Raw genomic sequence first — 111831 nt, forward strand, 5'->3', positions numbered from 1 at the left:
CCTTCACGCCACGCCGGGCCAGGAACTCGGCCACGGTCGGCCCCTGGTGCTGGCCGTTCTCGTCGTAGACCAGCACCCCGCCCGAAAGGCTCACCTGGCCCGAGAGCACGTCCCAGGCGCTGGTGACCAGATCCGCGCCCGGCCCGAAGAAGCCCAGGTTGGGCGTCCCGCCCGTGGCGACGACCACGATGTCGGGCTCGAGGGCGAGGACGTCGCCCGCCTCGGCATAGCTGTTCAGCCGCACCGCGACGCCGGCCAGCTCCACCTCGCGGATCAGCCAGTCGGCGATGCCGATGATCTCGCGCCGGCGCTCCAGCCGGGCGGCGAGGTTGATCTGCCCGCCCAGCCGGTCGGTGGCCTCGAGCAGCGTGACCGCGTGCCCACGCGCCGCCGAGACCCGCGCCGCCTCCAGCCCCGCCGGGCCGCCGCCCACCACGACCACCCGTTTCTTCGGCCCCTCGCTCGGCCGGATCACGTGCGGCATGGTCCGCTCGCGGCCGGTGGCGGGGTTGTGGATGCAGAGCGCGTCGCCGCCGACATAGATGCGGTCGATGCAGTAGCCGGCACCCACACAAGGACGAATGCGGTCCTCCTCGCCGCGGGTCATCTTGGCGACGATGTGCGGGTCGGCGATGTGCGCCCGGGTCATGCCGACCATGTCGGTATAGCCCTCGGCCACGGCATGGCGCGCCGTGCTGAGGTCGGTGATCCGGGTGGCATGGAACACCGGGAGCTTCACCGCTGCGCGGATCGCGCGCGCGTGGTCGAGATAGGGGGCGGTGCGCTGCCCCATGGTCGGGATCAGCTTCGAGATGCCGAGATCGGTGGTGGCGTCGGCGCCGACGACGTTGAGATAGTCGATCAGGCCCGATTCGGCGTGGCGCACGGCGATCTCGAGGCTCTCCTCCGGGCTCATCCCGCCTTCGAGCATCTCGTGCGCCGACATGCGGATGCCGAGGATGTAGTCCGGACCGACCCGGCGGCGGATCTCCTCGAGCATCTCGAGGCTGAAGCGGATGCGGTTCTGGAGGCTGCCGCCGTAGCCGTCGGTACGCTTGTTCATGGCGGGCGACCAGAACTGGTCCGGAAGATGCGAGGAGCAGATCACCTCGACCCCATCCAGCCCGCCCTCCTTGGCGCGCAGCGCCGCCGCACCGTAGGCCTTCTGGATGCGCCTGATGTCCTCGATCTCCATCTCCTTGGGAAAGGAGCGGTGCTGGTACTCGCGCAAGGGCGAGGCCGAGACCGGCGGCAGCCAGTCGCCGGTATCCCAGCGCGTGCGCCGCCCGGCATGGGTGATCTGGATCATCAAGGCACAGTCGTGGCGGTGGATGCGCTCGGCGAACTGCTGGAAGACCGGGATGATCCGGTCGTGGCTGATGTCGATCTGGCCGAACGAGGACGGGCTGTCCGGGGCGATGCTGGAGGAGCCGCCGAACATGGTGAGCGCCAGCCCGCCCTTCGCCTTCTCCTCGTGGTAGAGCTGGTAGCGCAGCTTCGGCAGGCCGTCCTCGACGTAGGCCGGGGCGTGGGCGGTGCTCATCACCCGGTTCTTGAGGGTGAGATGCTTGAGCCGCAAAGGCTGCAGCAGCGGGTCCCTGCTCTCGATCATCACATGCCTCTCCATTAGACCTGCAGCGCGGCGGCGAGGGTAACGGCGGTCATGACCGCCGAAGCCGCCAAGGTGTTGACCAATTCCGACACGCTCTTGTCGGGATCCGGGGTGATGAGCACGTCAGGCCACCAGGACGGCGACGAGCTCGCCGAGGAGGGCTTTGCCGCGACAGCGAGCGTCGTGCACGAACCGGAAGAAGGCGAGGTAGAGCGGCAGCTTCTCCGGCGAGAGACCGCGATGCGGCCGCAGCCCACGAGCGCAGCAGCGACCAGGCCCCTTCCATGGTGTTGACGTGAACCTCCGAGCTGCATGGTCTTCTTCCCTGGTTGATCGTGTCCTGGAGGTGGCGGCAGAGGTTTCGTGGATCGTTCAGGCAGCCAACCTGGTCAGGATCCGCTGCTCGATCCGCGTGACGGCGCGGGTCAGCGGGAAGGCGATCACGAAGTAGATCAGCGCCACCACCGTCAGCACCTCGACCGGGCGGGCCGTGTTGTTCGAGATGTTCTGGCCGACGAACATCAGATCCGCCATGCCGACGGCCGAGACGAGGGCACTTTCCTTGAACAGGCTGACGCAGTTCGATAGCAGCGTCGGGACGGCGCGGAGCACGGCCTGGGGCAGGATGACGCTGGTGATCTGCACCCGGCGGGGCAGGCCCAGCGCCACGCAGGCGCTGAGCTGATCCTTGCTCACGCTCTTGAGCGAGGCGCGGAAGGTCTCGCTGGTGATCGCCCCCATGTAGAGTGTCAGCGCGATCACGGCCGAGGCCAGGTTCGAGAGCTCGAACCCGAGGATGAGCGGCAGGCAGAAGAAGATCCAGAACAGCTGGACGAGAACCGGCGTGCCGCGGAAGAACTCGACGTAAAGGCTCGAGGCCGACCGGATGAACCGATTGCTCGCGCTGCGGGCGAGGCCGATCAGGAAGCCCAGCGTGGTGCCCAGCACGACACAGATCAGCGTCAGCTCGAGCGTCGTCAGCAGCCCGAAGAGCAGAGCATGCCAGAACTTGAGCACGATGGAGAAATCGAAGGTCATCATGTCACGGTGCCCCCTCAGCTCGCCGCGGCTTCGCGACGGCGCTCGAAATATCCGACGATCTGCGAGATCGGGAACGAGATGGCGAAGTAGATGAACGCCACCACCGTGAAGGTCTCGATCGGCCGATAGGTCTCGGTGGCCAGGGATTTGCCGGCGTACATCAGATCCGGCACCGCGACGAGGGCGACGAGGGCACTTTGCTGGAAGATGCCGATGCCGTTGGTCATCAAGACGGGGACCGAGTTGCGCAAGGCGGTCGGCAGGACGATGTAGAGCACGCGTTGCAGGGGGTTCAGCCCGAGGGCGATGCCGGCATCCATCTGCTCACGCGGGACCGCCTGGATCGCCGCGCGGTAGGCCTCGGCGTTGAAGGCGGTCAGGTTGAGCCCGAGCGCCAGCACCGCCATGGTGATGGAACCGAGAAACACGTTGAACAGGATCGGCACGCAGTAGAAGAACCAGATGATCTGGACGACTGCCGGCGTGCAGCGGAAGAACTCGACGAAGAGCATCGCTGGCACGCGGAAAACCGCTAGGCGGCTCATGCTCAGGAGCGCGACGACGAAACCGAGCGTCAGGCCGATCGCGTTCGCAACCAGCGTGAGCTCGAGCGTGACGATGAGGCCCTCGAGCAGCGGACGCAGGTTCTGCGTGACCGAATAGAAGTCGAAGGTGTAGCTCATCGCGCCCTCGTCACGGCTGGATGTGGAAGACGCGGTTGATGAACTCCCGTGTCCGCTCCTCCCTGGGCGAGCCCAGGACCTGCTCGGGCGGCCCGTCCTCGACGACGACGCCGCCGGCGCAGAACACGACGCGCGAGGCGATGTTCTTGGCGAACCACATGTCGTGCGTGACGATCATCATGGGCATGCCCTGGTTGGCGATCTGCAGGATGACCTGCTCCACCTCCGCCACGAGCTCGGGGTCCAGCGCCGAGGTCACCTCGTCGAACAGCAGGAGCTTCGGGTCGAGCATGAGCGCACGGGCGATCGCGACGCGCTGCTTCTGGCCGCCGGAGAGCTGGGCCGGATAGGCCTTGGCCTTCGCCTCGAGCCCGAACCGGGCCAGGAGCGCCATGGCGCGCGCGGACGCGGCGGATTTCGCCTCGCCGCGCACCTTGCAGGGGGCGAGGATCAGGTTCTGGAGGACGTTGAGATGGGGGAACAGCGTGTAGTGCTGGAAGACCATGCCGATCTCGCGGCGGATCTTGACGTCGATGAAGGTCCTGCCCGGCTGCTCCGCCGCGATGTACCGCTTGCCACCGAAGGTGATGATACCCCCGTCGATCTGCTCGAGGCCCATCACCACGCGCAGAAGGGTGCTCTTGCCACCGCCGCTGGGGCCGATCACGACCAGGCGCTCGCCCGGCTTCATGTCGATGTCGAGGCCCTTGAGGATCCTGATGTCCGGGCCATAGCCCTTGTGGAGATTGGCAATGCTCAAGAGCGGTGGGGAAGCCGGGTCGACGCCCGACAGCGGAGAGGAAGTCGGATGTGTGCTCAAGAGCGGAAAAGAAGTGGGATCTGTCATCATGAAACCCTTAGTGCAGGCGAGAGCCATCTTGAGCGAGCAGGGCCGCGCCAAGGGTGTCATGAACCACGTCGCCCTGATCGACTTCGATGTGCGATATGCTGATTGCTCGGTATCTTGCCAGCGACTTGGCGACACTCGTGAGCCGGCCATGAGAACGAGCTACGCGGGTCGCACCATCGCAACGCAGGTCCCGTCCAAGCTGCACATCGAGCCGGGTCGTTGCTGACGGCCTGTCGGAAGTCACGGCCACCATGCCGGTCCATCAACACCCTCGATGAGCGCGGCCCGTAGCGGGCTCGCTACTGCTGGCCGGCACCGAGGACCTGATCGACGGCTTTGCGGATCAGGGCGTCGACCTCGCCGGTCGCGACCTTCTCCTCGAGGAAGATGTTGACGACCTCGACATCGGCATAGGAGAGCTGCTGTGGCAGGCCGAACGCCACGCCCTGCCGCGCGAGAGCCGGTGTCGGCGTGAACGCGACGGCCCAGTCGGGATGGGATCGGGTGAAGAGAAGATTGGTGTCGGAGGCATCGACGAGAACGTCGGCGCGCCTGGAGATGATGGCAAGCCTGGTCTCGTCATTGCTCGGCAGTCGAAGGATTTTGGCCTGCTTGACGGCGCCGGAGATGGCCTTGTCCTGGGCGGTACCGGACATGACGGCCAGCGTTATCTCGGGGCGGTCGATATCGGCGACGCTCTTCGGGCTGCCCTGGATCTTCGGGTTCGCCTTGTTGTAGGCGAGCGAGATCTCGTACTGCATCGCTGGAATGGAAAAGTTGACCGCCATGGCGCGGGTCGGCGTGCGGTTCAGCGCAAGAGACATGTCCCACTTGCCCGCCTGCAGGCCGGCGACGATGTTGTCCCAGGTGGTGTCGACGAATTTTGGCTCCACGCCGAGAACCTTGGCAAATTCTCGGCAAAGGTCCGCAAAGAAGCCTGAATACTCGCCGGTGCCGGGGTCGCGCATCACATAGGGCGCTGCGACAGCAGCACCGCAGCGCAGGGCACCGGATTTCTGCACACCCTGCCAGAAGCTGCCGCCCGGCTGCGCTTGGGTCGTGCTCGCCGATAGGCCGACGATCACAGCAACCGCGGGTAGCGTCCGCTTCACGGACGCGAGCCATTTCGGGGACATGACGCCATCCTCTCCTGTTCCCGGTTGGGCCTCGATGGGCCTTCGAGCAGCGGCCTTGAGCGGCCGTCTTCTGTCGTCTTTTTGTCGACACGGTGCGTTATGACGTCAATGTGTCGACATAGTCAAGACGAAAAATCACATGTCGACAAAAATGCCGGCGGGGTATATCGTTCACCGGTTGCACAAGCTGCAAACCCACTGGGGAAGAATCGCGCATGAGTTCTGAGATCGAGGGCAAGCGCCCCAAAGGCTCCCGGTGGAAGAACGTCTACGAGACGCTGCGGACCGAGATCCTGTCCTTGGCGCTTCCGCCGGGGCAGCTTCTCGACGAGACGACTCTTGCGGAACGCTTCGACCTGTCGCGCCAGCCGGTGCGCGAGGCCCTGATCCGTCTCGCGGGCGAGGAGCTCGTCGTCACGCTGCCCAACCGGAGCACGATCGTCGCCCCGATCGACATCGCCACCTTTCCCAAATATGTCGAGGCGCTGGACGTTGCCCAGCGGATCAACACCCGCTTGGCCGCGGAGCTGAGGTCAGAAGCCGATCTCAAGATCATAGCACGACGCCAGCGCGAGTTCGTGGCGGCGGTCAAGTCGGGCGATCATCTTGCCATGTCGGAGGCCAACAAGCGGTTCCACATGGCCGTCGCCTCTGCCGGCCGGAATCCCTATCTGGCCAGCTTCTACGAGCGCCTCCTCGACCAGGGGCGACGCATGCTGCACATGCATTTCGAATTTCTGAAGCGCACGCAGAATGGCTATCTACTGACCGACGAGCACGATCAAATGCTCGCTGCCATCAAAGCGAAGGACGTCGAGCAGGCCGACGCCCTGGCTCATGCTCATACACGGCAGTTTCGCGACAATTTCATCGACTTCATGAAGGAGAACTACACCTCTGATGTGGCGCTGAACCAGATACGGGCCGCGGAATAGACGGGATGCCCAGCGAGATATCGATGGCCGGTCCCTGGTGGACCGGCCGAGACGGCTGGTTTCCCTCGGTCGGCGGCGGCACCATATCGGCAGGATGCGCGCAGGGATCACCATCGAGGTCCCGGCTGTCGACCGTGTCCGCCTGGAGGCGGTCGTCGCCGACCGCAACGGCTTGCGGAAGCAGGTCGGGCGGGCCAGCATCACCTGGCCACCGCCGAGGGCCCGGGCACCGACGCGATCGTGCGCGCACCGGCAAGAGCAAGCCGTGCGTCTGGCGCTGGCAGGCGCGGTTCGCGGCCGAGGGCGTGGCCGGGCTCCTGCGCGACCAGACCCGCCCACCCGGCATGCCGCCGTCGTGGCCGGCATCGGCTCGGAACAGTGGCCGGCTCGAGATCGGAACCCCTGGCCGGTGTAGGCGCGACCCGAATACTCGCCGGAAGAGCTACTCGCATTTTCCCCAGGTGGCCGGCAAGGCGTGAACGCCCAGCCTGCGCCGCGGAGGGGCGGGCGGCACTCCCGATCGCCGATGGTCCCTCCTCCAGCCGGAGGACACGGGACGGTGATCAAGCCTGGGGAAGCCATCATGATCCTGGAGCTGCATCGGCAGGCCCGTCCGTCTCCATCATCGCCCGCCGGCACGACGCAACCGCCGCGCTCGGGCTCGAGGAGAGGCGCAAGCTGCCGGGCGAGGTGCTTGCGCGCCATATCGCCATGAGCTCGTTGAGCCCGGACGGGACCAGAGGATCGGCGCGGTGCCAGACCGAGGCGTCGTCGGTGCGCTGGCGACGGAGGAGCAGCCGCCGCGCGATCGGGCGGTCGATCGCCGCCTTGATTTCGGCCGCGCGGTCGCGACCTCGACATGGAGTGCCCACCACGTCGCCGCGTGCTGGAGATAAGGGGCGTGCTTCAGGACGAGTCTGCCCAGGCCCGTAAGCTCGGCGGCTGCGCAGCCGGGCCGGCGGGCGGCAAGGCCCGTCACCTGCAGCTGATGCCGATCGCCTTCGCCATGTTCTGGCCGACACCCAAGGCGTCGGCGGTCTTCAGCGCCTCGAACGAGGTCTCGGACTCCTCGACGACGAGCCTTAGGCCCTTCGTGAGCCGGCCCGGCCGGACGAAGGTCTCGTGGCCGCCGACCCGCGCCATGATGCTCCTCGGCACGGGGGAGGCCAGCGACGCCTGGCCGGCGATATCAGGGAAGCGTGGGTTGCTGGTGTTGCCGGCACGCCCGGCAGGAGCACCGTTGACGATGACGTCCGGCACCGCGGCACGGACGGCGGTCTCGAACGCGTCGCGCAGACCCATGCGTCGCGGCCTTTCATATCGGTGTCGAGGGTCATCCGAGCCCGTTTCGTCGTGGCGAGGCTGCCACGATCGTCGGATCCGTCGGGCTCGAACGGAATACTCCAGCGTCATCCCTGCAGCCACTTCTCGAGCGCATCCTCCTTCGGCAGACCGCCCGTATGGACGAGCTTGCCCTCGATCGAAATGCCCGGTGTGGACATCACGCCCGCCATGGCGATGGATTTCGGGTCGGTGACCTTCTCGACCTCGACATCGATCCCGAGCTTCGCCGCAGCTTCCTTGATCATGGCCTCGGCCGTTTCGCAGCGCTTGCAACCGGGACCATAGACCTTGACACTCTTCATCGTTTTTTCCGTTTCAGAACATCAGGTTGAAGAGGAAGCCCACGGCCAGGATACCGCTTCCCACCACGCCGACGAAGACGGCGATGAGGCGCAGCGTCAGAACCTGGCGCAGGATGATCATTTCAGGCAGCGAGAGCGCGATCACGCTCATCATGAAGGCGAGCACCGTGCCGACCGCTGCCCCCTTGCCCAGAAGCGCTTCGACGATGGGAATCACGCCGGCCGCATTGGTGTACATCGGAATGCCGATGAGCACCGCCGCCGGCACCGACCACCACGCATCGGCTCCCATGATGCGGGTCATCAGCGCCTCCGGAAAATAGCCGTGGATCACCGCGCCGATACCGATCCCGATGACGATCCAGATCCAGACCTTGCCGAAGATCTCGCGCACCGCCTCGATGCCGAACTTGAGCCGATCGACATGGTCAAGTCGGTCGACCGCCACTGCGGCCTGCACGGCTGCGCCGCGGTGAATGTCGCGCACCCAGTCCTGCAGCCAGTTCTCGAGCTGGAAGCGCCCGATCACCCACCCGGCGACGATCGCGATACCCAGGCCGAACGTCAGGTAGGTCAGCGCGACTTGCCAGCCGACCAAGCCGAAGAGCAGCACGAGCGCCACTTCGTTGACCATCGGCGCCGCGATCAGAAAGGAGAAGGTGACGCCGAGCGGAACGCCTGCCGAGACGAAGCCGATGAAAAGCGGAACTGCCGAGCAGGAACAGAAAGGTGTCAGTATTCCAAGGCTTGCGGACATGACATTGCCGACCCCTTCGCGTTTGCCCGACAGGATCGCGCGGGTCTTTTCCGGGCTGAACCAGCTGCGGATCACGCCCATCACGAAAACGATCAGCGCAAGAAGCATCATGACCTTGGGCACGTCATAAAAGAAGAAGGCGATGGCCTCCCCGGTATGGCCGTCACGCGCGACCGGCAACAGCGACGTCACATATTCCGAAAAGGGAACGAGTTGGCTGTAGGCGATTCCCCACGCGACGAGCGCCAAGACAAGGCCCGTCCACCATTTCAGGAGGCGGTTGAGGTTTTGCCGGCCGTGCTCGACCGCCATCGTTTCGGAGGTCATGCGGCCACCCTTTTGTTTGCTCCTGTCGCGACCATGACGGCATCGACGATGCGCTCAACGCTGCGCGGCAAATCAGGATTGCGCCGATAGCGCACCCACTGGGCATCGCGCCGGTCAAGCACCAGACCGGCGTCGCGAAGCACTTTCATGTGCCGCGACATTCGCGACTGGCTCGTGTTCAGGCGGTCCATCAGCTCGCAGACACAATGCTCGCCGCCATCCCATATGGCCTGCAACGCCCCCAGCCGGGTGGGTTCCGCCATGGCCGCCAGAATCCTTGGGATGTCCATCAACGCATCCTCGCTCTTTTGCGCATATGCGCATATTAGCATTTTCTTAATATATCCTCACGCCGCTGTCAATCCGATTGTCGCCGCTGGCTTGCGATGGGGGATGCAGCTGAGGGAGTGCGACCTTCTTCATGGACCCGACGACAGGGGATTCAGCCATGACAGACAGGTCAGGAATATTCCCGGGCCGTCTCCGCTCCCGATGTGAGAAACATCGCGAACGCCCGCGTCCGTTGCCGGCGCATCCTCGCGAATCTGGAAGAATCAGAGCAAACTTCTTCGAATTGGCGGAGGGAGCGGGATTCGAACCCGCGAGGGGCTCATCACCCCTACACACTTTCCAGGCGTGCGCCTTCGACCGCTCGGCCATCCCTCCGGAAGCGGGCGGAACATAGCCGCAGGCTCGGCGGGCTGCAACAGCCGGTTGCAGGGGGCGATCCTGCAGCAGGATCAGGTGGCATCGCGGCGCGGGGTGAGCGCCGCGAGGCGGAACGGCCTGACCTCGATCCGCTGCCACACGCCCTGCACGACATAGGGATCCCGTGCCAGCCAGGCGTCGAGGGCGGCGCGGTCGGGAAAGTCGACGATGACGGCCGAGCCCGTCATCACCCCCGCCTCGTCGAGAATGGCACCGCCCGCGACGATCTCGCCCCGCTCCACCATCGGCCGGATGAAGGCGAGATGGGCCGGGCGGGCGGCCTGACGGCGGGCGGGCGCTTCGGGGTCGGTGCCGTCGTGGGCGATGACGAGGAACTGGGGCATTCTGGCACCTTCGTGCTCGGATCGGTGCGCTCAGTCTAGCACGGATGGCGGCCGCTGCCCTCCCATCGGGCCGAGTCGGCGCAGGCGACGGAACGCATGCCAGCCGATGAGCACCAAGGTCGCGAGCGCCAGCAGGACGAACAGAAGGAGCATCGCCGCCGCGCCCAGAATGCCCTGGAGCGTGTCCCAGAAACCGAACTGGGCGACGAGGATGGCGAGCAGCAAGAAGATGATCACCGGCATGGAGTCGCGTACCTCGCATGTCTTCCGGCCGAACGGCCGCGCGCAGGATCAGCGGCCGAGCCCGCGGGCAGGTTCCATGCCGCTCGCGATCGCCGTTGCAGGCACCGGCCGATCCGCCCTAAACCGCTGCCAGGCAGACAGGATCCTCACCCTTGCACCTATCCGATCTCGACCGCTCGTTCCTCGCCGGCGAGGCTGGCCCCGCCGCCCGGTTCGCGATGGAGCTCCTCGTCCGCTTCGCGGCAGCCGTGGGCGCTCCGGCACTCCTCGACATCACGCGCGCCCACGTCGACGGCTGCCTCCACCACGGCGCCGTCAGCCTCGATTTCGTCGAGCATCTCGTCGCCGGACGCGGCCGGGTGCGGGTGCCGACCACGCTGAATGTCGGCTCGATGGACCTGATCCACCCGGAGCTCGTGCGGATGGAGGAGCCCGCGCGCTCGGCCGGCCGGCGGCTGATGGAAGCGCACCTCGCCCTCGGATGCGAGCCCAGCTTCACCTGCGCTCCCTACCAGACCCGCTTTCGCCCCCGCTTCGGCGAGCAGATCGCCTGGGGCGAATCGAACGCGATCGTGTTCGCGAACGCGGTCATCGGCGCGCGCACCAACCGCTACGGCGACTTCATCGATCTCTGCTGCGCGCTCACCGGCCGAGCCCCTGCGTTCGGCCTCCATCTCGATGCGAACCGGCGCGGCGAGGTGCTCTTCCGGCTCGAAGGCTTCCCCGCCTCGCTCGCGGCGACCGACTCGCTCTTCGTTGCCGTCGGCCACATCGTCGGCACGCGCGCCGGCGGCCGCGTGCCGGTGATCGAGGGCCTGCCGCCGCCACACGGCGAGGACCAGCTCAAGGCCTTGGGCGCCGTCGCCGCCTCCGTGGGCGCGGTCGCCCTGTTCCACGCCGTCGGCATCACGCCCGAAGCGCCGACCCTCGCCGACGCGCTCGGCCATCGTCGGCCCGCCGCCACGATCGCGATCGGGCCGGCCGAGCTGCGGCAGGCGCTGGCGGCGCTCTCGACCGTGCCGGCGGGCACGCCGATCACCGCCGTGAGCCTCGGCACGCCGCACTTCTCGCTGGCCGAGTTCCATCGCCTGATCCCTCTCCTCGCAGGGTTCAGGCCCGCTCCCGGCGTGGAGCTCTACGTCAGCACCGGCCGCGAGACGCTCGTGGCCCTCGCGGCGGCAGGGCTCGACCGCGCGCTCGAGCGGGCCGGCGTCACCCTGGTCGCCGACACCTGCACCTACGTCACCGCGGTGCTGCGGCGGCTCGACGGGGTCGTGATGACCAACTCCGGCAAATGGGCGCACTACGCGCCGGGCAATCTGGGCCTCGCCGGCGTGGCGTTCGGCGAGCTCGAGGACTGCATCGCCTCGGCTGCGGCGGGCAGGGTCGTGCGGAGCAGCCCGTGGTGAGCCTCGCCGCCCGCACGCTCGCCGAGGGCGAGGCGCAAGGCCGGCTTCTCGTGCTGGACACGCCGCTCAGCTTCTGGGGCGGGCTCGATCCCACCACGGGCCGGGTGATCGACCGCTCGCATCCGGCCTGCGGGCGCTCGCTCGCGGGCCGGATCCTCGTCATGGCTTCCGGGCGCGGCTCGAGCTCGTCGAGCTCGGTGCTGGCCGAGGCGATCCGGCGCGGCACGGCACCGGCCGGAATCGTCCTCGCCGAGCCGGACCCGATCGTCGCGGTAGGAGCGCTGGTGGCGCACCGTCTCTACCGCCTCGCCTGCCCGGTCGTGGTCGTTGCCGATCTCGCGCCGCTGCGGGAAGGGGGCACGGCGCGCATCACGGCACCGGCCGGAGCACCCGCGCGGATCGAGCTCACGGGCAGCACGGACGAGCCCGAACGTAGCAGCCCGGCCGTATCGTGACGGCGCAGCCGGGCCTGCGCCCGACTCGTGCCCTTCTGCCGGCCGGCACTCATTCCAGCCGGTCGAGCACCCCGATCAGGCGACCCAGCGCCTCGTCGAGCCGCTCGGTCGAGATGGCGAAGCACAAGCGCACGTGGCTCTCGTTGCCGTCGCCGAAGGTGTAGCCGGCGGCGATGCCGACCTTGGCCTCGGCGAGCACGCGCCGCGCGAGGGCGAGGCTGTCCGTCACCCCTTCGATGCGCGGGAAGGCGTAGAAGGCGCCCTCGGGCCGCAAGAGCCGCACACGCGGATGCCGCCCCAGCCGCTCCATGACGAGATCGGCGTTGCGGCGGCAGCGGGCGGTGAACTCGGCGACGAAGCCCTCGCCTTCCTCCAGGGCCGCGATGCCGCCGTACTGCGCGAAGATGGCGGCACCGGTGTTGTTGCACTCGGCCAGCACCGCCATAGAGGTCACGAGACTCTTCGGGTGCACCATCCAGCCCAGCCGCCAGCCGGTCATCGCCCAGGCCTTGGAGAAACCGTTGAGCACGAACACGGGCTCGTCCTCGCCCGCGAGCTCGAGGAAGGAGGGCGCCGGATCGGGTCCGGTCAGGACGTTGCGGTGATAGACCTCGTCGGCGATGAGCCCGAGCCCGTGCTCGCGGCACAGCTCGAGGAGAGCGAGCTGCTCCGCTCCCGACATCACCCAGCCCGTCGGGTTCGAGGGGCTGTTGACGTAGATCGCCTTGGTGCGCGGCGTGATCGCGGCCCTGACGGCGTCGAGGTCGAGATGCCAGCGCTGGGGACCCTCGAGCAGCCTGACGTCCACGTGAACGGCACCCTGCACGATGCAGGCCTGGCGCACGTTCGGCCAGTAGGGACCGATCAGGATCACCTCGTCGCCGCGGGATGCCAGGCACTGAAGGGCGATCACCACGGAGAGCATGGTCGAGCCCGGCACGGTGATCCGGTCGGGATGGAGCTCGAGGCCGTAGAGCCGCTGGTGGTAGCGCGAGAGCGCCTCGCGCAAGGGCAGAACGCCGCGCGGGTAGTTGTAGAAGGTGCGCCCCTCGTCGAGCGCTCGCTGCGCAGCCGTACGGATGAAGGACGGGGTGACGATGTCGCTCTCGCCGAACCAGAGCGGGATGACCTCCGGGTCGCCTAGAGCACCCGCCGCGACCCGCGTGATGCCGCTCAGCTCGAGCGCCGCGATTTCTGCCCGAATCGGTCCCATCGTCGTCCTCGTCCGACCTGACGGGAGAGCGTTAGCCGAGCCGTGAAGGCTCGGCAACCGCCGGCTCCGGGCCGAAGGCTAATCCGGGATTTCGGCGCCGCGGCCGACGCGTCGGAGCTCCTCCACGAAGTCCGGTCGCACCTTCGCCTGCAGGCGGTAGTGATCCTGGAGCGCTGCGACGAGGCGGCCTTCGCGGCCCAGGATCTCGTCCGCGAAGCCCACCATGCGCGAATTCGGCCAAGCCTGCGGCCGGATACGGCGCAGGCGGGCGAAGATCGCGGGCTCCTCGCCCACGGGCGTGTGGCGGGCGAGCAGCGTGGCGAGCGCCGCCGTCGAGCGCGACACGCCGGCATGGCAATGGACGAGGAGATGACGCAGCGCCTCCCCCGCACGGTCGAGCTCCTCCCCGAACGCGACGAGGGCCTCGACGTCCTCTCGCTCCGGCGCCACCCAACCGGGCCAGGGTCCGATGATGTCGTGGAAGCGCAAGGTGAGCCGGTGGTGCGGGTCGAAGCGCTCGAAGGCGGCAGGTTCCGGATGGTCGGGGTCGAGGATGGAGAGCACGTGCGTGACGCCGCTCGTGGCGTGACCGAGCAGCTCGTCGATGCCGCAGACCGTGAGGCGGAGATCGGGGGCGAGAATGGTGGTGCGCATGACGGCGATCCGATGGCGGTTCGGCTGGCGAGGGTCTGGTCGTCCGTGCGACGGCCGGGCCACGGACAGCTAGCACGGATCACCGGTGGGAAGTGCAGACACGAACGGGGGGCCGGCTTGCAGCGGTGCCGGCCGCCCTGATCGTGCGCAACGAGTACCGGGTGCAGAAGGAGAAGGCCGAGATCACGACGTCCGCCCTGGCGCGGGCTTTCGAGGAAAGCGTGCTGCGCTTCATGAAGGATCTCGACCGGCTGGCGCAGGACGCGAGCCGCCTCTACCTGCAGCACGCGCCCGAGGAGCTGCCGGCCCTGTTCAGGGAGCGGGCCTCGCTCGAGGAGGCGGTCCTGCAGGTGTCCGTGATCGGGCCCGACGGGCGGCTGGTCACGACCAGCCTCGGCATGGAGCATGCCGGGATGGACCTCTCCGACCGGGAACATTTCCGCTACCATGCCCGAGGCGGCGGCGAGCCCGTCTTCATCAGCGATCCTCTGATCGGCCGGGCGAGCAAGCGCTGGTCGGTGCAGTTCACCCGCCGGATCGGCGATGCCGCCGGCCGGTTCGCGGGCGTGCTCGTGATCTCGGTCGACATCGACTACTTCAACGGCTTCTATCACTCGATCCACCTCGGCCCCGACGGTGCGATCACCATCATCAAGACGAACGGCATCGTGCTCGGCCGCTCGGTGGAGCAGGACCGGTTCGTCGGCCAGCGCGTCTCGCCAGCCGTAGTGCCGGGCATGCTCGAGCGCGGCGACGCGGGCAGGACGGTCCATCGCAGCCGGTTCGACCGGGTCGAGCGCATCACCGCCTGGCGCAAGATCCCAGGCTACCCGGTGCTCGTCACCTTGGGCGAATCGACCGCGAGCGCGCTCGCGAGCGCCGGCGCGCTGGCATGGCGCCTGGGGCTGGCAGCGCCCTCGGCCATCGCGGTGCTTCTGGTCGTGGGCTCGCTGTCGCGTCGGATGCTGATCACCCGTGCTCTGGCACGGCGGGCCAAAGCAGCGCTCCAGACCGGGCAGCGCGAGCGCGCCTTCCTCGATTCCGTGCTCGACACCACGGCAGCGCTGGTGGCGGTGTTCGACCGCGAAGGGCGGCTCACCCTCGCGAACAAGTGCTTTCGCGCCTTCGCCGGCGAGAAGGGAACGAGCGAGGGCATCTCGCTCCTCGCCCGGCTGTTCGCCGTCGAGCCCGAGGCGATCGATCTCGACGCCCTGCCCAATAGCTGCGACGCCTCGCTGCCGGACGAGGCCGGGCTGCGGCGCCACATCTCCTGGGCGATCACCACGATCCGCGACGAGCACGGGGATCCGCGACGAGCACGGGTGCTTGAGCCAGATCGTACTCTTCGGGTTCGACGACACCGAGCGCCGCGAGGCGGAGTTCGCGCTCTACCAGGCGAGCCGGCTCCTGACCCTGGGCGAGCTCGCTACTGGTCTCGCACACGAGCTCAACCAGCCTTTGATGATCATGCGCCTCGCCACGGAGAGCCTCGTGGCGGCACTCGCCGAGCCGGAGCTCGACCGTGCCTACGTCGAGGGCAAGGCCGAGCGGATCATGCGCCACGTCGCGCGCGCCGCGGCGATCGTCGACAACATGCGGATCTTCAGCCCGCGCAAGGAGCGGCGGTTCGAGCCGATCGACCTCGCGAGCGCCGTCGAGGGCGTGCTCGGCATGATCCAAGCCCGTGGGCCAAGGAACCGGGCTGGGTCTCGCCTTGAGCTACGGCCTCGTGCGCGACATGGGTGGAAAGATCGTGGCCGCCAACGGCCGGCACGGTGCCGTGTTCTCCGTGTATCTGCCCTTGGTCGAGGCGAAGAGCGTTCCGATGGCGCCGCTCTCGGCGGCGGCGCCGGCCTGAGCCCGAGGGCTCAACCGGCGAGCCAGCGCGAGAGCGGCAGCCGCTCCGGATCGCAGACCTCGCGCAGCGCATCGGCGAGGAGTCTGCGCAGACTGTCGAGACCCACGGTGAAGCGGCGGCCGTCGAGCCGGACCTCGAGCTCCCGCCCGTTCAGGAGAGCCTGGACCAGAGCATCGTAGTTGCAGGTCGCGAGCGTCGTGAGCGTCGTGCCACTGGCCTTGCGCCACTCGCTCGTGGCGAGCCCGAAGCGGACCGTCCGGCCGTCGATCACGATCTGACCCAAGCGCGGATCCTGCTCGCCGTCCCCGATCGGGCGAATCTCGACGATCTGAAGGCGAAGCGTGAACCGGTCGCCCTTGGCGGCGACCGTGATCGACAGGAAGCCGCCCTCGCCGCCCTCGAAGCAGATCGCCAGCCGGCCGATACGACCGCCCTGGCCGAGGGTCCTGGTCGGCAACCGCGCCCAAAGCTGCCCGCTCACACGGTCGGGCAGGGACGAGAGGGAACCGTGAACGACGTTCATGGCCTCCACCATCTCCAGACTGAACCTTCGTCGCTGCCGGCTTGGACAGCTTATGCCGGACCCGGCCATCGCCGCTCCGAAACGGAGGATACATGCTTCATTTCGGATGGAAAGGCAGTAAATGAACGAATGGCAATTTTTCGGTAATGGTGAGTAGGGGGAGGCGCCTCCGCCGCAGACCGGGGCGACGTCGGAGCGTCCGGCGCAACCGGACCGCCCCGACGGCTCGCACGAAGAGCATCGCCGGGCCGCGACGATCACGCGGCCCTGGTCGCATGAGGGTCAGCCGCCTCTGGACCAGAGCTCGCGGTAGCGGGCCGCGGCGCGCGGGTTCCTGCCGCTCGGGAAGATCTTGTATGCACCCCGATACGCCTGACTGTCGCCGTTGAAGTAGGATTCGTAGGCCATCACCGCGGCGTTGGCGCGGAAGAAGCGGTACATCTTCTCGATGAAGAACGGGTTGTCGAACCCGTTGTCCGGGCAGTGCAGCGAGGGATGATGATTCGACACCCCCCATTCGGGCACCGAGAACCGCTTGCCCTTGGCCTTGGCCCAGGCGAGCCAGGCGCCGAGCCCGACCGGATTGCCGTTGCCCTGGCGGACGTCGTAGAGCGCGTTCCAGTCGGCGTCGCTGCGGACCGCGGGGCAGCGGTCGTAGCGCTGCGTGCCGATCACGTCCACGTACTCGGCACCAGGATAGATATTGTCCTGGCTGTAGGGCAGGTTGCCGCGCGCCCCCATGTTGAAGTCGAAGACGAAGCTCTGGCCGGGCACGCTGCGCAGGACCTGGACCCAGCGGCGGAAGCAGTTCTTGTAGCTGCTGCCGTCGCCGAGCACGCCCCAGGGGAAGTCGCCCATCCGGTTCGCCTCCCAGCCCAGCCGCAGGATCGCATCGTCGGCGCCGGCGCTCACGAGGCCCTGGCCGACCCTGCGGATGTAGGTATCGAAGGCGCCGTTGGCGCAGGCGCCGAGCTGGCCGCGGGCCCTCTCCGGCACGAGCCCGACGCCGAGCACCGCCCGAGCACCCGAGCGAGTGAGCCCCCGGACGAACCCTACCTGGGTGAACTCCGCCCAGCCGTGGCGGATGGCGAGGAATCCGGTCTTGACGTCGAGCCTGCGGCCGCGCCAGGCCTCGAACGCGGAATCGACGCTGGAAGCGCCCGAGGCCCAGGGCAGGCCCGAGCGCCTGCCGCCCCAACCTCCGCCGCCGCCTCTCCTCCTGTACCTTGCTCTCTCCGCTTCGGCCGTATCCACGGCGGCCACATTCGTGACCTTCTCGACCGTACCGGGCAGGGCGGGATCCATGCAGTTCGCCACGGCATCGAGCTCGGCGCAGGACGATACCGGCTCGAGGACGGCGCTTCGATCCGTGCCGGGCAGATCGGGCGTGAGAAGAGCCGCTGGCGCCGGCTCGTTCGTGCCGAGCCCGGGGAGCGGGTCGGATCCGGGTGCTGCCGCCGATGCGGCGCCCGCGAGCCCGAGCGCGGCGATCAGGACGGACGCGCGCAGGGTACCGACCGGGAGGCAGGAGGCTCTTCCAAGGAAGGACTTCGGCATGATTTCTTCCCCTCGTGTCCGCATGAGGCGTCTTCGCCCAGCCGTTGTCGTTTTTGGTGATCCGGGGCGGTCTTTTACGGAACAACGGCAGAGAATGGCAGTTCAGAAATTAGCTCTTCCGTGCGTTAAGTTGGCCACAGCCATGTGCTTTGCCCGCAACGATATTCGCTCAAGCGGCCAAATCCATCCTGGAAGCGGGGATCATCAAGGCGGGGGATACGCCGGAAGGGAATTGGCACATTAACTCGCTGATAATACTCGCATTTGTATCACATGACTTTACCGAGACAGATACCATCTGCGAATTGATTGGCACTCGCCTGCATCCAACTCTCGATGAAAGCGTCAGTTCGTGATCTCCGCTCCACGAACGCTCTTTCCCCTTTCACGTGCCGAGGCGAGCATGACCCCCGAACCCGCACCGACGCTCCACCCTGCTGTCGACCGGCTCCGCACGAGCTGTTGCTGCGGCGTGTCGCCGCTGTGGCGAGTGTGCATCATCCTGATGGTCGCGGCTTGTCTGTTACTGCCACCCGGCATGGCCGTCGCTCAGACACTCCCGGCGCCGGCAGCCGCCGACCGGCAGGCGGACCTTCAAGCGCTCGACCGTGTCCTCGGCCTTCTCGGCGACGACGCGCGCCGCTCGGCCCTGATCGCCGAGCTGAAGCAGCTCCGCGCGAGCCTGGCCACCTCCGACGATCAGCACAAGGCAGGGGGCACAGCGAACGAGGAAGGTCTGATCGGCGCCCTCGCGACCGGGATCGCCGGCATGGGGCGGGATCTGCCGGCGACGGGCCTCGGGACGGCGCTCGACCGGCAGGTAGGCGACGCGCTGGATCAGCTAGGCGACCGGCTGGCAGCCGGCCTGCGGGATCACCGGATCGAAAGCTTCCTTCTGCAGGCCGTGCCGGGCTGGATGGCGGCCATCGTTCTCGCCTGGGCCATGAAGGCTTCGCCTCTGGTGCGGCGTGGCCGGATCGTGCGCATCGACGCCTGCCGCGCGCGGGCGCGCGGGCGCCGACTCTTACGCATGACCGCCACGAGCAGCCTGCGCGAGCTTCTCCCGCTCGCCTGTGGCGCGATCGTGCTGGGCGCATGGCCGGCCACCGGCCTGCTCGCTCCGGATCGAGGTCCGCTCTTTCTGACCCTGGCCATGCCGGTGCTGACAGCCGTCTTCGTGAAGCAGATCGGTCTGCACGGCCTGATGCTGCTGGCACCGCTGCGCACCTGGCGGGTCGTCGGCTACGCGCAGCAACGGGTGGTGCCCTGGCTCGCCCTGCTCGCGGCGGCGGCCGCCTGCGGCGGCATCCTGCGCAGCCCGCCGCTGCACGAGGTCCTCGGCCTCCGTGCCGCCGGACTCCTGGCGCTCGTTGCCGACATCCTGGTCGCCGGCCTCGCTGCCGCGTTCATTCTCCGGCATCGGCGGGTGGTCCGCTACCTGCTTATGGGCCGCAGGCTGAAGCCACAGGAGGAAAAGGCGCTGAACCCGCTCCGGCGCGTGCTGCGCCGGATGGCCCGGCGCTGGCACGTGCTGGCCCTCCTGCTCGTGGCGACGAACCTCGCGGCACGGCTGCTCGGGCTCGGTGACGGCCATTTCTTCCGCAACGCGATGCTGGCCGTCCTCGTCATCGCCCTGGGGCTCGTGGCGGTGCCGGCGCTCGACGGCGCCATCGATCGCTCCGCCCGGCATCTCCGGCGCGGGCGCTCGGGCACGGTGCGCCGGATCATCGTGCGTCTGCTCGAGCTGCTCCGCCTCGCCGGGCACGTCGCAATCTCGGCGGTTCTTCTGATCGTGGTTCTGGAGATCTGGGGGTTCGCCGTCTGGGACTGGCTGCAGAGCGACGTCGGCGCCGCCATCGTGCGATCGCTCCTGTCGATCCTGACCGTCGCCGCGCTCGCCTGGACGTCCTGGATCGCGATCGACAGCGTCATCGCCGAAGCGCTCGCTCCTTCCGACATCGAAGGCCAGCTCAGGCCGAGCAGCAGCCGCGCCAAGACCCTCCTGCCGTTCCTGCGCAACCTCGCCTTCGTCACCATCTGCCTGCTCGCCGGCATCACGATCCTGGACGATCTCGGCGTGAACGTGGCCCCGCTCCTCGCCGGCGCCGGTATCGTCGGCCTCGCCATCGGCTTCGGCTCGCAGCAGCTCGTGCAAGACCTGATCACCGGCCTCTTCATCCTGTTCGAGGACACGATCGCCGTGGGCGACGTGATCGACACCGGAGACCGCGCCGGCGTGGTCGAGGCGCTGACGATCCGGACGGTGCGGCTGCGCGATGGCGACGGAGCGCTGCATGCGATTCCGTTCAGCCAGATCAAGGCCTTGAAGAACCGCTCGCGCGACTATGGCGTCTACACCGTCAAGGTCACGGTGGGCTACGACGCCGACCTCGTGCAGGTGATGGACGTCATGCGCGAGATCGGCGCCGGGCTGCAGAACGACCCGCGCTTCTCCTGGAGCATCCTCGCCCCGCTCGAGGTCTGGGGTGCCGACGAGTTCACCGTGCAAGGAGTCGTGGTGACGGGAGGAATCCGCACCCGGCCGCTCCAGCAATGGACCGTCGGGCGCGAGTTCAACCTGCGCCTCAAGCAGCGCTTCGACGAGCTCGGCATCCTGATCGCGATCCCCCGGATGTCGCTCGTCCCCCCTCACGCGCGCGTGGATGCCGACGGCGACCGGCCAGCGACAGCACCGGCCGCGGCCGGTGCCTGAGCCGCTTCAGCGCCCGGCGGACCAGAGCTGCTGGTAGCGCGCCGCAGCGCGCGGGTTGTTGTAAGCCGGGAAGATCTTGTAGACCCCGTCCGGGAACGCCCGGCCACCACCGTTGAAGTAGGATTCGTAGGCCATCACCGCGGCATTGGCGCGGAAGAACTCGAACATCTTCTGGATGAAGAACGGGTTGTCGAACCCGTTGTCCGGGCAGTGCAGCGAGGGATGGTGGTCGGAGACACCCCACTCGGGCACCGAGAACCGCTTGCCCTTGGCCTTGGCCCAGGCGAGCCAGGCACCCAGCCCGACCGGATTGCCGGTCTCCTGGCGGACGTCGTAGGCGGCCTGCCAGTCGGCGTCGCTGCGGATCGCGGGGCAGCGGTCGTAGCGCTGCGTGCCGATCACGTCCACGTACTCGGCACCAGGATAGATGTTGTCCTGGCTGTAGGGCAGGTTGCCGCGCGCCCCCATGTTGAAGTCGAAGGTGAAGGCCTGTCCGGTCACGCTGCGCAGGACCTGGACCCAGCGGCGGAAGCAGTTCTTGTAGCCACTGCCGTCGCCGAGCACGCCCCAGGGGAAGTCGCCCATCCGGTTCGCCTCCCACCCCAGCCGCAAGATCGCATTGCCGGCACCCATCGCGACCAGGCTCCGGCCGATCTTGCGGATGTGATCGTCGAAGGCGCCATTGGCGCAGGCGACGAATTGACCACGGGCGCTCTCGGGCAGCATGCCGGCTGCGATCACCGGCGTGTAGCCGGCGCGGACGATCGGCCTGATGAAGCTGGTCTGGGTGAGCTCCGCCCAGCCGTAGCGGATGGCGAGGAAGGCGGTCTTGACGTCGAGCCTGCGGCCGCGCCAGGCCTCGAAGTCGGCGCCGGCGCTGGAAGCGCCCGACATCCAGGGCAGACCCGAGCGCCTGCCGCCCCAGGTCACCTTCTCGGCGGCCGGCGCTGCAGCCGCCGGCGAGGGCGTCTCGCCCGCCGAGGCGAGCCGCTCGGCACCTCCGCCGGGCAGCGCCACGTCCAGACAGACCGCCCCGCCCTCGAATTCGGTGCAGGAGGCGACCGGCTCGAGCGAAGCGCTGTCCTCGGATCCTCCCGACATGCCCGCCTTCGCGGCCAGGATCGCGATCCCGACGGTGCCGGGCTCCATCACCATCGCAGACGACCTCGCATGAGCCGCTGCCACGCCGCCGGCGAGCATCAGAGCCGGGACGACAGCGGAGGCGCGGCGCAGCAGAGCGCGCAGTCGTGGGCTTTCGTTCATGAAGGCAGCCGACATCGGTCGTTCCCCGTGACGTGATCTTCGTTGGTGGCCTGCTCGGCCTGCCCCGCAAGCACAAAGCGGCTGCGATCTTCTTATTTAAGCTTCAAGGTAGAATCAGGGCGCAAATGATCCCTGCAGCGGATGGCTGCCCTTACGACGTGTGGCTCGGCTGCTACAGCTCTCGTGATGAAAGCGATGAAACCGCGGAAACGCGGAGGCCATCAGGATGCAGGAACGCCACAATCCTGCCCGGCAAGGCCACCCGCGGCCTGGAGCCGCAGGCGACGGCCAAGACGGCTGCGCGGCTCCTCGCCTACTCGCCCCGGTCGATCGGCGCAGCGGCATAGCGCCGGCCCCGCGTCTCCTCGCTGCCGAGCAGATCGGCGCCGGAACTCGCCGTGCCCGTGCCGGCCACCATGCCCGTGGCACCGCTGCCCGAGGTCGTCGAAGCATCGCTTCCGGCACCCGTCGGTAACGTCCTGCCATGGCCCATGGTCGTGAACGGCGAGTTGGTATGGCCGGCATCCGGCCGCCCGAGAACGCGCACCCGCAGATTGTTCTGCACGTAGTGGACCCCGCGCGTGTCCTCGGCCAGATCCTCCGCCTTGCGGCGGGCGAGGCGGGAATTGACCATGCCTTGCAGCGTCACCTCGCCGTCCTTCACCAGCACCTCGATGTCGGTGGCGTCGATGTCGGGGTCGTCGGTCAGCCGGTCGTTGATGTCCTCGGCGACCCGCTGATCGGAGCGGCGATAGCCCTTGGGCCCGCGCCCGCGGTGATCCTGATCGATCCGCTCGATGATGGCGTCCTCGTCGAACGGGGCAGCGACCTCCTCGACCGAGCGCTCGGGCATCCCGCGCTGGCCGGTCATGGTATTAGCACCGCGCTCGCCCGGATCGTAGGCGCGGCGCCCCTCCAGGCTGGGCCGCTGATAGCCGCCGCCCGGCATCACGGCGCGGATGCCGCGGTCCCAGTCGTGGTAGGCGTCGCGGCGGACGGACGTGCCGCGCTCGGCGGTGCGGGCATAGCGGTACTCGGCCCAGCGGCCCCGGTCGGCATCGTTCTCGGGCCAGAAGTTCCGTGGCGGCATGATGGCTCGCTCCCGCTGCTGTCTGCACTGGAAGGAGAAACGCCCCGACAGCCGGGGCGTTTCGTGCGGGATCCGGCCTCTTCGGCCGCTCAGCCGAGATGCCCTTCCTCCTGGCTCGAACCGGGCCCGGTGCCGGCGTTGCGGTTCGTGCCGGTGGCGGTGGAGTAGCCGATGCCGGTGGTGCTGGTGACGCCGGGAGCGGCACCGCTGCGCCCGCCGGTGGTGCCCATCGCAGGCGAGCCCGCGGCACTGCCCGAGAGCGCGCTGACCCCGGCACTGCCCATGCCGGCGTCGAGCCCGCCCAGAGCGCTGCTCGAGGTAGCACCCTCGTAGATCGGCGGCCGGCCACGATCCTGCCGCTGCCGCACGCGCAGATTGTTCTGGACGTAGCTGACGCCCGAGACGCTCTCGGCGATATCCTCGGCCCGGCGCCGCGCCCGGCGGCTGTTCACCGTACCGTCGAGCGTCACCTCGCCGTTCTCGACCCTGACCTCGATGTCGCTGGCATCGATCCAGGCATCGTCGGTGAGCCAGTCGCTCACGTCCTCGCGAATGCGCTCGTCGGAGCGGCGATAGCCCTTGGGCCCGCGCCCGCGCTGGCCGCGTGCTCGGACATGGTGCTCGGGATGGATCTGGCCGCCGGGCTCGCCGCCGTCATAATCGGTGACGGCGTCGGCCGCGGCACGGGAGACACCACGGCCGGCATAGTCGCCGAGCCCGAAGCCGTAGCGGCTGTAGAACGCCCGCCGATAGGTCTCGCCCGGTGGCGGCTCGGGCTGCCAGTCCCGGTAGCGTCGTTCACGACCGGGATCATCGTAGCCGTAGAAACGGTGATCGGGCTGGTGGCGATAGGGATCGGCGCTGCTGCCCCCCTCTTCGGGACGCCCGTGGGATGCCCGCTCGGCCATCGCTGCTCTCCCCTGAGGATGGTGGTCACTCCAGGGTCGAGGAACCCGTGGCCAGGGGCCGGGTTCCGGCCGGCGCTAGGCCGCTCCTTCGGCCGTGACGGCCGCCGCGAGGGCCGGTGCCAGATCGCCTGCGGGCTCGACCGTGACGGAGCCGAGGCCGAGCCAGGCGCTCATGTGCGCGAGCTCGGCCGCGAGCGCCTCGGCCACCTCTCTCGCGTCGATGCCGGGCTCGCCGTGGGCGCTGCGGACGAGGAGACGGCCCCTGGCGCGATCGGCTTTGAGGTCGACGCGGGCGACGAGCCGATCGCCTTGCAGGAACGGCAGAACGTAGTAGCCGTAGCGGCGGCGCTCGGCCGGCGTGTAGATCTCGATCCGGTATCGGAAGCCGAACAGGCGCTCGGTACGCGCCCGCTCCCAGATCAGAGGATCGAACGGGGCGAGGAGTGCCGTCGTTTGCGCTCGGCGCGGGATCGTGATGTCGGCGGCACGATAGGCCGGCTGGCGCCAGCCTTCGACCTGGACGGGCACGAGCTCCCCGGCCTCGACCAGCTCCTGGAGCCGCGCCCTCGCATCCGCCACGGGCAGCCGGAAATAGTCGCGCAGATCGGCTTCGGTGGCGATGCCGAGCGCTGCCGCCGAGCAGCGCAGGAGCTCGCGCTGGGCATCGGCCGGATCGGGCGTGGGTGCCGAAAGGATCGCCTCGGGCAGGACTCGCTCGGGCAGGTCGTAGAGGCGCTCGAAGCCGTTGCGGCGGCCGGCGGCAGTGATCCGGCCGGTCCAGAACAGCCATTCCAGCGCCGTCTTGCCGTGGTTCCAGCCCCACCAGCCGCCGCGGCGGCTGCCGGGATCGGGCAGGTCCGAGACCCCGAGCGGTCCGCGGGCGCGGACCTCGTCCAGCACCCGGCGAACCAGCTCCGGCTGCTCGCGGCCGAGCGCCGCGATGCCGGACCACACCCCTTCCCCCGCCTCGGCGCGCGCCATGCGCCAGCGAAGGAGCGGCTGCAGCTCGACCGGGAGGAGCGAGGCTTCGTGCGCCCAGTATTCGAACAGCGTGCGGCGGCTGCGCCGGGCCGGAGCGCCGTCGTGGCAGGCCAGCCGGTCCAGAAGTGCCCGATCGTAAGCGCCCTGCCGCGCGAACAGCGGCAGATAATGGGCGCGGGCGAGCACGTTGACCGAATCGAGCTGCAGGAGAGCGAGCCGCCGGATGGCGCGGCGCAGCCCCGCCGCATCGGGCGGGTGCCGTGGCCGAGGACGGGCGAGCCCTTGCGCCGCCAGCGCCAGACGACGCGCCTCTCCAAGAGAGAGCGCATCGCTGCGCTTGGGTGGCGGTACGAGCCCGGGCAAGGGGCAGAGGACGGCTAGCTCTGCTGGATCGCGCTGAGCTGCCAGCTTCCGCCGCGCGGGCGGCGGAAGGTCCAGAGCTCGGTGACCTCGGTCGGGCGGTTCGGGTCACCCTCGACCACACGGCCGGTGGCCCGCTCGATCGTCCAGTCGACGAGTGAGAAGCGCATCGCGACGGTGCAGTAATCCACTCCATCCTCGCGCCAGGATTCAGCCACGTCACCCTGGAGCAGGCGCACGTCCTTGATCCGGTTCACGACGCCGCGGCCGGCATTGTCGGCGAGCTCCTCGGCGAGATAGGAGACGATCTCGGGGGTCGCGATGCTGCGCAAGGCTGCGACGTCCTCTTCGCCGTAAGCCTTCTGGACGGCCTGCAGCAAGCGCTCGAACGTGTCGAGATCGGCCTGGGTGATGGGGATCTCCTCGCGGCTGCGGCCCGTGGCCATACCGCCGGCCGGGGCCGTGCGCGCAGAGGCCGCGGCCGGCCCGCTCGTCGCCGTGCGCGGGAAGATGCCGGGCCCGCCCCCGAGATGGCTGCCGGCACCGGCGAGGCCGGGCTGGGTGCGACGCTGGAACCAGCGGAACGCCAGCCGCGCGAGGAAGACGATGAGCGCGACCTGGAGCAGGAGCCCGAGGATCGAGCCGAAGCCGCCGATGCCGCCGAACAGGCCGTAGCCCAGGAGCATGCCGATGAGGCCGGCCCCGAGGAGCCCGCCGAAGAAGCCGCCACGGTTCGAGAAGAAGCCGGGACGCGGCGCCATCGGGGGCGCGGGCCGCTGGAAGCCGGGGTTGACGGTCGGGCCGGGCTGGGTGACCGAGCGGTCGATGGGAGCTGCCGGCCGTGGCGCCGTCGGCGTCGAAGGCGGGAGCTGGAAGGTCCGCGAGCCGCGGCTGCCGAAGCCGCTGCTCCCGCGGCCAGCACGCGCCTCGGCCTGGCCTGCGGCCAGGAACAGCGCCGCCGTGGCCACGATCAGGGCACGGGTCAGGGGCTTCTCGAGCGAAACGTTCATGCACCGCCTCCGAACGCCGCCCGTGAGCGGGCGGGCTCGCTCTCCATATGGGAAGCCGGATCCGCTTGCGGAACGGCCAGTGGGATCAGCGGTTGCTTGCGGCGAGGATCTGGGTGCCGAAGCCGTGCTCGGTGAACAGCTCGAGCAGGATCGCGTGTGGCACGCGGCCATCGAGGATGACGGCGGCCTCCACGCCGCGGTCGACGGCATCGAGGCAGGTCTCGATCTTGGGGATCATGCCGCCGCTGATGACCCCTTCCGCGATCATCCGGCGCGCATCGTCGGCCGTGATCGTCGGCAGGAAGCGCTTCTCGGCATCCAGCACGCCGCGCACGTCGGTCAGCATGAGGAGCTTTCTCGCCCTGAGCGCCCCGCCGATGGCGCCGGCAGCGGTATCGGCGTTGATGTTGTAGGTCTGCCCGTCCTCGCCGACGCCCACCGGGGCGATCACCGGGATGATGTCGGTGTTCCGGAAGACCTCGAGGAGGCCGGTGTTGATCCGCTCGGGCTCGCCGACATAGCCCAGATCCACGACCTGCTCGATGCTGCTCTCGGGATCGCGCCTGGTGCGGGTGAGCTTCCTCGCCTCGATCAGGCGGCTGTCCTTGCCCGAGATGCCGACCGCCTTGCCGCCCGCCGCCTGGATCGCGGTCACGATCTCCTTGTTGATCTTGCCGGCCAGGACCATCTCGACCACCTCGACCGTGGCCTCGTCGGTGACGCGCAGGCCGTCCACGAAGCTCGAGGGGATCTTCAGCCGGTCGAGCATGGCCTTGATCTGCGGCCCGCCGCCGTGGACCACGACCGGGTTGATGCCGACCTGCTTCAGGAGCACGACGTCGCGCGCGAAGTCGCGCGCTGCCGTCTGGTCGCCCATGGCATGGCCGCCGTACTTGATGACCATCACCGCACCCTGATATCGGCGGAGATAAGGCAGAGCCTCGATCAAGGTCCTGGCGATCGCGTGCACTTCTTGGGTGTCGGCGTCGGAGCTGGCCGTGGTCATGGCGGGGTCGTGTCCGTCGGAGGTCGGGCGAGCTTGGCGATCGCGGCGCGCAGGAGATCGATGCCCTGCTGCTGCCGCGAGCTGGTGACGATGGGATGCGGCAGCGCTGCCGCGGTCCTGGCGAGCCGGCCCTCGAGGTCGCGGACCAGCTTCGAAAGGTCGCCGCCACGGACGAGATCGGCCTTGGTCAGCACCACCTGGAACGGCACGGCGGCCTTGGCGAGAAGGTCCATGACCTCCTCGTCGACCTTCTTGAGGCCGTGCCGGGCGTCGATCAGAAGGCAGACCCGCATCAGGTTGGGGCGGCCGCGCAGATAATCGAAGACGGCCCTGGTCCAGCGCTCGACCACCTCCTTGGGCGCCTTGGCGTAGCCGTAGCCCGGCAGGTCGACGAGCGTGAGGCGGCCGCCGGCGAGATCGAACAGGTTGATCTCCTGGGTGCGGCCCGGCGTGTTCGAGGTGCGCGCGAGACCGTTCCGGCCGGTAAGCGCGTTGATCAGGCTCGACTTGCCGACATTGGACCGACCCGCCATCGCGACCTCGGGCACCATGGCCGGCGGAAGCTGCCCGAGCCGCGCCACGCCCAAGAGGAACGTGGCCGGCTGCGCGAACAGCTTCCTGCCCGCCTCGATGCTCGCAGCGTCGTCGTAGCGGTCGGGGTCGCGAACGGCCGGGACCGGCTCGGGACCTGGGGCAGCGCTCACGTCGCCTTGACACCCATGCGCTTCATGATCGCCCACTGCTGCGCGATCGAGAGCGCGTTGTTCCAGCTCCAGTAGATGACGAGGCCGGCCGGGAAGGTCGCGAACAGGAAAGTGAACATCACCGGCAGGAACTGCATCACCTTGGCCTGGGTCGGGTCGGGCGGCTGCGGGTTCAGCTTCTGCTGCAGCCACATGGTGAAGCCCATGATGAGCGGCCACACGCCGATCATCAGCATGTGCGGCGGCGTGAACGGCAGAAGCCCGAACAGGTTGAAGATCGAGGTGGGATCGGGCGCGGAGAGGTCCTTGATCCAGCCGAAGAACGGCGCGTGCCGCATCTCGATCGTGACGAACAGCACCTTGTAGAGCGAGAAGAACACCGGGATCTGGATGAAGATGGGCAGGCAGCCCGAGACCGGGTTGACTTTCTCTCTCTTGTAGAGGTTCATCAGCTCCTGGTTCATCCGGACCTTGTCGTCCCCGTAGCGCTCCCGGAGCTTCTGCATCTCGGGCTGGAGCGCCTTCATCTTCGCCATGGCCCGGTACGACCGGTCGGCGAGCGGGAAGAAGGCGGCCTTGACGAGGAGGGTCAGGATCAGGATGGCAACGCCGTAATTGCCGACGACGGCGTGCAGCCAGTGCAGGAGATAGAAGATCGGCTTGGTCAGAAAGTAGAACCAGCCGAAGTCCACGGCTCGGTCGAACAGCGGGATATTCAGGCTCTTGGCATACTGGTCGAGCAGGGTCACGACCTTGGCACCGGCGAACAGCCGGTTGGTCAGCTCGACCGTCTGGCCCGGGGCCACGGTCACGGGCGCCCCGCGATAATCCGCCTGGTAGCGGTCGCCCTCGGCCACGTGGCGGAAGCCGCCCTTGAGGGCCAGGTCCTGCTGCGGGACGAGCGAGGCCAGCCAGTACTTGTCGGTGATGCCCATCCAGCCGCCGGTGCTGTCGAACTGGACCTGCCCTTCCTTGGCGACGGCGCTGTACTTGTACTCCTGGAGCGAGCCGTCGAAGACGCCGATCGGGCCCTCGTGCAGGATGTAGTAGCCCAGCGTGTGCGGCGTGCCCCAACGGCTGACGAGGCCGTAAGGATAGAGCGTCACCGGCTTGTCGGAATTGTTGGTGACGCTCTGCTTGACCGTGAACATGTAGTCGGGGTCGAGCTCGACGCGCTTGGCGAAGCTCAGGCCCTGGCCGTTGTCCCAGCGCAGCGTCACCGGGTCCTTAGCCGTCAGCCGCTCGCCTTCGGCCTGCCAGAGCGTATCGGCACCCGGCACCGCGATCGAGGCGTCGCCCGCGACCCAGCCGAACTCGGCGAAATAAGGATTGGGGCTGCCGGGCGGGCTCAGGAGCACGATCTCGGGCGAGCCCGGGTCCACGGTCTCGTGGTAATGTGCCAGCGTCACGTCGTCGAAGCGCCCGCCCTTGAGCGCGATCGAGCCGTGCACCGTACCGTTGTCGATCCGCACGCGCGGCGACTGGGCCAGGGCCTGCTCGCGGGTCATGGGCTGGCCCGGCACCGGTGCGCCGCCCGCACCCGGAATCTGGCCCGCCGGCGCCTCGCTGCCCGGAACCACCTGGGTCGCGGCGCTGCGCTCGGCCTCGGCCTGACGCTCGCGCATCCGGGGCGCTTCGTAGAAGTACTGGAACGCGAGGATGATCCCGACCGACAGCACGATCGCGAGGATCAGGTTGCGTTGCTCGCTCATAGCGGCGGAGACTCCTAAGAGCGGCCGCGCTCGGCGGCCGCCGGCGGGACCGGGTCGTAGCCGTGCCCGCCCCAGGGATGGCACCGGCCGAGGCGTCGCACGGCGAGCCAGCCGCCCCGGACGGCGCCATGCGCGCGCAAGGCCTCGATAGCGTATTCCGAGCAAGAGGGGCAGTAGCGGCAGTTCACGCCCAAAAGTGGCGAGATCAGCCACCGATAGGCGGTGACCAGCAGCGCCAGCAGCCGGGCGGCGACGCTCACGGCCGGCTCCGGCCGAGGCGACGCCCCATCTGCTCGATGGCCGCGACGAGCTCCTGCTGCAGGAGCGGAAACGGGCAGGTCAGAGCGGCGGGACGCGCCACCACGACATAATCGTGCCCAGGACGCGCCGGTCCGGGCAGGATCCGACGGAGCGCCTCGCGCAGGCGCCGGCGCGCGCGGTTGCGGATCACCGCCCCGCCGATCTTGCGGGTGACGGTAAGACCGATGCCGACGATATCGGCGCGCTCGGGCTCGGCGCGCCGGTTTCCCTGGAGCACGAACGCGTCGCGCGGCACGCGCGGACCGCGAGCCACGGCCAGGAACTCGCTGCGACGCCGAAGACGCGTCACCTTGGGCCCGCCCGCAGGCTCGGGCCCGGTCAAGCCGACAGGCGCTTGCGCCCACGCGCACGACGGGCGGCTAGGACCTTCCGCCCCCCGTTGGTGGCCATCCGGGCGCGGAAGCCGTGCCGGCGTTTGCGTACGAGCTTGCTCGGCTGATACGTGCGCTTCACGACGAGAACCTTCGATGTTCGGAATGACGAACGGAGACGGCCCTATACGCACAAGCTGCGAGGGTGTCAAACCGTAGCCGCCCGAAAGACGCGCGGGGCGAGCCGGAGATCCGCCCCGGCATCGGCCCCCTCCCCCGATCAGCGCTCACGGGCCGGCACGCACGGCCCCGAGCGACGTGCCCCTTGGATGGAAGCCGAGGCTACCCTAAAAGAATCCGGACGGACAAGCCACGGCGTGCGCGCCGCGGCACGAGAGACGCGGCCAGGATGCGCCGAATCGCCTTGCGCCGAAGCCTGTCGGCCAAGATCCTGCTCCTCACCATCGCCTTCGTGCTCCTGGGCGAGGTGCTGCTCTATGTCCCCTCGATTGCCCGGTTCCGGCACGATTTCCTCGCCGAGCGCATCGCGGCCGCGCACCTTGCGACCCTCAATCTCTCGCCTTCGCTGCGGCTCGATCTCGACATGGACACGGTCGACCAGCTCCTGAGTCATGCCGGGGTCATCTATGTCGCGGTCTATGGCCGCGACGAGGCCATGATGCTGGGCGAGATCGCCCCTTACCAGCGCCTCGTCGACCTCAACGACCAGAGCTGGTCCACCATGATCCTGGGCGCCTTCGGCACGCTCGTCCATCGCGGCACGCGGTTCATCCGCGTGATCGGCCCCTCGCCGCAGGAGGCCGGCACCACGGTCGACATCATCATGCCGGAGGCGGCCCTGTGGGTGGCGATGATCGAATATTCCGGCCGGGTGCTCGGGCTCTCGATCGCCCTCTCGCTGATCGTCGCCGCCATGCTCTTCTTGAGCCTGCAGCGGCTGATCGTCGAGCCTCTCAAGCGGCTCGAGCAGGAGATCGCCGCTTTCCGCGACCGGCCCGAGGACAGCACGGCCGACGGCGAGCCTTCGAGCCGCGACGACGAGATCGGCGTGGTCGAGCAGGCCCTGGCCGAGATGCGCCGGAGCCTGCGTCAGGCGCTGGCCGAGAAGACGCGGCTCGCGGCGCTCGGTGCCGCCATGAGCCGGATCAGCCACGACCTCAAGAACATCCTCACCCCCGCCGTCCTGATCTCGGACCGTCTCGAGAGCAGCGCCGACCCGCAGGTCAGGAAGGTGGCGCCGCGGCTGATCGAGACGCTCGAGCGCGCGGCGCGCCTGTGCGCCGAGACCCTGAGCTACGCGAAGAGCGGCCCGCCGGCGCCGCAGCCGCAACGGGTCCGTCTGCTCCACCTGATCGAGAACGTGCGGCGCGATCTCGGCGGCAAGGAGACGGGTCCCGTCACCTGGACGATCGAGGTTCCAGACGATCTCGACCTCCTGGTCGATCCCGACCAGTTCTTCCGCCTCCTCTACAACCTCGCCCAGAACGCGATCGAGGCCATGGGCGAGAACGGCGGCGAGCTGCGCTTCACCGCCAAGCCCAGCCCGGAGATCTTCACGCTCGAAATCGCCGACACGGGCCCCGGCATTCCGACCAAGATCAAGGAGCATCTGTTCGAGCCGTTCGCGGGCTCCACCAAGCCCGACGGCAACGGGCTCGGGCTCGCCATCTGCCGCGAGCTCGTGCGGGCGCACGGCGGCGACATCGAGCTTTTGGAAACCTCCGAGCGCGGCACCATCTTTCATCTCCGTCTGCCCGCGCGTCTAGCCTTGCGTGCGGGCGGGCCCAGGAGACCTTCCATGCCCCTCGAGACCGTTGCCCGCGTCCTTCTTCCCTTCGTGCTGCTCCTGCTCGCGAGCTGCGGCGTCAAAGGTCCCGGGGTCGCCGGCTATCCGGGCCTGCAATTCCCGGTCCAGAGCTATTACGACGCGCACGCCACCGAGCAGAACTGGACCTGCAACCAGCCGCGGATGCAGGCGATCACCGGTGCTCAGGTGGTCGACGAGACGCCCGGGCGGGTGGTCATGAACATCCGCTACTACTGGTACGACGAGCAGAACACGATCGAGGAGGACAACGTCCCCTTCGCCATGCCGGCGCTGCAGCGTTGCAACGGCTGGAGCGAGCGCACCTTCACCTTCGTCAAGCGCACCGACGGCAGCCTCGCGGTCGAGAGCATGACTGGCCCGCAGCGGCGCTGAAGCCTGCACAGACGTCAGCCCTCGCGAAAAGCCTCCTTCATGCGGAAGATGCGGTCGGTGAGGTAGGAGAGAATCGTCCGCTCGCCCACCTTGAGCTCGACGTCGACCACCATGCCGGGGACCACGTCGTGCTCGCCCCGTGCGCGGCCGAGATGGTCGCGCGCGGTCACCACCGTGATGCCGTAGGCGAGCTCGCCCGTGCGCGGGTCCGGCGTGGCATCGGCGTTGACCTTTTGCAAGGTACCCTCCAGGCTGCCGTAGCGCAGATAGTCGAACGCCCGCACCTTCACGGTCGCCGGCATGCCGGGCCGGAGCCGGCCGACATCCTGATTCGCGACCCTGGCCTCGACGACGAGGCCCTCGGCGTCCGGCACGAGCTTCATCAGCGTCTCCTGCGGTGCCACCGCCTGGCCGGGGGCCGTGACCGTGATCTCCTGGACGATGCCGGGCGCCGGCGCGGTGACGACGAGATCGTCGAGCAGCGTCGCCTGCGCCCGGAGCTGCTCGGCCAGCTGGTCGCGCTCGGCCGAGACGGCCCCGAGTTCGGCCAGCACCTCGGAGCGGTGCTCCTTGTCCAGGCTGTCGAGCCGGCTCTCGCTTTCGGCCAGCGCCGAGCGCGCCGCGGCGAGCGCCGCCTCGGCCTTCGCGAGCTCGCCCTCGTTGTCGCTGAGCTGCTTTTGCACCTGCACGAGCTTCAGAGTCGGATAGAGTCCGCGCTCGTTGAGCGCCTGCACCGCTTCCTGCTGCTGCTTCAGCAGGGTCAGGCTGTTGCGCAGGCGCCCGACCTCGGCGGCCGCGGTCCTGAGCTCGTCGCGGCGGGTCTGGATCACCCGCTCCTGCGCCTCACGCCGGCTGCGCTGGGCGGCGTCGCGCGCCTCGAGCAGCGCCCGCTGCGCCGCCACGAGATCGGGCCGCGCCTCGGCCAGAGCGGGTTCGACCTCGAGCGCGCGGCCTTCGGCCTCGGCGGCGAGGCGGGCGGCCTCGATCGTGCGCATCTGCAGCCGGCCCAGGCGCTCGGCGTGCTCGCTGCGGGCGACCTCGCCATCGAAGGTGACGAGCGGCGCCCCCGCCTCGACCCGCTGGCCCTCGCGCACGTGGATCGCGACCACCCGGCCGCCGTGCGGATGGTTCACGATCTTCACCCGGCCGGCGGGCTCGACCGTGCCCGTGGCCCGGACCACCTCGTCGACCTCGGCCCAGGCGAGCCAGCCGAGAAGGGCGAGGACGAGGGCGGCGATGGTGGCGATGAGCGCTCCCGCCAGGAGCGGCAGCTTCGCGTCGAGCAGCGCCGCCGCATCCTCGGGCGGCTCTGGGACCTCGATAGCGGCATCGGCCATGCAGCGCGCTCCCGTCCGCCTACTGCACGGCCTGCAGGCCGCCGCGGGCTGCGCGCATCCTGGTGAGCGCCAAGACCTCGCCCGCCGTGCCGGTATGCACGATGCGACCCTGCTCGAGCAGGATCACCCGGTCACAGGCCTGGAGCACGGCCGGCCGGTGCGTCACGACCAGGACCGTGCGGCCACTGCCGGCGCGCTTGATGTTGGTGAGAAGATAGGCCTCGGCCGTCGGATCGAGGGCGCTGGTCGCCTCGTCCAACACCAGGATGCGCGGGTTGCGCACGATGGCGCGGGCGATCGAGACGAGCTGCCGCTGACCGAGCGACAGGCCGCTCCCGCGCTCGCCGAGCACGGTCTCGTAGCCGTCGGGCAGGCGGCGGATGAAGTCGTCCGCTCCCACGAAGCGCGCCGCGGCCACGATCCGCGCGAACGACCGGTCGGCGGCGCCCATGCCGATGTTCTCGGCGATGGTACCGGAAAAGAGCTGGACCTCCTGCGGCACCACGCCGATCTGGTGGCGGAAGGCGGCAGGCGGCAGGCTCCTGAGGTCGGCGCCATCGAGCAGCACCTGTCCTGCCTCCGGGACTTCGAGCCCGATCAGGAGCTTGGTGAGCGTGCTCTTGCCCGAGCCGGGTGGGCCGGCGATACCGAGCATGGTGCCGGGGGCCACCTCGAGGCTCACCTGCTCGAGCGCCGGCAGCTTCGCGGCCGGATAGCGGAACGTGACCGCCTCGGCCCGCAGCCTGCCCTGGACCTGGAGCCGGCTCACCGGATGCCGCCCGGCCGCCTCGGTGCGCTCGGCCAGAAGCTCGTCGAGCCGGCGCACGGCCTCGCGTGCCTGCTGGAATTGGCTCCAGGCGAGCGCCATCTGCCGCATCGGCGCGAGAGCCCGCGCCGAGAGCAGCGAGGTCGCGACGAGAGCACCGATGCTGAGCTCGCCCGCCACGATCAACCGCGCACCCAGATAGACCAGAACCAGCGCGGTGAAGTGTTGGAGCGCCTGGCCGATGCCGGCCGCGAGGTGCGCGATGCGCCCGGCCTGGAGCGCCGTCCAGACGCTGCGCACGAGATGGCGCTCGTAGCGGCGCTCCATGTCGGGTTCGAGCGCCAGAGCCTTGACGGTGAGCGCCTGCGCCACCGCCTCGCCGAGCGCCGCGCTTCTGGCGCTCGCAGCGCGGAACTGTGCTCGCTGCAGCGCGGCCTGGCGCCGCTGCGCCAGGAACGAGAGCAGGCCGAACACTGGCATGGCGGCGAGGGTCACGAGCCCCAGCACCGGGCTCAGGACGAGGAGGGCAGCGAGGAACAGGCCGACGAAGCCGAGATCGACGACGAGGAGCGGGAGCTGGCCGGTGAGGAACTGGCGCAAGGGCTCGAGCTGGCGCAGGCGCTCCAGCATGACGGTGCTGGGCGTGGCCTCGAAGCTGCGATAGGGCAGATGCAGGATGTGATGCACGAGATCGTCGCCGATCGCGGCCTCCAGCCGCGCCCCGGCATAGGTCGCCACGTAGCCGCGCAAGCACCGGAGCACGAGCTCGAAGCCGACGAGCGTCACCATACCGATCGCGAGCACATCCAGCGTGCGCAGCGCCGCGTGGCTGATGACCTTGTTGTAGACGGTCATCATGAAGAGCGGCGTGGCGAGCGCCAGAAGGTTGATCACCACCGAGGCGAGGCCGATCTGCCACAAAGCGCCTCGCGTCCGGCGTTGCAGGAGCGAGCGCCACAAGCCCGGCATCGCGCCGTCGGCATGTGCCGGGCTCGCCGTGGCGCGGACGATCCTTGCCCCGAGCTTCGCCGCCGCCGCCGGCGTGCAGGCGGAGGTGCCGCCCCGAACCGGCTCCACGAAGACGAGCTGGTCGTGGGTGCGCCCACGGACCAGCCACGCCTTGCCGGGCTCGCGGCCGATCAGGAGGAACGGCGTCGGCATGCGCGCGAGTGCCCGCCGGCTCGCGCGCCGATGCTGCAGGGCGAGACCCAGCCGGTCGGCGATTTGCCCGAGCCGGGCGAGCTCCGCTCCGCCTTTCGGCACGGCCGCGGCCATCCGCAGCTCGGCCTCGCCGAGCGGCCGCTCGAGCTGGCGGCACAGCCGGAGGAAGGCCAAGAGCAGGCTGTCGGGCCCGCGCTCGACCGGCTTGTCGGGCTCGGGTTGTTGGTGGGTCGCGGCAGCCATCCGGAACTCCCTGCGCGGAAATGGCCGACCGACGAGCAGGACCGTTAACTGATTATTTTATTTCATACCCGAGCGCAACAACCTTCGATTGAAGACACCCGATGGACCTGCCGCGTTTCCGACAGGAGATGCCGGCTAGTCCAGGGCGTAGACCAGGAACTTGAGGTAGGCGGTCTCGGGCAGCGCCGGATGGACCGGATGATCGGGACCCGCCCCGGCCGAGCGGAGCAGCCGCCCGCCCCGGCCGGCCTCGCGGATGCCGGCCCAGGTCTCGGCCGCGAACTGGTCCGGCGACACGTGATGCGAGCAGCAGCCGAGGCACAAGAATCCGGGTTCGGTCACGAGCGCCGCCGCGAGCCGCGCCAGCTTGCGATAGCCGCGAAGGCCGCTGCCGAGATCCTTCCTGCTCTTCACGAAGGCCGGCGGGTCGGCGATCACCACCCCGAAGCGGCGCTTCTCTCTGGCGGCCTCGTCGAGGAACGTGAAGGCGTCGGCGCGCTGGAAGCTGCACCGCTCGGCGCTGCCCTGGCGCGCGGCGCTCTCGGCGGCGAGCGCGAGCGCATGCGCCGAGCCGTCGACGGCGACGACGCTTTTCGCGCCGTGCGCCGCCGCGGTGAGGGCGAAGCCGCCGCAATAGGTGTAGACGTCAAGCACGGCCTCGCCGCGGCAGAGCCCGGCCGTGAACAGCCGGTTCGGGCGCTGATCGTAGAACCAGCCGGTCTTCTGGCCGCCCAGGGGATCGGCCGCGAAGGAAAGCCCGTTCTCGATGACCTCGAGCCGCGGGCCGGCCTCGCCCTTCAGCACCCGCACCTCGGCCGGCAGGCCCTCGAGCCCGCGCGAAGGCGTGTCGTTGCGGGCGATGAGCACCCCAGGGCTCAGCACCTCGTCCAGCGCCTCGACCACGAGCGGCTCGAGTGCATTCATTCCGGCCGTGTTGAGCTGCACGACCAGCGTGTCGCCGAAGCGGTCGACGACGAGACCGGGCAGCCCGTCGGCCTCGGCATGGACCAGCCGGTAGAAGGGCGCGTCGAACAGCCGCTCGCGCAGGGCCAGCGCCCTTGCGATTCGCCGGGCGATGAACGCGCGGTCGATCACGGCGTCTTTGTTGCGCGTGAGCAGCCGGGCGGCGATGAGCGAGTGCGGGTTGAAGTGCGCCACGCCCAGGATCTTGCCGGTCGGCCCCATCAGCCGGACGAGGCTGCCGGGCGGGACAGCCTTCGCGGCCTCGTCCATGCGCAGCTCGTTGGAGAACAGCCAGGGCGAGCCGTTGCGCAGACGCCGGTCCTCGCCCGGAAGAATCTTGATCGTCGGATAGCTCATCGGCATGGGTCCAAAGGCGCCGGGCCGCGGAACATCGGGCCTCGAGGCGCGTTTGGCAAGCGTGGACGACGACGGCTGCGGGTCTCGCCGGGTATCGGCTCTGCTCGCGTGGCAGATCGCCGCAGAGCCGCGTGGTCGCGTTGGCCCGCTCCGGGCCGCCATCTAGCTTCAACGATGACCGGGCAAAATCGTTTTCCGAATGCGAGTTGCGACCTGCGGTGGTGGAGACGACGGATGGTGCCCCTGCCCGGAGACCAGAACAGGACGCCGGACGAGATGTCCTTCGAGGAAATCGAGCACGAGCTGCGGACGCCCCTGGCCTCCATCCGCTCGCTCTCCGAGATCATGCGCGACTATCCCGACCTGACCGAGGATCAGCGCCGACGCTTCCTCGAGGTGCTCCTGGTCGAGAACGAGCGCCTCGCCCGCACGGTCGAGCAGCTCCTGGGCTCCATCGTGCTGCAGAAGGCCCTGAGCTAGCCGAGCTCCGCCGGAACCACCGGGCGCAGCCCCTGCCCCAGCCGCACCGGCTCGATCCGGCGGGCAAGTCCGGTCCGGTCGTCGGTCTCGACGAGGACGGCGCACAGCATGGCTTCGCCCATAGCGGGCATCAGCCGCTGACCCGGCACGTCGCTGCGCCAGCGCTGGAGCGAGCCCGCCTTGTCCATCCCGATGACGCTGTCGTAGTCGCCGGTCATGCCGACATCGGTGATGTAGCCCGTACCGCCCGGCAGGATACGGGCGTCCGCCGTGGGCACGTGGGTGTGCGTGCCCGCCACCAGCGAGACGCGACCATCCAGGAAGTGGCCGAGTGCCACCTTCTCGCTCGTGGCCTCGGCATGGACGTCGACCACGATCGCCTGCGCCGTGCCGCCGAGCGCGTGCCGCCTGAGCTCGGCCTCGAGCGTGCGGAACGGGTCGTCGTAGAGGCCCATGAACAGCCGGCCCAGCACCTGCATCACGACCACCCGCTGGCCCCTGGCCGTGCGCAGCTCGACGACGCCGCGGCCCGGCGTGCCGGGGGCGAGGTTGAGCGGGCGGATGATGCGCGGCTCGCGGTCGATGTACCCGATCAGCTCGCGCTGGTCCCAGACATGGTTGCCCATGGTGATCGCATCCGCCCCAGCGGCGAACAGCTCGTTCGCGATCGCGGCGGTGATGCCGTAGCCGCCGGCGGCGTTCTCACCGTTGACGATCGCGACGTCGAGCCGGAGCTGCGCCTTGAGCCTGGGCAGCTCGGCGATCACGCGGCTGCGGCCGGAACGGCCGACCACGTCGCCGACATAGAGGATGCGCACGGTCGCGGGAACTCCGATCAGGCTCCTAGGAGAGGCCCGAAGTGGGCCGCAGCACGACGGGCCCTTCCTCGGTGACGACGAGGTCCAAGGGCACGTCGGTCTCGTCCACGGGCACCTCCGTCACCTCCTGGCAGGCGAAGCACAAGCCCACCCGCAGCGGGGCACCCCCCGCGGCTTCGACCGCGTCGAAGGTGCGATCGTAGAAGCCGGCGCCGTAGCCGAGGCGATGACCGCGGCGGTCGAAGGCCAGAAGCGGGGCGAGCACGATCTCGGGCAGGACCGGCGGCAGCTCCGGCGGCGGCTCCATCACCCCGAACGGCCCCTGCACGAGCGGCAGGTCCGGGCTCCAGCGATGGAAGACGAGCGGCCGGCCCTTGCCCTGCATGCGCGGCAGGAGCGGCTCGGCGCCGAGCGCGTAAAGGATGTGAAGCAATGGCCGCGTGTCGATCTCCTCGGCCAGCGGCCAGAACAGGGAGATGCGCGGCCGCTCGCGGCAGGGCAGATGCCGCAGCACGTGCCAGGCGACCGCACGGCTGGCGGCGGCACGCTCCGCGTCGGTCAAGGTCGTCCGCCGTGCGCGCATCTCGCGGCGCAAGGCCCACTTGCGCTCGTCGAGCGCGACACCGTCCGGATCAGCCATCCCAGGTCCGAAAGAGAAAGTGGCGGCGCCGCCGAAGCCGTTGCGTCGTAGTCGTCCCTGGGACCTGCTACGCAGGTGGGCGCCGTGTGACGTGGCCACGACCACGACAGGGACAGCTCCCTTTGGAACGAATTAGGCCCGGGGCGATGATTGACGACGGGTCACGAACCCAGCAGCCACCGCCGACCCCCTAGTTAGGCCTTCTCGAGCGCCTCGGCAAGCTGCTCGAGTCGCACGGCGACCCGGTCGAGAGCGCTCGCCGCTTCCTCCTCGGCGCGTTTGCTGTGCTCGCCGAGTGCCGCCTTCAGCCGCTTGATCTCCTCGTAGGCATCCGACAGCTCGTCCGCGATCAAGAGGCTCGTGAGGAGCAGCGCCTTCGCATCGGAAAGCTGCCCGTGCTGCTGGGCGAGTTTGGAAGCGCAACTGTCGACATAGGCTGCGAGCCGGCGCAGCCGCGACTCCTCGCCGTCGCCGCACTGAAGCTGATGCCGGCGGCCGTTGATCTGGACATCGACCATTCCCATGGTGCCGCGTCCTTATTCTCCGGCCAGATCGTCGAGCCGGGCAAGCGCCCCGTCGAGCCGGTCCTCCACCTCTGCGACCACGGCCGCTGCCCGCGCCTGACGCTCGCGCACGGCTTCGAGCTCGCGCCGCAGGCTGTCGCACTCGGCGCGCAGGAGCTCGCAGTCCCGTTCCAGCGCCGCCCGCTCCAGCGCCGCACGCGGGTCGGCCGCGGAAGCGCCCGCCGACAGGGACCGCAGCGCGCGCTCGAGCCGGCCAAGGGCTGCTTGCGTGCGCTCCTCGGCGCGATGGAGGACCGACATCTCGGGCTGATGATCTCGCCTGTTGTGCCTATTGGCCGAAACTGTTGACACACACCCTTAACCCCGTCAACCAACTGCCCGCCATGAGCGTCGTCGCCACGGCGGGCAACCCGCGTGGAGCCCGACAAAAAACCCTGTTGCTTTTTGTCGCCGCTCGTCCAGTTTGCGGCCCACCCAAGCGCCTCGCGGCGGCACCGGCCGGTGCCGCCTTCGTGCTACGTCGATCCGGTACCGTCAGCCATGTCCGTCAGCTCCGTCTCGCACGCCGATCTCGCCAACGCCATCCGGGCGCTCGCCATGGATGCCGTCGAGCGGGCCAAGTCCGGCCACCCCGGCATGCCGATGGGCATGGCCGACGTCGCGACCGTGCTCTGGACCCGCTTTCTGAAGTTCGATCCCGCCCACCCGGACTGGCCGGACCGCGACCGGTTCGTGCTCTCCGCCGGGCACGGCTCGATGCTGCTCTATGCGCTCCTTTATCTCACCGGCTATCCGGACATGACCATCGAGGAGTTGCAGCGCTTCCGCCAGCTCGGCTCGCGCACGGCGGGGCATCCCGAATACGGCCACGCCTTCGGTATCGAGACCACGACCGGCCCCTTGGGCCAGGGCCTGGCGAACGCCGTCGGCATGGCGCTGGCCGAGCGGCACCTCGCCGCCCGCTTCGGCAGCGATCTCGTCGATCACCACACCTGGGTCGTCGCCGGCGACGGCTGCCTCATGGAGGGGATCAGCCACGAGGCGATCTCGCTCGCGGGGCATCTGCGGCTCGGCCGGCTGATCGTGCTCTGGGACGACAACGGCATCTCGATCGACGGCCCCACCTCGCTTTCGGTCTCCGACGACCAGCTCATGCGCTTCGCGGCCTCCGGCTGGCACACGCAGGCCGTGGACGGCCACGACCCGGTGGCGGTCGAGCGCGCCATTGCGGCCGCGCGCGCCGAGGAGGACCGGCCGTCGCTGATCGCCTGCAAGACCATCATCGGCAAGGGTGCTCCGACGAAGGCGGGCAAGGCGTCGAGCCACGGCAGCCCTTTGGGTGCGAAGGAGATCGAGGGTGCGCGCGCCGCGCTAGGCTGGCCGCACGAGCCCTTCCACGTGCCGGAGCCCATCCTCGCGGCGTGGCGTCGCTTCGGTGCTCGCGGCGGTGCCGCGCACGCAGCGTGGCAGAAGCGCCTCGACGCCCTGCCCGAGGCCGCGCGGCGCGATTTCGCGGACACGCTCGCAGGCGTGCTGCCGGCCGACCTTTCGGCGAAGGTGAACGCTCACAAGCAGAAGCTCTCGGCCGAGCGCCCGGCCTGGGCCACCCGCAAGGCCAGCCAGATGGCGCTCGAGGTCCTGACCGAGGCGGTGCCCGCCATGGTCGGCGGCTCGGCCGACCTCACCGGCTCCAACAACACCAACACCGCGGCCACGCTGCCGATCCGGCCGGGCGAGTATGGCGGCCGCTACATCTATTACGGTGTCCGCGAGCACGGCATGCTCGCCGCCATGAACGGCCTGGCCCTGCACGGCGGCATCATTCCCTATGGCGGCACGTTCCTGGTCTTCGCCGACTATTGCCGCCCGCCGCTGCGGCTCGCGGCCCTGATGCGCCAGCGCGTGATCTTCGTCGCCACCCACGATTCGATCGGGCTCGGCGAGGACGGACCCACGCACCAGCCGGTCGAGCATCTCGCGAGCCTGCGCGCGATCCCGAACGTGCTGGTGCTCCGCCCGGCCGATGCGGTCGAGACCGCCGAGTGCTGGGAGCTGGCGCTGCGGAACGAGCACGGACCGTCGGTGCTGGCGCTGACCCGCCAGGAGCTGCCGACGGTGCGCGATCGGCACACCGACGAGAACCTGTGCGCTCGCGGCGCCTACCTGCTCACCCCGGAGGGCGAGCGGCGTGACGCCACGCTGCTCGCGACCGGCTCGGAGGTGTCGCTGGCGCTCGCCGCGCGCGAGCTCCTGGCCAAGGACGGCATTTCGGCCGCCGTGGTCTCGATGCCGAGCTGGGAGCTGTTCGAGCGGCAGGACCCGGCCTATCGGGCGGCGGTCCTGGGCGATGCTCCCCGCATCGCGGTCGAGGCGGCATCGCCCTTCGGCTGGACCCGCTACGTCGACAGCGAGGACGACGTGGTCGGCCTCACCAGCTTCGGCGCCAGCGGCCCCTACAAGGCGCTCTATGAGCATTTCGGCCTCACGGCCGAGAACGTGGCGCGCAAGGTTCGCGCGCGGCTATAACCGGGACCCGTCGCAAGCAAGGAGGGAGACCGAGAGGTGAGTGCGAAAGTAGCCATCAACGGCTTCGGTCGGATCGGCCGCAACATCCTGCGCGCCCTGGCCGAGCGCGGTCGCGACGACCTCGAGGTGGTCGCGATCAACGATCTCGCCCCGCCGGCCACCAACGCGCATCTCTTCCGGTACGACAGCGTGCACGGCCGCTTTCCGGGCGAGGTCGAGCTCGAGGGCGACGAGCTGCACGTCCGCACCGCCGCCGGCAAGGCGCTGCCGCCGATCAAGGTACTGGCCGAGCGCGACCTCGCGAAGCTGCCCTGGGGGCAGGTGGGTGCGGACATCGTGCTGGAATGCACCGGCATCTTCACGAGCAAGGAGAAGGCGAGCGGCCATCTCCAGGCCGGCGCCAAGAAGGTGCTGGTCTCCGCCCCCGCCGACGGTGCCGACATCACCGTCGTCTTCGGCGTGAACCAGGACCAGATCAGGCCCGAGCACACCGTGGTCAGCAACGCGTCCTGCACGACCAACTGCCTGGCCCCGCTCGCCAAGGTCCTGAACGACGCCGTCGGCATCGAGCGTGGTCACATGACCACGATCCACAGCTACACGAACGACCAGAACCTGCTCGACGTCTTCCACAAGGACCTGCACCGCGCCCGCGCGGCGGCGCTCTCGCAGATCCCGACCTCGACCGGCGCCGCGAAGGCGGTGGGCCTCGTCCTGCCCGAACTCAAGGGCAAGCTCGACGGTGTGGCGATCCGCGTGCCCACGGCCAATGTCAGCCTGGTCGATCTCACCTTCGTGCCCAAGCGCGACACCTCGGCCGAGGAGATCAAGCAGGCGATCAAGGCAGCGGCCGCCGGCCCGCTCAAGGGCGTCCTCGCCTGGCACGAGGAGCCCTTGGTCTCGATCGACTTCAACCACGACCCGGCGAGCTCGACCGTCGACCTCAGCTCGCTCAAGGTGCTCGAGGGCAAGCTGGTCCGCGTGGCCTCCTGGTACGACAACGAGTGGGGCTTCTCGAACCGGATGTGCGACACCGCCGCGCTGATGGGTCGTATGCTCTGATTCCGGCCATGGGGCGGCGCCGTTCTGGCCCGCCCCGTGTTTCCATGTTAAGCTTCCGTCAATCAGGTCCGAGCACCCCCACGTGGGTGCCTGCGGTCCCATGGCTCGCACCCCTCCGGCTGGCAGCATCGGCCGGAGCGGTCCGCTGACTTCTTTCCGGCAGGACGCCACCCGCACCGGGCCTGGCGCATGATCGGAAAGCGAGGGAGGACGCCGTGAAGCGACGGGACCTGATGCGGTCGACGGCCGCTTTTTCCGCGGGCATGCTGGCCGGGTTCGATCCGGCCGGCCACACGGTCGAAGCCGCGACCGGGCACGGGCATCTGGGAGGACGGCGCCCCAACATCCTGCTCATCCTGGTGGACGAGCTGCGCTTTCCGAGCGTGTTCCCGGCCGGTGTGCACGACGTCGACGGGTTCCTCGCCCGCTTCATGCCCAACACGCACGCGCTGTGGCGCCGCGGCGTGAAGTTCGGCCGGCACTTCACCGCGGCCACCGCCTGCACGCCGGCGCGCGGCGTGCTGATCAGCGGTCTCTACTCGCAGCAGAGCTGGCTTCCCCAGACCATCAAGAACACGCCCGATACCAGAGTCTCGGCGGCGCCGGTGCTGAGCCGGGCCTACCCGACCTACGGCAAGCTCCTGCGTGCGGCCGGCTACCGCACGCCCTATGTCGGCAAGTGGCACGTCGCGATCCCGCCCGCGAGCGGCGACCGGCTCGAGGCTTACGGCTTTCAGGGCCTGACCTATCCCGATCCGACCGGCTCCAACCTGCAGGGTACGGTCGGCGACGAGGCCAACGGCTACCACAACGACCGGGACATCGCCGATCAGGCGGTCGCCTGGCTGAGCGCCCGCCGCCCCGGCGAGACGCCCTGGTGCCTCACGGTCTCGTTCGTCAACCCGCACGACCGGCAGTTCTTCTGGGCCGGCACCGAGTTCAAGACCTTCAACGGCCTGTTCGACGGCCGGAGCGACAATCTCGAGCCGTTCGTGTTCTTCTCGGAGAACGAGGGGCAGATCTATCCGCCGGTGGTACCCTGGGACGAGAATCCCTTGAAGAGCCCGCCGGCCTTCGGCTACCCGAGGCTGCCGCCCAACTGGGAATCGGCCGAGCGGATCATGCGGCGCAAGCCCTCGACCCAGACCTGCATGCGCCTGTTCCAGGCGCTGGTCTGCGGCGGCGCCGCCGACGATCCGGGGCGATCGGGCTTCGAGGTGGTGTCCTATCCGAGCCCGCCCGACACTTACGGCTTGGCGCAGGCGCCGTTCGCGTACTGGCGGCGCGGCCTCGATTCCTACACGCAGATCATGAGCATCGTCGACCAGCGGATCGGCGAAGTCGTGGCAGCGCTGCCGCGCGCCGTGGCGCGCGAGACGATCGTCGTTTTCACCTCGGATCACGGCGAGTATGCCGGCGCCCACGGCTTCCTCGCCGGCAAGGTGGGCGCGCTCTACGACGAGGCCTTCCACGTGCCGCTGATCGTGGTCGACCCGCAAGGGAGGCTTACCGGCGATATCGACATCATGCGCCAAGGGCTCACCTCCTCGGTCGACATGTTGCCACTGCTCGTGAGCCTCGGCCACGGCGGCAGCCGTGACTGGCTGACCGGCCACCTCGCGGAGCTCTACGGCCGCCGGCACGACATGGTACCGATGCTGCGCTCGGCGCGTGCACCGGGGCGGCACTATGTCCTGCTCGTCTCGGACGAGTTGATCGCGGACTATTTCAATTTCAATGACGGACCCCGCCACCTGCTCGGCCTGCGCACCGAGACGTTCAAGCTCGGCGTCTATGCGGACTGGCACAGAGGCACCACGCGGATCGACCGGTCCACGATCGAGACCGAGTTCTACGACTACGCCACCGAGGGCGGGCGGGCGGAGCTCGACAACGTGCCGGGCGACCCGCGGGCGAGCCGGGCCATGCGGCTCCTGCTCGAGGATCTCGTCCCGAGCGAGCTGCGGGCACCGCTGCCGCCGGACCTGCGAGCGCCGCAGGCCCTCGCCAGGGCACGCTACCTGGCACTCGCAGCGCAACTCGCCGGCCTGGACCCCTCGGACAGGAGCACGCTGCACCGCATCCTCGGGCACGGCTTCGACTTCTAGTCGAGGCCCTTCTCGGGCGAGGCGGAAGAGCCGACGGGGCGTTCGTGATGCTTGCAGTCGTGAAAGAAGACCGAAGGCGATCGCTTCCGATCCGGCCGAAGCAGGTTCTGGCGTAGAGCCGGGCTGTCGCCCGTCTCTCTCGCGCATGGACAGGCCACGTCGCGCCATGCTAGCTCGCGGCGGCCAATCAAGAGGACCGCAGCGACAGCGGGGCGAGGAGGCCCGAACCATGCCGGCGTTTCGAACGCTCGACGGAGTGGACGTCAAGGGCAAGCGCGTCTTGGTGCGCGTCGACTTCAACGTGCCGATGCAGAACGGCGAGGTCACCGACGCCACCCGGATCGAGCGCGCGGCCGTGACCATCGAGGAGCTGATGCGCAAGGGTGCGAGGGTGGTGATCCTCTCGCACTTCGGACGGCCCAAAGGCAAGGTCGAAAGCTCGATGAGCCTCGCCCCCATCGACAAGGTCCTCTCGCAGGCCTTGGGCGGGGTCGACGTGCGCTTCGCGCCCGACTGCGTGGGCCCCCTCGCCCATGCCGTGGTGGACGCGCTCCCCGAGGGCGGTGTGGCGCTCCTCGAGAACCTGCGCTTCCACGCCGGCGAGGAGAAGGGTGATCCGGCCTTCGCCGACCAGCTCGCCACGCTCGGCGACATTTACGTCAACGATGCCTTTTCGGTCTCCCACCGGGCGCACGCCTCGGTGACGGGTCTGGCCGAGCGCCTGCCCTCTTATGCCGGCCGCCTCATGCAGGCCGAGCTCGAGGCGCTGCAGGCGGTACTCGGCGGTGCCGACCGTCCGACCGCGGCCCTCATCGGCGGGGCCAAGGTCTCGACCAAGCTCGACGTGCTCGGCAACGTGCTCGACAAGGTCGACGTCCTCGTCATCGGCGGCGGCATGGCCAACACCTTCCTCAACGCCAAGGGCATCGACGTCGGCAAGTCCTTGTGCGAGCGCGACCTCGCCGACACGGCGCGCGAAATCATGGCCAAGGCCGAGGCCAAGAAGGTCGAGATCCTGCTGCCGGTCGATGCCGTGGTCGCGAAGGAGTTCCGCGCCGGCGCTCCCTGCCGCACGGTGGCGCTCGATGCGATCGAGCCTGACGACATGATCCTGGACGTGGGTCCCGCCTCGGCCAGGGCGATCGCGGAGCGGCTCGGCACCTGCAGGACGATGCTCTGGAACGGTCCCCTGGGGGCGTTCGAGATCGAGCCCTTCGACCGTGGCACCAACGAGGTGGCGCGGGCGGCGGCGGCTCTCACCAAGGCGGGCAAGCTCAAGACCGTGGCCGGCGGCGGCGACACGGTGGCGGCGCTCGCCCATGCCGGCGTACTCGACGATTTCACCTACGTTTCGACCGCGGGCGGGGCCTTCCTGGAATGGCTCGAGGGCAAGGAGCTCCCCGGCGTGGCGGCGCTGGCGCGGCACGCCGCCTGACCGGCGAGCGCTTCGTCCGGGTTCGCGACCTCGCCGAGGCCCGGACGGCGCTGGAGAGGGGCATCACGCCGGTGAGCGCGCCGGGCCTCGCCGCCTTCGCCGGGGCCGGCTACTGGCGCGCGGTCGAGGAGGCGCTGGGCCGGCGTGTCGTGATCGACTGCGGCGAGGATGCCGGTCTCGTCCTCGCCGCCTTTCGCGCCGGCTGCCGCGACCTCCTGTTCACGGGCGATGCCGATCTCGCCCGAAAGCTCGCCGACATGGCGGAGCAGCTCGGCGCGGTCCTGCGCTCCGGGCTCGACGGCGAGATCCTCGAGCCCTCATCGGAGCGCGCTTCTTTCCTGCCTCCCCCGAATACCCCTCGCTAGGCCGGCCTGCGCCATACCGCCCCATCCCGACACGGCGCCGGGGCCGCACCTGCGGCTTTTGTACCGCGTGGCGTGGATGTAATGTCCGCGCCGATCGGACGAACCGGATAACCGAGAGCAAGGAGCTTGCGATGCGACTGACGCCCAAGGTCAAGGAGATCCTGTCCTGGTACGAGGCCGAGAATCCCGGCGTTAAGACCAACCTCGCCCGGCTCCTGATGCACGGCCGGCTCGCCGGCTCCGGCAAGCTCGTCATTCTGCCCGTGGATCAGGGCTTCGAGCACGGGCCCGCCCGCAGCTTCGCGCCCAATCCCGCGGCCTACGATCCGAACTACCTGTTCGAGCTCGCGATCGAGGCCGGGCTCTCGGCCTATGCGGCACCTTTGGGTCCGCTCGAGTTCGGTGCCGCCCGCTATGCCGGCGAGGTGCCGCTGATCTTGAAGCTCAACAGCGCCAACAGCCTCGCCGGCGGCAACGTCAACGACCAGGCGCTCACCGCCACGGTCGACGACGCGCTCAGACTCGGCTGTGTCGGCGTCGGCTTCACGATCTATCCGGGTTCGGATGCCTGCTACGCCATGCAGGAGGAACTCAAGGAGATCATCCGCGAGGCCAAGGCCAAGGGCCTCGTCCCGGTGGTCTGGTCCTACCCGCGCGGCGGCAAGGTCAGCAAGGACGGCGAGACCGCGCTCGACATCGTGGCCTATGCCGCGCACATGGCGGCGCTCATGGGTGCCACCATCATCAAGGTGAAGCCGCCCAAGGCGATGATCGACCTCGATGCCGCGAAGAGCGCCTACGAGAAGGCGAACGTCCCGATGGAGACGCTGCCCGATCGCATCCGGCATGTCATGCAGGCGGCGTTCAACGGCAAGCGGCTCGTCGTGTTCTCGGGCGGCGAGGCCAAGGGCACGGAAGGCGTCCTGAACGAGATCCGGCAGATCGCCGAAGGCGGCGGTCACGGCTCGATCATCGGCCGCAACAGCTTCCAGCGCTCGAAGGAGGACGCCCTGGCCCTGCTCGACCAGGTCGTCAAGATTTACCTGGGTCAGGCGTGAGCCCGGCCGGAAGGAAGAGTCCCGAACGCCACGAGCCCTCCGCCGAGGGTCCGTGGCTCGAGCCGGACGAAGCGGTGCCGGGGCTGCTCCTCTTCGTCCCCCTCGGGCCAGACGGCCTGGCACCCGAGCTGGAGGTCCTCCTGGCGGAGGGCGGGATCGCGGCGGTCGTGGGCGACGTGACGGCGCTCCCGACCGCCGCGCGCGGGCCCGCGCTCGCCGCCGCCCGCGAAGCCTGCCACCGTCGCGCGACCGCGTTCTTCGTCCGCAACGACGCCACGGCAGCGCACGCGGCTGCGGCCGACGGCGTGCATCTCGACGACCCGGCGAAGGTCGCGGCCGTGCGCAGCCAGCTCGGCCCCGATGCGATCATCGGTGCGGCTTGCGGCCGGTCGCGTCACACCGCGATGGTTGCGGGCGAGGCCGGCGCTGACTATGTGATGCTGGGTACTCTCGACCGGCCGGTCGAGGACGAGGACGGGCTTTCGGAGCTCGTCGCCTGGTGGAACGAGCTGTTCGTCATTCCCTGCGCCGTGGCCGGCCGGCTCACCCCGGATCGGGCCGCGGCCTTCGTGCGCGCCGGTGCCGACCTCGTGGCCGTGACGGCCGGCGGGAACGACCTTCCCGAGCTGGCGCGGACCGTGCGGGCGATCGGCCCGCGTCCTGCGTCTTCGGCCATGCAAGGTTGAGCGATGAAGGTCAATGTCAACGAGATCAAGCCGGGCTACGTCATCGCCTACAAGGACCGGCTCTGGACGCTGGTGAAAGGCGAGCACGTCAAGCCCGGCAAAGGCCCGGCCTATCTCCAGGCCGAGCTCAAGTGCCTGACCGACGGCACCAAGCTCAACCAGCGCTTCAACACCTCGGAAACGGTCGAGCAGGTCCACCTCGACAAGGAAAACTACCAGTTCCTCTACGAGGAGGACGACCGGCTCGTCTTCATGAACCAAGAGAATTTCGAGCAGGTCGCCCTGCCCCGCAGCCTGATCGGCGAGGCCGCCCGGTTCCTGCAGGAGGGCATGGTGGTGAAGGTCCAGACCTTCGAGGGTCGGCCGCTCTCGGTCGAGCTGCCCGAGACCGTCGTGCTCGAGGTGACGCAGACCGAGCCCACGCTCAAGGGCCAGACCGCGGCTGCGAGCTACAAGCCCGCCCTTCTCTCGAACGGAACCCGCATCATGGTGCCGCCGCACATCGAGACCGGGGTCCGGGTCGTCGTCAACACGCGCGAGGGCACCTACGTCGAGCGCGCGAAGGACTGAGCTGGAACCAGGAAACCGATGCCCCGCTCCGCCAATATCGAGATCATGATCCGGGCCGCCACCCGTGCCGCCCGCTCGCTCGCCCGCGACTTCGGCGAGGTCGAGCAGCTCCAGGTCTCGATCAAGGGCCCCGGAGACTTCGTCTCCGCCGCCGACCGCCGCGCCGAGCAGATCATCCGCGAGGAGCTGAAGCGCGGCCGCCCCGATTACGGCTTCCTCATGGAGGAGAGCGGTGCGGAGGTCGGCCGCTCGCCGCACAATCGCTGGATCGTCGATCCGCTCGACGGCACCACCAATTTCCTCCACGGCCTGCCGCATTGGGCGATCTCGATCGCTCTCGAGCAGCACGGCGAGCTCACCGCCGGGATCATCTTCGATCCCCTGCGCAACGAGCTGTTCACGGCCGAGCGCGGAGGCGGCGCCTATCTCAACGACCGCCGTATCCGCGTCTCGCGCCGCAGCGACATGCGCACCGCCCTGATCGGCTGCGGCCTGCCGATCCAGAACTGGAAGGCGCGGGAGAAGGGCTTCACCCGGCAGATGGACCGGGTCGCCGACGAGTGCGGCGGCCTCAGGCGCCTCGGCGTCTGCTCGCTCGACCTCGCCTACGTCGCCGCCGGCCGGCAGGACGGGTTCTGGGAATATGGCGTGCAGCCCTGGGACATCGCCGCCGGCATCCTGATGATCCGCGAGGCCGGCGGCCGCGTGGGCCGGCTCGAGGGCGATGAGGATCTCCTGGCCGAGGGCACCATCGTCGCCGGCAATCCCGACATCTACGACCGTCTGCGTGCGACGCTGCTCGAGGTGACGCCGGTCTGAGGCTCTATCCTGGGCTATGACGGCGTGGCCCCGCCGCGCCCCGCCTCAGGAAAGCTTAACCCCCGGACGCGAAGCTGGAATTGCTGCCCGAGCGGGCAGGCCACCAGCTATCCGGGGGAACCCTCATGGACCTTACGACCGCTCTCTTCTCGCTGAACGGGCGCCTCTCGCGCCTGGCCTATTTCGGGTATGGCAGCCTGGCCTGGGCAATCGGTGCCGTGCTGATCGTCGTCGGCGCCGTCGGTCTCGCCGCAACGGACTCGGGCCACGGCGCGCAGGCAATCGGTCTCCTGCTGGTGCTTTCCGCGGTCGGCTTCATATTCTGGACCAGTATCGCCATCGCTGCCAAGCGCCTCCACGACCTGGGTCTGTCGGCGCTGAATCTGGTTTGGATCTGCCTGCTCGATGGCGTGTGCAGCGGCATCAGCGAGGTGGCGAGGCCGTCCGAGCCGGTGCTGGCCTTCGTCCTCAGCCTCGTGCCCTTGGGCGTTGGGCTGTGGCTGCTCTTTGCCCCGGGCCAGCCGCACGACAACCCGTTCGGCCCGGCGTCGGGCAAGGCCGGCCCGCAGGCCACGAGCGCCCCTGCCTGAGCGGCCGGGCGGTCAGACGTAGACCATCTTTCGCGTCATCCCGCCGTCGATCACGAAATTGGCGCCGGTGACGAACCCGCTCTCGGGCCCCAGGAGGAAGCTCACCATCGCCGCCACGTCCTCGGGCCGGCCGACCCGGCCCACGGGATGCTGCGCATGGTCGGCCTCGGACAGCGGCTCGCCCTTGGTGTCGATCCAGCCCGGCGAGATGCAGTTGACCCGCACATCCGGCCCGAGGCTCAGCGCCAGCGCATGGGTCAGCGCCACGAGTCCGCCCTTCGTGGCGCTGTAGGCCTCGGTGTCGGGCTCGGACTGGAGCGCTCGGGTCGAGGCGATCGTCACCATCGCCCCTCTCGCGCGGCGCAGGTGCGGCGCCCCGTGCTTCGCCAGCAGGAAGGTCGCGGTCAGGTTGGTCGCGAGCACGCGCTGCCACTCGTCGAGTCCGAGCTCGGTCACGGGTTTGCGGATCATGATCCCGGCATTGCTCACGATGGCATCGAGCCGGCCGAACGCCTGGAGCGTGCCTTCGATCGCCCGCCGCACGGCCTCATCCTCGCCGACGTCGCCGGCCACGAACCGCAGGGCACTGCCGCCACCCAGCTCCCGGAGCGCAGCCGCCCCCGCCTCCCGATCCCGATCGACGATCGTGACCGCCCAGCCCTCGCCCAGGAGGCGGGCCGCCGTGGCTCGCCCGATCCCCTTGGCACCGCCGGTGACGAGCGCGGCACGTGTTCCATCCGCCATGAACGGCCCCTCCGAGTTGCGCAACGACGGCCCATCGCGTCGGCAAGAGCGGCACCGGCCAAGAGTTCCGAAAAAGCCGCTCTTGAGATGGATCATCGCCGCTTCCGTCGGATCGTCCTACGCTTCGGACCGACGCTCAGTCCAGGAGAAGGCCGATCATGAAGGTGAGCCTGCGCGCCATCCTCGTCACGCTTCTGGCCCTAGGCCCGATCTCGCCGGCGATGCTCCGCGCCCAGGCCGACTGGCAGGAGGATCTCGCCGGCGAGATCGGGCTGACCCGGAACTGCACCGTGGCCTTCCTGAGCCACGTCGTCGAGCGCACGGTCGACGGCAGGCAGCTCGTCATGGCGAAGGTGCATTGCGACGACGAGCGCGTCTTCGACGCCCTGCGCCCCGACGTGGGCGAGCCGTTCCGCTTCAGCGAATGCCAGCCCGACGCGACGCAGGGCTGCTGACGAGGGAGGCTCCCTGGGACCCCGTTCACCGGCGAAGCGAAGATCGGGACCGCCTCGACGCGGATTCCACCGATGCCTGCGCTCTCGGGATCGCAGCGTCCGCCATGACCTCAGCCGGCCTCCGCGAGCAGAGCCGCATTTCCTTCCGGATCGTCCGACCGCCCCACCTCCTCGAGTTCGCGCACGGCCGCCTGGATGCGGGCGGCGCTGCGGAAGCACAAGGAGAGATGCAGCTCGCCCGGCACCAGCTCCAGCCGGCTGTGCGGCAGGTGCGCCGCGTACCAGTGGGCATGGATCGGCGGCACCACGGAATCGTCCGCGCCGTGGACGATATGCACCTCGGTCTCGATGTCGAGCAGCGAGAAGTCCCAGGGCTGGGCCACGAGCCGTGCGTCGGCCATGGGCCCGCGCAGGCTGCGGCGGCTGCCGGCGCGCAGGGACTGGAGCAGCCCGGCACGGAGCGCCTCCAGCGCCACGCCCTGGCGCTCGAGCACCTTGCGTTCCGTGGCCAGTGCCAGCGACACGAAGCGCCGCTCGAGCCGGGCCGCGACCGCGAGCCGCATGATCCGCTGCAGGAGCCGGCCGGTGCGGCTGCCGCGCCGGCCCAGGAGCGAGAGCACCAGCGCTATCCCGCCCGCGGTCTCCAACACCTCGGGCCCGGCGATGCCGCCTGCCAGGATCACGCGTCTGACCCGCTGGCCCAGCACGGAGGCGATCGCGAGCGCGTAGGGCGCTCCGGTCGACACGCCGACCACGATGCACGGCCCAACCCCGAGCTGGACCAGCGCCTCGGCCACGTCGGCGCCGAACCCGCGCAGGGACGGCAGGCGCTGCAGGTCGCTGCGGCCGTAACCGGGGCGGTCGAAGGCGATGATGTTGATGCCGTCGATCTCGCCCGCCGCGGGCTCCAGCCGGCTGCCGAGAAAGCCGTGGCAGTAGATCACCGGCAGCGACGAGCGGCTGCCGAACTCGGCGATGCCCAAGCGCCTGCCGTCGTGCAGGCGTACGGCGAAGTCGGTGGCGGGCCGCGGCAGCGAGGGTGCCGGTCGCCGCTGCGGCTGGAGCAGCCTGTGGGCCGGGCGCCGCCTCATGCCGTGGTCTCCCGACCGGTTCGCGAGAGGGCACGACGGGTCATGCGCTGGCTCCCGAGGTCGATGGCACGGTGCAGCAATCCTTCGCGCTCCATGGCGACGTCGCGGCTCACGATTAGGCCATCCCAGGCGGATATGGGAGCCGTGATCGTGCCGGAAACAGCCGGATCGACGCGGTGGCGCATGAAACTAAAGCCCGCGCCATCGTGCAACCCTGGATCCGCGCTACGCGGCCGCTCGCGACGGGTGTCGGAAAAAGCGGGTTCACGCTCGGCTCTCGGCCGGTCTCGGATGTTATATTCTTCCCCGACCGCAGGCGGCGGATCGATCACGCGGCTTGCCCCGAGAGGAGCATCGGTCATGGATCAGAGAGAACGGCAGGCCATCGACGGGCTGTTCGCCAAGCTGCGGCAGCTCGAGCTGCAGTCACCGCAGCGCGACGCCGAGGCCGATCAGTACATTCGCCAGCAGGTGGCGAGCCTGCCGGCTGCCCCCTACTACATGGCGCAGGCGATCCTGGTGCAGGAGCAGGCGCTCGCGACCCTGCAGGCCCGTGTCCAGGAGCTGGAGCGGCAGCTCGCCGAGCGTCCGTCCGCAGGCGGCGGCTTCCTGTCGGGCCTGTTCGGCGGTGGCCAGCCGGCTCAGCAGCGCCGCCCCGCGGCACCGCCGCCTTCTCCCTATCCGGCGCAGCAGGCTTACGCTCCGCCGCCCGTTATGGGTGCGGGCTACGGCTCGCCCTGGGGCCGGCCCGCGGGTGGCGGCTTCTTCGCGGGCGCCATGCAGACGGCGCTCGGCGTCGCGGGCGGGATGCTGGTCGCGGACGCCATCGCCAATGCCTTCGAGCACGCGGCCGAGGGTACGGCCGGGCTTGCCCACGAGGTCGGTTTCGGCAGCGCCGAGCACATCGCCGACACCGGACCCGCGGACGAGTCCGGCTACGACGAGCCCGGCTTCGTCGATGCCGGCGACGACGAGCCGGGCTACGACGACACCGGCGACGATTTCGGCGGGGGCGACGAGACGATCTGAGCCGCCGGCAGAGCGGGCCCATGCCGGGCGCAGAGACAGCCCGGCATGGGCCCGCCTATAAGGGCTGGAGCACGACCGCGAGAGGGGAGCCTGAGGTCATGGACGGCGCCGGGACGCTCTTGATCGGCAAGGGCGAGAAGCCGCAATACCTCCATCTGCCGTTGGCCAACCGGCACGGGCTCGTCGCCGGCGCCACCGGCACGGGCAAGACGGTGACGTTGCAGGTCCTGGCCGAGGGCTTCAGCCGCGCCGGCGTGCCAGTGTTCTGCGCCGACGTGAAGGGCGACCTTTCGGGCCTCGGCCGGCCCGGGGCTGCCAATCCCAAGATCGAGCAGCGCGCGGCCGAGCTCGGCATCGCCGACTTCGCCTACGAGGCGGCACCCGTCGTCTTCTGGGATCTGTTCGGCGAAGAGGGCCATCCCGTGCGCGCGACCGTGGCCGAGATGGGCCCCTTGCTGCTCGCCCGCATGCTCGAGCTCAACGACACGCAGGAAGGTGTCCTCAACATCGCCTTCAAGCTCGCCGACGACGAGGGCCTCCTGCTCCTCGACTTCAAGGACCTCACGGCCATGCTCCAGGCCGTGGCCGAGCGCGCCGACGAGCTCACGACCGCCTACGGCAACGTCGGCAAGGCCACGATCGGCACGATCCAGCGCCGGCTCCTCACCCTCGAGCAGCAGGGTGCCGAGCACTTCTTCGGCGAGCCGGCGTTGGAGCTCACCGACCTCATGCTGACCACGCCCGACGGCAGGGGTGCGGTCAACGTGCTGATGGCCGACAGGCTGATCCATTCGCCCCGGCTCTACGCCACCTTCCTCCTGTGGCTCCTGGCCGAATTGTTCGAGGAGCTGCCGGAAGCGGGCGATCTCGACAAACCCAAGCTCGTCTTCTTCTTCGACGAGGCGCATCTCCTGTTCAAGGACGCGCCCAAGGCCCTGGTCGAGAAGGTCGAGCAGGTCGTGCGCCTGATCCGCTCGAAAGGTGTGGGCGTCTATTTCGTGACGCAGAATCCGGCCGACGTGCCGCCCGCGATCCTGGGCCAGCTCGGCAACCGGGTGCAGCACGCGCTGCGCGCCTTCACGCCCGTGGAGCAGAAAGGGGTGCGTGCGGCGGCCGAGACCTTCCGCCCGAATCCGAAGTTCGAGACCGAGGAGGCCATCACCCAGCTCGGCGTCGGCGAGGCTCTGGTCTCGACGCTCGAGCCCGGCGGTGTGCCCGGCATCGTCGAGCGGGTGCGGATCGCCCCGCCCCGCTCGCGCATCGGCTCCATCACGCCCGAGGAGCGCCGGCAGGTGATGGCCACGAGCCCGCTCGCCGGCAAGTACGACGCACCCGTCGATCGCGAGTCCGCCTACGAGCGCCTGCGGGGCCGCGCCACCACCGTGGCCGAGGCCCCCGCCCCGCACAGCCCCTGGGGTGCGGGTCCCGCCCCGCGCCGCGACGACGCCAACCCGTGGGGCGTGGAACCCGGCGGGACCCGCTCGCGCCGGATCGGCGGGCGGTACCCGGCACAGGCCCGGCCGGATGCCACCCGCCGGCCCGCGACCCGCTACCAGGAGCCCGAGGCCGCCCCACCCGCCGGCGGCGGTCTCGGCGGCATCCTCGGCGACATTCTCACGGGCGGCGGCAAGCGGCAGAGCGTGGCCGAGGCCGTGGTCAAGTCGGCCGTACGCAGCATGAGCTCGAGCGTCGGCCGCCAGGTCGGCAACGCCATCGTCCGCGGCATCCTGGGCTCGATCCTGAAGCGGTGAGGCGAGACCGCGCCCCGCTCGCCTGACGGCGACACGTATCTTCCGCAGCGCGGCAAAAAACGTTCGCCGTGGCGATTGCCGTCTCCCGGTTCCGCTTGCCCCCGTGCTATGGGCTCGCCCGCGCCGCAGCGATGGAGAGCGAGCCCTTGACCAGACTGTCGCTTGCCAAGGAGAAGGTCCAGGTCCTCCTTCTCGAGGGCATCCACGAGAATGCCGTCGCCGATCTCGTGGCCGACGGCTACACCAGCGTGACCCGGCTTCCCGGTGCCCTCGACGAGGACGAGCTGATCCGCCGCCTCGAGGGTGTCCACATCTTGGGCATCCGCTCGCGCACGAAGGTGACGAGGCGCGTGCTCGAGGCCGCCGACCGGCTGATCGCCATCGGCTGTTTTTGCATCGGCACCGACCAGGTGGCGCTGAACGAGGCGAGAAATCGGGCGATCCCCGTCTTCAACGCCCCGTTCTCGAACACGCGCAGCGTCGCCGAGCTCGTGCTCGGCCAGATCATCATGCTGATGCGCGGCATCTTCCCGAAGTCGGTGGCGGCGCACCGCGGCGAGTGGATCAAGTCGGCCGCGAACAGTTGGGAGGTGCGCGGCAAGACGCTCGGCATCGTCGGCTACGGCAATATCGGCGCCCAGCTCAGCGTGCTCGCCGAATCCTTGGGCATGCACGTGATCTTCCACGACATCGCCCCGAAGCTGCCCTTGGGCCGCGCCGAGCCCTGCCCCGACCTCGAGAATCTGTTGCGCCGCGCCGACGTGGTCTCGCTCCACGTCCCCGACACACAGGCCACGCGCTGGATGATCGGCGAGCGGCAGATCCGCGCCATGCGGCCCGGCAGCTTCCTGATCAACGCCGCCCGCGGCACGGTCGTCGACGTGGAAGCACTCGCCGCCGCCATCCGCGACGGCCATCTCCTGGGAGCCGCCGTCGACGTATTCCCGGACGAGCCTTCGAGTGCCCGCGAGGAGTTCCTCTCGCCCTTGCGCGGCCTCGCGAACGTCATCCTCACGCCCCACATCGGCGGCTCCACCGCCGAGGCCCAGGCCCGCATCGGCAACGAGGTGGCGCGCAAGCTGATCGACTATTCCGACGTCGGCTCCACCTTCGGTGCCGTCAACTTCCCCCAGGTCCAGCTGCCCGCGCGCCCCTCGGGCACGCGCTTCATCCACGCCCACCGCAACGTGCCGGGCATCCTCGCCCGCGTCCTCGACGTCTTCGTCCGCCGCGGCCTCAACATCGGCGCCCAGTACCTCCAGACCGACGGCGAGATCGGCTACGTCGTCATGGACGTGGACGGCGGCTACGACGACGCGCAAGAGATCCAGGCCGAGCTCCGCGCCGTCGAGGGCACCATCCGCGCCCGCTTCCTCTACGAGCGGCATTGAGGGGCGGCGGCTCGCGTGCCGACTGGACCATGCGCAAGCTGGAGAGAGCCCCGGCTGCATGCTGTCCAGACAGCATGTCTAGACGGCGGTGATGGCCCTGAGCATCAAGACGGAGGAGGCCGACCGGTTGGCGCGGGAGCTCGCACCTGACCGGCGAGACCATGACGGAGGCCGTCACCCGCGCCTTGCGGGAATGGCTGGAGCGCGCGCGGCGAGGCTGCGACCAGCCTGCCGGTCCGCGTCGAGGCTTTTACGGCCCGGGTGCGCCCGCTGCTCGACACGCGACCCGTCACCGGGCCGAATGGGACGCGGCCTGCGACGCCCCCCTGCTGACCGAAGGGCATCGGTGATCGCGGTGGACAGCTCGGCGGTGATCGCCATCCTCTTCGGCGGGAGCGACTTCGCCAGGACCGATTTGGAGCCGAGGCTCGGCTGAGTCTGTTCGCCGCAAACGACCGTCCCCCTGCGCGTTTCGTGCTCCCGTTCCCGCCGGGCTCGCCGCAGGACCGATTCAAGGATAATATTCCTGATCGACCCGATCCGGTCTCCAGGCGGAGCTCTGCGCACGACGAAATCGAAAATTGCACGAACGAATTCGAGTAATCCTTTTGAATCGAAAATTAAGCCCAAAAGTGTTGGCGCATGTCCACACGATCGTGCCGGCGCTACGGCGAGTTGCGTTCCGGCCAACTCCCGCTTGGAGCCGTCCCCCTTTCCACGCTACCATTCTCCGCCCTTCACCCGAACCGCCGAGCAAGAGGATCAAGGGGCCATGGCGATCCTGGTCGACGAGGCGAGGCTCGACGAGCGGCTGGCGCGGCTCGAGGCGGCGCGGCCCTGGAGCCCGCGCGTGGTGTCCCGTCTGGAGGCGCTGATCCGCGGTGGCGACGATGCGGCCCTGTTCCGCGTCAACCCGCTCGCCTTCGCGGCCGAGCGCGGCATGGCCGAGGACGAGGCGGTCGACCTCTTCCTCCACGCCACGGCACTGGGGCTGTTCCAGATGGACTGGCTTCTGATCTGCCCGATGTGTGCCTGCGCGGTCGAGAGCTTCGCACAGCTCCGCGCCGTCACCCGCCGCTTCCGCTGCCCGTTGTGCCACAACGAGTACGAGGCGGTGATGGACGACTACATCGCCATCTACTTCACGCTCTCGCCGGCGATCGGCACGATCCGCCATCATCGCCCCGAGATGCTCGACGCATTCGATTACCTCTTCGTCTACAAGACCGTCCGCGAGGGCCGGGCTGCCGACGACCTGTCCCTCGTCGAGGCGACCCGGCCTTCCCTGCGCGGCCTGAGCTTCCTCGAGCCCGGCCGCACCACGACGTTCGTGTTCGAGGCGGCTGCTGGCGCCATTTCCGGTCTCAGCACCGACACCGACGCGGGCTTCCTCCTGCCCGTCACGGGCGACCGATCCGGCGAGCCGCAGCACCTGCGGCTGAGCTGGCTCGGCACGGCCTACCGGCCCGACCGGGTCGAGATCCGGCCGGGCCGGGTCGAGCTCGAGGTCGAGAACCTCACGCTGCAGCGTGGCGTGCTCGCCATTCTCCAGGTCGACCCGGATCACGAGGACACGCTGCTCGACTTCGCCCCCTACCTCACCGGCAAGCACCTTCTCACGAGCCAGACCTTCAGGAGCCTGTTCCGCTCCGAGGTGGTCGGCGGAGCACAAGGGCTCGCGATCCGCGACATCGCGCTCCTGTTCACCGACATCAAGGGCTCGACTGCACTCTACCAGCGGGTCGGCGACCTCAACGCCTTCCAGCTCGTCCAGCAGCATTTCGACCAGCTCCGCACCGCCACCGTGCGCCACGGCGGGGCGGTGGTGAAGACCATCGGCGATGCGGTCATGGCCGCCTACCCCGATGCAGCCCGTGCCGTTCGTGCGGCGCTCGACATGCGAGCGGCCATCGGGCGCTTCAACCAGGATCAGCCCGAGCGCTCCGTGTCGCTCAAGATCGGCATCCACCATGGTGCCGCGATCGCGGTGACGCTCAACGACCAGCTCGATTATTTCGGCCAGACCGTGAACATCGCCTCGCGGGTCCAGGAGATGGCCGATGCGGCGGAGATCTGGATCACCGAGGAGGTCTGGCGGTATCCCGACGTGCAGACGCTGCTCGCCTCCTACCCGACCGAGCCGCGCACCGCCCGCTTCCACAACATCGATCGGCCCATGACCGTGCTCAGGATCGGCCCGCCGGACCCTGCCGCCGCGGCGGCCTAGCCGAGCGGATGCTGCACAACTGTCTCGCCGATTGACAGAAGTGCAGCCCTCGGCCGATCCTTCGGCGGGATCGGCGGACGGAATGCCGCCGGCCACGATGACGCGACGATCCCAGGGAGGTCAGGTGTGCAGGCGGCGTTCATCCGCGGTATTCGCGACGTGGCGGTGGGCGAGATCCAAGAGCCCGTGCCCGGGCCGGACGAGCTCCTGATCGCGGTCGAGGCGGTCGGCATCTGCGGCAGCGACCTCCACTATTATCTCGAGGGTGCGATCGGCCAGCAGGTGGTCGAGGGCGGCTTCGTGCCCGGCCACGAGTTCGCCGGCCGTGTGGTGGACGACCGCGCCGCACGGTTCGGCATCGCCCCCGGCACGCTGGTCGCGGTCGATCCGGCCACGGCTTGCGGCCGCTGCGAGTGGTGCCACCGCGGCCACGTCAATCTCTGCCCGAACGTCGTGTTCAAGGGGGCGCCGCCGCACATGGGTGCCATGACCCGGCTGATCACCGCCCGCCCGGAAGCGCTCTTCCCGGTGCCGGAGGGGTTCGATGCCACCGACGCGGCCATGCTGGAGCCCCTGGGGGTCGCCGTCCATGCGGTCGATCTGGCGCGGCCGCGCCTGCTCGAGAGCTGTGCGGTGATCGGCTGCGGCGCCATCGGCCTGCTGACGCTGCAGGTCGCGAAGGTGGCGGGTGTGGGCGAGACGATCGCGGTCGAGCCCCATCAGGGCCGCCGGGCCCTGGCGCTCGAACTCGGCGCCGACCGGGCCGTGGCCACGGTCGCGGAGCTCCTGGAGCTGACGCACGGGCGCGGCGTTGATCTCGTGCTCGAGGCGACCGACGTGCACGAAGGCTTCCAGCTCGCGGCCGAGGCCGCGCGCATCGGCGGCCGGGTGGTGCTGATCGGCATCCCCGAGGGTGACAGCTATGCACTTCAGGCCTCGCTCGCCCGAAGGAAGGGGCTCGGCATCAAGCTCTCGCGCCGCATGGGCCACGTCTATCCCCGCGCCATCGAGCTGGTCCGCCGCGGCCGGGTCGACGTGCGCCGGCTCGCCACCCACCACTTCCCGCTCGCGGCGGCACCCGAGGCCTTCGCCCTTCAGGCCGAGCGCTCAGGCGGGATCGTCAAGGCCATCCTGCATCCGAACGGCTCGCCCGGCGCTTGAGCGTCTGGCGAGCCGTCGACTGCCGAGCCACCCAAGAACGAACAGGGAGGATCAGAGAATGCCCGCCTTCGTCGAACGTTTCTCGCTCGCTGGCAAGCGTGCGCTGGTCACCGGTGCTTCCAAGGGGATCGGCTTCGAGATCTGCCGCGTGCTCGCCGATGCCGGGGCCGACATCGCCGCCGTCGCCCGCGATGCGGAGGGCCTGGCCGAGGTCGAGGCCGCGGTCGAGGCGTTGGGGCGCCGTTGTGTCGTGATCGAGGCCGACCTCGCCACGATCGAGGCGCCCCGCGAGGCGGCAAGCCGAGCCCTCGCCGCCTTCGGCACGATCGACATCCTGGTCAACAATGCCGGGATCGCGCTCCTGGACGAGCTCCTGGTCGCCGAGGTCGAGGACTGGGACCGGACCATGGCGGTCAACCTGCGCGCCCCCTTCCTCCTCGCCCAAGCCCTCGCCCCCGCCATGATCGAGCAGCGCAGCGGCAAGATCATCAACATCAGCTCACAGACCGGGATCGTCGCCCTCGAGCGCCACGGCGCCTACGCCGCCTCCAAGAACGGTCTCAACGCGCTGACCAAGGTGATGACGGTCGAGTGGTCGCGCTACAACATCCAGTGCAACGCGGTCTGCCCGACCATCGTCATGACGCCCATGGGCGAGAAGGTCTGGAGCGATCCCGAAAAGCACGGGCCGATGCTGGCCAAGACCCCGCTCGGCCGCTTCGGCAAGCCGGTCGAGGTCGCGGACGTCGTCCTGTTCCTGGCCTCCAAGGCCTCCGATCTCGTGACGGGCGAGGCCATCCTCTGCGATGGCGGCTTCACCGCGGGCTGAGCGCGTCGCCCGAAGGGCGTTCCCGTGCCGCTCCCGCGTGGGCGGGATCGGCTCCGGCCCCAGGATGCCGCGCGCGCGACGGCGTGATCGGCTACCGAGCCCGGCCCTTCCCGCGTCCCTGCGGGAGAGGGCGACACGGTCGAAACACGTCGAGCCCTCGGCGACACGCGCCCGAAACGCTGCTCCGCTAGAGCAGGGCCTCTCCTAGCAGCTCATCGAGCATGGGAGGCCCAGGGCACCATGACTGCCAGCACCGCCCCTGCCGCGACCCTCGACGGGATCGGGCTCCTGGCCCCGCTGGAGCCCGCCGAGCGCAAGATGCTCGCCGCCCGCTGCGCCTGGCGCCGCTATCGCGCCGGCGAGCGCATCCTGAGCCGGGATTCGAGCTGCCGTCACGTCCTGTTCATCGTCGAAGGCGCGGTCCGTGTCGTCAACTACGCCGCCTCGGGCCGCGAGGTCGCCTATGCCAGGATCGGCGCCGGCCACCACGTGGGCGAGCTCTCGGCCATCGACGGCGAGCCACGCTCGGCCTCGGTCGAGGCCGAGACCGACTGCCTCGTCGCCTCGCTGCCTGCGAGCGCGTTCCACGAGCTCCTCCTGGCCCACGGGGCGATCACGCTCGCGCTCCTGCGGGACCTCGCGCGCATGGTCCGCCGCGCCGACGAGCGGATCACCGAGCTCACCGTGCTCGGCGCCATGCAGCGTGTCTATCGCGAGCTGCAGCGCCTGGCCCGCCCTTCTCCCGAGGGGCTCAAGGTGACGCCGCTGCCCACACAGGAGAGCCTCGCCGCCCATGTCGGCACCACACGCGAGACCGTGGCCCGCGCCTTCGGCCAGCTCATCCGCTCGGGCATCGTCGGCCGCAGCGGGCGCGACCTCGTGATCCGCAACGCCGCGATGCTGGACACCCTCATCGGGGCGGAAGCGTAGGGCATCGGCTCCGGCGGGCGACAGGTCTGTCAGCCGTGGGCGGTGACGACCGCCGTGAGCTCGCTGGTGATTCGTCGCAACGCAGCCTGCAGCGCCTCGCGGCCGTGGTCGACGGCGCACGTCCGCTCCATCTGCCGTGCAAGCGCGGTAAGCTCGACGGCGCCGATGGCGGCGCTGACACCGGCGAGCACGTGCGCCGAGCGCCTGATCGCCTCGGGCTCCGCATCGGTGAGGCCGAGCAGCTTCGTGCCGTGGCGCTCGATGTCGGCAACGGCGGTGAGCAGGATCCCGTTGACCACCTCGGTGCCGAGGTCGTCGTAGAGCACGTCGACGACCGCACGGTCGAGCACCTCGTCGGCCGGAACCGAGATGGCTCCGTGAGGCGGGTCCTGGCTGACCATGAGAGATGGGCTCCCTCGTGAAGGTTGGGGTGGGCGATACGGCGCCGATGCCATCGGGCATGATCATCGGATCGTGAGCATGTTACGAGCAACAGTCATGCCATTCGACCCAAGGATGACAAAATGGCTTATCGCAGCAACCTAAAAGAGCTATTAGGGTTCGAGACACGCCTCAAGCAGAACGCTGGCCGATGGACACCCTTGCCGCCCCCCGTTCGTCGTTCGTCCTGATCGTCGAGGACACGCCTTCCATGGCCCAGCTCTGCGCCGCCTATCTGCGGCGTGACGGGCACGAGGTCGAGATCGCGACGACCGGGCAGGAAGCCCTGGCCACGATCAGGACCAGAACGCCGGGGGTCATCGTCCTCGATCTCCATTTGCCCGATCTCAGCGGGCAGGCGATCCTCGAGGAGGTCCGACGTCAGGCGCTGCCGACCAGCGTCGTGGTCATCACGACCGACGGCTCGATCCGGGTCGCGGTCGAGGCGATGCGCGCCGGCGCCTACGACTTCCTGGTCAAGCCGTTCAACGCCGACCGGCTCACGACCACGGTACGCAACGCTCTCGAGCGCTGGCACCTCAAGACCGAGGTCGACGTCCTCAAGGACAGTCTCGGCCGTGACCGGTTCTGCGGCTTCATCGGCGCGTCGCTCGCGATGCAGAGTGTCTATCGGACCATCGAGGCCGTGGCACCGTCGAACGCGCCCGTGTTCATCACCGGCGAGAGCGGCACCGGCAAGGAGCTGGCAGCCGAGGCGATCCACCAGCTCAGCCCGCGCCGCAGCGGACCGTTCGTGCCGCTCAACTGCGGCGCCATTCCGCACGACCTCGTCGAGAGCGAGATCTTCGGCCACGTGAAGGGTGCCTTCACGGGTGCGGTAGCCGACCGCGCCGGTGCGGCGAAGCAGGCGCATGGCGGCACGCTGTTCCTGGACGAGATTTGCGAGATGCAAATCGACCTGCAAACCAAGCTGTTGCGGTTCCTGCAGACCGGCACGTTCCAGCCCGTGGGCAGCGGCAAGCTGCAGCAGGTCGACATCCGGGTGATCTGCGCCACCAACCGCGACCCTTGGGCAGAAGTCGTCGCCGGCCGTTTTCGCGAGGATCTCTACTATCGTCTCTACGTGGTCCCGATCCAGATGCCGCCTCTGCGTGAGCGCGAGGACGACGTCATCCTGATCACGAGGGCGCTCCTCGCCCGCTATGCCGGCGAGGAGCGCAAGGCCTTCAAGCGCCTCGCCGAGGACGCCGAAGCGGTGCTGCGCGGTTACGACTGGCCGGGCAACGTGCGGCAGCTTCAGAACGTGATCCGCAACGCCGTCGTCATGAACGACGGCGAGGCGTTGACCGCCTCGATGCTGCGGATCGCAGGCCTGAGCGCCCGGACCACGCCGCTGCCGGCCGCGGCGTCCCCCGCCCTCCCCGCAGCGCCGGGCCAAGCGGCGGTCGCGCCTCCCGCGCGGGAAACCGCGGCCATCGAACGTCCTGGCCTGCGCACCGATCCCGGCGGCTGGCAGGCCGAGCAGGACGTGGTGCCGCTCTGGCAGGTCGAGAAGGCGGCGATCGAGCGGGCGATCGAGCTCTGCGCCGGCAACATTCCCCGCGCAGCGGCGTTCCTCGGCGTCAGCCCCTCCACCCTCTACCGCAAGCGCCAGTCCTGGGAGGCCGAGGGCAAGCGCTGAGCGGTGCAGCGCTCCCGCCGCTCCGCCGGGCGAGGTACGACAGCGCGCCGTCAGCCGCCGCCGATCCCCTCGATGATCCTGCCGCTGCCGTTGCAATTCGAGCAGGTCTTCCCGTCCACCTTGCCCGTACCGGAGCAGACCGGACAGAGGGCTTCGCCCGTGCCGGGCGTGCCGGGAGGCGCCTCGTCGCCAGGGTTGGTGCCGCCCGGTGCATTCTGCTGGGCCATGACAAGTCTCCTCCTGGCTCGGGCACGCCAGCGCCCGGGCCGCCACGACACCCTTATGGGCGTACCTCCTACCAACGGCGATCGGGCGTCGAGGTTCACACCGCGGAACATCGCCGCGGAGGCGGTGTTTTCCCGTCGAACGATTCTGCCGGGTGGCAGATAGGCCAGTCGAAGGCGACAGGATGAGGGTGAGCGACGTGATGACCCGTGGCGTCGAGTTCGTTCCGGCCGACGCCACGATCCAGGAAGCCGCCACCGCGATGGCCGAGCACGATATCGGCGCCATCCTCGTGGGCTCGGCGGAGCGCCTCGAAGGTATTCTCACCAACCGCGACATCATTCTCAGGGTCGTGGTCGAGGGCCGGCATCCGGCCAAGACCCGGGTCGGAGGGGTCATGTCCTCGACCCTCTTCACCTGCACCAGCGACGACGGGCCCGAGGAGGCCCTGGCTCTCATGGAGGAGCGCCAGGTGCGTCGCCTGCCGGTGCTCGAGGACGAGCGCGTGGTCGGGATCGTGACGCGCCGCGACCTCCTGCGCGAGGAGATCGGACACGCCGGAGCAGCCGCCGCGCGGTCGGCCGCCGTTCCGCCCGAGCCGCGCTGACCGCGCCGTCCGAGCCGCTCCCCTGCTCCATGACGCTCCAGCAGGGACTGGCGTTCGCCATCGTCGGCGCGATGATGGCGCTCTTCGTCTGGGGCCGGCTGCGCTACGACCTCGTGGCGATGCTGGCCCTGCTCGCTGCGGTCGCGGTCGGCATCGTTCCGCCCGAGAAGGCCTTCGCCGGCTTCGGCGACGACATCGTCGTCATCGTGGCGACGGCGCTCCTGGTGAGCGCTGCCGTCGCGCGCTCGGGCATCACCGAGCGGCTGATCGCACCGCTCGCTCCCCGTCTCACCACAGCGGGACGGCAGGTCCTGGTGTTGGTCGCGGCCGTGACCCTGCTCTCCGCCTTCGTCAAGAACGTGGGCGCTCTCGCCATCCTCATGCCGATCGCGTTCCAGCTCGCGCGCCGCACCGGCACATCGCCGAGCTCGCTCCTGATGCCGCTCTCCTTCGGCTCGCTCCTGGGCGGCCTCATGACGCTCATCGGCACCTCGCCCAACGTGATCGTGTCGCGCATGCGCAGCGAGCTCTTGGGCGAGCCCTTCCGCATGTTCGACTTCATGCCGGTCGGGGTCGGCATCGCCGCTGCGGGCGTGCTCTTCCTCGCCTTCGGCTACCGCCTGCTGCCGACGGGCCGCAAGGGCACGGCCTCGATCGACGCCGCCTTCAACATCGAAGGCTACACCACCGAAGCGATCGTGCCGCCGGATTCGCCCACGGTCGGCAAGTCGGTCACCGAGCTCGAGACGCTGGGCGAGGGCGAGGTCGCGGTCACGACCGTGATCCGCGAGCGCTTCCGGCGCTACGCCCCGTCCTCGGACTGGCAGCTCCTCGCGAACGACGTCCTCCTCCTGCAGGGCGAGCCCGCGGCGCTCGAGCGGCTCGTGGCGCGCGCCAAGCTGCAGCTCGCCACCAAGGCGGCGGCACCGGAGGCGGCGGCCAGCGACGAGATCGGCGTGATGGAGGCGGTCGTGACCGCCGATTCGCTTCTGGTCGACCGTTCGCCGACCCAGCTGGCACTCCGCCGCCGCTATCAGGTGAACCTCCTGGCGGTGAGCCGGCGCGGCGAGCGGGTCATCCAGCGCCTGCGCTCGGTCAAGTTCCGCCCCGGCGACGTGCTGGCGCTCCAGGGCGATCTCAACACGATGCCCGACACGCTGGGCGAGCTCCGGCTCCTGCCGCTGGCCCAGCGCGGCGTCTCGCTCGGCCGCGGCCGCAGCACCTGGCTGCCGGTGGCGATCCTGGCCACCGCCATGCTGCTCGTGGCCCTGCAGATCGTGCCGGTCGCGGTCGCGTTCTTCGGGGCGGCGACCGCGATCCTGCTGTTTCGCGTCATCAGCCTGCGCGAGGCCTACGAGGTCGTGGAGTGGCCGATCCTGATCCTCCTGGGCGCCCTCATTCCGGTGAGCGAGGCCCTGCACACGACGGGCGGCACCGAGCTGATCGCGGGCTGGCTCTCCACGGCGACCCACAGCCTGCCGCCGCTCGCGGCGCTGGCCCTGATCGTGATGGTGGCCATGGCCGTGACCCCGTTCCTCAACAACGCCGCCACCGTCCTGATGATGGCACCGATCGCAGCGAGCCTCGCGAAGCAGCTCGGCCTCGACCCGGACCCGTTCCTGATGGCGGTGGCGGTGGGGGCGGCCTGCGACTTTCTCACGCCGATCGGCCATCAGTGCAACACACTGGTGATGGGGCCCGGCGGCTACCGCTTCGACGACTACTGGAAGCTCGGCCTGCCGCTCTCGATCATCGTCATCGTCGTGGGCGTGCCGCTGATCGCGCTCGTCTGGCCGCTGCGGCCGGGCTGAGCCGAGGGCGGCCAGGCGGCGGAAGCCGACCGGCGCGGCGTCAGCGCACCGGCACGGCGAGGAGCGGCCGGCCGGCCTGGCGCAGCACCTGCTCGGTCGTACTGCCGCGGAGCGCGTCCAGGAGGCCGTCGCGGCCGCGGGTCGGCATCACGATGAGATCGGCATCGATCTCGGCCGCGGTCTGCAGGATGCGTGGCACCACCGAGCCGTCGGCCAGAATCCGCCTCAGCCGCGACTCGTGCCGCGCATCGACCGCGGCAGTCGGCATCTCCTCGGGCGTGCCGACGTGGAGCGCGTGCAGGAGCGTGTCGCCGCAGTCCAAGGCATCCGCGATCCTGAACGCCAGCGACGCGGCGTAGCCCGAGCTGGTGGAAAGATCGATCGGAAGCAGGATGTTCCTCAAGGAGGCCTTGCCCGTCGCGGCGTCGACGAAGCCGGGATGGCCCACCGGCAGGAACAGGGTCGGGATCTTGGCGCGCCGGGCCAGCGACTCGGCGATCGAGCCCTGGAGGAACCGGGCCAGCCCCTCGCGCGCATGGGTGGCGAGCACCAGAAGATCGCAGCGATTCTCGGTGGTGAAGCGCAAGATGGCGTCGGTCGGGTCCTCGTCGGGGACGTCCGCCTTGGTCACCCGCAAGCCCAGCTTCTCGCTCACCGCCGTGGGCGCCGCATCGGGCGCGAGCAGACCCCAGCGCGTCAGCGTGCTGCGCACGCCGGGGAAAGCGGCCCAGTCCGCATCCTCACCGATCTCGAGCTTCTCGGCATGAACCAGGTAGAAATGGCCGTGCGTCGCCAGCGCCAGGCGGAGCGCATGAGCGAATGCCGCCTCGCCGCCCGCAGTGAAGTCGGTCGGATGAACGATGTGGCTGAAGTCCTGAACGTCGGTCGGGTCGGGCGAGGTCATGAGACGCGCTGTCCGAGTGCAAGAGTGGTCGGGTGCAAACTAGCCCGAGGGGGGCCGACCGCCAATCATCGGTCGGTATCCGGCACCTCAGATCGAAGCCATGTAGCCGCCGTCCACGTAGAGAATCTGGCCGGTGACGTAGCGGGCGGCATCCGAGCACAAGAACACGGCAGTGCCGACGAGATCGCGCAGGTCGCCGAACCGGCCGGCCGGGATCTTCCCCAGCATGGTCCGCGTCCAGCCCTCGTCGCGGTAGAAGGTCTCGGTGAGCTCGGTGCGGAAATAGCCGGGGCCGATGGCGTTCACCCGGATGCCGAGCGGTGCCCATTCGGCGGCGAGCGCCCTGGTCATGCCCAGAAGCCCCGCCTTCGACGAGCCGTAAGGTACCGCGGTCGGCACGCCCACGGCACTCGTGAGCGAGCAGATGTTGACGATCGTCCCGCCCCGGTCCGCCTTCATGTACCAGGCCGCGGCCTGGGCGGCGAAGAAGGCGCCTTTCAGGTTCGTGTCGACGATCCGGTCCCACAGCGCCTCGTCCACCTCGAGCGAGGGGCAGACCTGCTCGGTGCCGGCATTGTTGACGAGGATGTCGAGCCCGCTCAGGGTCTCGGCCGCCTTGGCCACGCCGTCGCGCACGCTCTCGACCTCGCGCACGTCCATCGCGAGCGGCAGCGCCCGGCGGCCTTCCGCCTCGATGGCAGCGGCGCAGGACGCCAGCCGTGCCGGCTCGCGCGCCGCGATCGCCACGTCGGCGCCGAAGCGGGCGAGGCCGATGGCCAGCGCCTCGCCGATCCCGCGGCTGGCACCGGTCACCAGCGCCTTGCGGCCATGAAGCGTGAAGGCCGGCTCGCACGGCTCCAGCATGACGAGATCTCCCTGGTCCGGTTCGCTGCCCCGGAGCATTGCTTCCATGCGCCTTTCTGTCCACGTGGCACCCTTGCCCAACCCTGCTCGCTCGGGCACTGTCCGCCCCGGCTTTCGGCACGGGACGGAATCGCGAGGCATTGGGGTTGACGCGGGGAATCGGCACCGAGCCCATGGTGCGGCTCGAGCGCGTGAGCCGGCGTTTCGGCACGACGCTCGCCGTCGAGGACGTCTCGCTCTCGCTCGAGCAGGGCGCCTTCCTCACCATCCTCGGGCCATCGGGCTGCGGCAAGACCACGCTGCTCCGCATGATCGCGGGCTTTATCACGCCGTCCTCGGGCGAGATCGTGATCCACGGCCGGCCAGTGGCAGCGCTTCCGCCCTGGCGGCGCAGGATCGGCATGGTGTTCCAGAAGCTCGCCCTGTTCCCGCACCTGACGGCGTTCGAGAACGTCGCTTATCCTTTGCGGATGCGGGGCTTTCCCGCGACCGGGATCCCGGAGCGGGTCGAGCGCTATCTCGCGCTCGTGCGCCTTGCCGGCTACGGCGCGCGCCGGCCGCACGAGCTCTCGGGCGGCCAGCAGCAAAGGGTCGCGATCGCCCGTGCTCTCGTGTTCGAGCCCGATCTTCTCCTCCTCGACGAGCCCCTGGCCGCCCTCGACAGGAAGCTGCGCGAGGACATGCAGCTCGAGTTCCGGCGCATCCAGCAGGAGCTGGGTGTGACCACGATCAACGTCACCCACGACCAGCGCGAGGCGCTGGTCATGTCCGACCGCATCCTGGTCATGGACAAGGGCCGGGTGCAGCAGGCGGCCCCGCCGCTCGAAGCTTACGCCCGCCCGGCCAACCGCTTCGTCGCGGGCTTTCTCGGCCTCACCAACTTCCTGCCCGGCGAGGTGCTGGCGGTGACGGACGGCAGGGCGCGCCTCAAGGTTGGCAGCATCGAGCTCGAGGGCGCTTGTGCCGATCCGATGCTGGCTCCCGGCCGAAAGGTCGAAGCCGCGGTGCGGGCCGAGCGGGTGCGGCTCCTCGACGGCGCCACGGCTTGCGACGTACGCCTCGAAGCCGAGGTGAGCGAGGTCGTGTTCGAGGGCGACCGCTTCGTCTACGAGGTCCGCGCCGCGGCCCTGGACGGCCTGCCGTTGCGCCTGTTCGACCTCGACCCCTTGGGCCATCCGCGTCATCGTGTCGGCGATTCCGTCATGGTCGGCTGGAGGATGAGCGATCTCATGGTGTTCCCGGCCTGACGGAAGGCAAGGGAGGAAAGAATGACCACGAACATGTCCGCCACGCTGTCCCGGCGCCGGCTCTTGGGCACGGCCACCTGCGCCGGTCTCGCCGCGCTACCGCTGGCCTCGCGCTTCACGCTGGCCGCCGAGCCGACGAAGCCCAAGGAGCTCATCGTCCGTGCCTGGGGCGGGGTCTGGGTCGAGGCGCTGGAAAAGGGTGTCTCCAAACCGTTCCGCGAGCGGACCGGCATCGCCGTCCGCCACGATCTCACCGAGGACAACGAGCTCAGGCCCAAGATCTGGGCCGCGGTCGATCAGCGCCGCACACCACCGGTCCACGTCAACTGGGACACCACGACCAACGCCACCAAGTCGGCACTGCGCGGCGTCGCCGAGGACCTGAGCGATCTCGCGAACCTCAAGGAGATGCTCCCGGCCGCGCGGCCCACGGGCTTTCGGGGCGTGCCGCTCATCAACATGTATTCCTATGTCTACGTCCTCGCCTACCGCGACGAGGCGTTCCCGAACGGCGCGCCCGATAGCTGGCAGGTCCTGCTCGACCCGCGCTTCAAGGGCCGCATCGCGCTTTACGACGACGGCATCGGCTTCCAGCCGCCGGCCCAGATCGCGGGCGGCGGCAAGCTCGAGGACATCCCGGACAACATGGAGCCGTGCTGGTCGTTCATGCGCAAGGTGAAGGCGCAGAACCCGCTGCTCGGCGAGGACCCCGACTTCACCACCTGGTTCCAGAACGGCGAGATCGACCTCGCCTGTACCATCCTCTCGAACGCGCGGGCGGCGCGGCAGAACGGCATCAAGGTCTCCTGGACCGTGCCGAAGGAAGGGGCGAAGGTCGACACGGACAGCATGTGGGTTCCGAAGGGTCTGCCCGAGAACGAGCTCTACTGGGCAAAGCGCTATATCGACTTCGCCATGACCAGGGAGGCGCAGCAGGTCTGGACCGGCGAGCTCGGCCTGCCGGGCCTGCGTCCCGGCCTGACGCCGCCGGCCGACCTCGTGGGCGATCCCGCCTATCCGACCAGGCCCGAGGACTTCGCGCGGCTCCTGAGCGTTCCGAGCCCCGTTCTGGTTCAGCACGAGGCCGAGTGGTCGCAGAAGTTCAACGAGATCATGCAGGGCTGAGACGATGCGGGGGAGGCGGGCCTCCCCCGCGAGCTCCCTCGAGGACGATGACGCACCGACCTTTCAGCCTGCGCGTGCTCGATGCGATCGAGGCCGTGCGCGTCCGCTTGTGGCCCGAGGCGTTCCGGCCGCTCACGCCCTTGGCCTTTCTCCTGCCGGCGCTCATTCTTACCGGCCTTCTGGCGGCGGGCCTGGTGCCGCTGCTCGATGCCAGCTTCCGGCCGCTGGACCCTGCCACCTTCCGCCTCGCCGAGAGCTACGCGGCCAAGAACTACATCACCCTCCTGACCCGTCCGGTCTATGGCTGGATAGCGCTTCGCACCTTCGCCGGGGCCGTGATCGTCACCGTCGTCACCCTGATTCTCGCCTTTCCTTATGCCTGGACGATGGTCCGCACCCGGAGCGCGAGGCTGCGCCGCTGCCTGCTGAGCGCCCTGTTCCTGCCGTTCTTCATCGGCCAGGTGGTCCGCGCCTATGGCTGGCTGATCGTGCTCGGCAAGCAGGGCCTTTTGAATGCCGTGCTGGCATCCCTGGGCCTGCCGCCCCTCTCGATCCTCTACACCTATGGCGGCGTGCTGCTCGGGCTCGTCCAGTACATGCTGCCCTTCGCCGTCCTGATGCTGGCACCGGCGCTGACCGCCATCCCGAAGGAGATCGAGCTCGCCTCGGCGAGTCTCGGCGCCACCCCCGCCGCCACCTTCCGCCACGTGGTCCTGCCCCTGGCCCGGCCCGGCCTCGTCGCAGCCGCGGTCGTCGTCTTCACGCTCACGCTCACCGACTTCGCCATGCCCGAGATCATGGGCGGCGGCAGCAACAAGTTCGTGGCGAGCGCCGTCTACGACGCCTTCTTCCAGCTCGCCGATCCCGGCCTCGGCGGTGCCTTGGCCATCGCGCTCACCCTCGTGGGCTCGCTCGTCGTCGGCACCGCACTCGCGGCCTTCGGGCTCGGTACGCTGGGCTACGTCCAGGAACGGAAGGAAGCATCATGAAACGCGGACTCCTGCCGCTCCTGCTCGGCCTCGTCACGATCCTCGATGTCGTGTTCCTGGCGCTGCCGACGCTCGTGGTCCTCGCGGCGTCGTTCACGGCCGGCAACATCGTCACCTTCCCGCCGCAGGGCTGGAGCCTGCGCTGGTACGCCGACCTCGTGCAGAAGCCCGAATTCCTGGAAGCGCTCGGGCGCTCGCTCGAGGTCGGGGTGGTCTGCACCGCGCTCGCGATCCCGGCCGGCACGCTCGCGGCTTTGGCGCTCGCACGCTTTCGCCTGCGCGGCGCCGCCTTCCTTCAGATCTATCTTCTCCTGCCGTTCACCATCCCGCTCGTGGTCTCGGGTGTCGGCCTCATGCTCGTCTTCGGCCGGCTCGGCTGGCTCGGCAGCATCTGGCCGGTGGGTGTCGCCTGCTGCGTCGTCAACCTGCCCTTCATGATCTGGGCCGTGGCTGCCGCCGTGAACCATCTCGACCCCGATCTCGAGAACGCGGCCTGGAACTGCGGCGCGCCGCCGGCCCACGCCTTCTTCACCGTGACGCTCCCGGCCGTCATGCCCGGCATCGTCACCGGGGCGCTGGTCATGTTCATCCTCGCCGTCAACGAGTTCCTGGTGAGCCTGATGCTCGTGGACGCGCGCACCGTGACCCTGCCGGTCCTGGTCTACAACGCCATCCGCTCGATCATCACGCCCGATCTCGCCGCCGTCTCGGTCGTCTACGTCGTGCTGGCGCTCGCCGCCATCGCCGCCCTCGACCGTCTGGTCGGCCTCGAAATCTTCCTCAAGTCGAAGCAGAGCTGAACGATGCCCGCGATCAATCTCTTCGAGCTCGACGCCCTCCCGGCCGACCGCTACCGGGCCCTTCTCGCCCGCACCGAAGCCGATCTCGGCTCGTTCATGGAGCCCGTCCGGCGGATCGTGGAGGCCGTCCGCGCGGAAGGCGATGCGGCCATCGTCCGGCTCGCCCGCGAGATCGACGGGGTGACGCTCGACCCCGCCCGTCTGATGGCGAGCGAGGAGGAGTTCGCGGCGGCCGAACGGGCGCTCGAACCCGAGGTCAAGGAGGCGATATCCTACGCGGTCGACAATATCCGCCGCTTCCACGAGCGGCAGAAGCCGGAGCCGATGTGGCTCATGGAGATCCGCCCCGGTGCCTTCGCCGGCGAGCGCTGGTCGCCGATCCCCTCGGTCGCCTGCTACGTCCCGCGCGGCAAAGGCGCCTTCCCCTCGGTGATGATGATGACGACGGTGCCGGCCGTGGTCGCCGGCGTGCCCGAGGTCGTGGTTCTGACTCCGCCGACGCCCGAGGGCGGCATCGACGCCGCGAGCCTCTACGCCGCCCGTATGGCCGGCGTCACCAAGGTCTACCGTGTCGGCGGTGCCGTGGCCGTCGCCGCCGCAGCCTTCGGCACGGCGTCGATCCCCAGGCTCGCGAAGATCGTAGGCCCCGGCAGCCCTTGGGTCGTGGCCGCGAAGCGTCTTCTGGCCGATCGGATCGACACCGGCCTCCCGGCCGGTCCCAGCGAATCGATCGTCCTCGCCGATGCTACGGCGGATCCCGCCATCGCCGCGCTCGACCTTTTGATCGAGGCCGAGCACGGCCCCGACAGCTCGGCCTTCCTCGTCACCGACAGCCGCGAGGTCGCCGAGGTCGCCCGCAGGCACCTGCCCGAGCTGATGTCGGGGCTCGGCCCACAGCGCCGCCAGTTCGTCGAGGCGGTCTTGTGCGGGCCGCGTGGCGGCATCGTCCTCGCCCCCAACTGGGAAGCAGCACTCCGCTTCGTCAACGACTACGCGCCCGAACATCTCGAGGTGCTCTCGGCCGAGCCGCTCCAGCACCTGGGCGCCATCCACCATGCCGGCGAGATCCTGTTCGGTCAGAACACGCCGATCACCATCGCCAATTTCTGCCTCGGCCCCGACTGCGTGCTGCCCACGGGCGGCTGGGCGCGCACCTTCTCGGCTCTCGGCGTCCACGACTTCATGAAGCGCACGAGCCTCGGCCACGTCACTGCCAAGGGCTACCCCGAGCTCGCCCGCCACGCCCGGGTGCTCGCCGCCTACGAGGGCTTCGAGGCCCACGCCCAGGCACTCTCGGCGCTACGGACGAAGCTCGCAGGCTAGCGCAACGCCTCCGATCGGCCGGAGATCAGCCGCAGCGTATGGTGGGCGATCATCAGCTCCTCGTCGGTCGGGATCACGTAGGCCTTGAGCCGGCTGGCCGCGCTCGTGATCAAAGGCCCGTGCTCCTGGTTCGCCGCCTCGTCGAGCACGAAGCCCAGCCAGGCGAGCCGCTCCAGCACCCGGCCGCGGATCACGGGGCTGTGCTCGCCGATGCCGGCCGTGAACACCAGCCCGTCGATCCCGCCCATGGCCGCCGCCAGCGCGCCGGCCTCGCGGGCGATGCGGTAGACGAAGTAGTCGAGCGCCAGCTTCGCCCCCGCCGCGTCGCTCGCGAGAAGATCGCGCACGTCGTTGCTGATGCCGGAGAGGCCTTTCAGTCCGCCCTCGTGATAGAGGAAGTGCTCGATCCGTTTCGCGTCGAAGCCCTTCGCCTGCACGAGGTAGAGCACCACACCGGGGTCGAGCTGGCCGGTGCGCGTACCCATCGGCAGGCCGTCGACGGCGGTGAAGCCCATCGTGCTGTCGAGGCTGCGGCCGGCATGGATCGCGCACATCGAAGCGCCGCTGCCGAGATGGCACGCCACGACCCGCCCCCTCGCCAGCGCCGGGTCGATCTCCTCGAGCCTGTGCGCGATATACTCGTAGGAGAGCCCGTGAAAGCCGTAGCGGCGCACTCCCTCCCTGTACCAGGCCTCGGGAATCGCGAAGCGGTCGGCGACCTCGGGGTGGCCGCGGTGGAAGGCGGTATCGAAGCACGCGACCTGGGGCACTGCAGGGTTGCGCTTTCGGATGGCCCGGATCGGCGCCAGGTTGTTGGGCTGGTGCAAGGGGGCGAGCGGTACCAGGTGCTCGAGCCGGTCCAGGACCAGATCGTCGATCAGCACGGGCTCGCCGTAGTCCGGTCCGCCGTGGACGACGCGATGCCCGACCGCGACCGGCGTCCGGCCGCCGAGCCGCTCCAGGAGCCAGTCGCCGAGCCGGTGCATGGCGGCCGTGAGATCGGGCACGGCCGCCGCTTCGTACGACTCGTCGATCAGCGTGCGGCCGAATGCATCCCTGACGCTCAGACGCGGGTGGGTGCCGATGCCCTCGAGCTGCCCCTTGGAGCGCAGCTCGAGCCGGTGGCCGGACGGCAGGAGGCGGAAGAGCTGGAACTTGATGCTGGACGAGCCGGCATTGACGACGAGGAGCGTGTCGGTCACGTGCATCACTCCGCCGCCACGGCCGCGACCTGCTGCTGGCGGCGGCTGTGGGCGTAGAGCGCGGCCACGGCGCAGGACGCCAGGCGGGTGCGGACATTGTCGGCACGGCTGGTGAGGATGACGGGCACACGGGCGCCAAGCACGATGCCGGCCGCATCGGCATTGGCGAGGAAGGACAGGTTCTTAGCCAGCATGTTCCCGGCCTCGAGGTCCGGAACCACCAGGATCTGGGCATGGCCGGCGACGGGCGAGGCGATTCCCTTGATCCGGGCGGCCTCGGGGCTGATCGCGTTGTCGAGCGCCAAAGGCCCGTCGAGGAAGCCGCCCTTGATCTGGCCGCGGTCCGCCATCTTGCACAGAGCGGCGGCATCGATGGTGCCCGGGATCTTGGGGTTCACGGTCTCGACCGCGGACAGGATCGCGACCCTGGGCTCGCCCAGGCCCAGGCCCCGGTGGAGGTCGATCGCGTTCCGGACGATGTCGGCCTTGGTCTCGAGATCGGGAAAGATGTTGATTGCGGCATCCGTGATGAACAGGGGATCCGGGTATGTCGGCACGTCCATGATGAAGACGTGGCTGATCCGGCGCTCGGTGCGCAGGCCCGTCTCCTTGGCGACGATCTCGTGCATGAGCTCGTCGGTGTGCAGGCTGCCTTTCATCAGGAGCTCGGCCTTGCCCGCACGGACCAGCTCGACCGCCTTCGCCGCCGCGGCGTGGCTGTGCGGCGCGTCCACGAGCTCGAAGCTCGCGATGTCGAGCGCGTGCTCCCTCGCGACGGCCCTGATCTTGCCGGCGGGGCCGACCAGGATCGGCACGATGATCCCTTTCTCCGCCGCCTCGACCACGCCGTGCAGCGAGGGCTCGTCGCAAGGATGCGCCACGGCGCAAGGAATGGGCGGGATCTCGTTCGTGCGCTCGATCAGGCGGCGATAGCTGTCGTGGCGCTGAAGACGAATCTCCGGCAGCTCGCGCGCCGGGGCCACCAGCCGCTCCGTCGGGGCCAGCACGGTGGCGACGCCAGTGAGCACGGGCCTGCCGTCCTGGTTGATGCAGGCGCAGTCGAACCGGACCAGCTTGCGCTCGGGATCCTTCTCCTTGGCGGTGACGCTCACCGTGATCGTGTCGCCGGCCCGGACCGGCGCCGAGAAGCGCAGATCCTGGCCGACATGGATCGTGCCGGGACCGGGCAGCTTGTTGCCCAGCAGATTCGAGATCAGCCCGGCCGTGAGCATGCCGTGCGCGACGACACCTTGAAACCGCGCCTGTCGTGCGAACGCCTCGTCCAGGTGCATCGGGTTGGCGTCGCCGGACACGGCGGCGTAGAGCTCGATGTCCTCCTTGGTGATGACGCGCTCGAAGCTCGCGCTCTCGCCGATCTCGATCTCGTCGAAGGTGCGATTCGAGACCATCAGGGGCTCGCCCATGGCGGCAGTCCTCCTCGTGCAGGCCCCTGCGCGCATGCCCGGTCCGGAGCGGATGGAGCATTCGCGGAGCGGCAGCAGCACTAAAGCCCTATTCTCGCAGCGCAGCAATCGTTGCGATCGGATTCTCGGCGTGAGCCGGAGCCGCCCGCGACGCCGCTGCGTTTGACGGGCGGTCCCGAGCATGTCAACCAATAGTGTGACCCCCGCATCCCGTAGCGGGGAGGGAGGCGATACCATGCGGCTGACTCCTGCCCTCCTGGCCACCGTGACCGCCGTGACGCTGATCCTGACCCGTGCGCCGGCGATGGCCGGGCCGCCGGACGAGCCCAGGGTGGTCGAGGACATGGCCGAGATCGGCAAGCCGGGCGGCGAGCTTCGGATGCTGATCACCCGCGAGCGCGAGACCCGGTTCTTCAACATCTATGGCTACGCGCACCTGATCGGGTTCAACAAGCAGCTGGAGCTCGTCCCCGACATTCTCGCCGGATTCGACGTGCAGGACGGCCGGGTGTTCACGCTGCACTTACGCAAGGGCCACAAATGGTCCGATGGCGAGCCGTTCACCGCCGAGGACTTCCGCTTCTATTGGGAGGACGTGGCGCTCAACAAGGAGCTGTCGCCGACCGGGCCCGACATCCAGCTCGTGGTGGACGGCGAGCTGCCCAAGGTCGAGATCCTGGACGAGCGCACCGTGCGCTATAGCTGGTCCAAGCCCAATCCCTTGTTCCTGCCCGCGCTGGCGGCGGCGAACCAGCTCTTCATCTACCGCCCGGCGCACTACCTGAAGCGGTTCCATGCCAGGTACGCCGATCCCGAGGCCTTGAAGAAGCTCGTGGCCGAGACGCGCTCGCGCGACTGGGCGCAGCTCTTCCTGCGCAAGGACCGGCTCAACGACTTCGACGATCCGGACAACCCCACGCTGCAGCCCTGGATGCTGACGACGCATCCTCCCGCCCAGCGCTTCGTGGCCGTGCGCAACCCCTATTTTCACCGCGTCGACAAGACCGGACGGCAGCTGCCCTATATCGACCGGTTCATCCTCGATCTCGTCGACGGGAAGCTGATCCCGATCAAGACGGGTGCGGGCGAGACCGATCTGCAGGCGCGCCGGCTCGTGTTCAAGGACTACACTTTCCTCAAGGAGAGCGAACAGCGGAGCGGGCTCGTGACGCTGCTCTGGCCCGAGGCGCGCTCGGCGCACCTCGCCCTCTACCCCAACCTCAACGCCACCGACCCGGTCTGGCGCAGCCTGTTCCGCGATCTGCGCTTCAGGAAGGCGCTGGCGCTCGCCCTCGATCGCGACGCGCTCAGCCAGTTCATGTACGCGGGTCTCGCCGAGCCTTCGAACAACACGATCCTGCCCGAAAGCCCCTTGTGGCGCGACGAGTACGGGGCCGAGTGCGCGTCCTACGACCCCGAGACGGCGAACCGGCTGCTCGACGAGCTGGGCCTTGCCAAGCGCAACCCGCAGGGCACGCGGCTCCTGCCGGACGGCCGGCCGATGGAGCTCGTGGTCGAGCTTTCGGGCGAGGACAACGAGCAGACCGACGTGCTCGAGATCGTGCGCGACCAGTGGCGCGAGATCGGCTTCAAGATCATGGCCAAGCCATCGGACCGGCAGATCATGCGCAGCCGCGTCTATGCGGGCAGCGCTCTCATGTCGATGTTCTTCGGCATCGACAACGGCGTGCCGACGGCGATCCTGCCGCCCAAGGACTTCGCGCCCACGAGCCAGGGCGACCAGCTGCAGTGGCCGAAATGGGGCCAGCATTTCGAGACCCAAGGCACCGCGGGCGAGCCGCCCGATCTGCCCGAGGCCAAGCGGCTGCTCGAGCTCTACCGCGAATGGGCGACCGCGACCGCCGACCGTCAGGCCGAGATCTGGCACGAGATGCTCGGGATCTACGCCAGCCAGTGCTACACGATCGGGCTCGTCGCCAAGGTGCAGCAGCCGGTCGCGGCGCGGGCCAGCTTGCGCAACCTGCCCGAGCAGGCGATCTTCAACTGGGAGCCGCACGGCCAGTTCGGCATCTACGGGCTCGACACCTTCTTCTACGCCCGCTGAGCTACTCGAAACCCAGGATGGTCATCGAGATCTCGCCGTCGGGCTTGTAGATGCGGTAGTGGCCGTCTTTGGTCCTGTCGAGCGTGAAGCAGCGCTCGGCGCCGTTGCGCATCCGCCGCCACTGCGTGCAGTAGCCCTTCTCCCACAAGCGCCAGGTGCCGACGTCGTTGAGGCCACCATTGATCTCGACCGTGCCGTCGGCCCGGAACGCCTCGACCGCGGCCTGCCCGTCCGGCAGCTCCACCCGCCAGGTCTTGCCGACCAGCTCCCTTTTTACCTCGTCCGGCCCCACCGGGACCGCATCCTGCGCGGCAACGCCGGCCGCCATCAGCACGAAGGTCATCGTCCACGCCACGAGCGGCCGTCGCATCTTCCCTCTCCTCCTCCCGATCCTCGTCCGGCCGACCGGCCGGCTCGTCGCAGCATGCCAGCGAAGGAGCCCGCGCAACAAGACGGTCCGGACACGTTGAGAACGGGACGAGCGCGCGCTAAGCCGAAGAGCCCTTCGGCACACGAGGCGAGGATCGTCACATGGCAGCGCCGCGGCGCTTGATCGTCGGCATCAGCGGGGCGACCGGGGTCGTGTACGGCGTGCGGCTGCTCGAGCTCCTGCGCGAGGCTCCGGACGTCGAGACCCACCTCGTGGTCTCGCGCGCGGCCGACATCACGCGGGCGCACGAGCTCGACCTCTCGGCGAAGGAGCTTCGGGCCTTGGCCGACGTGAGCTACCCGATCACCGACATCGGTGCCGCGATCGCGAGCGGCTCGTTTCGCACGCTCGGCATGATCGTAGCCCCCTGCTCGGTTAGAACACTCGCCGAGATCGCGACCGGGGCGACCACGAACCTCCTGACCCGTGCTGCCGACGTGGTCCTGAAGGAGCGCCGGCGGCTCGTGCTCATGGTGCGCGAGACCCCGCTGCACGCGATCCATCTCAAGAACATGCTGGCGGTGACCGAGGCCGGTGCCGTCGTCATGCCACCCGTGCCGGCCTTCTACAGCCGGCCGCGCTCGCTCGACGAGATGGTGACGAGCACGGTCCTGCGCGCGCTCGATCTCTTCGACATCGATCTCGGCCGGCTGCGGCGCTGGGGCGAGGACATCGCCACCCGCCCGCCCCGCGCACCTTCGACCGACAAGGGATAAGGCGGCCATGAGCTACGTGGCGCTCGCGACCGAGCGTTTCGCCGAGGTCGTGCGCTTCTACGGCGAGACGCTGGGCTTTCCCACGCTGCAAGCCTGGGATCGCCCGACCGGCAAGGGTGCGGTGTTCGATCTCGGCGGCGGCCTGCGGCTCGAGGTGCTGGACGCGCCCACGGCGAAGCCGCCGCTGACCTTGCGGCCGGCCGACGATCGCTGCCACCTCGTGATCGAGGTGGCGGACCTCGCCGCCGCCCGCAGCCACCTCGCGCTGCCCACACCCGAGCCCGTGACGACGAGTTGGGGTGCGCGGCTGTTCCGGCTCCGCGATCCCGATGGCGTCTCGGTCTGGTTCCTGCAGTGGCTCGAGGCGGAGCGGAGCCCGAGCGACAGCTCGCCCTGAGGCTCACGACGCGGCGACGACCGCTGCCTCGCGCGGCGGTGCGGCGCCTTCCGCCCCGCTTCGCGCCTGGCGCCATTCCAGCGCTATCAGCGCGAAGCCGCTCAGAAGGATCAGCCCCGCGCCTGCGAACACCACGCCCGCCGGGACGTCGCCCCAGATCAGGAAGCCTAGGACGAAGGACCATAAGAGGCCGGTATACTCGAGCGGTGCCGCCACCGAGGCGGGCGCCCGGCGAATGCCCTCGTAAAGGAGATACTGGGCGACGAAGCCCGCCCCGCCGACGAGCGCCATCAGCCCGAGCTCGTGCGGGCTCGGCAGCGTCCACCACCAGGGTGCCGCCACGCCGCAGAGCAGGAGCGAGACGGCGCCGTTCAGGAACATCTGCGCCTCGGTCGTGACTTCGCAGCCGGTCTTGCGGACCAGGATCATGGCGACCGCCCACAAGCCGGCGCCGAGCAGCAGGACGGCGACGGGCATGACGTCGCGAACCGCCGAGGGCTGACAGGCGAGCACGACGCCGGCGAAGCCGACGACGAGCGCCGTCCAGCGCGCGAGCGGCACCTGCTCCTTGAGGAAAAGGATGGCCAGCACCGTCGTGATCACCGGCGAGACGTAGTAGATCGTCTCGAGCTCGGCGAGCTGGAGATGGCGCGCCGCCGCGTAGTAGGCGACCCAGGCGAGGGCGTAGACGACGGCCCCCAGCACGAGTTGGCCTCGCGCCGGCGCCGCCGCGAGGTTGCGCGTGCAGCGGCGGCCGCCGATCAGCACGCACAAGGGCAGGATCATGGCACTGCGCGCGAACAGGACCTGCCAGGGCGAGAGCTCGGTCACGAGCAGTTTGATGGCGGCATCGTGGAGCGAGAACAGGAGCCAGGCAGCGACGATGCAGGCGGTCCCGACGAGGACGCCGCCAGAGCCGTTCACGGGCCGCATCATCCCATCCGCCTCCCCTGCGGCACGACCACCCGGAGCGAGGCTCCGCCGTGCATCTGCGCGGCATCGGCGGCGGCGAACGGACCGACCACGCCGCGCTCGAGATAGAAGGCACGCAGGCTTGCCGGCAGCTCGCGGAACGGCCCGATCTCGCCGCGGCAGCGGGGCGAGCCACAGGCGCAGCGCAGCCGCTCGCGCGGGTTCGTGATGTAGGTCGAGTAGTCGTAGGTGAGCTGCTCGCCGGGCTCGACGTCCTTGAGCGCTATGAGCCGATAGCCCCGCGCGGTGAGCCGGATGCCGGCCGAAGGCTCGCAGGCGTGGTTGATCAGGTCGTCGATGCTGCCGTGCGGCAGGAGATAGCGATCGGTGTCGATCTGAAAGCAGTGCGTGGCGAGATCCAGCCCGAACGACATGACCTGGGCGTAGGTGAAGCTGGGCTCGTAGTAGTCACCGTCCTCGTCGACGACGAGAGCCGAGCCTTCCGGAAAGCCTCTGGCAGCAAAGATGCCGAGGCCACATCCCTCCGTCTCGCCAATATAGATGTATCTGCATTTAGAAATTTTACGATAAATATAGTCGATGTCGATGGGAGGAACAGTTTTCAGCTTTCTCATTATGCCGCTCCAGAGCTTTGTTCTTCCGCAGCTTGCCCCACTCGAGCGTGAGGCGACACGCGAGGTCGATTTCGCTCCGTTCAGCCGCTGCCACCGCGAGCGGCCACAACCAGCCGCCGCCAGAGCGGCGTCGAGCCTCCGGTCATCCGAACCCGCTCCGACGCCGCGCGAGGGACACCACCTTCGGGTCGTCCACGGTCCAGGGCAGCAGCTCCCGCAGCAGAGCAGCGAGCTCGGCGAGCCGATAAGGCTTGCCGAGCCGCGGCAGATCGAGCGTGGCCCCTTCGGGCAGCTCGGCATAGCCGGTCGCGAGCAGCACCGGCAGGCCGGGTCGCAGCTCGCGCACCTCCCGCGCCAGGGCCGCCCCAGTCATTCCCGGCATGGCATAGTCGGTGATGACGAGGTCGATGTCGGTGCGCTCGCGCAGAAGCTCCAGGGCTTCCTGACCGGAATCGGCCTCCATCACGCTATGGCCGAGCTCGTCGAGCATGGCCACGGTGCCCATCCGCACGAGCGCGTCGTCGTCGACGACCAGAATGGTCGCGGAACGCTCGGAGGCGTGGATCGGCTCGGCCGACGCAGCCTCTTCGGCAGCAATGCGCCCGACCTCCGCGACCGGCAGCCACAAGGTGGCCGTGGTACCTTCTCCGAGCCGACTCGTGAGCTGGAGCGTACCGCCCGACTGGGCGGCGAGGCCGTGCACCATCGACAGGCCGAGGCCCGTGCCCCTGCCTGGCCCCTTGGTCGAGAAGAACGGCTCGACAGCGCGTCGCAGCGTGGTCGCGTCCATGCCGACCCCGACGTCGATCACGTCGATCCGCACGTAGTCGCCGGGAGCCAGCCCGGCAGGATGGGCGAACCCGACCGTGTCTCTCGCGAGGGCGATGGTCAGCGTGCCGCCCGTGGGCATGGCGTCGCGCGCATTGACCGCGAGGTTCAAGAGCGCCAGCTCGAGCTGGTGCGGGTCGACCCGTGCGGCCGGCAGATCCTGGGGTGCTTCGATCCGGATGCAGACCAAGGGTCCGACCGAGCGCTGCAGGAGATCGGCGAGGCCCTGCACCAACTCCGGCAGGTCGACGGCCCGAGGCTGCAGATCCTGGCGTCGCGCGAAGGCGAGCAGGCGCTGGGTGAGCGTGGCGCCACGCTCGGCCGCCTGGATGGCACCTCCGATCAGGCGCAGCGCCTTGGGATCGCCGGCGAGGCGGTTCCTCAGGAGGTCGAGGTTGGTGAGAACCGCCATGAGCAGGTTGTTGAAGTCGTGCGCGACCCCACCGGTGAGCTGGCCCACCGCATCCACCTTCTGCGCCTGGAAGAGCTGGGCCAGGGCGGACTCGCGCTCCTGCGTGCGCTCCTCGACCCGGCGCTCGAGCTCGGCGTTGAGCCGCTCGAGCTCCGCCTTGGCCGCCGCGAGGCTCTCGAGCGCCTCACGCTCCTGCTTGCGGACCTCGCGCAGCGCCGTCATCTCGGCCGTGATGTCGGTGGCGGTGCCACGATAGCCCTGGAAGCTGCCGTCGGGTCCGAGGACGGGCTTGCCCGCGACCCGCAGCGAGCGCATGTCGCCGCCGTTCGGGTGTAGCAGGTGACAGAGCACGTCGCGGAAGGGCAAGGCCGCCTCGATCACGGCAGCCTGCCTCGCCCGCTGCTCGGGATCGGGTGGCTCCAGGACGGCGTGCAGCGGCTGGCCCAACGCGTGCTGCGGGCTCAGGCCCGTGGCACGGCGGAAATGCTCGGAGAGGTAGGTGAGCCGGAGTGCCGCGTCGGTTTCCCAGATCCAGTCCGAGGACGCCTCGGCGATGTCGCGAAAGCGCGCCTCGCTCGTACGGATCGCAACCGTGGAGCGCCTGATGCTGCCGAGCACGATCCGGGTGAACAGGCTGAACACGGCGAGCGAGCCCAGCAGTGCCGGAATGAGCCAGGCGAGCTGGGCGCGACCCGGGCGCCAGGGCTCCCAGACGATCTCGCGCACGACCTCGCCCGAGGGCCCTGCGAGCGACACGTGGGTGTACTCCGGCGGCGTGGTGCCGGGAGGTGCGAAGCTCGGGTCGCGAAAGCCGAACTCGGCTGCGAGTTCGTCGAGAAAAGCCTCGTCGAGGCACTTGGCGAACACCAGCAGTGCCGGTGGCCCGTCCGGCAGGCTCACCGTTGTACCTGGCTGAGGCACGATCGGGCTTGCGGCAGAGACGAAGAGGCCCCCCTCGCCCGGCAAGACGGTGACGGTCGGCACCGGCTCGGCTCCGCTGTGGCTCGCCCGCGCCTGCGCCAGGAGCCGGGACAGGGACGGCCCCAGCACCATCGCAGCCGCATCGGTAGCGCGCTCGCCGCGCACCCAACCGATCCGCGGCCGATCATCGCCGGTCACGACCAACGCCACGTCGTAGCCGAAGGTCTTGTAGATGTAGGGCCCGATGTTCTCGTCGGCCCACGCCTCGTTCAGCTCGAGCGATAGAAACCGGACCGCATCGGTCCACCAGCCATAATCGCGGACATTGGTGGCGATCGCCTTCTCGAGGCTCTGGATCGCATGAGCGACCGCCCGCTGCTCGCCCTGTGCCTGCAGCTCGTCCTGCCGGCGGCTGCCGAGATAGACCGCTGCCGCTACGATCATGAGAGCGGCGGCGATGAGGGCCGCAAGGGAAGCGACCACCCGCATGTCGTGGAGCGAGCCCGACCTGTTGTTTCTGCTCCTCCATGTGCCGATTCCGGCAACACCCATCGATTTACGTCTCCCGGTCTGGCGATCGGTCTGCACGGGCGTCAGAATCTGGTCACGACCATGCATCGGCGGCTCGACCAATCGGGCGCCGCATCGAGGACTGACAACCTGCCCCCGACGAGCAGATGTTGCACCTTTGTACGTTGGAATTGCCTCCCGCTCATCGATCTTCTCTTCTTAGCTTACTCCACTCCGGCAAATCAACAACTTCCGGTAGGCATACGTCATACCTTGAAGGTTATATGCTACCGGAGCAGCATACCCGAGGAGCGGTTTGTCACAGATGGGTGGAAAACAGGGACAGACGGCGAGAAACGCGGGTCGGCCGTCACCACAGCCACTCGGCCACCCAACGCTGATGGGCACAGAGACCGGGTAGATCGGGAAACAGCTTCTCCGTCTCGACGCCGAGCCGGCTGAGCTGCCGCAGGATCGTGAGCCGGCAAGCGCCGGGTACGATGATCCGGGTGAGATCGAGCCCCTGCTCGTCGGCCGCCTCGGTGAAGGGGCGGGCCGAGATCTCCTGCTCGAAGCTGAACAGCCCTTCTTGCGAAGCGAAGCGCATCGAGATCATGGGCGGGCTGAACAGGACGATGCCGGGTGCCCGCGGTTCGTTGTCCGCTATCAGGCCGCGGCCATCCGGGTGCATGGCCCGCACCCGGCCAAGCGGCAGGACGTGATCGTCCACGTCCGGCTCCTTGCCGAGCTGCCAGACGAACACGCTCACGTCGACCCAGTCGTCGGCATATTCTTGGCGGTTGCGGTCGGTCGCCGCGAAATAGAGGGCGACCAGCGGGTTGCGGGACCAGTCGAGGAGCCGGGTCGGAAGCTGGTAGTGCTGCGCCACTGCGAGCCAGCTCAGATGGCAGTCGGGCACGAACTCGAGGAACGGCAGCGAGCGCCGCTGGAACGCCTCGATCAGCCGTGCCTCGTACTGCCACAGCTCGAACCGCGGAGCTTGGCCGAGTTGCTGGCGGATGCGCCGGTTGCGTTGCCAGGACCGCACCACCGTCGGGCGCATGTCCTCGACCGGGTCCTTGGCGCCGCGAAAGCAGGCGGCTCCGCTAGCGACCCTGTTGATGAGCTCGATGTACTGGGTAAGGGAGCCGACCTGGACCTCGCGCACGCTTCATCTCCGGGCCGGGCAGCCGGCGCTGGCGCGAGAACGCGCGGTGGCAGCCGTGGTTCCGGCCCGGCCGGGAAGATCAGCCCAGCGGGGCGCCGAGCCGCGCCAAGGGGCGGCGACGGCGCTCGATCCTGGGATGCCGGCGGCTCGCGCGCGGCAGCTCGTGCTCGACATGGTGCTGGAGCATCCGTACCGCCTCGGCCGGATCCTCGGGCAGGTCACGGGCGTCGATCGGCAGGCCCATGGTGAGTTCGAACCTGGCGCCGCGCTTGTTGAGCAGTTCGTGGAACAGGGTGATGTCGCGCAGCTCGTGGCTGATCTGCGAGAGCGCGTAGAACGAGGCGCTGTTACGGGCGCGGATGTGGAGCGGCAGGATCGGGGCCTCGAACTTGCGCGCAATTGTTACGACCGTGGGCAGCCAGGGTCGCTCCCTGAGGCCCCGCCAGTGCATGTAGGCGAGCCGGCCCGAGGGGAAGAACACGAGCGCGGCCTCCTTGCGGAACGCGGCCGCGATCTCGGTGAGGATGCGCCGGCTGCCGGCGGTGGTGCGCCTGCTCTTGACCCACTCGACCGGGATGAACAGCTCCGCGAAGGAAGGGGCCAGGCGCAGCGCGTCGCCGTTCGCCAGGATTTTCAGATCCTCGCGGATCGGGCTGAGCGCGCGCCAGACCGCCACCCCGTCGGCGAGACCGGTCGGATGGTTGGCGGCGACGATCACCCGGCCCTGTGCGGGTAGGCGCGACAGACCCAAGGAGCGCACCTGCAGGTCGAGCTCGGCCGCGGCGTAGTCGAGAATGGCAGGGCCGCTCATGCCCTGGATGCGATCGATCGCCTCACGGGCCTGGTAATAACCGAGCCGCGGGTAGAGCACCCGGCGCAGCAGCCAACGGGTGCCGGCATGCTGGAACAGCGTCGGCGCCCGCTCCTCGATCAGGGCATCGACGATGTGGCGCTCGCTTCCGGCATCTGCGCTCGACGACATGGACCCCGTTGCTCGTCGCGGGGAATTGCTGGGCCATCCTGCAGTCGATGGCAGCCGCCGGCAAGGACCATTGCCAAAGCCTGTCGGCGCTGCGAGATAACGACAGCCTTCGGATGCGTCAACCGCAGGCGCTCGCGCAGGTTCCCAAGAAGCGGCCTCGGGCCGGAGCCATGACCTACGGAACGGATCATCGAGAGCGCGGTCATCTTCTGGCGTTCCTGCTGGGCGCGCTCGTCGTGATCGCCTGGATGGTCGGGCTCGCGGTCACGCTCGCGATCGCCGGGGCGAAGGAGGAGCGCTCGGGCACGCTGCTCGCGGTGTTTCCGCGCGGCCTCGGCGAGACCGAGGTGCTGGCCCGCGTGGCGCACGCCGACGGGGTGGTCATGCGCGGTACCTGGCTCGCCAATGTCTGGCAGGTCCACGGCGAGGGCGAGCGCTTCGCGGGCGCGCTGCGCGCCCAGGGTGCGATGCTGGTGCTGCCGCCGCTGCCCTACGACAGCTTCGGCGCTGGCGGCTGCGGCTACGGTGCCGTCGAGCCGCTGAAGGCACCGCGCGTTCCGGTGGCAGCACCGGTCAGCCGGGACTCCTGAGCGGCCCGGCACCATCAGTCGACGACGAGCGTGGCAGCACCGACCCGGCGCTGCTCGATCGCGTCCCAGTTCCAGTCGATCCCGAGTCCCGGCTCCTCGGGCGGAATCGCCATGCCGTCGTGAATGCTGACCCCGTCGAGCGCGATCTCGTCGAGCTGCGGAATGTGCTCGACCCAACGCCCGTTGGGCACGGCCGCCGCCAGCGAGACGTGCAGCTCCATGAGGAAATGCGGCGCCACCGGCAGGCCGAAGGTCTCGGCGAGGTGCGCCACCTTGAGCCAGGGCGTGATGCCGCCGATGCGCGCGACGTCGACCTGGACCACGCCGCACGCCTCGCGCACGAGATATTCCTTGAACTGGCCGGGGCTGTAGAGCGATTCGCCGACCGCGAGCGGAATCCTCGTGGCGGCGGCGAGCCGCGCGTGGCCGGCGACGTCGTCGGCAGGAAGCGGCTCCTCGAGCCAGGCGAGGTCGAGCTCCTCGAGCGCTCGTGCGCGGCGGAGCGCCTGATCGGGGGTGAGACCCTGGTTGGCATCGACCATGAGCTCGAAGGCGGAGCCCACGGCCTCGCGCACGGCCGCGACCCGCGCCACGTCCTCGGCCACGCCGGGCTTGCCGATCTTGAGCTTCGCCCCTTTGAAGCCGCGCTCCTTGGCCTCCAGCGCCTCCTCGACCAGCTCGTCTACCGAGAGCTGCAGCCAGCCGCCTTCGGTCGTATAGGCCGGCACCCTCTCCTGCGCGCCCCCTGCGAGCACGTAGAGCGGCAGCTCCGCCCGCCGGCAGCGCAGGTCCCAAAGGGCCGTGTCGATCGCCGCCAGCGCCAGCGAGGTGACGGCACCGGGCCAGGTGGCATGCATCCTGAACAGGAGTGCCCGCCAGATGTCCTCGATCATGTCGGCGTCGCGGCCGATCAGCATCGGCGCCAGATGATCGCGGATCAGCCGCACCACCGAGGAGCCGCCGGTGCCGATCGTGTAGCTGTAGCCGGTGCCCACGGCACCGTCGCGATCATAGAGCCGGACGATCGGCGTCTCCTGGCTGACGAAGGCCTGGATCGCGTCGGTGCGCACCACCTTCGGCGCCAGATCGACCATCAGGATCTCCACGCGCTCGATGGCGGGCACGGGCCGGGCCTCCTCGTTTCGTCCGTCGCGGTCACGGCAGGATGCACGACGCCCCGCCCACGATCAACCGCGGGCACCTTTCCACCCCGGCGATGCCTCAATCGCTCGGCCGCGCCGGCCGCAGCCACTGGCGCTGGACGCAACCCCGCCGCTCGGCGGGTGTGACGAAGCAGTGCCAATCATGGACCCTGCGGTCCACGATCAGCACGTCGCCGGCGCGCAGGATGCCGCCGATCGGGGTGTCGAGGCCGGGTCCCTGCCGGTAGCGGACGTCCTGCAGGGCGACGAAGGCCCGCCGCGGCCACAGGAGGACGGCATCGGCCATCCTGTCGGTGGCGCGGGCCTGCCGGGCGGGAATCCCTGCCGGAGCATCGTCCGCCGGAATAGCCAGCTTCGTGGCGAGGCTCGCCCGAGCGGACGGCAAGGCCACCGCAGCCCGCATCTCCGCTGGAGCAGCTTCGCCCTCGGCTACCGGGTCGAGACCGTCGTCCAGCGCCAGCAGCGGTTCGGTCCGGCTCTCCGAGCGGGCGGCGGCCAAGGCCGCGATCTGCGTGCGCAGCTCCGAGAGGGCCGGGGTAATGGCCGCAATGGCCTGCTCGAGGTCGGCGAGACGCGGCCGAAGCGCCTCGTCCAACGGCTGCGGCGCGCAGATTCCTGGTGCAGGCTGCACGGGTTCCGGCTCCGCGTGCGACGTCGAGGCGTCGAGGGCTCCCAAGAGCAAGACCGCGGTCGCCGCACCGGCCATCGAGCCTAGAGCAAGCACCACCAGCTCGCGCATGAGCGCCTCCCTCAGCATGCCGCGACAGGTCGGGTCTTCGAGGACGTGTCGAAATGGCTCGGCCAGCCTTTGGATCATCCAAAGGGAAGCGGAGGCCGTCTTGCAAGGCCGCTGGAAAGCTTCATCGGCATTTTTCTACGACCATGACGCTCGCCCTTCTCCGGGATCACCCCTTCCCCGCACGATCGGTGGGGGCCGGCGGGGGAGGAAGCAGCGCCGGGACTATTCCGGCAGGCTCGGGAATGCGCGGCGTCGGCTCTCGATGACGGCCGCGAGCTCGTCCAGCGGGCAGTGCCAGCAGCTCGCCAGAACGCAGAGCCAGCCGGCAGCGAACCTGAGCTCCAGACGGTCGTCGAGGGCGGTGTGGCGCACCCGCACCTCCCTGATCTCCGGCCAGGCGATGACGGCGCCCCAAGCGGTATGCACGCCCGCCGCATCGATGCACAGCCGCGGCCGCGCCGCGAAGAGCTGCGGCAGGAGCATCAGCAGCCGGGCTCCGAGCAGAAGAGCGCTGCCGCCCGCGAGCAGCCGCCATGCATCGCCTTCGGCCCAGCCCGCCGGCAGCAGAATGGTGCCGCACGAGACGAGAAGCACCGCGCTCGCGAGCCCACGGACGCGGTCCTGCCAACCATAGCGCAGCTCGACCCCGCCGCGCGCTTCTGCCGCCGGTGCTACGCGCGACCCAGGCTGCGCCGAACCGGCCGGCAGTGGCAAGAGTCGTCCGATGCCGTTCATGCCCGTTCCCCGCACCGCAAGATCCTGCGGCGAAGCTAGCACGGCTCGCTACCGTCAGGTGGCCACAGGCACAGGCGTGCAGCTTCCGGTACGAGGTGGACGACCCGTGCTCAGGAGGGCTCGAGGACGTAGGAGCCGAAGCAGTTGTGGCCGAGGCCCTCGTGCAGCGCCTCGCGCTCCCCGTCCCGCTGCGGCCGTTCGGTGAGAGCCAGCGCCGCCGAGCTCGGGACGACGATGACCGTGCTGACGAAGCAGCTCGTCGCCTTGAACAGGGCATAGAACGGGGTGCCGAGCACGGTGGCGATCGCCTGTCCGTTGGCGGCATCGGACGAGATCGGCGGCGCTCCCGGCGGCCGCGAGGCGGCGCAGCCGGCAAAGACGAGAGGGAGGAGAAGAGCGCGTGCCGATCGGGCGATCATGGCGGCGACCTCGGCTGATGACAGTAGGCGGATCGGCGCCGAGCTTAGCAGCTTCGCGGCCGATGTTGACCCGCCTCGCGCGACCGTAGGCAGAGGTCGAACAGCACGTCCTCGCCCATGAGGAAGCGCCGGCCGCTCGGCCGCAGCGCCTGATCGAGCCGCTCGGCCGGCGTCACCGGCAGGGCCGGGCGCCCGGCGCCCAGGATCACGGGCGAGATCGCGAGCTGCAGCCGGTCGAGTAGGCCGGCCTCGAGGAAGCGGCTCACGGTGAAACCGCCACCCTCGACGAGGAGGCGGCCGAGCCCCCGTCCGGCGAGCGCTGTCACGATCGCCGCCGGCTCGATCCTGCCGTCGCGGCTCGGCAGATGCAGCACCGTCGCCTGGTCGGAGAGCCTCTCCTCGAGCGGACGGCCGCTCCCGGCACGGATCACGAGGGTGGGTGCTGCGCCGTCCCGGAGCAGGCCGGACTCCGCCGGCAGGCGCCCGTGCGGATCGATCACCACCCGTACCGGATCGGGTCCCGGCACGTGGCGCGTGGTCAGGCGCGGGCCGTCGGCGATCGCCGTGCCGACGCCGATCACGACGGCATCGCTGAGCGCGCGCAGCCGGTGCAGGTGGACGAGGCTCGCCCTGCCGTTGATGTAGCGCGAATGACCCTCGCGGGTGGCGATGAAGCCGTCGAGGGTCTGGCCGAGCAGGGCGCCCGCGAAGCCCCGGCGCGCAGGGCAGAGCGCGAGCGGCAGATGCAGCTCGAGCAGCTCGCGCGCGGCCGCCGTCAGGCGGTGGCGGCCCTGCCGCGGTACGGCGCCGGCCGTGTCCACCACGAGATCGGCACAGCGCGGGTCCTGCGGGGTCCATCGGCCATCGACGCGGCCGAAACCCAGCTCGGCTGCCGGACCGGAATCCGGGCCGGCATCGATGCGACGACGCACGGCGAGGACGAGCTGCCAAGCCTCTGTCACGCCGATCCTGCCGTTCGCCTCCGCCAAGGTATGGCGCTTCCCGTTCAGATGCCCGCCGGAACGAGCTGCGCTGTCTGCCTGCTGCATCCCGATCCCCTGCGATGTGGTCGCGGTACGGTTGCGCTCGATGGCCGTTTATTCTGGTTTTGACACAAGCCGCGGCAAAGCGCGACGGCAGATTTCGATCGGCGGTCTCGGTGGCTTCGGGCGAGCCCGTCGCCCCGCGGAGGCCGGGGGAAAAGAGCTCGCCCCTCCGGACTCATCAGCGCATCGGCCGCTCGTCGATCCCGCACCAAGTGCGGCACGACCTGCCCCGGTACCTGCTGACCTTCGCGCCCGGCCTCGAGCGACGGTGGCCGCGCGACCACGATGGAGCCCCTCGAGGCCGCGCGGCGTCGGCACATCGCCATGCATCACGTGACGGTGCGTATGCTCGAGCGCGGTCTACCTCAGCCGACAGTCATGCCTGCAAGGCGTCTCCTGCGATATCGGCTCTCCATCATCCTGCCCGCTGCAGCGAATCCAGCCGCGCCCTGAGCTTCGCTGCGGCGTCCTTCGCCACCGCGCGGGCGGTCTCCATCGTGCCTAGGGTGGCGCCGAGGTCGAAGGCGCCGGGCGTCAGCTCGCGGACGGCGGCGGCGACGAGCTGCCCGCCCTGCGAGTCGAAGGCCTCGATCCCGTACGTCACCGAGCCGGTGAGCGTCCCCGCTCCGCCGGCGCCGCCCTTGAGCAGGTTGATCGCGGCGCCGATCGGGATCACCCGGGTCGCGGTCGAGACGTAGGGCACCGTCCGCGACACGGCGATCAGCGTGTAGCGCAGCCGTGCCGCGTCCGGTCCTGGCTGCGTCACGATCGGGTAGGTGGGACCGAGCGCAGCCCTGGTCTCGTCGACGAACATCTGCGCGATCTGCTGGATATCGGCCTCGGACAGATCGCCGTAGCCGGAGCCCTCGCCGCGGAAGATCCGGGGCGGGTCGAGGATGAAGCGGCGATAGGCCGAGAGTTGCGCGTTGGGGGCGATGTAGGTCCAGGCACCCGGTTCCTCCGACGAGGGCCGCAGGTGCGTGGAGCCGGCGAAGGCCGACGGCGCCTCCTGCACCTCCTGGGTCTGTGCCGCGCACCCCGCCAGCGCCAGCAGCATGCAGGCGGTCGCCGCCCCTTGTCTCATCATGATCAGTCCTCCCCTCGTTGCCGCCCGGATGGTCGGGCGTGCTCCGTCGCCCGGCCCGGGCCTACTCGGCGGCAGCCGACGCCTCGGTCGGGGCCGCATGCGGCTGTTCCGCAGTCCCCAGCAGCCCCTTGATCCGCTCGCGCAGCCACTGGAAGGTCACATAGAGCGGCGGGATCATGAAGATGCCGATCGCCGAAGCCGCGATCATGCCGCCGAACACGGCCGTGCCCACACCGCGCCGCGAGAGCATGGCGGCTCCCTCGGCGAAGACCAGCGGCACGAGGCCGGCGATGAAGGCGAAGCTCGTCATCATCACCGCGCGGAAGCGGGCCCGCGCTCCTTCGATCGCCGCATCCTGGATCGACAGGCCGTGCTCACGCCGCTCCTTCGCGAATTCGACGATCAGGATGCCGTTCTTGGCGGCGAGAGCGATCAGCACCACAATACCGATCTGGGCGTAGATATTGTTGTCGAGCCCGGCGAGCCACAAAGCCGCCATGCCGCCGGCGATGCCGACCGTGACCGAAAGCAGCACCGGCACCGGGATGGTCCAGCTCTCGTAGAGAGCCACCAGGAACAGGTAGGCGAACAGGACGGCCAGCGCCAGGATGGTCGCGGTCTGGCCGGCGGCCTCCTTCTCCTGCAGCGCCGTGCCGGTCCATTCGAAGCTGTAGCCCGACGGCAGGCTGCGGGCGGAGAGCTGCTCCATGGCGGCGAGCGCCTCGCCCGAGCTTACGGCCGGTGCCGGGCTGCCGTTGATGGTCACCGAGCGGTAATTGTTGTAGCGCACGATCGCCTGTGGCCCGATGATGGGGCGGGCTTCTGCGAATGCGCGCAAGGGCACCATCTCGCCGGCGCGGTTGCGCACGTGGATGCGGTAGATGTCGGGTATCCCGGCCCGGTCCTTGGCCTCGCCCTGCACGTTGAGCTGCCAGGTGCGGCCGAACAGGTTGAGATCGTTGACGTAGTAACCACCCAGGGTCGCCTGGAGCGCGTTGAACACGTCGGCGAGGCTGATGCCGAGTGTTTGGATCTTGTCGCGGTCGATATCGAGGAAGAGCTGGGGTGTGCTCGCCGAGTAGGTCGTGAACACCGCCTGCAGCTTGGGGTCCTGGTTGGCGGCGAAGACGAGACCGCGGGTGACGCCGGCGAGGTCGGCGGTACTGCCGCCCTGAAGGTCCAGGAGCTGGTACTCGAAGCCGCCGCCGGTGCCCAGCCCGATGATCGGCGGGACGTTGAAGGCGATGACGTTCGCCTCGCGGATCGCGGCTCCTTCGGCCCGCACCTTCCTGATGATCGCGTTCACGTCCTCCCCTTCGCCGGCGCGTTCCGCGAACGGCTTCAGGAGGACGATGAAGTAGGCGCTGTTCGACTTGCTGAGCCCGTCCAGCGTGCTGTAGCCCACGACCGTGCTGATGTCCTCCACGGCCGGGATATCCCGCAGGATCTTCTCGACCCGCTCGGCCACGAGCCGGGTGCGGTTGACCGAGGCCCCCTCGGGCAACTGTGCCTCGATGAAGAACGCACCTTGGTCCTCCTCGGGCAGGAAACCGGTTGGCGTGGCCTTGAACAGCCAGGCATCGAGGGCGAGCACGCCTGCGAGCACGACGAGGCTCAAGACCGCCATGCGCACGAGCCGGGCGACGGCGGCCGTGTAGCCGCGGCCGGCGGCGTCGATCGTGCCCAGGATGTAGCGCATCGGCCCGCGCTTGGGCCCATGATGGTGGCGCAGGAGCAGGCCGCAGAGTGCTGGCGAAAGGGTGAGCGCGTTAACGGCCGAGATCACCATCGACACGGCCACGGCCACCGCGAACTGCTGGTAGAGCTGGCCCGAGATGCCGGGCACGAACGCGACGGGGACGAACACCGAGAGCAGCACCAGCGTGATCGCGAGAATCGGCGCGGTGATCTGACCCATGGCGCGCTTCGCGGCCTCGGCCGGACTCATGCCGGGGTTCTGCTCGAGCATGGCCTCGACCGCCTCGACCACGACGATGGCATCGTCGACGACGATGCCGATCGCGAGCACGAGGGCGAGCAGCGAGACCATGTTGATCGAGAAGCCCAAGGCCAGCATCACGGCGAAGGTGCCGATCAGGGACACCGGCACGGCGATCAGCGGGATCAAGGTGGCGCGCAGGTTGCCGAGGAACAGGAACACCACGATCACCACCAGCACGAAGGCTTCCAGGAGCGTGTGGACGACCTCCTCGATGCTCTGCTCGACGAAGCTCGTGGAATCGTAGGTGACCTTGTAGTCGACCCCTTCCGGGAACTGGGCCTTGAGGCGGGTCATCACCGCGGCGATGCCGTCGGCAGTGGCGAGCGCGTTGGCACCCGGGGCCTGGAACACCGCGATCAGGGCACCGGGACCGCCATTGAACCGGCCGTAAGAATCGGAACTGCGTGCCCCGAGCTCGACCCGGCCGACGTCCTTCACCCGCACGAACGAGCCGTCCGGGTTGGCGCGGATGACGATGTTCGCGAACTGCTCCGGCTCGATCAGGCGGCCCTGAGTCTGGATGTTGAGCTGGAACTGGGCGTCGGCGATCGGCTGCGCCCCGATCCGGCCCACCGCCGCCTGCACGTTCTGCGCTTTCAGCGCCTGGATGATGTCGTTCGGGGTGATGCCGAGCGCGGTCAGCCGGTCGGTGTCGAACCAGACCCGCATCGAGTAGTCGAGCGCTCCGAACAGAAAGGCGTCGCCCACGCCCGGCACGCGCTTGATGCTGTCGAGCAGGTTGATGGTGGCGTAGTTCGAGAGGAACAGCGTGTCGTAGCGATTGTCCGGCGAATAGATCGCCAAGACCTGCAGGATGGCCGAGGACTTCTTCTTGACCGTGACCCCCTGCCGGCTGACCTCCTCGGGGAGCTGGGGGAGAGCGAGCTGGACGCGGTTGTTGACGTTGACCGTGTTGATGTCGGGGTCGGTGCCGACGGCGAAGCTCACGGTCAGCGTGTAGCTGCCGTCGTTCCCTGAGCTCGACTTCATGTAGAGCGCCTTGTCCACACCCACGACCTGGGATTCGATCGGCTGTGCCACGGTCTGCTCGACCACGACGGCGCCCGCACCGGGATAGCGCGCCGTGACCTGCACCTGCGGCGGGACGATGTCGGGGAACTGCGCCACCGGCAGGGCGGTCATCGCGATCAGGCCGGCGATCGTGATGACGACCGAGATGACGAGCGACAGCCGGGGGCGGTCGATGAACAGGCCGGACAGCATGGGCTCAGCCCTCCGCCGGCGGAGCAGCGGGTGCCTCGGCCGGATTGACCTTCATGCCGGGGCGGACCTTCTGCAGGCCCTCGATGATCACCCGCTCGCCGGCCTCGAGGCCGTTCGTGACGACGTAGAACCCGTCCTGCTCGCCGCCGGTGGTGATGCGCTGCACCTCGACCCTGTCGTCGGCGCCGACGCGCAGGACGTACCGGCCGGCCTGGTCGATCTGCACCGCCGCCTGCGGTATCAGCAGGGCCGGCCGGGGCTCCGCCGTCTCGGCCACCACCGTGACGAGCTGGCCATCGACCAGGAGGCGCTCGGGATTGGCGAGGCTCGCCCGCACTTCGACCGTGTCGGTGCCCTGGTTCACCTGCACGTTGACGAAGTTGATCCGGCCGACCTCCTGGTAGAGCTTGCCGTCGGCGAGCCGCACTCTGACAGCGATGTTCTTGGGATCGCTCCCGCCTTCGGCGCCGACCTTGCGGACCTCCAGGAGCTGGCGCTGGGTGACCGGAAAGGTCACGTACATCGGGTCCTGGCTCACGATCGTGGCCAAGGACCCGCTCGACGGGCCGACGAAGTTGCCGACGGTGAACACGGAGCGGCCGATCCGCCCCGCGATGGGCGCCTTGACATCGGTATAGCTCAGGTTGAGCTCGGCCTTGGTGAGGCTTGCCTGCTGCTGCTGCAGGTTGGCGCGCGCCTCGGCCGCCTTGGCGGTCGCCTGATCGAGCACGGCCTGGGCCACCGCCTGCTTCTGGACGAGCTGCTGCTGGCGGCGCTGCTCGATCGTGGCGAGGTCGAGCGAGGCCTGGGCACGGGCGATCGCGGCGTTGATGGCCTCGATCTCGGCCTGGTAGGGCGCTTTCTCGATCACGAACAGGAGATCGCCTGCCTTGACCTCCTGCCCCTCCTGGAACAGGCGCTTCTCGAGAAAGCCCTCGACGCGGGCACGGAGATCGACCTTGTCGACGGCCTCGATCCGGCCGGTGAAGCTGACCGAAGGTGTGATGTCCCGCCGCTCGACCTTGGCCACGGTGACCGCTGGGGTAGGAGATGCTGCCGGCTGGGCCAGGGCCGTGCCGGCGAGGAGAGCGAGCGGAGCCAGCGGCAGAATGGTCAGCGCCGGGCGGATGCAGGCCGTCAGGGCTCGGGTCATGCCGGTCGCTCCTTCCGGGCGCATCCGACCGGATGCCTGGAGCGGTGATCGTTCGCCGTTTCCACGAGGCCGGTTCGGCATCGCGCGCGACCTTGCTGCCTCGGTGCGTTCGCCGCCGTCATGCGACATCGGAAGTTCCGGTCCCGACGGCATCGAGATGGAGCACGATCTCGCCGGCCAGGCTCTCGACCAGCTCCAGGTACTCGGCGCAACGCTGCTCCCGGACGGACGACGTCGACGCCCGCCATCGCCGAAGAGCGGCTTCCGCCTCCGCGAGGTCGGAGCACAGCGCCCGGAACGACTCGTCCCGGGCGGCGAGCGTTTTCAGCACGTGCTGCCGGTCCGGAAACCGCTGCACGGCGGCGAGCAGAGCCTTGTCCATGCGTGGAGCCTCTGATGGCGGCAACTATGCCCTCGGGCGATTTCCCTGAGGCATTGCCCGATGCCCGTACGATCCGATGCACAAAAACAGTGTGATTGCCCCGTCGATCTGATGGGAGTAACATACTGTAGAAAATATATTAAGGCTATCTATTCATTTCGGGCGAACGGCAAAGTTGTGAAAAAACACCTTATCATGCAGAGCGGCGGCGATGAGCTTTCATCCGAGCCGCAACTTCTGGTATCGACATGGTCGATGAGCGGATAGCCTCACCTGATCCAGATCGGAATCGACCAAAGCATACTGGTATCATTCTCCGGCATGACCGAGGCTATCCAGGCCACCCTAGGATGGCCGTCATACGAGAGGCTCGTCGATGCAGGAAGCAAAGCGGCGGGCGGCGGGCGAGCGCCGGCGGAAAACGCCGTCGCCACCCTCGCCCGAGATGGTGCGCACGCAGCTCGCCCGCATCGTCGTCAGCCCCGAGTTCGTGGCACCCGAGCGTGTACACAGGTTCCTGAGCTACATCGTGGAGGAGACCCTCGCCGGGCGCGCCGACCGCCTCAAAGGCTACGCCATCGGGGTGGCGGTGTTCGAACGCGACGAGGGCTTCGACAGCCAGGCCGATCCGGTCGTGCGGATCGAGGCCGGACGGCTGCGCCGCGCGCTTGAGCGCTACTATCTCGTGTCCGGCCGGGCCGACCCCGTCTTGATCGAGATCCCCAAGGGCCGCTACGTCCCGACCTTCACCCGTCGCGACGAACCGATGACGGCAGCACCGTCAGCAGTCGAGCCGCCTACGCCGACCGTGACCGAGCGGCCTTCGCCATCCCGTGGCCGGCGTTCCCTGGCGCTCGCTCTGGCGAGCTTCGCCATCCTGGCAGCAACTCTCGGCATCCTGCACCTTCGCTTCGATCAGCAGCAGCCCGTGGCAACGGCCGAAGCCGCACCTGCGAGCAGCGCCACCCTGCTGGTCGTGCCGTTCGCGAGCCTCAGCGAGGGGGACGAGGCGAAGCTCTATGCCGCAGGCGTGACGGAGGAGATCCTGACCCAGCTTTCCCGGCTTGAGGAGCTTACGGTGCTCGGCCACGAGATGGCATCGAGCATCCGGGCGGCAGATCCGGAATCGGCCATCCGCGAGCTTGCGGTACGCTACGTGCTCACCGGCAGCCTGCGCGTCTCCGATCCTCGGCTGCGGGTGACCAGCCGCCTCGTCGAGGCCAGGACGGGAGAGGTGCTCTGGGCTCAGACCTACGAGGAGGATCTGCGCGCCAAGGATCTGCTCGCGATCCAGGATGACATCGCCCGGCAGGTCGTAACCGCCGTGGCGCTGCCCCATGGTGCTGCCTTGCGAGCGGATCTGCAGAAAGCCACCAACGAGCCGCTCTCTCCTTCGATGGCTCCTGCCGAAGGCCGGCACGACCCGTAGGCTACAGTATGTTTCGTCATCCCCATCCGTCCGGGCGCTAGGATAGCCGCAGTCGAGGACACGAGCCTGAGCGATCGCGCGACGGCTCTGCTCTTTTCCTTTTGCTCGGGTCTCGCGGAGAACGGATCATGGCGCGCATCGGCATGCGCACGACGCTGCTGGCGCCAGCGCTCCTGCTGGTCGGCCTGTCGCTCGGGGCCATGCTGCCGACGGTGCTGGCGCAGCCGACTCCTGCCGCCACCACGCCCGCTACCTCGAACGAGGCGGCCCCGAGCGAAACGGCGGCGCAGGTCGACGTCGGCGACATCACCCGGCTGGTGGCGCCGGTGGCGCTCTACCCGGATCCGCTGCTGGCGCTGATCCTGCAGGCCTCGGTCCAGCCGGTACAGGTCGTCCAGGCCGAGCGATTCCTGGTGAAGCATGCCCAGAACCCTACCCTGGCACCCGATCCGGCCTGGGACCCGAGCATCCTGGGCCTGCTCAACTACCCGCCCCTGATCGGCACGATGAACGAGTATCTCGACTGGACCGAGACCATGGGCAATGCGGTGGTGGACCGGCTGCCCGCGGTCCAGGACGCCGTGCAGCGGATCCGCTGGTCGGCCTATCAGGCCGGCATTCTCGGCTCGAGCGAGCTGCAGCAGGTCGTGATCCAGAAGGAGATCATCCGGATCATGCCCGCCAATGCCGACAAGATCGTGGTGCCGACCTACGATCCCGAGGCGCTGCTGACGGCGATCGCGACCACGGCCGGCACTCCGGTCGCAACGGAAGCCCCCGGGTCCGGGAAGGCGATCGGCGAGGCCGGCCAGGCCGAGACGGCCTCGGCACCGGCGGAGCCGTCCGCTGCAGCCGGGCAGCCGGGGACGACAGCCGCGGCTCCGCCCGCTGCAGCGGCCACCCCCACGCCGGCGGAAGCTGCACCAGCACCCTCGCCAGCGACGCCAGCTCCCGTGGCCGACCATACCGTGTCGGAGCCAACCTACGCCGCGCCACCGGCCACGGCCGCCTATGCTGCCCCGGCCCCTGCGCCTGCCTACGTGGCACCGGCGCCGGCCTACGCCGGCACGCCGGTGGTCAGCTACGCCGAGCCGCAGTCGACCTTCTGGTCCTCGGCCGCAACCTTCACCGGCGGTGCCGTGGTCGGCGGCCTCCTGGGCTATGCCATCGGCGACGACTGGTTCGACGACGACAACATCGACGTCGACTGGGACGACCTCGACATCGACGAGGGCGATCTCGACGAGCTGCGCGGGCGCCGCGGCGGGATCAACATCGAGGACAGCACCATCGTCACCGGCGGCCGGGGCAACCGCAGCCAGGTCCAGGCCGAGCTGCGAGCCCGCCGCGAGGGCACCCGGGTCGCCGCCCGTCCGTCGACCCGGGTGGAAGTCCCGATGGCCGGCGCATCGACCCGGCAGGCGACGCGCACGGGTGCCAGAGCCACGCAGGCTTCGGCCCGCCCGCAACAGGTGACCGCGGTCCGCGAGAACGGGGCACGCGCGGTGCCAGGGACCAGGCAGGTGGCGCTGCCGAACAGTGGGCGCGCTGGCGGTACCAACGTCGCGGCTACCGGCGCTGCGGCCAGGACACCGGGTACCAGGCCGGCCGCGGCCAGGCAGCAGGCCATCGGTACACGGTCGGGAACGGCAAGAGCGGCGGCAACGCCGGCCGGTCTTGCGACCGATATCGGACAGGGACGCACGGCTCGTGCCGAGGCGCAGCGGGGAGCGGCAAGCCGGGCACAGGCGCAGAGCCGCGCCAATGCGCTACCGCAAAGGCAGGCCACGTCACGTCCGACGCAGCCCCGGGCTGCCACGGCGCCGACCCGGCCGGCGCCCCGAACGGCAGCACCGGTTCGGCCGGGGGCGGCGGCTCCGGCGGCGCAGACGAGCCGTTCCGTCGCACCATCCCGCCCGAACAGCGGTGGCCTGGCGTCCGGGTTCGCCGGCGGGGACAAAGTCCGGTTGCAGGCGGATCGTGGCCGCGCCAGCCGCGGTGGGGCTTTGGGCGGCGGCGGTCGTGCAGGCGGCGGCCGTCGTGGCTGACCGGCCGACAAAGGACAAGAGCTGGGGAGCGGCGAGCATGGCGGGCTCGATTCGGCGAGGCATGATGCGGCGGCAGCGGGCTGGAGCCATCCTGGTGGCGATCCTGCTCTGCGGCGCCACCTCGCTGCGAGCGGCGGAGGCGACCTTCGCCACCCCGCAGGCAGCGCTCGCGGCATTTGCGGCCGCCCTGAACGCCCCGGATGGCGAAGGGCTGGTGACGCTGTTCGGGCCGGAGCACCGCGACGAGCTCCTGGGCGGTGATCCGGCGGCCGCCCGCCAGGGCCTGGCGCTGCTGCGGGCGGCAGCGGCGCAGGATCTGCACCTCGAGGCTCAGGGGCAGGACCGGGCGACGATCGTCCTCGGCCGGCAGGCTTGGCCGATGCCGATCCCGCTCGTCCGCAGCGGCCAGGGCTGGCGCTTCGATACCGAAGCCGGGCTCGAGGAGATCGTCGATCGCCGGATCGGCCGCAACGAGCTGGCGGCAATCAGGCTGGCGCGCGCCTATGCCGATGCGCAGCTTGCCTACGCCAGCGCGGACCGCGACGGCGACGATGTGCTCGAGTATGCGCAGAAGCTCGCGAGCACGCCCGGCCAGCACGACGGGCTCTACTGGCAGCCCGACGACGGCGGAGCGAGCCCCCTCGCGGCGTTCGCGGCGCAAGCGGCCGAGTATCTGGGCTACCGCCGCGAAGGCGAGCCCTACCGGGGCTATTGGTTCCGCATCCTGACCGGGCAGGGCCCGAACCCGCCCGGTGGCGCCTACGACTACGTCATCAACGGCAACATGATCGCGGGCTTCGCGCTCGTGGCCTGGCCGGCCGACTACCGCAACTCGGGTGTCATGACCTTCGTCCTGGGCCACCGGGGCAGGCTCTACCAGAAGGATCTGGGACCGGACACGACCCGGATCGCCGAGGCCATGACCCGTTACGATCCGGACGCGAGCTGGACCGCGGTCGCCGAGGAGGGAGCGCCGTGAGGGCCAGCACCTCGGTCTCGACCGGCGCGGAGCCGATGATCGCCCGCCACACCCTGGCGCCGCGTCCGGGTGGCGCCGTCTCCAGGCGGAGGATGCTGATGTTCCCGATTACGAGGATCGCCCTGGCCGGCGCGCTCGGCCTGGCGCTCCTGATGCCGCAGGGCCTGCAGGCGCAGGCCATGATCTACCCGAACGCCGGCCAGACGCCGGAGCAATTGAACCAGGACCGGGCCGCCTGCCAGAACCAGGCGACGGCACAGTCCGGCTACAACCCGAGCCAGCCCGCCGCCGTGCCGGCACCGGCCAGACCGCAGGCCGGGCAGCGCCTCGCCGGAGCGGCCCGAGGCGCGGCGGCCGGTGCCCTCGTCGAGGGAACGACCAGCAAGAGCGAGCGGGAGATCGAGGACCCGAGCCAGGCCGCCGCCCGCGCCGGCGCCATGGTCGGCGGCTCGCGCCAGCGTCAAGGTCGCCGCGAGGCTCGCCGCGATACCCGGCAGCAGCAGGCGACGCCGTCGCAGCAGCAGGCGGCCTTCAGCCAGAGCTTCACCGCCTGCATGACGGCCAAAGGCTACACCGTGCAGTGAGGCGGCCGCCGACGGCAAAGGATCGGGATCATGATGACGTTCGATCGCTCCCTGGTGACGCTCGACGGGCGCCGGGGCCTCGTGACCGGGATCGCCAACGACCAGTCGATCGCCTGGGGCTGCGCCAAGGCCTTCCGGGCACTCGGCGCCGAGCTCGCGGTCACCTACCTGAACGAGAAGGCGCGGCCCTACGTCGAACCGCTGGCCGAGGAGCTCGAGGCCGGGATCCTCGTGCCGCTCGACCTCGGGAACGAGGGCGAGCTCGAGGCCGTGTTCGAGCGGATCGGGCGGGAATGGGGCCGGCTCGACTTCCTCCTGCACTCGATCGCCTTCGCGCCCAGGGAGGACCTGCAGGGTCGGGTGGTGGACTGCTCGAAAGCGGGCTTCCTGCAGGCGATGGCGATCTCCTGCTGGTCCTTCATCCGCATGGCGAAGCTCGCCGAGCCCTTGATGGACCGCGGCGGGGCGCTGTTCTGCATGACCTATTACGGCTCGCAGATGGTGGTCGAGAACTACAACCTGATGGGGCCGGTCAAGGCAGCGCTCGAGAGCGCCGCCCGCTACATGGCGGCCGAGCTCGGGCCTAAGGGCATTCGAGTGTACGCGATCTCGCCGGGCCCGCTCAAAACCCGGGCCGCCTCCGGCATCGGCCACTTCGACGAGCTTCTGGCCAAGGCACAGGAGAAAGCACCGCTGCACAGCCTGGTCTCGGTCGAGGATGTCGGCATGGCCACCGCCTACCTCGCCACCGATGCCGCCAGGCTGATCACCGGCGAGACGATCTACATCGACGGCGGCTACCACATCATCGACTGACGGCGAGGGCCGCGAGGCAAGATCATGACCGAAGCGAACCCCCGGACGACGACCGCAGCGGGCATGGCACCCTGGGTCGCCGCCTTCGACTATGCCGTGGATGCGTGGCAGCGCAGCATCCTGTTCTGGGACGTGCTGCGGCAGCGGGGCAACCAGTATCGCGAGCACATGGCGAAGCAGGCCCCGCACGTGCTCCAGTTTCAGGGCGAACTCGTACTGGACGGCCGCACCCTGCCACGGCCGGTGAACTACGTTCTGGCCAAGATCACGCCGCCGGCTGACGTCCTGGTGAGCTCCAAGGCTCGGCCGTTCGTGATCGTCGATCCGCGCGCCGGACACGGGCCCGGCATCGGCGGCTTCAAGGCCGACAGCGAGATCGGTGTGGCGCTCAAGGCCGGCCATCCCTGCTACTTCGTGGGCTTTTTGCCGAACCCGGTCCCGGGCCAGACCATCCCGGACATCATGGTTGCCGAGGCCGCCTTCCTCGAACGTGTGATCGCGCTGCATCCCGAGGCCGAGGGCAGGCCGGTGATCGTCGGCAACTGCCAGGCCGGCTGGGCGATGATGCTGGTGGCGGCCACCCGCCCCGAGCTGTGCGGCCCCTTGATCGTCGCGGGCTCGCCCCTGTCCTACTGGGCCGGTGTCCGCGGCGTGAACCCGATGCGCTACACGGGCGGGTTTTTGGGCGGAAGCTGGCTCACCGCGCTCGCCGGCGATCTCGGGCACGGCGTGTTCGACGGGGCGGCGCTGGTCCAGAACTTCGAGAGTCTGAACCCAGCCAACACGCTCTGGAGCAAGCAATACGATCTCTACGCCAAGATCGACAGCGAAGGCCCGCGCTATCTCGGCTTCGAGAGATGGTGGGGCGGCCACGTCCTCCTGAATGCCGAGGAGGTGCAGTGGATCGTCGACAATCTCTTCGTCGGCAACAGGCTCGCGAGTGCGGAGATCGTGACCGAGGACGGGGTGCGGATCGACCTCAGGAATATCCGCTCGCCGATCGTCTGCTTCTGCTCGAAGGGCGACAACATCACCCCGCCGCCGCAGGCGCTGGGTTGGATCCTCGATCTTTACGGCAGCGTGGAGGACATCCGCGCCAACGGCCAGACCATCGTCTATGCCGTGCACGAGAGCGTGGGCCACCTGGGGATCTTCGTTTCGGGCTCGGTGGCGAGGAAGGAGCACCAGGAGTTCGCCTCCAACATCGACCTGATCGACTGCCTGCCACCCGGCCTCTACGAGGCGGTGCTCACCCCTCTGGCCGCGGGCACGGACCCGAAAGGTCTGGTCTCCGGCGACTACATCGCCCGGTTCGAGGCGCGTGACCTGGACGACATCCGCGCCCTCGGCGGCAACGACCTCGCGGACGAACGTGCGTTCGCGGCGGTCGCCCGGCTATCGGAGGTCAATCTCGGGCTTTACCGCACCTTCGTTCAGCCCTGGCTCAGGCCTATGACCACCGAGCAGAGCGCGGAGCTGCTGCGGTGGCTCAATCCTTTGCGCCTGCCATACGAGCTGCTCGCGGACGACAACCCGCTCGTGGCGCCGGTTGCCGCCATGGCGGAATGGGTGCGCGAGAACCGGCGGCCGGCCGCGGCCGACAACCCGTTCCTCGCGGCGCAAGAGCTGGTCTCGCAGCAGATCGAGGCGGCGCTGGAGGGGTACCGGGTCTGGCGCGACGGTGTGGCGGAGGCGAGCTTCTACGCCATCTACGGCTCGCCTCTGGTTCAGGCGCTGCTGGGCCTGCGGGCGAGCGATGCGCCGCCCCGGGCGCGCCCGGGGCGGGACCCGGCGGAGCTGGCCTTCGTCCGCGAGCGGATCGAGATGCTGCGGACCGGAATGACGGAAGGGGGTCTGCGCGAGGCGGTGGTCCGCGCCCTGCTCCATATCGGGCTGCCGGCCAAGGCGGCCGACGAGCGGAGCTTCGCGATGATCCGCAAGATCCGCGAGGAGCAGGAGCAGGGGGTGCCGCTCCCTGCTTTCAAAGCGCTGGTCCGCGATCAGTTCCTGATGCTGCTGCTCGACGAGAAGCGGGCGATCGCCAGCCTGCCCGAGCTGATCCGGGGTCGCGAGACCGAGGCCCGTGCCGCCTTCCCGCTCGTCGAGCAGGTGGCTCGCGCCCACGGCGAGCTCGGCGAGGAGGCCGAGGCGCGCCTGCAACGGATCGGGGAGATCTTCGATGCGGCGCGAGGCGAGGGCAGCGGGAAAACGGGTCAACGACGGCCGGGCGCCGCAGCGGAATGAAGGCCGGCGCAATGACGGACGATGCGTCGAGTCTGTTGGAGGGAGTTCGTCGGATGAGCGAGAGCAGGATCGTGACGCCGGCCGATCTGAAGAAGATCGCCGACGAGATCGACATGGCGAAGGCCAAGGAGGCGCTGGAGCGCCAGCGCAAGGAGCGGGAGGAGGAGAACGCGCTGCGCCAGGCGTTCATGGAGCAGGAGCTCCGGCCCGATGCCGTCGAGCGGTTCAACAACATGGTCCGGCGCGCCGCCGGGCGAGGGCAGCACGAACTTGAGATCATGCGTTTCCCATCGGCGTACTGCACCGATCACGGTCGGGCGATCAACAATTTCGAGGCGGGCTGGCCGGAGACCCTCACCGGGATCGCACGCCGGGTCTACGACGCCTACAGGCAGCACCTCGAGCCGCAGGGCTACAGAATCCGGGCGCAGATCCTGAACTATCCCGACGGCAATCTCGGTGAGGTCGGCGTCTACTTCGACTGGTAGGGGCGAGCGGCGGAGGCGGAGCGCCCATACGCCGGCCCGCTGGCGACAGGAATGTCCCGAACCTTCCGGAAAACGTCACGATCCGCTTCGGGACGGAAACTCGGGTGCTGCGCCATAGGGTGGCGGATCGGGGACAAGCGCGCGCTCCCGTGCGCCGGGTGGGTGAAATTCCCCACCCTCTCGTCCTGCAGCCTGCCGTCTCCACCGCACGCCTGCCGGCTTGCGCCGGCCCCGCCGACGCTGGCACGATAGCTGCAATGTCGGCGGCGACACGGCCAAGGTGGCCGTCTCGGGAGGTTGCAGCATGGACAAGCGGATGATCGCTCTTCTGACGGGGGCGCTGGCGCTCGGCTCCGTCGGGCCGGGGATGACGCAGGAGCAGCCCAAGGCCACCGGCATCGTGGCCGTGCGGCAAATGACGATGAAGGCGAACGGCGATCATATGGGAGCGATCAAGGCGATCCTCACCGAGCAGCCGCAGCTCGTGAAGCGGGTCGCCTGGCACGCCGAGGCCATCACCGAGGGCGTCGAGTACGTGCCGGAGCTGTTCCCCGAAGGCAGCGACCAGCCGCCCACCGCGGCCCTGCCGGCCGTCTGGAAGGACCAGAAGGGCTTCAAGGCGGCGGCGGCGAAGGCCGAGAATCTGGCCAAGAAGCTCGCCGAGACCGCGAAAGGCGGCGACGTGCAGGCGACCCTCGCGGCATTCGCGGCGCTCGGCAAGGAAGGCTGCGGTGGCTGCCACGAGACGTTCCGTAAGAAACCGCAGAGCTGAGGAGCGTTTCCGGTCGTGCGCCGGGCCGTTCACGGCCCGACCAGCACCGTCCCGACCATGCCGAACACGTCGTAGTGCGGCAGGCAGACGTAGCGGTAGGTTCCGGGCACTACGAACGTCCGCGGCCAGATCTGGCCGCGGGGGATCGAGCCCGAATCGAAAGGCTGCGCACCTCGGGGCAGCGACACGGCTCCCCGGTCGCGCACCTTGGCCGGATCGATGGTGACGGTGTGGGACACCAGCGATCGGTTGCGCCACACGACCGTCCCGCCGACCGGTATTCGCACGAGCTCGGGCCTGAACGAGAAGGTGTTGGTCATGTCGACCACGGCTGCGGCACCGGCGGGTGGCGGCCCGTAAGCCGGCCCGCTGGTGGCGCAGCCGCCGAGCAGAAGGAGAAGACCGGCACCGACGAGAGGACAGATCGGTCGGGGCATCACGGCGTCCTCCGGGCTGCCGTCCGCGAAGCCGGCGGGAACGGCGCCGGCCGCGCCGGCATCCTACCCGGATCGTGCGCGCGATGCCATTTCGGGCCAAGGGACAGGCCGTCCGTGCGGCGCCGTCCTCACCTTGCGGGCCTGAAGATCCAGATCACCACCTCCTCGTTGTGACCGCCAGCCCGGGCGGCCAGGAACAGGCGGTCCAGCTCGGGAGCGAACAGCCCGGTGCGCGCTCCGGGCGCGGTGGCGAACCGGCCGGGCACTCGTAGCCGCTGCCCTGCTGCTGCAGGACAGCGATGACGCCCTCGCCACAGCGCACGTCGATGTGGCCGCGCCGCGGATCGAGCATCACGTCGTCGGCATCGCCACAGGTCGGGAAACGGACCGCGAGCTCGCCGGAACGCGGCGGGACCGCCACGCCGAGGCCGCCTCATGTCGATCCTCCGCCATCTCGTCGGCTGGAGAAAGCCCGCTGTTCCAGGTAAGAATGGCCCTCGACGACCGGACGACAACGGGGAGGTTCCTTGGACGAGCCGCGGCTGCCGGTCTTGCGCTCCTATCAGTCCTGGATCGCGAACGAGACCCTCGAGGACTACTCGCTGCGCTACGCGGCACGGTCGTTCCGCAAATGGTCGCCATTCGTGATCGCCAATACCGCGCTGGGGGGCATCTCCTTTCTGGCGCTCGAGGCGATCGGCGGCGCCATCACGCTCACCTACGGTTTCTCCAATGCTTTTCCCGCGATCCTCTCGGTTTCCTTGTGCATCTTTCTCACGAGCCTGCCGATCGCGTATTATTCCAGCAGGTACAACATCGATATGGATCTTCTCACGCGCGGTGCGGGCTTCGGCTATATCGGCTCGACCATCACGTCCCTGATCTACGCCACCTTCACCTTCGTCTTCTTCGCGCTCGAAGGCGCCATCATGGCCCAGGCGCTGAAGATCGCGCTCAACCTGCCGCTCGTCGTCGGCTACATCGTCTCGTCCGTGGTCATCATCCCGATCACCTTCATGGGTGTCACCATGATCAGCCGGCTGCAGCTCGTCACCCAGCCGGTGTGGGCGCTCATGATGGTGCTCCCCTTCCTGTTCATCCTGATCGAGGAGCCCGAGGCGCTTCGCACCTGGGTCGACTTCGCGGGTGCCGGCAGCGGCGGGGAGCGCTTCAACTATCTCGCCTTCGGCGCCTGCATCGGCGTCCTCTCCTCGCTCGTCATCCAGGTCGGCGAGCAGGTCGATTACCTGCGCTTCCTGCCCGACCGGAGCGAAGCCAACCAGACCGCTTGGTGGACGGCCATGATCCTGGCGGGACCGGGCTGGATCCTGATCGGCGGCCTCAAGATCCTGGCCGGGAGCTTCCTCGCCGTCCTGGTCCTGGCCTCGGGCCTGCCGCGCGGAACCGCGGTCGAGCCGATCCAGATGTACGTGAAGGCCTACGAGTACGTGACGGGCGACCCCGCCCTCGTCCTCGCCGCGGCTACCGTCTTCGTCCTGATCTCGCAGATCAAGATCAACGTCACCAACGCCTACGCCGGCTCGCTCGCCTGGTCCAACTTCTTCTCGCGCGCGACCCATTACCATCCGGGCCGCGTGGTCTGGCTGGTGTTCAACATCCTGATCTCGCTCCTCCTGATGCTGCTCGGCATCTTCGAGACGCTGGAGCTGGTCCTGGCCGTCTACTCGAACGTCGCCATCGCCTGGATCGGCGCCATCGTCGCCGACCTCGCCGTCCTGAAGCCGCTCGCGATCAGCCCCGCCTTCGTCGAGTTCCGCCGTGCGCATCTGCCGAATGTCAACCCCGTCGGCTGCGGCGCCATGGCGGTCGCGTCCACGCTCTCGATCGTCTGCTTCATGGGTGCCTTCGGCCCGATGCTGCAGGCCTATTCCGCCCCCCTCTCCTTCCTGATCGCGTTCTTGAGCGCCATCGGGCTCGGGGTCGCGACCAAGGGCCGGTACTATCTGGCACGTGCCCCTTCCCTGCCCCCGCTCCCCGTCGGTACCACGACGATCCGCTGCGAGCTGTGCGCGCACAGCTACGAGCCCAGCGACATGGCTTTTTGCACCTTCTACGAGCGGCCGATCTGCTCCTTGTGCTGCAGCCTCGACGCGCACTGCCACGATGCCTGCAAGCGGCCGGGACCTGCGCTCGAGCGCTTCCGCCGGCGCTATCTCGGCCGCTCGTTCGAGGAGAAGATCGCCCCCCGCATGGGCCAGCGCCTCGCCAAGGTCGGAGGCATCCTCCTGGCCCTGGCGGTCACGACCGGGGCGGTCTTCCTTCTGACCTACCGCATCGTCGGCCTGGGCCTCGAGCCGCCGCAGCTCGACAGCGGCACGCTCCTGCTGCGGGTCTACGTCGCGATCCTGCCGCTCCTCGCCGTGGGCGCCTGGTGGATCGTCCTCGCCCACGAGAGCCGCGAGCTCGCCGAGCGCGACCTCGTCACCTCGCTCGAGCGCCTGCGCGAGGCCCAGCACGAGCTCGCACGCAAGGAGCGGCTCGCCGCCATCGGCGAGATCACGGCGACGGTGAGCCACGAGCTGCGCAACCCCATGGGCACCCTGGTCTCCTCCGTCGAGGTGCTGCGCCGCTCGCTGCACGAGCCGGGCCCGGAGGCGCGGGGCGAGCTCGAGCGCATCCAACGCACGGTCTGGCGCTGCGTGCGCATCATCGAGGATCTCTTGGAATTCTCCCGGCGGCGCGAGCTCTCCTTGGCCCCTCTCGCTGTCGACGGCTGGCTGCGGCAGCAGCTCGCCGAGCAGCAGGGCTTGGGCTCCGTCCGCCTGCGGCTCGACCTCGCCGCCGCTGCCGTCGTCCGTGCCGATGGCGAGCGGCTGTGGCAGGCCATCGCCAATCTCCTGCAGAACGCGGTCCAGGCGATCGAGGCGAGCACACCCCAGGGCGGCGGCGAGGTGACGATCGCGACCCGGATCGAGGGCGGCACCCTCGTCCTGTCGGTCGCCGACAATGGCGGCGGGATGGAGAAGACGGTGCGGGCACGCCTGTTCGAGCCGCTGTTCAGCACCAAGGCCTTCGGCGTCGGCCTCGGTATGCCGCTGGTCAAGCGCATCGTCGAGCAGCACGGTGGCGAGGTCCGGGTCGCGAGCGAGCCGGGGTGCGGCACCACGGTGGCGCTGCGCCTGCCGCTGGCGGCACGGCAGGCGGGCACGGGCGATGGCTGAAGCGGTCCCGAACGCGAACGCCTCGGAGCCACGGCGTCTCCTCCTCGTGGACGACGATCGCGACTTCGCCGACAGCCTCGCCAATCTGCTGCGCCTCGAAGGCTACGAGGTCGCCGTGGCTTACGGGTTCGAGGAAGCGGCGAGGCGCCGCGCCGCTGCCGGGGCCGCGGTGGCGCTCGTCGACATCCGCTTGGGCCTGCGCGACGGTGTCGAGCTCGTGCGCGAGCTGCATCGGCTCGATCCCGAGCTGCTCGCGGTGATGATGACCGCCTACGCCTCGATCGAGACCACGATCCGGGCCCTGCAGGCGGGTGCCTATGACTATCTCCGCAAGCCGTTTCATGCCGACGAGCTGCTCGCGACCCTGGATCGCTGCTTCGAGCATCGGCGGCTGCGGCAGGAGCGGGCGCAGGCGCTGGAGCTGGCACGGGCGCGCAATCTCGAACTGGAAGCGCTGAACGCCCGCCTCACCCGGGTCCTCGCGAGCGCGCAGGGCTTGGCCGCTGCGAGCTCGGCCGAGGCGGCCGGCTCGGCCCTGCTCCATACGCTCGTCCGCGATCTCGGCCTCGAGGATGGCGCCTTCTATCTTCGCGAGGACGATGCGCTGCGCCTTCGAGAAGCAATCGGAGCCGACCGCGAGCCCCTGCTGCCCTGCCCCCCGCCGGACGGGTCGCTGTTGGCGCAGGCGCTGACTCTGCGCCGGCCGGCCACGACACTGACGCCGAACGGCCGGACGACGCTGGGGCTGCCGCTCGTGGATGCCCAAGGCATGCTTCATGGTGCGATCCTCGGGCACGGGAGCGAGGCCCGGTCTCTCACGCGTCAGGACCTCGAGCTCGCCCAGATCCTCGCGTCCTTCGCCGTCGAGGTGATGCGGGCGGCACGCGCCGCGGAAGATCTCGCCCGCAGCGAAGAGCGCTTGCGCCAGACCGTGCGGAACTCGCCCTCGGCAATAGCGCTCGCCGATCTCACGGGGCGTTGTCTCCTCGCCAACGAGCGCTTCACGGCATGGTTCCCTGAAGGGGTTCCCGGCGCCGACGCTGCCGAGGCGACCATGCAGATCCT

The 111831-nt window shown here is 69.3% G+C and carries 107 protein-coding genes, 1 tRNA gene, 1 other RNA gene and 4 pseudogenes (1 of these 113 only partly in view); 52 read left to right on the forward strand and 61 right to left on the reverse strand.

Going from position 1 to position 111831, the window contains the following annotated elements; translation table 11 throughout:
* The 5 genes and pseudogenes from U1T56_RS14335 to U1T56_RS14355 all read right to left on the reverse strand — a co-directional run.
* The coding region (locus U1T56_RS14335; protein ID WP_418160170.1) for an oxidoreductase at positions 1–1612 on the reverse strand (1612 nt) is incomplete at its 3' end.
* A 123-nt stretch (positions 1613–1735) separates the two neighbouring features.
* Positions 1736–1916: pseudogene (locus tag U1T56_RS24690) on the reverse strand (IS1595 family transposase); the annotation flags it as partial.
* 68 nt (positions 1917–1984) lie between these two features.
* Entirely contained in the window at positions 1985–2653 is a 669-nt protein-coding gene (locus U1T56_RS14345) for an amino acid ABC transporter permease (protein ID WP_418160172.1), read from the reverse strand.
* 14 nt (positions 2654–2667) lie between these two features.
* Positions 2668–3336 (reverse strand): amino acid ABC transporter permease, encoded by a 669-nt coding sequence (locus U1T56_RS14350; protein WP_418160173.1) that lies wholly within the window; start codon positions 3334–3336, stop codon positions 2668–2670.
* Between the two features lie 10 nt (positions 3337–3346).
* Complete coding sequence (locus tag U1T56_RS14355) at positions 3347–4186, reverse strand: amino acid ABC transporter ATP-binding protein (RefSeq protein WP_418160174.1); 840 nt, start codon at positions 4184–4186, stop codon at positions 3347–3349.
* Between U1T56_RS14355 and U1T56_RS14360 the strand changes: the two genes are divergently transcribed.
* Complete coding sequence (locus tag U1T56_RS14360) at positions 4089–4412, forward strand: hypothetical protein (RefSeq protein WP_418160296.1); 324 nt, start codon at positions 4089–4091, stop codon at positions 4410–4412. The genes U1T56_RS14355 and U1T56_RS14360 overlap by 98 nt on opposite strands.
* A 73-nt stretch (positions 4413–4485) precedes the next feature.
* Here the strand turns inward: U1T56_RS14360 and U1T56_RS14365 are convergent, their stop codons facing one another.
* Positions 4486–5322, reverse strand: a complete 837-nt coding sequence (locus U1T56_RS14365) for a substrate-binding periplasmic protein (protein WP_418160175.1) — start codon at positions 5320–5322, stop codon at positions 4486–4488.
* 215 nt (positions 5323–5537) lie between these two features.
* On the opposite strand from U1T56_RS14365, the gene U1T56_RS14370 reads away from it, so the two are divergent.
* On the forward strand, positions 5538–6257 hold the full coding sequence (locus tag U1T56_RS14370) for a GntR family transcriptional regulator (RefSeq protein ID WP_418160176.1): 720 nt from the start codon (positions 5538–5540) through the stop codon (positions 6255–6257).
* A 245-nt stretch (positions 6258–6502) separates the two neighbouring features.
* Positions 6503–6610: pseudogene (locus U1T56_RS14375) on the forward strand (IS630 family transposase); the annotation flags it as partial.
* A gap of 622 nt (positions 6611–7232) precedes the next feature.
* Here the strand turns inward: U1T56_RS14375 and U1T56_RS14380 are convergent.
* From U1T56_RS14380 to U1T56_RS14410, 7 genes are all read right to left on the reverse strand, one after another.
* Positions 7233–7559, reverse strand: coding sequence for a DUF4007 family protein (locus U1T56_RS14380; RefSeq protein ID WP_418160177.1), 327 nt, complete (start codon positions 7557–7559; stop codon positions 7233–7235).
* A gap of 107 nt (positions 7560–7666) precedes the next feature.
* Positions 7667–7903 (reverse strand): thioredoxin family protein, encoded by a 237-nt coding sequence (locus U1T56_RS14385; protein WP_418160178.1) that lies wholly within the window; start codon positions 7901–7903, stop codon positions 7667–7669.
* A gap of 13 nt (positions 7904–7916) precedes the next feature.
* Positions 7917–8987 (reverse strand): permease, encoded by a 1071-nt coding sequence (locus U1T56_RS14390; protein WP_418160179.1) that lies wholly within the window; start codon positions 8985–8987, stop codon positions 7917–7919.
* Entirely contained in the window at positions 8984–9277 is a 294-nt protein-coding gene (locus U1T56_RS14395; protein ID WP_418160180.1) for an ArsR/SmtB family transcription factor, read from the reverse strand. Before U1T56_RS14395 ends, U1T56_RS14390 begins: the two co-directional genes overlap by 4 nt.
* Before the next feature lie 285 nt (positions 9278–9562).
* Positions 9563–9653, reverse strand: a tRNA-Ser gene (locus U1T56_RS14400).
* 74 nt (positions 9654–9727) lie between these two features.
* Positions 9728–10039: a YciI family protein gene (locus U1T56_RS14405; RefSeq protein WP_418160181.1), complete on the reverse strand. Its 312-nt coding sequence runs from the start codon at positions 10037–10039 to the stop codon at positions 9728–9730.
* A 30-nt stretch (positions 10040–10069) separates the two neighbouring features.
* The gene (locus U1T56_RS14410; protein WP_418160182.1) at positions 10070–10282 is read right to left on the reverse strand and encodes a hypothetical protein; all 213 of its coding nucleotides are present in this window, start codon (positions 10280–10282) and stop codon (positions 10070–10072) included.
* Positions 10283–10434: 152 nt separating this feature from the next.
* On the opposite strand from U1T56_RS14410, the gene U1T56_RS14415 reads away from it, so the two are divergent.
* Positions 10435–11691 (forward strand): aconitase X, encoded by a 1257-nt coding sequence (locus U1T56_RS14415; protein ID WP_418160183.1) that lies wholly within the window; start codon positions 10435–10437, stop codon positions 11689–11691.
* Positions 11685–12146, forward strand: a complete 462-nt coding sequence (locus U1T56_RS14420) for an aconitase X swivel domain-containing protein (RefSeq protein ID WP_418160184.1) — start codon at positions 11685–11687, stop codon at positions 12144–12146. Before U1T56_RS14415 ends, U1T56_RS14420 begins: the two co-directional genes overlap by 7 nt.
* 49 nt (positions 12147–12195) lie before the next feature.
* On the opposite strand, the gene U1T56_RS14425 is transcribed toward U1T56_RS14420, so the two are convergent.
* Both U1T56_RS14425 and U1T56_RS14430 read right to left on the reverse strand, forming a co-directional pair.
* Positions 12196–13359: a pyridoxal phosphate-dependent aminotransferase gene (locus tag U1T56_RS14425; protein WP_418160185.1), complete on the reverse strand. Its 1164-nt coding sequence runs from the start codon at positions 13357–13359 to the stop codon at positions 12196–12198.
* Positions 13360–13437: 78 nt separating this feature from the next.
* Positions 13438–14013: a tyrosine phosphatase family protein gene (locus tag U1T56_RS14430; protein WP_418160186.1), complete on the reverse strand. Its 576-nt coding sequence runs from the start codon at positions 14011–14013 to the stop codon at positions 13438–13440.
* A gap of 161 nt (positions 14014–14174) precedes the next feature.
* On the opposite strand from U1T56_RS14430, the pseudogene U1T56_RS14435 reads away from it, so the two are divergent.
* The 3 genes and pseudogenes from U1T56_RS14435 to U1T56_RS14445 form a co-directional block, all read left to right on the forward strand.
* Positions 14175–14846 (forward strand): annotated as a pseudogene (locus tag U1T56_RS14435) (cache domain-containing protein); the annotation flags it as partial.
* 634 nt (positions 14847–15480) lie between these two features.
* A pseudogene (locus U1T56_RS14440) lies at positions 15481–15561 on the forward strand (hypothetical protein); the annotation flags it as partial.
* A 136-nt stretch (positions 15562–15697) separates the two neighbouring features.
* Positions 15698–15871 carry a hypothetical protein gene (locus U1T56_RS14445; protein ID WP_418160187.1) on the forward strand — a complete coding sequence of 58 codons (174 nt, stop codon included), beginning with the start codon at positions 15698–15700 and terminating at the stop codon, positions 15869–15871.
* A gap of 10 nt (positions 15872–15881) precedes the next feature.
* Here U1T56_RS14445 and U1T56_RS14450 read toward each other — a convergent pair whose 3' ends face one another.
* Both U1T56_RS14450 and U1T56_RS14455 read right to left on the reverse strand, forming a co-directional pair.
* Complete coding sequence (locus U1T56_RS14450) at positions 15882–16394, reverse strand: hypothetical protein (RefSeq protein ID WP_418160188.1); 513 nt, start codon at positions 16392–16394, stop codon at positions 15882–15884.
* A 282-nt stretch (positions 16395–16676) separates the two neighbouring features.
* Positions 16677–17951 carry a glycoside hydrolase family 26 protein gene (locus U1T56_RS14455; protein WP_418160189.1) on the reverse strand — a complete coding sequence of 425 codons (1275 nt, stop codon included), beginning with the start codon at positions 17949–17951 and terminating at the stop codon, positions 16677–16679.
* Between the two features lie 403 nt (positions 17952–18354).
* Between U1T56_RS14455 and U1T56_RS14460 the strand changes: the two genes are divergently transcribed.
* Entirely contained in the window at positions 18355–20664 is a 2310-nt protein-coding gene (locus U1T56_RS14460) for a mechanosensitive ion channel family protein (RefSeq protein WP_418160190.1), read from the forward strand.
* Between the two features lie 6 nt (positions 20665–20670).
* Here the strand turns inward: U1T56_RS14460 and U1T56_RS14465 are convergent, their stop codons facing one another.
* The 11 genes from U1T56_RS14465 to rpmH all read right to left on the reverse strand — a co-directional run bounded on the left by U1T56_RS14465 (position 20671) and on the right by rpmH (position 30472).
* Entirely contained in the window at positions 20671–21819 is a 1149-nt protein-coding gene (locus U1T56_RS14465) for a glycoside hydrolase family 26 protein (RefSeq protein WP_418160191.1), read from the reverse strand.
* A 421-nt stretch (positions 21820–22240) separates the two neighbouring features.
* Entirely contained in the window at positions 22241–23017 is a 777-nt protein-coding gene (locus U1T56_RS14470) for a BON domain-containing protein (protein ID WP_418160192.1), read from the reverse strand.
* Positions 23018–23106: 89 nt separating this feature from the next.
* A complete protein-coding gene (locus tag U1T56_RS14475; protein ID WP_418160193.1) occupies positions 23107–23925 on the reverse strand; it encodes a BON domain-containing protein in 819 nt (272 codons plus the stop codon).
* Between the two features lie 75 nt (positions 23926–24000).
* The gene (locus U1T56_RS14480) at positions 24001–25269 is read right to left on the reverse strand and encodes a winged helix-turn-helix domain-containing protein (RefSeq protein WP_418160194.1); all 1269 of its coding nucleotides are present in this window, start codon (positions 25267–25269) and stop codon (positions 24001–24003) included.
* Between the two features lie 14 nt (positions 25270–25283).
* Entirely contained in the window at positions 25284–26276 is a 993-nt protein-coding gene (locus tag U1T56_RS14485; protein WP_418160195.1) for a Tim44 domain-containing protein, read from the reverse strand.
* Positions 26277–26361: 85 nt separating this feature from the next.
* Complete coding sequence (argB, locus tag U1T56_RS14490; RefSeq protein WP_418160196.1) at positions 26362–27282, reverse strand: acetylglutamate kinase; 921 nt, start codon at positions 27280–27282, stop codon at positions 26362–26364.
* Positions 27279–27986, reverse strand: coding sequence for a ribosome biogenesis GTP-binding protein YihA/YsxC (gene yihA, locus U1T56_RS14495; RefSeq protein ID WP_418160197.1), 708 nt, complete (start codon positions 27984–27986; stop codon positions 27279–27281). Before yihA ends, argB begins: the two co-directional genes overlap by 4 nt.
* Positions 27983–29698 (reverse strand): membrane protein insertase YidC, encoded by a 1716-nt coding sequence (gene yidC, locus U1T56_RS14500; RefSeq protein WP_418160198.1) that lies wholly within the window; start codon positions 29696–29698, stop codon positions 27983–27985. Before yidC ends, yihA begins: the two co-directional genes overlap by 4 nt.
* Positions 29699–29712: 14 nt before the next feature.
* Entirely contained in the window at positions 29713–29958 is a 246-nt protein-coding gene (gene yidD / locus U1T56_RS14505; RefSeq protein ID WP_418160199.1) for a membrane protein insertion efficiency factor YidD, read from the reverse strand.
* The gene (rnpA, locus tag U1T56_RS14510; RefSeq protein WP_418160200.1) at positions 29955–30308 is read right to left on the reverse strand and encodes a ribonuclease P protein component; all 354 of its coding nucleotides are present in this window, start codon (positions 30306–30308) and stop codon (positions 29955–29957) included. The genes yidD and rnpA overlap by 4 nt, the downstream gene beginning before the upstream one ends.
* Before the next feature lie 29 nt (positions 30309–30337).
* Positions 30338–30472, reverse strand: coding sequence for a 50S ribosomal protein L34 (gene rpmH / locus U1T56_RS14515; RefSeq protein WP_078070738.1), 135 nt, complete (start codon positions 30470–30472; stop codon positions 30338–30340).
* Positions 30473–30754: 282 nt separating this feature from the next.
* Between rpmH and U1T56_RS14520 the strand changes: the two genes are divergently transcribed.
* Positions 30755–32551 (forward strand): sensor histidine kinase, encoded by a 1797-nt coding sequence (locus U1T56_RS14520; RefSeq protein WP_418160201.1) that lies wholly within the window; start codon positions 30755–30757, stop codon positions 32549–32551.
* A gap of 14 nt (positions 32552–32565) precedes the next feature.
* Here U1T56_RS14520 and U1T56_RS14525 read toward each other — a convergent pair whose 3' ends face one another.
* The 3 genes from U1T56_RS14525 to U1T56_RS14535 form a co-directional block, all read right to left on the reverse strand.
* Complete coding sequence (locus tag U1T56_RS14525; RefSeq protein ID WP_418160202.1) at positions 32566–33888, reverse strand: HlyD family type I secretion periplasmic adaptor subunit; 1323 nt, start codon at positions 33886–33888, stop codon at positions 32566–32568.
* A 19-nt stretch (positions 33889–33907) separates the two neighbouring features.
* The gene (locus U1T56_RS14530; RefSeq protein WP_418160203.1) at positions 33908–36058 is read right to left on the reverse strand and encodes a peptidase domain-containing ABC transporter; all 2151 of its coding nucleotides are present in this window, start codon (positions 36056–36058) and stop codon (positions 33908–33910) included.
* Positions 36059–36193: 135 nt separating this feature from the next.
* Positions 36194–37378 carry a class I SAM-dependent rRNA methyltransferase gene (locus tag U1T56_RS14535; RefSeq protein WP_418160204.1) on the reverse strand — a complete coding sequence of 395 codons (1185 nt, stop codon included), beginning with the start codon at positions 37376–37378 and terminating at the stop codon, positions 36194–36196.
* 234 nt (positions 37379–37612) lie between these two features.
* Here U1T56_RS14535 and U1T56_RS14540 point away from each other — a divergent pair, with 234 nt between their 5' ends.
* Positions 37613–37858, forward strand: coding sequence for a histidine kinase dimerization/phospho-acceptor domain-containing protein (locus U1T56_RS14540; RefSeq protein WP_418160205.1), 246 nt, complete (start codon positions 37613–37615; stop codon positions 37856–37858).
* Here the strand turns inward: U1T56_RS14540 and U1T56_RS14545 are convergent.
* The 5 genes from U1T56_RS14545 to U1T56_RS14565 form a co-directional block, all read right to left on the reverse strand.
* Positions 37855–38676 (reverse strand): TIGR00282 family metallophosphoesterase, encoded by an 822-nt coding sequence (locus tag U1T56_RS14545; protein ID WP_418160206.1) that lies wholly within the window; start codon positions 38674–38676, stop codon positions 37855–37857. The two genes, U1T56_RS14540 and U1T56_RS14545, sit on opposite strands and share 4 nt — an antisense overlap.
* 25 nt (positions 38677–38701) lie before the next feature.
* Complete coding sequence (locus U1T56_RS14550) at positions 38702–39316, reverse strand: 5-formyltetrahydrofolate cyclo-ligase (RefSeq protein ID WP_418160207.1); 615 nt, start codon at positions 39314–39316, stop codon at positions 38702–38704.
* A gap of 21 nt (positions 39317–39337) precedes the next feature.
* A non-coding RNA gene (gene ssrS / locus U1T56_RS14555) (6S RNA) lies at positions 39338–39498 on the reverse strand.
* A 12-nt stretch (positions 39499–39510) separates the two neighbouring features.
* The gene (locus tag U1T56_RS14560) at positions 39511–39840 is read right to left on the reverse strand and encodes a cell division protein ZapA (protein WP_418160208.1); all 330 of its coding nucleotides are present in this window, start codon (positions 39838–39840) and stop codon (positions 39511–39513) included.
* A 12-nt stretch (positions 39841–39852) separates the two neighbouring features.
* Positions 39853–40140 carry a hypothetical protein gene (locus U1T56_RS14565; RefSeq protein WP_418160209.1) on the reverse strand — a complete coding sequence of 96 codons (288 nt, stop codon included), beginning with the start codon at positions 40138–40140 and terminating at the stop codon, positions 39853–39855.
* Between the two features lie 240 nt (positions 40141–40380).
* Here U1T56_RS14565 and tkt point away from each other — a divergent pair, with 240 nt between their 5' ends.
* The 10 genes from tkt to U1T56_RS14615 all read left to right on the forward strand — a co-directional run bounded on the left by tkt (position 40381) and on the right by U1T56_RS14615 (position 51059).
* A complete protein-coding gene (gene tkt, locus U1T56_RS14570) occupies positions 40381–42366 on the forward strand; it encodes a transketolase (RefSeq protein ID WP_418160210.1) in 1986 nt (661 codons plus the stop codon).
* A 36-nt stretch (positions 42367–42402) separates the two neighbouring features.
* Positions 42403–43428: a type I glyceraldehyde-3-phosphate dehydrogenase gene (gap, locus tag U1T56_RS14575; RefSeq protein WP_418160211.1), complete on the forward strand. Its 1026-nt coding sequence runs from the start codon at positions 42403–42405 to the stop codon at positions 43426–43428.
* A 215-nt stretch (positions 43429–43643) separates the two neighbouring features.
* A complete protein-coding gene (locus U1T56_RS14580) occupies positions 43644–45536 on the forward strand; it encodes a sulfatase-like hydrolase/transferase (protein ID WP_418160212.1) in 1893 nt (630 codons plus the stop codon).
* A gap of 229 nt (positions 45537–45765) precedes the next feature.
* The gene (locus U1T56_RS14585; protein ID WP_418160213.1) at positions 45766–46971 is read left to right on the forward strand and encodes a phosphoglycerate kinase; all 1206 of its coding nucleotides are present in this window, start codon (positions 45766–45768) and stop codon (positions 46969–46971) included.
* A gap of 71 nt (positions 46972–47042) precedes the next feature.
* The gene (locus tag U1T56_RS14590; protein WP_418160214.1) at positions 47043–47336 is read left to right on the forward strand and encodes a hypothetical protein; all 294 of its coding nucleotides are present in this window, start codon (positions 47043–47045) and stop codon (positions 47334–47336) included.
* A 131-nt stretch (positions 47337–47467) separates the two neighbouring features.
* Positions 47468–48394: a class I fructose-bisphosphate aldolase gene (locus tag U1T56_RS14595; RefSeq protein ID WP_418160215.1), complete on the forward strand. Its 927-nt coding sequence runs from the start codon at positions 47468–47470 to the stop codon at positions 48392–48394.
* Positions 48395–48468: 74 nt separating this feature from the next.
* A complete protein-coding gene (locus U1T56_RS14600) occupies positions 48469–49080 on the forward strand; it encodes a thiamine phosphate synthase (RefSeq protein WP_418160216.1) in 612 nt (203 codons plus the stop codon).
* A 3-nt stretch (positions 49081–49083) separates the two neighbouring features.
* On the forward strand, positions 49084–49650 hold the full coding sequence (gene efp, locus U1T56_RS14605; protein WP_418160217.1) for an elongation factor P: 567 nt from the start codon (positions 49084–49086) through the stop codon (positions 49648–49650).
* Positions 49651–49668: 18 nt separating this feature from the next.
* Positions 49669–50469, forward strand: coding sequence for an inositol monophosphatase family protein (locus U1T56_RS14610; RefSeq protein WP_418160218.1), 801 nt, complete (start codon positions 49669–49671; stop codon positions 50467–50469).
* A 125-nt stretch (positions 50470–50594) separates the two neighbouring features.
* The gene (locus tag U1T56_RS14615) at positions 50595–51059 is read left to right on the forward strand and encodes a DUF805 domain-containing protein (protein ID WP_418160219.1); all 465 of its coding nucleotides are present in this window, start codon (positions 50595–50597) and stop codon (positions 51057–51059) included.
* Positions 51060–51071: 12 nt separating this feature from the next.
* Here the strand turns inward: U1T56_RS14615 and U1T56_RS14620 are convergent, their stop codons facing one another.
* A complete protein-coding gene (locus U1T56_RS14620; protein WP_418160220.1) occupies positions 51072–51803 on the reverse strand; it encodes an SDR family oxidoreductase in 732 nt (243 codons plus the stop codon).
* A gap of 158 nt (positions 51804–51961) precedes the next feature.
* Between U1T56_RS14620 and U1T56_RS14625 the strand changes: the two genes are divergently transcribed.
* Positions 51962–52258, forward strand: coding sequence for a hypothetical protein (locus U1T56_RS14625; protein WP_418160221.1), 297 nt, complete (start codon positions 51962–51964; stop codon positions 52256–52258).
* A 110-nt stretch (positions 52259–52368) separates the two neighbouring features.
* Here the strand turns inward: U1T56_RS14625 and U1T56_RS14630 are convergent, their stop codons facing one another.
* The gene (locus U1T56_RS14630; protein WP_418160222.1) at positions 52369–53349 is read right to left on the reverse strand and encodes an alpha/beta fold hydrolase; all 981 of its coding nucleotides are present in this window, start codon (positions 53347–53349) and stop codon (positions 52369–52371) included.
* A gap of 360 nt (positions 53350–53709) precedes the next feature.
* Between U1T56_RS14630 and U1T56_RS14635 the strand changes: the two genes are divergently transcribed.
* The 8 genes from U1T56_RS14635 to U1T56_RS14670 all read left to right on the forward strand — a co-directional run bounded on the left by U1T56_RS14635 (position 53710) and on the right by U1T56_RS14670 (position 62667).
* A complete protein-coding gene (locus U1T56_RS14635) occupies positions 53710–54378 on the forward strand; it encodes a DUF2076 domain-containing protein (protein ID WP_418160223.1) in 669 nt (222 codons plus the stop codon).
* A gap of 98 nt (positions 54379–54476) precedes the next feature.
* Complete coding sequence (locus U1T56_RS14640; protein WP_418160224.1) at positions 54477–56129, forward strand: helicase HerA-like C-terminal domain-containing protein; 1653 nt, start codon at positions 54477–54479, stop codon at positions 56127–56129.
* Positions 56130–56260: 131 nt separating this feature from the next.
* The gene (gene serA, locus U1T56_RS14645) at positions 56261–57520 is read left to right on the forward strand and encodes a phosphoglycerate dehydrogenase (RefSeq protein WP_418160291.1); all 1260 of its coding nucleotides are present in this window, start codon (positions 56261–56263) and stop codon (positions 57518–57520) included.
* Between the two features lie 161 nt (positions 57521–57681).
* The gene (locus U1T56_RS14650) at positions 57682–57870 is read left to right on the forward strand and encodes a hypothetical protein (RefSeq protein WP_418160225.1); all 189 of its coding nucleotides are present in this window, start codon (positions 57682–57684) and stop codon (positions 57868–57870) included.
* Between the two features lie 422 nt (positions 57871–58292).
* On the forward strand, positions 58293–59747 hold the full coding sequence (locus U1T56_RS14655; RefSeq protein ID WP_418160226.1) for an adenylate/guanylate cyclase domain-containing protein: 1455 nt from the start codon (positions 58293–58295) through the stop codon (positions 59745–59747).
* Between the two features lie 126 nt (positions 59748–59873).
* Complete coding sequence (locus U1T56_RS14660; RefSeq protein WP_418160227.1) at positions 59874–60908, forward strand: zinc-dependent alcohol dehydrogenase; 1035 nt, start codon at positions 59874–59876, stop codon at positions 60906–60908.
* A gap of 58 nt (positions 60909–60966) precedes the next feature.
* Complete coding sequence (locus U1T56_RS14665) at positions 60967–61737, forward strand: SDR family NAD(P)-dependent oxidoreductase (protein ID WP_418160228.1); 771 nt, start codon at positions 60967–60969, stop codon at positions 61735–61737.
* A 240-nt stretch (positions 61738–61977) separates the two neighbouring features.
* Entirely contained in the window at positions 61978–62667 is a 690-nt protein-coding gene (locus U1T56_RS14670; RefSeq protein ID WP_418160229.1) for a Crp/Fnr family transcriptional regulator, read from the forward strand.
* A 29-nt stretch (positions 62668–62696) separates the two neighbouring features.
* Here U1T56_RS14670 and U1T56_RS14675 read toward each other — a convergent pair whose 3' ends face one another.
* Positions 62697–63068: an Hpt domain-containing protein gene (locus tag U1T56_RS14675; RefSeq protein ID WP_418160230.1), complete on the reverse strand. Its 372-nt coding sequence runs from the start codon at positions 63066–63068 to the stop codon at positions 62697–62699.
* A gap of 191 nt (positions 63069–63259) precedes the next feature.
* On the opposite strand from U1T56_RS14675, the gene U1T56_RS14680 reads away from it, so the two are divergent.
* A complete protein-coding gene (locus U1T56_RS14680; protein WP_418160231.1) occupies positions 63260–64750 on the forward strand; it encodes a sigma-54-dependent transcriptional regulator in 1491 nt (496 codons plus the stop codon).
* Positions 64751–64800: 50 nt separating this feature from the next.
* Here U1T56_RS14680 and U1T56_RS14685 read toward each other — a convergent pair whose 3' ends face one another.
* Positions 64801–64977: a hypothetical protein gene (locus U1T56_RS14685; RefSeq protein ID WP_418160232.1), complete on the reverse strand. Its 177-nt coding sequence runs from the start codon at positions 64975–64977 to the stop codon at positions 64801–64803.
* A 182-nt stretch (positions 64978–65159) separates the two neighbouring features.
* Between U1T56_RS14685 and U1T56_RS14690 the strand changes: the two genes are divergently transcribed.
* Complete coding sequence (locus tag U1T56_RS14690) at positions 65160–65582, forward strand: CBS domain-containing protein (RefSeq protein WP_418160233.1); 423 nt, start codon at positions 65160–65162, stop codon at positions 65580–65582.
* Between the two features lie 29 nt (positions 65583–65611).
* Positions 65612–67393, forward strand: coding sequence for an SLC13 family permease (locus U1T56_RS14695; protein WP_418160234.1), 1782 nt, complete (start codon positions 65612–65614; stop codon positions 67391–67393).
* A 40-nt stretch (positions 67394–67433) separates the two neighbouring features.
* Here U1T56_RS14695 and U1T56_RS14700 read toward each other — a convergent pair whose 3' ends face one another.
* Both U1T56_RS14700 and U1T56_RS14705 read right to left on the reverse strand, forming a co-directional pair.
* Positions 67434–68297, reverse strand: coding sequence for a universal stress protein (locus U1T56_RS14700; RefSeq protein WP_418160235.1), 864 nt, complete (start codon positions 68295–68297; stop codon positions 67434–67436).
* A gap of 87 nt (positions 68298–68384) precedes the next feature.
* Entirely contained in the window at positions 68385–69161 is a 777-nt protein-coding gene (locus U1T56_RS14705; protein WP_418160236.1) for an SDR family NAD(P)-dependent oxidoreductase, read from the reverse strand.
* 173 nt (positions 69162–69334) lie between these two features.
* On the opposite strand from U1T56_RS14705, the gene U1T56_RS14710 reads away from it, so the two are divergent.
* Genes U1T56_RS14710 through hisD form a run of 5 tightly spaced genes read left to right on the forward strand, consistent with a single transcriptional unit; the run spans position 69335 to position 74645 of the window.
* Positions 69335–70408, forward strand: a complete 1074-nt coding sequence (locus tag U1T56_RS14710; RefSeq protein ID WP_418160292.1) for an ABC transporter ATP-binding protein — start codon at positions 69335–69337, stop codon at positions 70406–70408.
* A 33-nt stretch (positions 70409–70441) separates the two neighbouring features.
* Positions 70442–71533 carry an ABC transporter substrate-binding protein gene (locus tag U1T56_RS14715; RefSeq protein ID WP_418160293.1) on the forward strand — a complete coding sequence of 364 codons (1092 nt, stop codon included), beginning with the start codon at positions 70442–70444 and terminating at the stop codon, positions 71531–71533.
* A 47-nt stretch (positions 71534–71580) separates the two neighbouring features.
* Positions 71581–72522 (forward strand): ABC transporter permease, encoded by a 942-nt coding sequence (locus U1T56_RS14720; protein ID WP_418160237.1) that lies wholly within the window; start codon positions 71581–71583, stop codon positions 72520–72522.
* The gene (locus U1T56_RS14725; protein ID WP_418160238.1) at positions 72519–73322 is read left to right on the forward strand and encodes an ABC transporter permease; all 804 of its coding nucleotides are present in this window, start codon (positions 72519–72521) and stop codon (positions 73320–73322) included. The genes U1T56_RS14720 and U1T56_RS14725 overlap by 4 nt, the downstream gene beginning before the upstream one ends.
* A gap of 3 nt (positions 73323–73325) precedes the next feature.
* Entirely contained in the window at positions 73326–74645 is a 1320-nt protein-coding gene (hisD, locus tag U1T56_RS14730; protein ID WP_418160239.1) for a histidinol dehydrogenase, read from the forward strand.
* Here hisD and U1T56_RS14735 read toward each other — a convergent pair.
* On the reverse strand, positions 74642–75847 hold the full coding sequence (locus tag U1T56_RS14735) for an acetate/propionate family kinase (protein WP_418160240.1): 1206 nt from the start codon (positions 75845–75847) through the stop codon (positions 74642–74644). The two genes, hisD and U1T56_RS14735, sit on opposite strands and share 4 nt — an antisense overlap.
* A 5-nt stretch (positions 75848–75852) precedes the next feature.
* On the reverse strand, positions 75853–77271 hold the full coding sequence (locus U1T56_RS14740; RefSeq protein ID WP_418160241.1) for a bifunctional enoyl-CoA hydratase/phosphate acetyltransferase: 1419 nt from the start codon (positions 77269–77271) through the stop codon (positions 75853–75855).
* 235 nt (positions 77272–77506) lie between these two features.
* Between U1T56_RS14740 and U1T56_RS14745 the strand changes: the two genes are divergently transcribed.
* Entirely contained in the window at positions 77507–79336 is a 1830-nt protein-coding gene (locus U1T56_RS14745) for an ABC transporter substrate-binding protein (protein ID WP_418160242.1), read from the forward strand.
* A 1-nt stretch (position 79337) separates the two neighbouring features.
* Here the strand turns inward: U1T56_RS14745 and U1T56_RS14750 are convergent, their stop codons facing one another.
* The gene (locus tag U1T56_RS14750; RefSeq protein WP_418160243.1) at positions 79338–79706 is read right to left on the reverse strand and encodes a hypothetical protein; all 369 of its coding nucleotides are present in this window, start codon (positions 79704–79706) and stop codon (positions 79338–79340) included.
* Positions 79707–79867: 161 nt separating this feature from the next.
* Here U1T56_RS14750 and U1T56_RS14755 point away from each other — a divergent pair, with 161 nt between their 5' ends.
* Together U1T56_RS14755 and U1T56_RS14760 are read left to right on the forward strand one after the other, a co-directional pair.
* Entirely contained in the window at positions 79868–80482 is a 615-nt protein-coding gene (locus U1T56_RS14755) for a UbiX family flavin prenyltransferase (protein WP_418160244.1), read from the forward strand.
* Positions 80483–80489: 7 nt separating this feature from the next.
* The gene (locus U1T56_RS14760; RefSeq protein ID WP_418160245.1) at positions 80490–80879 is read left to right on the forward strand and encodes a VOC family protein; all 390 of its coding nucleotides are present in this window, start codon (positions 80490–80492) and stop codon (positions 80877–80879) included.
* 3 nt (positions 80880–80882) lie between these two features.
* On the opposite strand, the gene U1T56_RS14765 is transcribed toward U1T56_RS14760, so the two are convergent.
* The 5 genes from U1T56_RS14765 to U1T56_RS14785 all read right to left on the reverse strand — a co-directional run bounded on the left by U1T56_RS14765 (position 80883) and on the right by U1T56_RS14785 (position 87247).
* Positions 80883–81815 (reverse strand): DMT family transporter, encoded by a 933-nt coding sequence (locus U1T56_RS14765; RefSeq protein ID WP_418160246.1) that lies wholly within the window; start codon positions 81813–81815, stop codon positions 80883–80885.
* On the reverse strand, positions 81812–82426 hold the full coding sequence (locus U1T56_RS14770) for an SET domain-containing protein (RefSeq protein WP_418160247.1): 615 nt from the start codon (positions 82424–82426) through the stop codon (positions 81812–81814). The genes U1T56_RS14765 and U1T56_RS14770 overlap by 4 nt, the downstream gene beginning before the upstream one ends.
* 142 nt (positions 82427–82568) lie before the next feature.
* Positions 82569–85070: a CHASE4 domain-containing protein gene (locus tag U1T56_RS14775; RefSeq protein ID WP_418160248.1), complete on the reverse strand. Its 2502-nt coding sequence runs from the start codon at positions 85068–85070 to the stop codon at positions 82569–82571.
* A gap of 397 nt (positions 85071–85467) precedes the next feature.
* On the reverse strand, positions 85468–86265 hold the full coding sequence (locus U1T56_RS14780) for an FRG domain-containing protein (protein WP_418160249.1): 798 nt from the start codon (positions 86263–86265) through the stop codon (positions 85468–85470).
* Between the two features lie 79 nt (positions 86266–86344).
* On the reverse strand, positions 86345–87247 hold the full coding sequence (locus U1T56_RS14785; protein WP_418160250.1) for a 1-acyl-sn-glycerol-3-phosphate acyltransferase: 903 nt from the start codon (positions 87245–87247) through the stop codon (positions 86345–86347).
* A gap of 170 nt (positions 87248–87417) precedes the next feature.
* Here U1T56_RS14785 and U1T56_RS14790 point away from each other — a divergent pair, with 170 nt between their 5' ends.
* Positions 87418–87837 (forward strand): hypothetical protein, encoded by a 420-nt coding sequence (locus U1T56_RS14790; RefSeq protein ID WP_418160251.1) that lies wholly within the window; start codon positions 87418–87420, stop codon positions 87835–87837.
* Between the two features lie 14 nt (positions 87838–87851).
* On the opposite strand, the gene U1T56_RS14795 is transcribed toward U1T56_RS14790, so the two are convergent.
* The 9 genes from U1T56_RS14795 to U1T56_RS14835 form a co-directional block, all read right to left on the reverse strand.
* Positions 87852–88961 carry a mandelate racemase/muconate lactonizing enzyme family protein gene (locus tag U1T56_RS14795; RefSeq protein ID WP_418160252.1) on the reverse strand — a complete coding sequence of 370 codons (1110 nt, stop codon included), beginning with the start codon at positions 88959–88961 and terminating at the stop codon, positions 87852–87854.
* Positions 88962–89058: 97 nt separating this feature from the next.
* Complete coding sequence (locus U1T56_RS14800) at positions 89059–89739, reverse strand: hypothetical protein (RefSeq protein WP_418160253.1); 681 nt, start codon at positions 89737–89739, stop codon at positions 89059–89061.
* Positions 89740–89961: 222 nt separating this feature from the next.
* On the reverse strand, positions 89962–90474 hold the full coding sequence (locus U1T56_RS14805) for a hypothetical protein (protein ID WP_418160254.1): 513 nt from the start codon (positions 90472–90474) through the stop codon (positions 89962–89964).
* A gap of 110 nt (positions 90475–90584) precedes the next feature.
* Entirely contained in the window at positions 90585–90893 is a 309-nt protein-coding gene (locus tag U1T56_RS14810) for a hypothetical protein (RefSeq protein ID WP_418160255.1), read from the reverse strand.
* 44 nt (positions 90894–90937) lie between these two features.
* On the reverse strand, positions 90938–91882 hold the full coding sequence (locus U1T56_RS14815; RefSeq protein WP_418160256.1) for a RibD family protein: 945 nt from the start codon (positions 91880–91882) through the stop codon (positions 90938–90940).
* 472 nt (positions 91883–92354) lie between these two features.
* Positions 92355–93026 (reverse strand): DUF3313 domain-containing protein, encoded by a 672-nt coding sequence (locus U1T56_RS14820; RefSeq protein ID WP_418160257.1) that lies wholly within the window; start codon positions 93024–93026, stop codon positions 92355–92357.
* 61 nt (positions 93027–93087) lie between these two features.
* Positions 93088–96252, reverse strand: coding sequence for an efflux RND transporter permease subunit (locus tag U1T56_RS14825; RefSeq protein ID WP_418160258.1), 3165 nt, complete (start codon positions 96250–96252; stop codon positions 93088–93090).
* Between the two features lie 4 nt (positions 96253–96256).
* The gene (locus tag U1T56_RS14830) at positions 96257–97405 is read right to left on the reverse strand and encodes an efflux RND transporter periplasmic adaptor subunit (protein ID WP_418160259.1); all 1149 of its coding nucleotides are present in this window, start codon (positions 97403–97405) and stop codon (positions 96257–96259) included.
* 118 nt (positions 97406–97523) lie between these two features.
* On the reverse strand, positions 97524–97787 hold the full coding sequence (locus U1T56_RS14835; RefSeq protein WP_418160260.1) for a hypothetical protein: 264 nt from the start codon (positions 97785–97787) through the stop codon (positions 97524–97526).
* A 376-nt stretch (positions 97788–98163) separates the two neighbouring features.
* Here U1T56_RS14835 and U1T56_RS14840 point away from each other — a divergent pair, with 376 nt between their 5' ends.
* The 8 genes from U1T56_RS14840 (at position 98164) to U1T56_RS14875 (ending at position 107147) form a co-directional block, all read left to right on the forward strand.
* The gene (locus U1T56_RS14840) at positions 98164–99216 is read left to right on the forward strand and encodes a hypothetical protein (RefSeq protein WP_418160261.1); all 1053 of its coding nucleotides are present in this window, start codon (positions 98164–98166) and stop codon (positions 99214–99216) included.
* A 128-nt stretch (positions 99217–99344) separates the two neighbouring features.
* A complete protein-coding gene (locus U1T56_RS14845) occupies positions 99345–101264 on the forward strand; it encodes a DUF3300 domain-containing protein (RefSeq protein WP_418160262.1) in 1920 nt (639 codons plus the stop codon).
* A gap of 37 nt (positions 101265–101301) precedes the next feature.
* On the forward strand, positions 101302–102243 hold the full coding sequence (locus tag U1T56_RS14850) for a DUF2950 domain-containing protein (RefSeq protein WP_418160263.1): 942 nt from the start codon (positions 101302–101304) through the stop codon (positions 102241–102243).
* Positions 102240–102827 (forward strand): hypothetical protein, encoded by a 588-nt coding sequence (locus tag U1T56_RS14855; protein WP_418160264.1) that lies wholly within the window; start codon positions 102240–102242, stop codon positions 102825–102827. Before U1T56_RS14850 ends, U1T56_RS14855 begins: the two co-directional genes overlap by 4 nt.
* Positions 102828–102860: 33 nt before the next feature.
* Positions 102861–103643: an enoyl-ACP reductase FabI gene (gene fabI, locus U1T56_RS14860; protein WP_418160294.1), complete on the forward strand. Its 783-nt coding sequence runs from the start codon at positions 102861–102863 to the stop codon at positions 103641–103643.
* 24 nt (positions 103644–103667) lie between these two features.
* On the forward strand, positions 103668–105887 hold the full coding sequence (locus tag U1T56_RS14865) for a DUF3141 domain-containing protein (protein ID WP_418160265.1): 2220 nt from the start codon (positions 103668–103670) through the stop codon (positions 105885–105887).
* 53 nt (positions 105888–105940) lie between these two features.
* Positions 105941–106375 (forward strand): hypothetical protein, encoded by a 435-nt coding sequence (locus U1T56_RS14870; protein ID WP_418160266.1) that lies wholly within the window; start codon positions 105941–105943, stop codon positions 106373–106375.
* A 304-nt stretch (positions 106376–106679) separates the two neighbouring features.
* The gene (locus tag U1T56_RS14875; protein ID WP_418160267.1) at positions 106680–107147 is read left to right on the forward strand and encodes a c-type cytochrome; all 468 of its coding nucleotides are present in this window, start codon (positions 106680–106682) and stop codon (positions 107145–107147) included.
* 29 nt (positions 107148–107176) lie between these two features.
* On the opposite strand, the gene U1T56_RS14880 is transcribed toward U1T56_RS14875, so the two are convergent.
* Both U1T56_RS14880 and U1T56_RS14885 read right to left on the reverse strand, forming a co-directional pair.
* A complete protein-coding gene (locus tag U1T56_RS14880) occupies positions 107177–107584 on the reverse strand; it encodes a cupredoxin domain-containing protein (protein ID WP_418160268.1) in 408 nt (135 codons plus the stop codon).
* Positions 107585–107712: 128 nt separating this feature from the next.
* Entirely contained in the window at positions 107713–107850 is a 138-nt protein-coding gene (locus U1T56_RS14885; RefSeq protein WP_418160269.1) for a hypothetical protein, read from the reverse strand.
* Positions 107851–108111: 261 nt separating this feature from the next.
* On the opposite strand from U1T56_RS14885, the gene U1T56_RS14890 reads away from it, so the two are divergent.
* Both U1T56_RS14890 and U1T56_RS14895 read left to right on the forward strand, forming a co-directional pair.
* Positions 108112–110766, forward strand: a complete 2655-nt coding sequence (locus tag U1T56_RS14890; protein WP_418160270.1) for an ATP-binding protein — start codon at positions 108112–108114, stop codon at positions 110764–110766.
* Positions 110759–111831, forward strand: the 5' portion of a protein-coding gene (locus U1T56_RS14895; protein ID WP_418160271.1) for a response regulator. 1285 nt of this gene lie beyond the right edge of the window; 1073 of the gene's 2358 nt are visible here — the first part of the coding sequence; the start codon lies at positions 110759–110761; the stop codon falls past the right edge of the window. The genes U1T56_RS14890 and U1T56_RS14895 overlap by 8 nt, the downstream gene beginning before the upstream one ends.

This window comes from Benzoatithermus flavus, assembly GCF_037908215.1.
Lineage (GTDB): Bacteria > Pseudomonadota > Alphaproteobacteria > Geminicoccales > Geminicoccaceae > Benzoatithermus > Benzoatithermus flavus.

Excerpts from the sequence above, each read along its gene's own strand:
- U1T56_RS14770 (WP_418160247.1), bottom strand. The coding sequence starts at position 82,426 with ATGAGAAAGCTGAAAACTGTTCCTCCCATCGACATCGACTATATTTAT.
- U1T56_RS14665 (WP_418160228.1), top strand. The coding sequence starts at position 60,967 with ATGCCCGCCTTCGTCGAACGTTTCTCGCTCGCTGGCAAGCGTGCGCTG.
- U1T56_RS14670 (WP_418160229.1), top strand. The coding sequence starts at position 61,978 with ATGACTGCCAGCACCGCCCCTGCCGCGACCCTCGACGGGATCGGGCTC.
- U1T56_RS14840 (WP_418160261.1), top strand. The coding sequence starts at position 98,164 with ATGCAGGAAGCAAAGCGGCGGGCGGCGGGCGAGCGCCGGCGGAAAACG.
- U1T56_RS14405 (WP_418160181.1), bottom strand. The coding sequence starts at position 10,039 with ATGCCCCAGTTCCTCGTCATCGCCCACGACGGCACCGACCCCGAAGCG.
- serA (WP_418160291.1), top strand. The coding sequence starts at position 56,261 with ATGGAGAGCGAGCCCTTGACCAGACTGTCGCTTGCCAAGGAGAAGGTC.
- U1T56_RS14410 (WP_418160182.1), bottom strand. The coding sequence starts at position 10,282 with ATGCCGGTGATCATCTTCTTGCTGCTCGCCATCCTCGTCGCCCAGTTC.
- U1T56_RS14830 (WP_418160259.1), bottom strand. The coding sequence starts at position 97,405 with ATGACCCGAGCCCTGACGGCCTGCATCCGCCCGGCGCTGACCATTCTG.
- U1T56_RS14825 (WP_418160258.1), bottom strand. The coding sequence starts at position 96,252 with ATGCTGTCCGGCCTGTTCATCGACCGCCCCCGGCTGTCGCTCGTCATC.
- U1T56_RS14525 (WP_418160202.1), bottom strand. The coding sequence starts at position 33,888 with ATGGCCGATGCCGCTATCGAGGTCCCAGAGCCGCCCGAGGATGCGGCG.
- U1T56_RS14625 (WP_418160221.1), top strand. The coding sequence starts at position 51,962 with ATGAAGGTGAGCCTGCGCGCCATCCTCGTCACGCTTCTGGCCCTAGGC.
- U1T56_RS14425 (WP_418160185.1), bottom strand. The coding sequence starts at position 13,359 with ATGGGACCGATTCGGGCAGAAATCGCGGCGCTCGAGCTGAGCGGCATC.
- U1T56_RS14485 (WP_418160195.1), bottom strand. The coding sequence starts at position 26,276 with ATGAACGTTTCGCTCGAGAAGCCCCTGACCCGTGCCCTGATCGTGGCC.
- efp (WP_418160217.1), top strand. The coding sequence starts at position 49,084 with ATGAAGGTCAATGTCAACGAGATCAAGCCGGGCTACGTCATCGCCTAC.
- U1T56_RS14565 (WP_418160209.1), bottom strand. The coding sequence starts at position 40,140 with ATGTCGGTCCTCCATCGCGCCGAGGAGCGCACGCAAGCAGCCCTTGGC.
- U1T56_RS14550 (WP_418160207.1), bottom strand. The coding sequence starts at position 39,316 with ATGGCTGATCCGGACGGTGTCGCGCTCGACGAGCGCAAGTGGGCCTTG.
- U1T56_RS14755 (WP_418160244.1), top strand. The coding sequence starts at position 79,868 with ATGGCAGCGCCGCGGCGCTTGATCGTCGGCATCAGCGGGGCGACCGGG.
- U1T56_RS14720 (WP_418160237.1), top strand. The coding sequence starts at position 71,581 with ATGACGCACCGACCTTTCAGCCTGCGCGTGCTCGATGCGATCGAGGCC.
- U1T56_RS14430 (WP_418160186.1), bottom strand. The coding sequence starts at position 14,013 with ATGCGCACCACCATTCTCGCCCCCGATCTCCGCCTCACGGTCTGCGGC.
- U1T56_RS14530 (WP_418160203.1), bottom strand. The coding sequence starts at position 36,058 with ATGGCTGCCGCGACCCACCAACAACCCGAGCCCGACAAGCCGGTCGAG.
- U1T56_RS14685 (WP_418160232.1), bottom strand. The coding sequence starts at position 64,977 with ATGGCCCAGCAGAATGCACCGGGCGGCACCAACCCTGGCGACGAGGCG.
- argB (WP_418160196.1), bottom strand. The coding sequence starts at position 27,282 with ATGACCACGGCCAGCTCCGACGCCGACACCCAAGAAGTGCACGCGATC.
- U1T56_RS14750 (WP_418160243.1), bottom strand. The coding sequence starts at position 79,706 with ATGCGACGGCCGCTCGTGGCGTGGACGATGACCTTCGTGCTGATGGCG.
- U1T56_RS14655 (WP_418160226.1), top strand. The coding sequence starts at position 58,293 with ATGGCGATCCTGGTCGACGAGGCGAGGCTCGACGAGCGGCTGGCGCGG.
- U1T56_RS14880 (WP_418160268.1), bottom strand. The coding sequence starts at position 107,584 with ATGCCCCGACCGATCTGTCCTCTCGTCGGTGCCGGTCTTCTCCTTCTG.
- U1T56_RS14835 (WP_418160260.1), bottom strand. The coding sequence starts at position 97,787 with ATGGACAAGGCTCTGCTCGCCGCCGTGCAGCGGTTTCCGGACCGGCAG.
- U1T56_RS14615 (WP_418160219.1), top strand. The coding sequence starts at position 50,595 with ATGGACCTTACGACCGCTCTCTTCTCGCTGAACGGGCGCCTCTCGCGC.
- U1T56_RS14610 (WP_418160218.1), top strand. The coding sequence starts at position 49,669 with ATGCCCCGCTCCGCCAATATCGAGATCATGATCCGGGCCGCCACCCGT.
- U1T56_RS14470 (WP_418160192.1), bottom strand. The coding sequence starts at position 23,017 with ATGCCGCCACGGAACTTCTGGCCCGAGAACGATGCCGACCGGGGCCGC.
- U1T56_RS14370 (WP_418160176.1), top strand. The coding sequence starts at position 5,538 with ATGAGTTCTGAGATCGAGGGCAAGCGCCCCAAAGGCTCCCGGTGGAAG.
- U1T56_RS14360 (WP_418160296.1), top strand. The coding sequence starts at position 4,089 with ATGCTCAAGAGCGGTGGGGAAGCCGGGTCGACGCCCGACAGCGGAGAG.
- U1T56_RS14690 (WP_418160233.1), top strand. The coding sequence starts at position 65,160 with ATGAGGGTGAGCGACGTGATGACCCGTGGCGTCGAGTTCGTTCCGGCC.
- U1T56_RS14715 (WP_418160293.1), top strand. The coding sequence starts at position 70,442 with ATGTCCGCCACGCTGTCCCGGCGCCGGCTCTTGGGCACGGCCACCTGC.
- U1T56_RS14865 (WP_418160265.1), top strand. The coding sequence starts at position 103,668 with ATGACCGAAGCGAACCCCCGGACGACGACCGCAGCGGGCATGGCACCC.
- U1T56_RS14820 (WP_418160257.1), bottom strand. The coding sequence starts at position 93,026 with ATGATGAGACAAGGGGCGGCGACCGCCTGCATGCTGCTGGCGCTGGCG.
- U1T56_RS14465 (WP_418160191.1), bottom strand. The coding sequence starts at position 21,819 with ATGGTGATGGAGCCCGGCACCGTCGGGATCGCGATCCTGGCCGCGAAG.
- U1T56_RS14345 (WP_418160172.1), bottom strand. The coding sequence starts at position 2,653 with ATGATGACCTTCGATTTCTCCATCGTGCTCAAGTTCTGGCATGCTCTG.
- U1T56_RS14675 (WP_418160230.1), bottom strand. The coding sequence starts at position 63,068 with ATGGTCAGCCAGGACCCGCCTCACGGAGCCATCTCGGTTCCGGCCGAC.
- hisD (WP_418160239.1), top strand. The coding sequence starts at position 73,326 with ATGCCCGCGATCAATCTCTTCGAGCTCGACGCCCTCCCGGCCGACCGC.
- U1T56_RS14745 (WP_418160242.1), top strand. The coding sequence starts at position 77,507 with ATGCGGCTGACTCCTGCCCTCCTGGCCACCGTGACCGCCGTGACGCTG.
- tkt (WP_418160210.1), top strand. The coding sequence starts at position 40,381 with ATGTCCGTCAGCTCCGTCTCGCACGCCGATCTCGCCAACGCCATCCGG.
- fabI (WP_418160294.1), top strand. The coding sequence starts at position 102,861 with ATGACGTTCGATCGCTCCCTGGTGACGCTCGACGGGCGCCGGGGCCTC.
- U1T56_RS14540 (WP_418160205.1), top strand. The coding sequence starts at position 37,613 with ATGGTGCCCCTGCCCGGAGACCAGAACAGGACGCCGGACGAGATGTCC.
- U1T56_RS14595 (WP_418160215.1), top strand. The coding sequence starts at position 47,468 with ATGCGACTGACGCCCAAGGTCAAGGAGATCCTGTCCTGGTACGAGGCC.
- U1T56_RS14700 (WP_418160235.1), bottom strand. The coding sequence starts at position 68,297 with ATGACCTCGCCCGACCCGACCGACGTTCAGGACTTCAGCCACATCGTT.
- U1T56_RS14850 (WP_418160263.1), top strand. The coding sequence starts at position 101,302 with ATGGCGGGCTCGATTCGGCGAGGCATGATGCGGCGGCAGCGGGCTGGA.
- U1T56_RS14390 (WP_418160179.1), bottom strand. The coding sequence starts at position 8,987 with ATGACCTCCGAAACGATGGCGGTCGAGCACGGCCGGCAAAACCTCAAC.
- U1T56_RS14620 (WP_418160220.1), bottom strand. The coding sequence starts at position 51,803 with ATGGCGGATGGAACACGTGCCGCGCTCGTCACCGGCGGTGCCAAGGGG.
- U1T56_RS14800 (WP_418160253.1), bottom strand. The coding sequence starts at position 89,739 with ATGCGCGAGCTGGTGGTGCTTGCTCTAGGCTCGATGGCCGGTGCGGCG.
- U1T56_RS14635 (WP_418160223.1), top strand. The coding sequence starts at position 53,710 with ATGGATCAGAGAGAACGGCAGGCCATCGACGGGCTGTTCGCCAAGCTG.
- U1T56_RS14790 (WP_418160251.1), top strand. The coding sequence starts at position 87,418 with ATGACCTACGGAACGGATCATCGAGAGCGCGGTCATCTTCTGGCGTTC.
- U1T56_RS14805 (WP_418160254.1), bottom strand. The coding sequence starts at position 90,474 with ATGAACGGCATCGGACGACTCTTGCCACTGCCGGCCGGTTCGGCGCAG.
- U1T56_RS14365 (WP_418160175.1), bottom strand. The coding sequence starts at position 5,322 with ATGTCCCCGAAATGGCTCGCGTCCGTGAAGCGGACGCTACCCGCGGTT.
- U1T56_RS14870 (WP_418160266.1), top strand. The coding sequence starts at position 105,941 with ATGAGCGAGAGCAGGATCGTGACGCCGGCCGATCTGAAGAAGATCGCC.
- U1T56_RS14680 (WP_418160231.1), top strand. The coding sequence starts at position 63,260 with ATGGACACCCTTGCCGCCCCCCGTTCGTCGTTCGTCCTGATCGTCGAG.
- U1T56_RS14740 (WP_418160241.1), bottom strand. The coding sequence starts at position 77,271 with ATGGGCGAGCCCCTGATGGTCTCGAATCGCACCTTCGACGAGATCGAG.
- U1T56_RS14355 (WP_418160174.1), bottom strand. The coding sequence starts at position 4,186 with ATGATGACAGATCCCACTTCTTTTCCGCTCTTGAGCACACATCCGACT.
- U1T56_RS14640 (WP_418160224.1), top strand. The coding sequence starts at position 54,477 with ATGGACGGCGCCGGGACGCTCTTGATCGGCAAGGGCGAGAAGCCGCAA.
- U1T56_RS14785 (WP_418160250.1), bottom strand. The coding sequence starts at position 87,247 with ATGTCGTCGAGCGCAGATGCCGGAAGCGAGCGCCACATCGTCGATGCC.
- U1T56_RS14845 (WP_418160262.1), top strand. The coding sequence starts at position 99,345 with ATGGCGCGCATCGGCATGCGCACGACGCTGCTGGCGCCAGCGCTCCTG.
- U1T56_RS14630 (WP_418160222.1), bottom strand. The coding sequence starts at position 53,349 with ATGAGGCGGCGCCCGGCCCACAGGCTGCTCCAGCCGCAGCGGCGACCG.
- U1T56_RS14765 (WP_418160246.1), bottom strand. The coding sequence starts at position 81,815 with ATGATGCGGCCCGTGAACGGCTCTGGCGGCGTCCTCGTCGGGACCGCC.
- U1T56_RS14760 (WP_418160245.1), top strand. The coding sequence starts at position 80,490 with ATGAGCTACGTGGCGCTCGCGACCGAGCGTTTCGCCGAGGTCGTGCGC.
- U1T56_RS14585 (WP_418160213.1), top strand. The coding sequence starts at position 45,766 with ATGCCGGCGTTTCGAACGCTCGACGGAGTGGACGTCAAGGGCAAGCGC.
- U1T56_RS14385 (WP_418160178.1), bottom strand. The coding sequence starts at position 7,903 with ATGAAGAGTGTCAAGGTCTATGGTCCCGGTTGCAAGCGCTGCGAAACG.
- yidC (WP_418160198.1), bottom strand. The coding sequence starts at position 29,698 with ATGAGCGAGCAACGCAACCTGATCCTCGCGATCGTGCTGTCGGTCGGG.
- U1T56_RS14695 (WP_418160234.1), top strand. The coding sequence starts at position 65,612 with ATGACGCTCCAGCAGGGACTGGCGTTCGCCATCGTCGGCGCGATGATG.
- U1T56_RS14560 (WP_418160208.1), bottom strand. The coding sequence starts at position 39,840 with ATGGGAATGGTCGATGTCCAGATCAACGGCCGCCGGCATCAGCTTCAG.
- U1T56_RS14450 (WP_418160188.1), bottom strand. The coding sequence starts at position 16,394 with ATGAACGTCGTTCACGGTTCCCTCTCGTCCCTGCCCGACCGTGTGAGC.
- U1T56_RS14710 (WP_418160292.1), top strand. The coding sequence starts at position 69,335 with ATGGTGCGGCTCGAGCGCGTGAGCCGGCGTTTCGGCACGACGCTCGCC.
- U1T56_RS14395 (WP_418160180.1), bottom strand. The coding sequence starts at position 9,277 with ATGGACATCCCAAGGATTCTGGCGGCCATGGCGGAACCCACCCGGCTG.
- U1T56_RS14875 (WP_418160267.1), top strand. The coding sequence starts at position 106,680 with ATGGACAAGCGGATGATCGCTCTTCTGACGGGGGCGCTGGCGCTCGGC.
- U1T56_RS14650 (WP_418160225.1), top strand. The coding sequence starts at position 57,682 with ATGACGGAGGCCGTCACCCGCGCCTTGCGGGAATGGCTGGAGCGCGCG.
- U1T56_RS14725 (WP_418160238.1), top strand. The coding sequence starts at position 72,519 with ATGAAACGCGGACTCCTGCCGCTCCTGCTCGGCCTCGTCACGATCCTC.
- U1T56_RS14460 (WP_418160190.1), top strand. The coding sequence starts at position 18,355 with ATGACCCCCGAACCCGCACCGACGCTCCACCCTGCTGTCGACCGGCTC.
- U1T56_RS14535 (WP_418160204.1), bottom strand. The coding sequence starts at position 37,378 with ATGAGCTATCCGACGATCAAGATTCTTCCGGGCGAGGACCGGCGTCTG.
- U1T56_RS14350 (WP_418160173.1), bottom strand. The coding sequence starts at position 3,336 with ATGAGCTACACCTTCGACTTCTATTCGGTCACGCAGAACCTGCGTCCG.
- U1T56_RS14455 (WP_418160189.1), bottom strand. The coding sequence starts at position 17,951 with ATGCCGAAGTCCTTCCTTGGAAGAGCCTCCTGCCTCCCGGTCGGTACC.
- U1T56_RS14475 (WP_418160193.1), bottom strand. The coding sequence starts at position 23,925 with ATGGCCGAGCGGGCATCCCACGGGCGTCCCGAAGAGGGGGGCAGCAGC.
- U1T56_RS14380 (WP_418160177.1), bottom strand. The coding sequence starts at position 7,559 with ATGGGTCTGCGCGACGCGTTCGAGACCGCCGTCCGTGCCGCGGTGCCG.
- U1T56_RS14810 (WP_418160255.1), bottom strand. The coding sequence starts at position 90,893 with ATGATCGCCCGATCGGCACGCGCTCTTCTCCTCCCTCTCGTCTTTGCC.
- U1T56_RS14705 (WP_418160236.1), bottom strand. The coding sequence starts at position 69,161 with ATGCTGGAGCCGTGCGAGCCGGCCTTCACGCTTCATGGCCGCAAGGCG.